The organism is Rhodoplanes sp. P11, assembly GCF_964266735.1.
GTDB classification, from domain to species: domain Bacteria; phylum Pseudomonadota; class Alphaproteobacteria; order Rhizobiales; family Xanthobacteraceae; genus Rhodoplanes; species Rhodoplanes serenus.
Map to the genome: position 1 here is coordinate 1744214 of NZ_CAXWGY010000001.1, position 112292 is coordinate 1856505.

A 112292-nucleotide genomic window follows, 5' to 3' on the forward strand; every position below is an offset into this window, starting at 1 on the left:
TCGCCCTCACGGGCCGATCGTCCGCGCGGGCGACCGACTGCTGGTAGCGGATGATGCCGGCCAGCAGCGCGACGGCCACGAAGCCGAACAGCGAGATCGCCTGAAGGCCCGGGTTGACGCTGCCGGTTGCATCCTTGAGGGCGCCGACCACGTACGGAGCTACGAAGCCCGACAGGTTGCCGACCGAGTTGACCACCGCGAAGGCGACCGCGACGGCGCCGGCGCTGAGCAGCGACGGCATCAGCACCCAGAACACCGGCACGGTCGAGAACACGCCGACGGCGGCGAGCGACAGGAACGCCAGCTTGAGGACCGGCACCGAGACCAGTGTGGCACTGCCGAGCCCGATCGCCGCCAGGCTGAGCGGCAGCAGCACATGGAGCCTGCGCTCGTTGTGCTTGTCGGAGTGGCGGCCCCACAGGACCATGCCGATGGCGCCGCACATCGGCGGGATCGCGGCGACGAATCCGGTCTGCACGAACGACAGCCCGAAGTCGCGGACGATCTGCGGCAGGAAGAAGCTGATGCCGTAGTTGAACGCCGTCACGCCGAAATAGACGACGCACAAGAGCAGGATGATCGGGCTCTTCATCACGTTGAGCACGCCGTGCGGCACCAGCGCGGTCGCGTTCTCGCGCTCGCGGCGCAGCTCGTCGGCCAGCCACGCCTTCTCGTCGGCGTCGAGCCATTCGGCCTTCTCGGGCGTGTCACGCAGCAGGTAGATCACGACGAAGGCGACGAAGACGGACGGCAGACCCTCGATGATGAACAGGAGTTGCCAACCGTGCAGGCCCCACATTCCGTCGAGGCTGAGCAGCCAGCCCGAGATCGGCGAGCCGATCACGCTGGCAACCGGCATCGAGGCCAGGAACATGCTGTTTACCTTGCCGCGATGTCGGCTCGGCAGCCACAATGTGAAGTAGAACGCGATGCCGGGGAAGAAGCCCGCCTCGGCGGCGCCCAGCAGGAAGCGGATTGCGTAGAAGCTCCACTCGTCCCACACGAAGGCCGTGGCGGCGGAGAGGATGCCCCAGGTGATCATGATCCGGGCGATCCAGAATCGCGCACCCACTTTTTCGAGGATGATGTTGGATGGCACCTCGAACAGGAAGTAGGCGATGAAGAAGATTCCGGCCCCGAGCCCGAACACGGTGTTCGAGAAGCCGAGATCCTTGCTCATGGTCAGCGTCGCAAAGCCGACATTGACCCGGTCAAGGAAGCACAGAATGAAGGAGACTACGAGAATCGGCAGGAATCGTCGGATGACTTTCGTCGTGGTTCTCTTTTCGATGTCTTGCATGCCCCACCTCGCCGGTCGGTGATCGCTGAGCCGTCGCTCGACTCCCGAGCTTTGGACGGCAGGCGCAGCCTGCGCCTTGTCGGTTCCGAGGAGGCGTCGTGTTTCACGAGGCGAAGCATCGTGTTTGAGGAATTGCGGCGACCTCTCCGAGGGAGGACCGTCGTGAGCGGCAAGATCACGGGTCGGCTCCTTATCCATACTCTGTATCGAAACTGGAGTGATCGTGAAGAAGCGGTCGTTTTCGACGGCTGCGACCGTGCGCGGTGTGGTCTGGACGCGACGTCGTCTCGGCGGGAGGCCGGCGCGAGCATCGCGCCGACCCGTCGTGCTCGACACATCGCGCCCGCGGCGGACGACCGCGCTCATCTGCGCGGAGGATCGAACGCATGTCTGAAGACTTCACCCTGGATCTCGGCGCGGTCGGGTTCGTCGGCCATGACCTGATGCGGCCGGAATGCGTGCTCGCCACCCGCTCGGGTCATCTCTACTGCTCCGACTGGCGCGGCGGCGTGGTGCGGATCGGGCCCGACGGCAGCCGCCGGGCGATCGGCTGCGCGGCGCGCCGCGAGGACACCGACTTCATGCCGAACGGCATCGCGCTGCTGCGCGACGGCAGCCTGCTGGTCGCCAATCTCGGGGCCGAGGGCGGCGTCTGGCGGCTCTACCCGGACGGCCATCGCGAGCCGTGGGCCATGGAGGTCGGCGGCGAGCGCGTGGCGGCCGCGAACTTCGTGTGGCTCGACGATCGCGAGCGGGTGTGGATCACCGTGATGTACCGCTCCAATCCCGGCGCCGGCCGCAAGCGGCTCGGCAAGGGTGCAGCCGCCGACGGCTACATCGTGCTGGTCGAATCGGTCGATCGGCCGCAGACGGCCCGCATCGTCGCCGACGGGCTCGCCGCCACCAACGAGTGCCGCATCTCGCTCGACGGCAAGTGGCTGCTGGTGAACGAGACGTTCCACAAGCGCATCGTGCGCTTCGCGCTGGCCGATGACGGCTCGCTCGGGGCCCGCGAGGTGTTCGCCGAGTTCGACGACGACACGCTGCCGGACGGCATGACGCTCGACGCCGAGGGCGGGCTGTGGATCACCGGCATCGCCGCCAACAAGATCATCCGGGTGATGCCGGACGGCCGTTGGCACCTGGTGGTGGAGGACAGCAATGCGGACCACATGGCGGCGATCCGCAAGGCGATCGCCGACGGCACTCTCGACCGCGTGCTGTTCTACAAGAACCCCGCCAAGGTGCTGCCGAACGTCACCAGCCTGGCGTTCGGCGGCCCCGATCTGCGCACCGCCTATCTGGGCTCGGTGAGCGGCGACAGGGTCGCGTACTTCCGCTCGCCGGTCGCCGGCGTGCCGCCGGCCCACTGGGACTGGTGAAGCATCGATTATTCTGGACGATGGTTCGGGCGCGCGGGTCGTGAGGCTCGCGCGCCTTTTCGTTCGACCGGCGCGAGGTCGGGACACAAAAAAAGCCGGGCCGCAGAGGGGGACGCGGCCCGGCAGGCGGCGGATCGATTGCTCGTGGCGGCGATCGATCCGCCGGCGCCGCCCCGCCGGTCGGGTCGGCGCCGAAGTGGTGTCTCAGACGAGATCCGCCTGATCAGTTCGGTGGTCTTTCCGGAAGCCGCGAAGCGGCTATCCGGAATCCAGCCGAGGACTCCGAGTTTGCCGCGGGATTCCGGGTTCGCGGCGGAGCCTGCGCCCGGACGGCGCGAAGCGCCGATCCGGGTGCCGCGCCCCGGAATGACGCGAACTGATCACTCGAAAACATTATCAGACGACGCCCTCCCGGTGGAGCCGCGCGATCGCCTCGGCGTCGAGTCCCAGGAGCTCGCCATAGACCTCCTCGTTGTGCTCGCCGAGCAGCGGGGAGGGCGTCCGGATGGAGGGAGGCGTCGCCGTCATCTTGAGGTGCGAGCCGGTGAGCTTGAGGGGGCCGCCCTTCGGATGCCGGGTCTCCACGAACATCTCGCGCGCCTCGGCGATATGCGGGTCCTTGACGATGCGGTCGATGGTGTTGATCGGTGCCGCCGGCACGCCGGCCGTCAGCATGCGCTCGACGATATCGTCGACGGTGTGCTCCCGGGTCCACGCCTCGACCAGCGGCTTCACCTCGGCGTGGCGCTGCACGCGCTTCGGGTTGGTGTCGAACCGCTCGTCGTGGATCAGCTCCTCGTGGCCGATCACGCCGCACACCAGCGCCCACAGCTTGTTGTTGGCGGCCCCGATGACGACGCGGCCGTCCTTGGCCTGGAACGAGTCGTAGGGATAGCAGGCTTCGTAGCGGTTGCCGATGCGCTCGGCCACCTTGCCGGTGGCGAGATAGATCTGGGTGATGATCTCCATGCTGGCGACGACCGAGTCGACCAACGCGATGTCGACCTTCTGGCCCTCGCCGGTCTGATCACGATGGCGCAGCGCCGCGAGAATCCCGATCGTCACCGAGAGGCCGGCGAGCACGTCGCCGATGGCGGTGCCGGTGCGGGTCGGCTCGCCGCCCGGCCAGCCGGTGGTGCTCATCAGGCCGCCCATCGCCTGGCCGATGATGTCGTAGCCGGCGCGCAGCCGGTAGGGGCCGGAATGGCCGAAGCCCGAGACGGCGCCGTAGACGAGCCGCGGGTTGATCTGCTTCAGGGTCTCCCAGCCGAGACCGAGCTTCTCCATGGTGCCGGGCCGGTAGTTCTCGACGATCACGTCGGCGTGCTTCACCATGTCGAGCAGGATGTCGCGGCCCTTGCCCTTGAGGTTGAGGGTGACGCCCCGCTTGTTGCGGTTGAGGTTCATGTAATAGGCGCTCTCGCCGTTCACGAACGGAACGTAGTGCCGGCTGTCGTCGCCCTTGCCGGGCTCCTCGACCTTGATCACGTCGGCGCCGAGATCGGCCAGCATCATGGTGCAGAACGGGCCGGCCAGCACGCGGGTGAGATCGATGACGCGCAGCCCCGACAGGGCGCCTGCGGTGGTGGTCATGGGACGAACGTCCTCCTCGATTGAACTCTGTCAGGCGCACTGCGGGAAGGCATGCAGGTCGGTGCGCTTGCCGGAGCGCGCGACCTGGCCACCCACCGGGCGGCCGAGCAGTGTCGTCAGTCCGCGGGCGAGCGGCAGGATGGCATCGAGGTCGACCCCGGTGGGGATGCCGCACGCCTCCAGCATGTGCACCGTGTCCTCGGTGCTGATGTTGCCGGTGGCGCCGGGCGCGTAGGGGCAGCCGCCGATGCCGCCGAGCGACGTGTCGAAGCTGTCGATGCCGGCATCGAGCGCCGCCATCACGTTGGCGAGGCCCATGCCGCGGGTGTCGTGGAAGTGGACCGTGAACGGCACGCCGGGAAATCGATCCCGCACGGCGCGGCAGAAGCGATCGACCTGACGCGGATGCGCCATCCCGACGGTGTCGCACAGCGTCACGCCGACCATGCCGAGATTCAGGTAGGTCTCGGTCGCCCACAGCACCCGGTCGAGCGGCTGCTCGCCCTCGAACGGGCAGCCGAACGCGGTGGCGATCGAGCCGGTGACGCGGATGCCGCTGCCCGCCATGGTGCCCATCACGTCGCGGAAGCCGGCCAGCGACTCGTCGCAGGTCATGCGCATGTTGGCGAGGTTGTGCTTCTCGCCGATCGACATCACGAGGTTGATCTCGTCGACCTTCGCCTCGATGGCGCGCAGCGCGCCGCGATTGTTGGGCACGAGCGTGGTGTAGACGACGCCGGGCTGGCGGGTGATTCCGGCCATCACCTCGGTGGCGTCGCGGAGGTTGGGGATCGCCTTGGGCGAGACGAACGACGTCACCTCGATCTTGGCGACGCCGGTGCGCGACAGGGCGTCGACCAGCGCGATCTTCCGAGGCGGCGGCACGAAGGTCTTCTCGTTCTGCAAGCCGTCGCGGGTCGCGACCTCGTTGATGAAGACTCTCGTGGGGGTGGTGGTCGTGCCCATGCCGACTCTCCTCTGTCGGCCCGTGCCCGGCCGGACGCGGACGCACCGGCCGCCGTTCGCGGGGCCGATAGACACGACGGGTCTGCGGCGCGCACACGGGCTTCAGGTTCGAGGCGGACAGTGGCGCCGGGGGACAGGCGTGGCCATCAGCAAGTGGCGGGGCCTGACCTCGCCGATGGCGATGGCCGGCGCACGGGCTGCGGGCGTATGGTTCGACTCGTCGTAGGTTCCGAGCGGGACATCGCGGTTCGCACCGGCCCATTCAACGAAGTTCGCCGCTGGAACGGCGCGCCGCGCGCCCGCCGCGCGCCTGCCGTCCATCCGTCCGTCGGTGCGCCGCGGTTTCGAACGCTCGGCGGCACACCGGGGTGGCGGCGTCAGCTCTCGTGTGAGTCGTGGGCCGGCGGCGCCTGTGCGCCCAGCTCCTGTGCGCCCAGCTCCTGTGTGCGCGGCTCCTGTGCGCGCAGCTCCTGGGCCTGCGCCACGTCGCGCAGCATGCGGCGGTCGAGCGGCGCCAGGCATTCGACGAGGGCGCGGACCACCACCGGCAGCGAGCGATACTCGCGGAAGCCGAGCAGCAGCCGCCGGGTCGCCCACGGCTCGTTGAGCTGCAGCGACGCGAAGGCTCCGGTGGTCGCATAGGGCAGCACCGCGCCCTGAGGCAGCACCGCGACTCCGAGCCCGGCCTCCACCATGCGGCGAACGCCGTCGAAGCTCAGCACCTGGACGCGCAGCTTGAGGGCGAGCTGGGAGCGGTCGACCTCGGACAGCAGGCGGGCCTGCAACGAGCTGCCTTCCTGAAGACCGACGTGATCATAAGCCAACGTGTCGGCCAGCGTGACGGAGTCGCGGCCTTCCAGCGGATGCCCGCGCGGCACGATCACCATCAGGGTGTCGCGCCGGTAGATGCGGGTCTCCAGGCCGGTTTCGCCGATATAGTCCGAGAACACGCCGAGATCGGCGGAGCCATCCTGCACGGCCTCGGCGACCGTGCGGCTCACCTCCTCGCGCAGATCGATCTTCACCTCGGGAAACTGGCTGGTGTAGACGGCGAGATCCTCGGGCAGAAACTGCGTCACCGCCGAGGTGTTGGCCCACAGCCGCGCGCGCCCCTTGGCGCCTTGCGAGAACTCGCTGAGCTCGGCCTCGAGATCCTCGATGATCTTGGCGAGGCGCTTGACGTGACGGTAGAGCGCCTGCCCGGCGGGGGTGGGCTCGACCCCCTCGCGCAAGCGATAGAGCAGCGACACGCCGACCCGCGCCTCGATGTCGGAGATGCGCTTGCTCACCGCCGACGGCGCGATGTTGTTGGCGCGCGACGCCTGGGCGATGTTGCGGTGCTCGACGACCGAGGCGAACAGTCGGAGCGAGAGGAGATCGAGCGTGCTCACGGCGCAATCTACCTCCTCGGCCGCCGTTGCGACAGATGCTTCTGTGGTCCGCCGCGCCGGACGGCGCGACGGGCCTGGTCCCGTCGAGCCGGCGCCGGGCCTCAGGCCATCCGTTCCGGCTCCCGCGCCGCGAACGTCGCCTCCATCTCGCGCCGCAGCCGGCAGGCCGGCGACGCGGTGTCGATGGCGACGTCGTCCCAAGTGACGAGCTGGTCTTTGGCGACCGGCCGGACGAGGGCGACCGAATGGGCGAGCCCGAGCGGCAGATGGCGGGCCGCCAGCGACACCCCGGCCGGCACCAGCTTGCCGAACACGGTGTAGCCGCCTTCGCCGTCCAGCACCTCGCCGGCTGCCAGATCGCGCTTGGCGGTGGCGATGACGTCGGCGTTGAAGACGCGGGCGAGCCCGGTCGGCTCGCCACGCAGCCCGATCGAGGCGATGGAGATGCCGAGCTCCAGCCCGATCAGGTGCCAGCGCTTGTAGGAGCACATGTAGCGGCCGCCTGGATCGGTCACCACCTGGTACTCGCCGAAGCAGCGGTGGATGTAGTCGGTGTCCGCCTCGATGCACACCCACACGCCCTTGCGGATGTCGTAGGGCAGCTTGGTGCCGTCCGGGCGCAGCGACGAGACCACCTCGACCACGCCCTTCTGCTCCAGCACGCCGCCTTCGCTCTTCGGGCGCATCAGAGTCGGGATGTCGTCGATCGAGCCGGGCGGGAAGGAGAGGCCGTGCGACTGCGCCGCGAGCCCGGTCGCGTTGGCGATCGCCGCGCTCTCGATGGCGGGCTTGGAGCCGTCCAGGAAGGCGTTGAACATCTTCGGGTTCATGCCGCCGATGCGGGCCTGCTCGGCCGATACGCCCCAGTGGTCCCACACCGTGTCGGGAGTCGATTCGCGGTACTGCGGCAGCCACTTGTGGCCACGCCCGGCCGCCACCACCGGGAAGCCGGCGGTGCGCGCCCAGTCGACCAGCTCGCAGGCGAGCGCCGGCTGGTCGCCATAGGCGAGGCTGTAGATCACGCCGGTGGCGGCGGCGCGTCGCGCCAGCATCGGGCCGCAGAAGGCATCGGCCTCCACGGTGACGTTGACGACATGTTTGCCGGCCGCGAAGGCGGCCAGGCAATGCTCCACCGCGGCCGGCGGGTTGCCGGTGCATTCGATGACGATGTCGATCGCCGGATGGGCGATCAGCGCCTGCCAGTCATCGCCCACATGGGTGGTGCCGCTCTTGGCGGCATGGTCGAGCGAGGTGGCGGCGACGCGCTCGGCCGGCCAGCCGACACGGGCAAGGTTTTCGCGCGCCCGTGCGGGCGACAGATCCGCGATGCCGACCAGATGCACGCCCGGGGTGCGTGGCACCTGGGCGAGATACATGGAGCCGAACTTGCCGGCCCCGATCAGGCCGACCCGGATCGGATCGCCGGCGGCGGCCCGGGCCTGGAGGAGTGAGAACAGGTTCATCGGAAGCTCCCGGGTGACGAGGGTCGAGGGTGGTCGGCGGTCAGGTGCCGCGCTTGCGGAACTGGACGCCGAGCAGCTCCTCGAACACGAGGATCATGCCGCCCTTGTCGAGCGAGCCGTGGCCGCGCAGCAGCGCCTGCTGGTACGTGCAGGTGGCGGCGGCGAGCACCGGCATCGGAATGCCCTTGGCGGCGGCCAGCTCGGCGGCGCTGACCAGATCCTTGTAGGCCGCCTTCATCGGGTAGCCGGCCCCGAAGTCGCCCTCGAGGAGGCGCGGGACGAAGAACTCGGAGGCGTAACTGCGGCCGGTGCCGGTGTTGATGATCTCGGCCATCTTCTCGGGATCGAGCCCCATCTTGGCGGCCATCGGCAGCACCTCGGCGAGCGCCGCCGCGTTGATGTCGAACAGGAGCTGGTTGACCAGCTTGGCGAGCTGGCCGCTGCCGGGCGGACCCATGTGGACGATCGTGGTGCCGATGCAGGACAGCAGCGGCTCGACCGTCGCGACGGTGTCGGGGGCGCCGCCGCACATCACCGTCAGGGTGCCGTCGCGGGCGCGCGCCTCCATGCCGGACACCGGCGCGTCCACGAAGGCGATGCCACGCGCCGCCAGCGTCTCGGCGACGCGCACGCAGGTCTTGTACGTGATGGTCGAGAGATCGACGACGATCTGGCCGGCACGCAGCTTCGGTGCGAGGCCGTTGTCGCCGAACAGCGCGGCCTCGACGATCTCGGCATTGGGCAGGCACAGGAACACGATGTCGGCTGCCGCGAGATCGGCGATCCGGGTCGTGGTGCGGGCGCCCCGCGCTTCGAGCTCCGCGAAGGCGTCCGGCCGGACGTCGCTCACGGTGAGCTCGGCGCCGCTGCGCAGCAGGTTCAGCGCGATCGGCTTGCCCATCTGTCCGAGGCCGGCGAATCCCAGTTTCATCTCGTTGCTCTCCATTCCTGCTCCACCACGCCGGTGGGCCGGCGCGATCCGGTGCGATGACCGGGGCGGTCGGATCATGGCCGACCTCGCGCCGATTGCCATCGGGGTGGTGTGGAGCGACGCCCGGCCCCGGAGAGCGGTCCTCGCCTGCACCGTCACCGATGACGAAAACCCTGCAACGAGCGGTGGGCTGCCAAAACTCTTTGCTCGCGAGCGCTGCCATCGTGGGTCACGATGGCGATGTGGCTCCGGGGCGCTGCCGCGCGAGAGCATTGTTCGGCGAAGTGGGCGCCGGTTCGCCGCCGACGATGCAATCACGCCGCTCTAGCCACCCGCCCGATCGCTCCCCGCTTGGTTCTGGGGTGGGCGAGAGCGCGCGCCGTAGGGCGACAGCGCCGTCGCGATGGCCTCGATCAGCAGGCGGACACGACGGGGTTGCACGGCGGCCGGCGGATAGACGATCTGCAAGGCCGTCTGGCCGGCCGAGAAGTCGGCCAGCAGCTCGACCAGCGTGCCCTCGGCGATGTCGGCGGTGACGTCCCACAGCGACTTGAAGGCGATGCCGCGCCCCTCGCGGCACCACTGCCGCACCAGGCCGCCGTCGTTGACGATGCGGCGACCGCGCACCAGCACCCGGCGCACCTCGCCGTCGATGCGGAACGGCCATTCGTGATCCACGGTCTGGCCGAACCGCATCAGGATGCAATCGTGGTCGGCGAGATCGTCGGGATGCAGCGGTGTGCCGCGAGCCGCCAGATAGGAGGGCGCCGCACAGACGATGCGCCGGTTCTCGCCGAGCGAGCGCACCTTCAGGCTGCTGTCGGCGAGCACCCCCTGACGGACCGCGAAGTCGATGCCCTGACCCACGAGATCGACATAGCCGTCGGTGAGATGCAGATCGATTGCCACGTCCGGATGGCGATCGAGGAACGCGCCGACGATCGGCACGATGCAGCGACGGCCGAGATCCTCGGGCGCGGTGAGGCGGACGAGGCCCGATATCTTGTCGGCACCGTGGCGGATGCGCGCCTCCAGCTCGTCCGCTTCGGCGAGAAGCCGACGCGCGCCTTCGACCAGCACGCGGCCCTCGTCGGTGAGGCTGAGCGCTCGCGTGGTCCGGGTCAGCAGCGTTGCGCCGTAGTGTCGCTCCAACGCGGCCAGCCGCTCGGACACCGAGGCGGGCGACAGGCCCATCTCGCGGCCGGCGGCGGCGAGGCCGCCTTTTTCGACGATGCGGAGAAACAGGGAGAGCTGATCGAAGGTCATTATTCGATACTTCCGAAATATGACTTCGGAATCAAGTCGATTGTACATTCTTTCCGGAGCTGTGATGTCTCGGTTCCGAGATCGGCCCTGTGCCGATCCGCCCCGATCCGGAGCCGACCGATGACCGCTTCCTTGTTCGATTCCCTATCCCTCGGACCGCTGTCGCTGCCGAACCGCATCGTCATGGCGCCGATGACGCGGGCGCGCAGCACGCAGCCTGGCGACGTGCCGAACGCCCTGATGGCCGAGTACTACGCCCAGCGCGCCGGGGCCGGCCTGATCGTCAGCGAGGCGACCCAGATCTCGCGGCAGGGGCAGGGCTACTCGTTCACGCCCGGCATCTACACGCAGGATCAGATCGCCGGCTGGCGCCGGGTGACCGACGCGGTGCACGCCGCCGGCGGCCGCATGGTGTTGCAGCTCTGGCATGTCGGCCGGATGAGCCATCCGAGCTTTCACGCCGACGGCCGGCCGGTGGCGCCGTCGGCGCTGGCGCCCGACGCCAGCGTCTGGATCGTCGATCCGGCGACCGGGCAGGGCGGCATGGTGGCGTGCCCGGTGCCGCGCGCCCTCGACATTACCGAGATCCCGGGCATCGTCGACGACTACCGCGGCGCCGCCGCCAACGCCGTGGCGGCCGGCTTCGACGGAGTGGAGATCCACGGCGCCAACGGCTACCTGATCGACCAGTTCCTGCGTGACACGTCCAACCGGCGGACCGATCGCTACGGCGGCTCGCGGGAGAACCGCATCCGCTTCGCCGTCGAGGTCGCCGAAGCCGTCGCGGGAGAGATCGGTGCCGATCGCACCGGCATCCGCCTGTCGCCCTACATCACCCAGCGCAACATGGCGGACGACGGCATCGTCGACACCATCTTGATGGCGGCGCGCGCCTTCGATCGTATCGGGCTCGCCTATATCCATCTCGCCGAGGCCGACTGGGACGACGCGCCGGAGGTGCCGGTCCGCTTCCGGCACCACCTGCGGGCCGCCTATTCGGGCCGCATCGTGGTGGCCGGCAAGTACACGCGGGCACGCGGCGAGGCGATCCTGTCCGCGGGCCTCGCGGATCTGGTGGCGTTCGGGCGTCCGTTCATCGCCAATCCGGATTTGCCGCGCCGCTTCGCCGAGGGACTGCCGCTGTCGGCGTTCGAGGGCGCGACGCTGTTCGGCGGCGATGCCCATGGCTACACGAGCTATCCGGCCTGGCCGGCTGCCGCGTGAGCGAGCCGGACACCGACGACAGCCGAAACAGCGCGTCATCGCGCGGCCCGACCGAGACCCCGCGGCCACGACCTCGCCGACACGGACGACACGCCTCCGGCCGCGGGATCGTCGCGTTCGGCCCCCCTTCAACTCCGCACCCCCAGAGGAGACAACACCGTGCCTCATCGTCGTGACGTCCTACACGCGGGCCTCGTCGCCGCCGGCGCCGGTCTGACCGCCGCCGCCACCGGCGCCCGTGCTCAGACCGGGCCTGTTTCCGCCCCGCCCAAGGGCACGTTCTGGCCGAACGGCGCGCGCCTGGTGATCTCGATCTCGATGCAGTTCGAGGCGACCGCCCAACCGGCCGATGCCGAGGGGCCGTTTCCGCCGCTCGACTCGAAATACCCCGATACGATCACGCCGAGCTGGTATCGTTACGGCATGATCGAGGGCGTGCCGCGCCTGCTCGATCTGTGGGACCGCCACGGCGTCAAGGTGACGTCCCACATGGTCGGGCGCGCCGTCGAACTCAATCCCGAACTCGCCCGCGAGGTGGTCAAGCGTGGCCACGAGGCGGCTGGCCACGGCCAGACATGGTCGCCACAGTACTCGATGACGCCCGAGGAGGAGCGAGCCTCCTATGTCGGCAGCGCCGACATCATCGAGCGCATCACCGGCCAGCGGCCGATCGGCTTCAACGCCTTCTGGATGCGGCACTCGCGCCAGACGCTGGAGATTCTCCAGGACATCGGCTTCCTCTATCACATCGACGACCTGTCGCGTGACGAGCCGTCGATCCTGCCGGTGCGCGGCAAGCCCTTCGCGGTGGTGCCGTACACGCTGCGCAACAACGACATCGGTCGCTTCGGCGCCAGCACTGCGATGACCGGCGCCGCCTTCGCGCAGGACCTGAAGGACGAGTTCGACGTCCTCTATGCCGAGGGTGCCAAGCGGCGGCGCATGATGTCGGTCAGCACCCACGACCGCTGGGCCGGGCAGCCCACCATCGTGAAGGCGCTCGACGACTTCATCACCTACGCCAAGAAGCGCGACGGCGTGGTGTTCATGCGCAAGGACGAGATCGCCCGCTTCGCGCTCGCCCAGGCCGACACGCCGCGCGACCCGCCGCGCAGCTTCGGCTGAGCCACGGTCGCCGCCGGTGGGCGCACGGCCGCCGTCGCCACGCGCCGTGCGCCTGCCGGCACCGCCCCCTCGATGATCCCTCGCGTTCCAGGACCCCCGACCATGGACACGACCCACCGTCTCTCCCGCCTCACTCTCATGCTGCACTGGCTCGTCGCCACCGCGATGATCGCCATGACGATCCTCGGCTTCTGGCTATGGTTCGTCGAAAGCGGAACGCCCGAGCGGCGTCTGACGATGGACCTGCACAAGTCGATCGGCACCCTCGTGCTGGTGGTCGCGTTCGCTCGCGTGGTCTGGCGCCTTCGTGTCGGGCTGCCGCCGGCGGCGGACATGTCCGCGAGCGCCCGGCAGGTGCGGCTGGCCCACGCCGCCCACATGGCCCTGCTGGCGGTGACGGTGGCGATGCCGGTCTCGGGTCTCATGCGGTCGATCGGCGGCGGTTATGGACTGGTCGTGTTCGGCGTGCCGGTGGTGGAGAAGGGGCCGAAGTACGAGCTGGTCGCCGACATCGGGGCGGTCGTTCACCAGGCTGCCGCCTATCTGCTCGTGGTGCTCGTGGTGCTGCACGTCGCCGCTGCCATCAAGCACCATGTCGTCGATCGCGACAGCACGCTCGACAGAATGCTGGGACGATCGGTGGCCGGCGGCGCCTGAGCGTCGGCGCGAACCGGGGCCCGGGATGCGCCGGGCGGTGATCCTGAACGAAGCGGTGCCTTCTAGACGAAAGGGAACGGCGGTGAATCGCCTCGATATCGGATTGCGTGCGGTCGGGACGGCGGCGAGCCTCGTCGTCCTGGGCCTCGGCGTCGAGACCCTGGCGACCGCGCCAGTGTCGCCCTGGGCGACGGCGTCGCTGTTGTTGTTTCTCGTCCTGCTGGCGGTGACCACGCCGTTCATCGCCGGCCGGCCGGCCAACTTCTTCGGCCTTGTCGCCGCCCTGTTTTCGACCCTGGTCCTCGGGCGTCTGTTCTCGACCATGCGACTTGGCGGGCCGTCCGAAGCCGAGCTGGGCTCCATCGATCCGCTGCTGGTGGCCGAGACCGGCCCGGGCATTCCGGCCCTCACCTGGAGCACGACGGCATTGGTGCTGCTGATCGCGGTCCAGATGCTGCTGATCGCCTGGCGTCACCAGACTCTCGGTGTCGACCGCGGCCTGCCGGGACCGGCCAGGCAGGCCACCTACAACGAATGGGTCATTACCTTCATCCGCCTCTATGTCGGGCTGATGTATGTGGCCCACTTCGCCGGACACCTGTTCGCTGGCCCGCCGGCATTCGGCGTGTTCGTCGCCTACTTCGGCAGCCTCGGATTGCCGTTCCCCGAGGGCTGGGTCATCCTCGCGGGGGTGATCGAGCTGGCTGCGGCGATCGGTGTCGCCTTCGGATTCATGACCCGCATCGCCGCGGTGTGCAGCGTGATCTACCTGTTCGTCTCGGTCGGGCTCGGCGGCCACTACGGCGTCGGCTATGTCTGGGTGCTGCCGACCGGCGGCTGGGAGTTTCCGGCGTTGTGGATGTTCGTCACCGCCATGATGGCGGCGGCAGGTGGTGGCGCGATCTCGATCGACGCCTTGCTGCGCGAGCGCGCTCGCACGCTACCGGGGGTCCTGCGCGCCGCCGTCGCCTGACTGTCGTTTTCCCTCTCTCACCGTCCCGTCGTTCACATCTCGTCCGAGGAAGAAATCATGAAAGCCGTCGCACTGACCCGCTATCTGCCCATCGACGATCCCGAGGCGTTCCGCGACGTCGACCTGCCGAAGCCGGAGCCGCAGGGCCACGACATCCTGGTCGCCGTGAAGGCCGTGTCGGTCAATCCGGTCGACACCAAGATCCGCGCCCCGAAGGACAAGGTGGAGCCGACGCCCCGCGTGCTCGGCTGGGACGCCAGCGGCGTCGTCGCGGCGGTCGGGCCGCAGGTCACCCTGTTCCGTCCGGGAGACGAGGTCTTCTATGCGGGCGACATCACCCGGTCCGGCAGCAATCAGGAATTCCAGCTCGTCGACGAGCGGATCGTCGGCCGCAAGCCGAAGACCCTGACGCACGCCGAGGCGGCGTCGCTGCCGCTCACCGCCATCACGGCCTGGGAAGCGTTCTTCCATCGCCTGCGTATCGACCGCCACGGCGCCCATGCGGGGCAATCGATCCTGATCATCGGCGGCGCCGGCGGCGTCGGGTCGATCGGTATTCAGCTCGCCAAGCGGGCCGGCCTCGTGGTCATCGCCACCGCGTCGCGGCCCGAGACCATCGCCTGGGTGAAGGATCTCGGCGCCGACCATGTCGTCGATCATCGTCGGCCGATGGTCGATCAAGTGCGCGGGCTCGGCTTCTCGTTCGTCGATCATGTGGCGATCTTCAACGACATGCGGCACTGGAACGACGCCGTCGAGCTGATCCGGCCGCAGGGCGGCATCGTCACCATCGACGACACCGACAAGCCGATGCCGATGGCCGGCATGAAGAGCAAGGCGGCGAGCCTCCACTGGGAGTTCATGTTCGCGCGGCCGATGCACCGGACGCCCGACATGATCGAGCAGCATCGGCTGCTCGACGCGGTGGCCGACGAGATCGACGCCGGGCACCTGCGCGCGACCGTGACCAAGATTCTGTCGCCGATCGACGCCGCCAACATCCGGGAGGCGCACCGACTGATCGAGAGCGGCCGCACCATCGGCAAGATCGTGGTCGAGGGATTCTGATCGCACGCGGCGTTAGTCCGGCGGGCGTGCCGTCACCACGACGAGCGGCACGCCGGTGTCGTCCGGGCTGTCGAGCCGGTCGACGACGAAGCCGGCGGCAGCCAGCTCGCGGCGGAGCCCGTCGACGATGCGCGGACGCCCCGTGTGGCTCGGCGCCTGGTGAATCAGGTGGAGGCGGCCGCCGCGCGACAGCGCCGCCGCCAGCACCGCCAGCTCGGCGCTGCCGTCCAGCCAGAACAGGTTGACGTCGATGGCGAACGCCTTGGTGAAGGCGCCGGGCGGCAGCCGCGCGTCGCGAAGCGACACCTCCAAGAACGCCACCGTGCCGGCGGCGACGTGCGCGGCGTTGCGGTCGCGCGCCGCCGCGATGGCGACGGCGGAGCGATCGATCGCCGTGAGGTGGCTGCGGGTCAGGCGGGGTGCGATCGCGGCCACGGCGACGCCGCGGCCGCAGCCGATCTCCAGCACGCGATCGTGGGGCGCCAGATCGAGGACTGCGAGCGCGGCCGCGATGCGGGCCGGCACCGGCGGCTCCGCGCGCTCAGCGCTGCGGCCCCGCGGGCGTGGGTCCATCAGCCCCGCTCCGGGCGCTGCGCGGCCGGTGTCAGACGCTCGATCAGAGCCCGTGCGGCGAGCGGGTTCGTGGCCTTGAATCCGCTGATCACGTAGGCGAACACGTCGCGGCCGACCGGCCGCGGCGGCGTCGCCTCGACGGGTGTCAGCTCGGTCACCGGCGCGCCGGCCGCGAGGGTCCGCAGGCGCTCGGCCCAGTCGTCGAGCGCCGCCGCCGGATAGCCGAGCGGCTCGTGCTCCTGCGTGCCCATCAGGCGCACATAGACGAACGGAGCGGTCGGGTCGGCGATCTGAGGATATTCGGAATCCGCAGCGAGCACGATAGCGACGCCATGGGCGCGTGCGGCCGCGATGAAGCTCGGATCGCGAAAGCTCTCGTGCCGCACCTCGATGGCATGGCGCAGCGGGCGACCCTGGTGCTGCTTCGGCAGCAGCGCCAGGAACGCCTCGATCTCGGTGTGGTCGAACCGCTTGGTCGGGGCGAGCTGCCAGTTGATCGGCCCGAGCTTGTCGCCGAGCGTGACGACGCCGTCGATGAAGCGGGCAATCGACTCGCCGGCATCGGCGAGCGAGCGGCGATGCGTGGAAAAGCGCGGCGCCTTGACGGCGAACACGAAGCCGTCCGGCGTCTCGTCGCGCCACTTCGCGAAGGTCTCGGGCTTCTGGGAGCCGTAGAACGTGCTGTTGATCTCGATGGTGCCGAGGCGGCTCGCCGCATGGGCGAGCTCACGGGTTTTCGGCAGCCCTTTCGGATAGAAAGTCTGCCGCCACGGCTCGTAGATCCAGCCGCCGATGCCGACCCGGATGGTCCCTTGCTCGCCGCCCACGCCGCCGCTCCCGCTCTCGTCCATCCGATTTGTCCGGACCGTCCATGCTAGAGCAGCACGGCCGCGGCATGGTGGCAGCCCGGTAGGCGGAGCGGCCGGCTCGTGTGGGGGGGCGCCTGTCGAGACCGCAGGAATCGACTATCGTGCGCGCGACCGTCGATCTCTGGGCGAGGCTTCCGACCGTGACCGTGACCCTCTACGGCATCAAGGCGTGCGACACGATGAAGAAGGCGCGCGCCTGGCTGGACCAGCACGGCGTCGCCTACGAGTTCCACGACTACAAGGTCCGGGGCATCGACGCGGCGCGGCTGCGCGCCTGGGCTGCCGTGGTCGGCTGGGAGACACTGCTCAATCGCGCCGGCACCACCTTCCGCAAGCTCGCCGATGCCGACAAGGCGAACCTCGACGAAGACCGGGCGATCGCCCTGATGGCGGCGCAGCCGTCGATGATCAAGCGGCCGGTGCTGGACATCGGCGGCACCCTGCTGGTCGGCTTCTCGCCGCAGCGTTACGCGGCGGCACTGCGCTGATGTGAGAGGACGCGGGCGAGCGTGCTGCGGCACTCGCGCAACCGTTCACGCGCTTGCGATCCTTGCCGCCGCTGCGCCGCGAAATGGTCACGCCGATTTCGTCTCGCGTTCGCATCCGCCGTGTATTCGCAAGGTCGCCCCTGCAAGAGGAGGACCGTGCGATGGGAAAGCTCATGTTCCGATGCCCCACCACCGGGCGGAGTGTCTCCACCGGAATCCCGGTGAGTCGTGAAGCGTTCGCGGCGATGCCGGTGTTCTTCAGCCGCACCTTTTGCCCGCACTGTCGCGACACGCACGAATGGTTCGCGCGGCAGGCATGGGTGGGCGAGCACACGGACGCCGAGGCCGGAGCGGCGAGCCGCCATGTCGCCTGATCGGTGGTGTGAACGTGCCGGGCGGCGGCGCGTGAGACGTTCGACGCACGACCTCGCCGACGCGCGCCTCGCCATAGGCGTGCAGATTTCCTGTCGGAAGACGAATCTTCGGACGATGTCCGCATTTGTCCCTGCGGAAAACCGCGGCTGCGTTCAACGCCGCACGGGAGTACCTTGACAGTCGACCCGCCGCCCGAACCGATCCGAGCCGCCTGGCGACAGCCGACAGTGGTTATGGGCCAGCTCCGGACGGCGGGGACCCCACAGCATGGTGATGCGATCATCGTCCCGGCGGCTTTCGCCGGGATCGCGATCTCAACACTCCCGGAACCGATGGCGAGCCGACGACGCGGAAGCAGGATCAGCCGTCGCAGATCGCAGTTGCGATCGGGGCCCGCCCGGCCACCACCTCACACCACCAGATCTCGATATTCGGAATGGGCGTCGATGAACCCGGCCACATAGGGGCACACGGGTCGGACGCGGAGGCCACGCGATCGGGTCGCATCGAGGGCGCCGCGCACCAGTCGTGAGGCGACGCCGCCGCCCCGTAAGATCTCCGGCACCTCGGTATGCGTAAACACCAGCGTATCGCCCTCGCGGCGATAGGTCGCGATGGCGACCGCGTCGCGGATTGCCAGCTCGAAGCGGGAGCGGGCGGGATTGTCACGAACCTGCTCGGATGTGCGATGGTCTGTGTCGCGGTCGGGTTCGGTGTCGCGCATCGTGCGGTGGGCGGTGTCGTTGGTCATCATGTTCTCCTGATCATCCGAGAAGCTTCAGCAGCAGGACCAGCAGCACGATCCCCACCAGGCCGCCGATGAAGATGGCGCGGCGTCCGCGCGTGCGCAGCACGATCTGCCCGCCCCGGGCCTTCTCGGCCGGGTAGGGCGCCGGCGTCTCGTCTTTCGGGGGCGGAGCGGGCTGGGCGGGGCCTTCGCGAACCGGCATCGAGCATCCTCCTGCGAAGGCAACGCCACAGTCGCGGGAGGTTCCATCCGGCCGGCGCGAGGCCAGAGGATTTTCCGGCGAAGTGGAGGCCGGTTCGCCGTCGAAAATGCGACCATGCAAGAACTTCTGGAGCGGAGCCCGATCGCGTTGGATCGGGTTCCGCTCTAGCGCAGACCTTCGTCTGGAATGTCGAGCAGGAGCCCGCACGCCTTGCAGTGCACGGCATCGGGATCGTGCCGAAGGAGGCCGCAGCGCGGGCAGTGGAACCGCACCTTGGTGGGCTGGAGCAGGGTGCGCACGAGATTGAGAAACAGCGTCACCCCGAGGATCATGATCACCACCGAGATCAGCCGGCCCGAGGTGCCGGGCAGGGTGATGTCGCCGAAGCCCGTGGTGGTCAGCGCCGTCACGGTGAAATAGAGCGCGTCGGCGTAGTTGGCGATCGCCGGATTGGTGGCGCGTTGAGTCTCGTAGACGATGCCGGTCATCACGAAGATGAAGACCGAGAGATGGACCACCGCCAGCACCACCTCCTCGCGACGGCGGAACCACTCGCTGTCGGCGCGCAGACGCGCGAGAAGCTGATAGGTGTGCAGCAGCCGCACGGTGCGCAGCACCCGCAGGAAGCCGGCCGCCTCGCCGACCAGCGGAGCCAGGAACGACACGATGGCGGCGAGATCGGCCCAGGTGGCGGGATGCATCAGCTCGCGCAGACGGCGGCGGGCGATGATGAGCCTCACGACAAAGTCGGTGGCGATGATCAGGCCGAACAGCACGTCAAGTTGCTCGATGCGGTCGGTGCGCGGCAGGAACGAAGTCACCACGATGAACACCAGCGTGAGCAGATCGAAGGCGAGCAGCCCGTAGCGGAAACGGTGCGCCTCCGGGGTGTCGGACTCGTAGTAGTGCCGCAGCGTCGCGATGAGGCGCCACGATGGTGTGCGAGGGCGGGCGGTCGGCGGGGGGCTCGTCACGGGTGTCTCCTCGCCGGATGGTAGCAGGCGGGGCAGGGGGAGCGAAGCGCAGCGTGTGCTGAACCTCGCGGCCGACCGGAACGACAAATCCCCCATGGTTGGTTCCAGCATGGAGACCGCATGGCGTTCGGATTCGTCTCGATCCCGCTCGACGAGGCCCGCGCCGGCCTCGACCTCGACGCGCATTTCGCTGATCGCACCACGCTCGACGACATCGTCGTCGCGGCGCCGCGGCCATCCTTGCTGGTGGTTCGCTACAGCGGCAATCACGCGGTTTCGGCGGGCGATCTCGACATGGATGGGCTGGTGACCGCGAGCGTCGCCGGGGTCGTGGTCGATGGCGACCTGGAGCTGTTCGGCGCCATCCTGAACCGGCGGGCGGAGGCGCAGCCGGCGTTCCTGTGGGTGCGCGGCAGCCTGCATTGCCGCGCTCTGGTGCTGCGGCGCATGGACGTGGTGGTCGATCGAAACCTCACGGCGGGCCTGGTGGTGGCGAACGGCGAGGACTGTCATCTCGCCATCGGCGGCGACGTCCACGCCGATCGGATGATCGTCGACGACGGCGCCGTGGCCAGCGTGGGCGGGCGGGTCGCCGCCAAGGGCTGGAACGGCTCGGCCGCCGCCCGCGTCGCGTTGCGGCGCAGCCGCTGGGCCGACGAGGTGCGGCCGGAGCTGCGCAAGGCGTTCCTCGGTCCGGACGGCGCGCTCGCCTGCACGGGCGGCAGCCTCGAGCTGGTCCAGGCGCTGCTCGACGGCCGCGACATCCTGCGGCCGGAACCATGAGGGCGTTCGGGCCGGCGATGGTCGCGCCGGCTGCCCCCGGCGGCCCGTCGCCGAACACTCGCCCGCACGGCGCCGCCATGGCGGCGCAGGCGCGACACAATCGCGGCGCAGGGTCGGCCGCATCGATGATCAGGATCGGGCGGGATGGGACTCCGATGTCCCGGCGTTCGCTCTCGGAGCGGGATCTGCTCCAACAGGATCGGACTCCGCTATAGAAGTCCTTATTCCATCGCATTTTCGACGGCGAACCGGACTCCACTTCGCCGGAAAATGCTCCAGGGTGCGGGCGGGACGCGGTGAGCAAGTCGGCGGGGCGAGGGGCTGTCCGGGCGCGACGCCCGGTAGGGCTCGGAATTCTGACATTCGTGCTGGTCACCGGCTTGGCGATTCTCGCGCCGGCCGGGGCCCAGCCGGTGGGCGACCCGCGGGTCGAACGAGGGCGCCCGCCGATCGGCGCGGCGCGGCCGGCCTTCCGCGGGCCTGCGGTTCATCCGCCGGCGGGTCGCGCGCCCGCCATGATGATGCCGGGTCCGCGCGGACCTTCGGTTCACCCCTCCGGCTCGTTTCCCGGCGCGGGGGCGCCGCCGCCCGGGCTCGCCCGGCCGGGTTTTGGTCGGCCCGGTTTGGCCGGTCCCGGACCAGCCCGCCCCGGACGGCCCGAGGTGGGCGGCGTCCGCCCCGGCGGCTTGCCGCGCCCCGGCGGACCGCCCGCCGCCGCCGGCAGCCGGCCGGGTGTCCAGCCCGGCCTGCCACGCCCGGAGATTGCCGGCCGCGGTCCCGGCGGCATGGTCGGACGTGGCCCCGAAGGGTGGCCCGGATGGTCACGCCCCGGCGTGCTGCCGCGTCCCGGCGCGCTGCCGCGTCCCGGCGCGCTGCCGCGTCCGGGTGGTCCGGCAGCACCGGGGATCGCCCGACCGGGACTCCCAAGACCCGGCTTCGGCCAGCCTGGCTTCGCGCGTCCTGGCTTCGGGCGTCCTGGCTTCGCGCGTCCCGGCCTCGCCGGCCCGGGGATCGCCCGTCCCGGCTGGGGAGGGCCCGGACCGGGGCTGCCGGGACGGCTGGGGCCGTTCCGCTCGCCGGCGGCCGCCGCGTGGGCGGTGATGCGGCCCCGCTTCTACGTGCCGCCGCCGCCGAGCGTCGGGCCGCCTCCCGGCCTCGGCATCGGCCGCACCTTGCACGAGCGCACCTACAGCGGCCTGCCGCCGCGCCAGGAGACCCGCTTCGTCCAGCGCGAGGTGGTGGTGCAGGTCGCCGACACGGTGCCGCGTGCCGAGGTCGAGGCGACGGCCCGCCGGCTCGGCATCACCATGGTCGAGCAGCACGGCTTCGCCGGCCGCACGCTCTACCAGTTCCGGGCCGCCGAGGGCCGGGATGTGCGCGACGTCATCCGCGGCCTGGAGCGCAATCGCATCGTCGCCTCGGCGCAACCCAACTACGTGTACCGGCTCGACCAGGCGGTGACGGTGCCGGTCGATGCGGCCGCGTCCCCCACACCCGTACCCGCGGCAGCCCCGCCCGCGGCAGCCCCGCCCGCCGCCGCGGAAGACCCGCTGCCGCCCGGCGATCCGAGCCAGTACACGGTGGAACGCCTGCGCCTCGCCGCGGTGCACGAGAAGGCGCGCGGCCGTCGCATCGCCGTCGCGGTGATCGATTCCGACGTCGATGCCCGCCACCCGGATCTGCACGGCGCCGTGGTGGAGCGCTTCGATCCCGGCGGCGCCGCGGCGCGCCCGCATGTTCACGGCACCGGCATGGCGGGCGCCATCGTGGCCAAGTACCGGCTGCGCGGCGTGGCGCCCGACGCCACCATCGTGGCCGTCAAGGCGTTCGACGAGCGCGACCGCGGCCCCGAGGCGACCACCTTTCAGATCCTCAAGGGCATCGACCACGCCATGCGGCGCGGCGTGCGGGTGATCAACATGAGCTTCGCCGGCCCGCACGACGCGATGATCGCCCGCAAGCTCCAGGAAGCCTACGACAAGGGCATCGTGCTGGTCGCCGCGGCCGGCAATGCCGGGCCGAAGTCGCCGCCGCTCTATCCGGCGGCCGATCCGAACGTCATCGCGGTGGGGGCCACCGACCGTGCCGACAAGCCGTTCGCCCAGGCGAGCCGCGGCAACCACGTCGCGGTGGCGGCCCCGGGTGTCGACATCCTGGTGCCGGCTCCCAACGGCGCCTACCAGCTCAGCACCGGCACCTCGGTGGCGGCCGCCCATGTCAGTGCCGTCGTGGCCCTGATGCTGGAGAAGCGGCCGGACCTCACCCCCGACGAGGTGCGGGCCATCCTGGTGGGCAGCGCCACGGCGCTCTCCGGCGCGGCCGAGACCGAGGTCGGGGCCGGGCTCGTCGATCCGCTCAAGGCGCTCGACTACGAGCCGCCGGAGCCGGCCGAGCCGGCGGTCGCGGGCGGTCCCGGCGCCACCCCGGCAGGGCCGGCGAGTGTGCCGCCGGCTGCCGCGGCGATGCCAAGTCCAGCCCCGGCCACCACCCGGCCGGCCCAGGCGGAGGGGCGGCCGACACGGTGAATGACGTTTCCGTGTGGTGCGCCCTTCAGGGTTGTGCTCGGTGCGGCTTCGGTCAGACTGAATTCCGGCGTGAGCCTTCCGTCTGAAACGGATGCTCCGTCACGTCCGACGGTGTGGCCAGAAGATTGAGTTGATTGAAGATCAGGTATCGTAGACTGGTTGAGGAATCCTCGTAACCGATCGTATAGGGGGATCGACTTACTGAAGATTATCGCATTTCGATAACAAAGTTACAATTTCAGTTGAGTTTCGATGCCTTCTTTTTGTCTAATTTCGAGCATTGGTTGTGATTGTTTTCGATCGTTCTGCTGTCGATGGCTCTGCCATCACTCGTTCTGTACTCGATCGTTCTAGCCGTCGGAGGAGGCCGCCATGGCGGGATGGCCCTATGTGACGTCTGGCGCCGCGTCGGACCCGTCTGCCCAGCCTGCTCCGGGCGACGCGGACGAGATCGGCGATCCGCCGGGCAGCCCGGCCTATTTCGGGACGGCCGCCATGGCGAGCGCGGCCGCAGGCGCGCCGCCGACCAGCAACTGGCCGGCTCCGGCGGTGGGATCGCCCCCCGGCAGCGCCGCCTATCACGGGACCGCCGTGGCGGTCGGCGCCGCGGGTGCCGCGTCCGCGCGCCCCGACGACGATGTCGGCGATCCGCCCGGCAGCCCCGCCTATTTGGGCACGGTGACGCCGCCGCCCGCCGAGCCTTCCGCCCAACGCCCCGGCGAAGCCGACGGGTCGCCGGTCGCGGTCGGCGACCCGCCGGGCAGCCCGGCCTATTTCGGCAACGCGGCCCCCTGAGCCGCCCCCTCCCGAATTGATCCTTCGGCGCCGGTGACGGCGCCCGCCCGGGTCGCCGCACCGCTGGTGCGGTCCCGACCAAACCCGTCGTCCCGTGCCATCCGGGCCCCATGCCGATGCGGTGCGCTCTGCGGCGCGCCAGGGAGGCCGCATGTCTGAATGTCTCGTCGTCCTCTCGGCCGCCACCGCGGCCGACGTGCTGGCCGCGCTGCGCAGCCGGTTTCGAGTGATCAGCGCGCTGCCGCCGCGTCTGGCGGTGGTCGATGTCGATGATGGGGAGGCCGAGTCCGCACTGGTGCGCCTGCGCGCGACGCCAGGGGTCGAAACAGTCCTTGCCGATCCGGCGGCACCGATCCCGGGTGGGCTCACGGGGGACGAGCTGCTGTTCGTCGATGCCTGGCGGCAGCGTCCGGCGCTGCGCAGCAAGGCGCGTCCGGGCGAGGGGCTGCCCTGGGACGCGGAGGGGTTCGAACCGCCCGATCGCCCGCGTCGCCGCTGAGCGCTCGGATCGACACCACGACCACTATGGGAGGTGCGACATGGCCGGTGACTTGAACTTCCCGGAATATCTCAGCGTGCTCGACGATGCGGCGGCCGCACTGGCCCTGCATGCCGCCCCGCGGCCGATGCGCTTCGTGCACCGCTACGGCGATCGTGTGCTGATCGGGACAGACCCGGTGCCGCTGCCGGCCGGGACGGCGCAGCGGGCCCTCACCGAGGCGAGCGCGCCCGGTGCCGCCCTGCCGGCCGACCTCGACGAGACCGAGCGGCTCGGCGTCGAGGCGTTCCAGCTCCGCCTCCAGCCCGAGTTCCTGAGCGCCAAGCAGCAGCGGCCGCGCGACGGCCAGCCGTGGAACATGCAGGGCTGCACCGACGTCGCCCAGGCGCTGCCCGAGGCGGCACGCGCCGCCCTGGCGGCCGAGGCGGCGGCACCGACCAGCGCCTATCTCGAAGGCAGCGTCGCGGTCGGCATCGTCATCGTCGAAGGCCCGACCGCCGACCTGCAATTCAGCGCGGTGGAGCGCACCAAGGTGGTGGCCGAGGTGCAGAACGGGCTGAGCTGGCTGGCCGCCCAGAACCCGGCGGCCGGCATCTCGTTCAGCTACGACATCCGCACGGTCCGCATCGCCACGCCGCCCAATCCCGGCGCCGCCGATCTGGAGGCGGTATGGCGCGATCCCGCCATGGCGGCGCTCGGCTACACGGCCGACTGGAACGGCGTGGTGCGCTATGTCGAGGACAATCGCACGCGCTTCCGCACCCGCTGGACCTATGTGGGCTTCTTCACCAAGTACCCGCTGTTCCACTTCGCCTATGCGAGCATCGGCGGTCCTCGCCTGGTGATGGACTATGCCAACGACGGCTGGGGACCCGATAACATCGACCGCGTGTTCACCCACGAGAGTGGGCACGTCTTCGGCTGCCCCGACGAGTATGCGGCGAGCGGCTGCACCTGCGGCGGCTCCTGGGGCCGCTTCGGCCGCCCCAACTCGAACTGCGAGAACTGCGCGCCCGGCGGCGGCGTCGCCTGCCTGATGAAGGCCAACACCTTCGCGATGTGCAACGTCACGCCGGCGCATCTGGGCTGGCTGCGGCCGTTCCCGCCGGTGCGCGGCAACCCGGTGCTGATCCAGGGCCGCTTCGGCACACCCGGCAATTTCGAGCTGCTGGTTCCCGGAGCCGCCGACGGGCTGCTGTTCTCCTGGCGCGACAACAGCCGGCCCGAGATGTTCTGGGCGCTGCCGCTGCCCTTCGGGCTCGGCGCCGGAGCGGTCGACGGCGTCGGCATGATCCAGAGCAATTTCGGCTCGCCCGGCAATCTCGAAGCGGTGGCGCGCACGGGCGACCGGCTGCACTTCTACTGGCGCGACTCCGGGCCGGCGTTCCGCTGGAACGGGCCGTTTCCGCTGTTCGGCGGCGCCCGCGGCAACCCGGTGCTGATCCAGAGCCGCTTCGGCAGCAAGGGCAATTTCGAGCTGGCGGTGCCGGCGGCGGCGGGTGGCGGCTTCCTGTTCGCGTGGCGCAACAACGACGTGCCGGCGATGCCGTGGTCGGCGCCGGGGCGCATCGGCGGTGGCGAGATCGAGGCGCTGACGCTGATCCAGAGCCGCTTCGGCGCGCCGGGCAATCTGGAGCTGATCGCGCGGGTCGGCGACCAGCTCCATTTCTACTGGCGCGACTCGGGGCCGGCGTTCCGCTGGAACGGGCCGTTCCCGCTATTCGGCGGCGCCCGCGGCAATCCGGTGCTCATCCAGAGCCGCTTCGGCAGCAAGGGCAATTTCGAGCTGGCGGTGCCGGCCGCGTCCGGCGGCGGCTTCCTGTTCGCGTGGCGCAACAACGATGTGCCGGCGATGCCGTGGTCGGCGCCGATGCGTGTCGGCCGCGGCGAGATCGAGTCGCTGACGCTGATCCAGAGCAGCTTCGGGACGCCGGGCAATCTGGAATTGATCGCGCGGGTCGGCGACCGGCTCGATTTCTACTGGCGCGACTCGGGGCCGGCGTTCCGCTGGAACGGGCCGTTCCCGATCACCACGTTGCCGTGACCACAGCACCGCCGTGAGGGACGGGGCGGCCGGGCGAACTTTCGGCACCGGCCGACGTTGGACCGGGCGGCGCGCATCCCGCGCGCCCGGTCCTTCACCCACGGCAGGCACGCCCATGATCAAGCTCGGCTACAAGCTGATGTCCGAGGAGCACGGCCCGGCCGACCTGGTCCGCAACGCCGTGCGGGCCGAGGAGGCAGGTTTCGACTTCGCGGCCATCTCGGACCACTTCTTCCCGTGGCTGGAGGAGCAGGGGCACTCGCCGCTCGCCTGGACGGTGCTCGGCGCCGTCGCCCAGGCCACTCGGCGCATCGGCCTGATGACCGCGGTGACCTGCCCGACCTTCCGCTACCATCCGGCCATCGTGGCCCAGGGGGCCGCCACGGTGGCGCTGCTGAGCAACGACCGCTTCACGCTCGGGCTCGGCGCCGGCGAGCGGCTCAACGAGCACGTCGTCGGCCTCGGCTGGCCGGGCCGCGCCGAGCGGCAGGAGCGGCTCGCCGAAGCGATCGACATCGTCCAGGGCCTGCTGTCGGGCGAGATGACCAATTACAGCGGCCGCTGGCTCAGGCTCGACCACGCGCGCCTGTTCGATCGCCCCCAGCGCAAGGTGCCGGTGGTGCTGGCGGCCGGCGGCCCCAAGGCGGCCCGCCTCGCCGGCGAGAGGTGCGACGGCCTGATGGCCACCGAGGCGCGATCCGACCTGATCGACGCCTACAAGGGCGCCGGCGGCCGCGGACCGCGCTACTGCGAGGTGGCGCTGTGCTGGGCCGAGCGCGAGGACGACGCCCGCCGCACCGCTCACCACTATTTCCGCTGGTCGGCGACCGGCTGGCCGGTGATGGCCGAATTGCCCGATCCCGAAGGCTTTGCGGCCGCGAGCGAGAGCGTGACGCCGGAGATGGTGGGCAAGCTGGTGAGCTGTGGCCCGTCGGCCGAGCAGCATCTCGCCGCCATCGACAAGTACGTCCAGGCCGGCTTCGACCACATCGTGCTCACCCAGGTGGGGCCGCGCCAGGAGGAGTTTCTGGCCTTCGTGCGGCGCGAGCTCGTGCCCGCGCTCGGTCGCCGCAAAGCGGCGTAGCGGCGGCCGGGCGCCGCCGCTACAGGGGCCCGTCAGCGACTAGACGCGGCGCTTCATGTCGACATAGTCGCGCCGGGTGTGGCCGGTGTAGAGCTGGCGCGGCCGGCCGATCTTCTGGCTCGGGTCGGCGATCATCTCGGTCCACTGGGCGATCCAGCCGGCCGTGCGGGCGAGCGCGAACACCGCCGTGAACATGGCGGGCGGGAAGCCCATCGCCCGCAGCGTGAGGCCCGAGTAGAAATCGAGATTCGGGAACAGCTTCTTCTCGGTGAAGTAGTCGTCCCGCGCGGCCGCCTGCTCCAGCTCCAGGGCGACGTCGAACAGGCGGTCGTCGCTGCGCGTCGCGGTCAGCACCTCGCGGCAGATGTCCCGCATCAGCTTGGCGCGCGGATCGTAGCTCTTGTAGACGCGGTGCCCGAAGCCCATCAGGCGGAACGGATCGTCCGGGTCCTTGGCGCGGGCGAGAAACTCCGGGATGCGGTCGGGCTTGCCGATCTCGGCCAGCATCTTCAGCGCCGCCTCGTTGGCGCCGCCATGCGCCGGGCCCCACAGGCAGGCCACGCCGGCCGCGATGCAGGCGAACGGGTTGGCACCCGACGAGCCGGCGAGCCGCACCGTCGAGGAGGAGGCGCCCTGCTCGTTGTCGGCGTGCAGGATGAGGATGCGGTCCATGGCGCGGGACAGCACCGGGTCCACCTTGTACTCCTCGAACGGCACCGAGAAGCACATGCGCAGAAAGTTGGAGGCGTAGTCGAGATCGTTCTTCGGGTACACGAAGGGCTGGCCGGTCGTGTACTTGTAGGCCATCGCGGCGATCGTCGGCATCTTGGCGATCATGCGGATCGAGGCCAGCGTGCGCTGGTGCGGATCGGCGATGTCGGTGGAGTCGTGATAGAACGCCGACATGGCGCCGACGCTGCCGACCATCACGGCCATCGGATGCGAGTCGCGGCGGAAGCCCTGATAGAAGCGCGCCATCTGCTCGTGCACCATGGTGTGGTGCGTGACGCGGTAGTCGAAATCGTGCTTCTGCCGCACCGTCGGCAATTCGCCGTAGAGCAGGAGATAGCAGGTCTCCAGGAAGTCGCCGTGGGCGACCAGGTCCTCGATCGGGTAGCCGCGATAGAGCAGGACGCCTTCGTCACCGTCGATATAGGTGATCTTCGACTCGCAGCTCGCCGTCGAGCTGAAGCCGGGATCGTAGGTGAACAGGCCGGCCTTGCCGTAGAGCTTGCCGATGTCGACGACGGCCGGCCCGGCGGTGCCGTGGTGGAGCGGGAACGTGTGGCTCTCGCCGTCGATCGTGAGGGTTCCGGTGCCGTGGGCGGCGCGGGAGTCGGCCATGATCTCCTCGGGTGCGAGGTCGGGGGAAACGGGACGCAGCAACGCGACGCAGCAAGTTCGGGATAACAGGTTCGAGATCGCAGGCTCGAACACCAGGTCCGATCATAGTCCGACCATCGAGTCCGATGCCGCGACCCCATCCAGGATGCAGGATCGGCGGTGACGAGGGTCGAACGGTGCCCGGTGTCGCGCCAGTTTGCCCGATGCTAGAGCATCTTGACGGCCCCGGCAACGCACTCGGCGAGCGCGGTGCCGGGCCTTTTGCGTCGGTCAACGGCGCCGGACGAGGTCGAGCAGGCGCGCCCAAGGGCCCGGCCGTGGCAGTGTCGCCAGGGCTGTGTCCATGGCGCGCGCGAACTCGGCCGTCATGGCGGCCAGGCACCGCGGCAGCTCCGGGCCGCCATGGATGCGCGCGAACACCGCGTCGTAGTCGGCGAGCACCGCGGCGGTGGTCTCCACGATCGTCTCGTGGCGGCACCAGACGACGAACTCGTGATACGGCAGCTTCTCGCGCAGCGGCACGTCCTCGCTGACCACGATGCAGCCGCGCGACAGCGCCGGCAGCACCCGGAACTCCTCGATGGCGTGGTGGTGCGCAGTCTGGTGCGGATTGACGATCACCTTGGCGCTCGAATAGAGCCGCTCCAGGCCCGGGCGGTCGAACACGCCGGTGACGTTTCGGTATCCCGGGAACCGCGCGGTCAGCGCCGCCACGATCGGGGTCCGGCGCGGCTCGGCGATGTTGTTGAAATTGGTGAGCACGTCGATCGGACGGTCGCGCCCGGCCGCGTAGGCGAACGGCAGCGACGGCGCGTAGACGATCTTGCGCAGGATCGCGTCCGGAAAGATGCCGCTGGTGGCGAGGTTGACGATGTTCGGCACGTTGTACTCGACCACGATGTCGGCGGTCTCGTAGAGCTCGGGATTGACGACGCGCACCAGGTAGGTCTCGCGCGGATCGAACATCGAGGGGATGACGCCGGCCGGGGTCCCCGGCGCGACGCTGCGGCCGCCCGGTAGCACCAGGTTGTGCTCGTCCTGGAAGAAGATCGTCAGCCGTGACGGCTTCACCCGGCGCGCCGCGAGATGGCGCAGCACCAGGTCGCGGTTCATCAGCAGAGGCGAGTCGTTGACGAGCGGCATCGCGGCCCCCGGGGCGGCTGCGTGTCGCACGGGACAGGGCCGGAGGGCAAGGTGGCGGCGCCCATCATGGGCCACGAAGCCAATGCGGGCTGCGGCCGTCAGCGGAAGCCGATCCGGGGGCACCCCACCCGATCCGGACCACCTCCGCCGATCAGCCGACCGCGTCAGTCGACCGCATCAGTTGATCCGGCGCCAGGTCTGTGCCTTGCAGACCAGGCCGCCGAGCGCGCAGCCTTCCAGCTTCAGCGACGAGGCCCCCTGCATGGTGATGTAGCCCGTGTAGGTCTTGCCGTCCTGGGCGTTGTAGACGCTGCCGGCCCACTGCTCGGGCTTGCCGCTCGGCTTCATGTTCAGGACGATCGGCACGCCGAGCAGCGGGCGGTTGCGCTTGTCGGCATCGGCGTTGTTGGCGTCGAGCTTGGGCTTGCCGGTCGCCGGGTCGTTGGGCTCCCGCAGCCAGGAGATCGAGCCGCACAGGGCGCCGCCGCAACTGCCGATGGCAATGCGCGAGCGGCCGTCCTCGGTCAGCCAGGTTCCCTTGGGGTCGGCGGCCGCCGCCGGTGTGGCGAGTGTGGCCAGGAGCAGGGCGCCGATCATCAGGGCGCTGCGGGCGACGGCGCGAGGCAGCGCGAGGGCGTTGCAGGCGAGAGCGACGGACGTCGGAGTCCGGACCGAGAACGTCATGGCGTATTCCCCCTTCCGCCGATCGGGGCGGTGATCGTGCTGGTTGTGGATCGTTGGTCTTGGGCGCGGGCTAGGCCGCTGGACCTGCCCATTGTGCCGGGTCGCCCACGCGGCCGCGAGCCTGCACGCCCCGGTCATTTCGCCGCGGTGCAGCAGGATTTTCGTGATGCGGGGGATCGTTCTGTGCCGCGGTGCGTGGAACAGTTCGACGAGGTATGGCGACAGGGCGAGCCGGGCCGAGTAGCTCGGGCGACAGGCCGGTTCGGGACTTGGGCACTCGCACGGCGTGACGGGACCCGTTTCGGCGCCGGCATCGAGCGCCGCCGAATGCGGGACCGGGCCTCGGGCGGAGGGGGCGCGGGGGCGGCGCCTACTCCGGCTGCCGTCGCGCTCCAGCCGGGCTACGGCTCACCGGCCGTCCCGCTCCTTCAAGACCTCGCGCATGGTGTCGGCGATAAGGCCGGGCAGGGTGGCGACGAGGCCGGAGACCATGCCCCGCACGCCGGCCAATTCCTTTCGGACCTCGCCGAGTTCCTGAGCGACACCGTCCACTTTTTGCTCGACGCGGTCGAGGCGCGTCTTGATGGCGGCGAGGTCGTCGGAATTGCGGCGCGTCTCGGTGAGCACATGGCGCGTCACCATCTTCTCGCCGTCGACCTCGCGCTCGACGATGTCGACGCGGGTGGCGAGCTGCTCGAACTCCGTGCGGGTCACGTAGTCGGTCATGGTAACTGGCCTCGAAAAAGCCGGCGCATCTTAGCCCAATGCCGCCGCTTCTTCCAGAAGTTGTGGTGCGGGTCGACCGGCGAGTCGTTTCACGCCGCCGGTCTGCGACACGGCTACTCTGCCGCCTGCGCGCCCTTCCGCCGCCGCCCGTTCGCGGCCCCCGTGCCACGCCGCGCCGGCGGCGCCGCGACGACTTTCCGCTCCAGCACCGGCTTCAGGAACTGCCCCGTATACGACCGCTTCTCCTTGATCACGTCCTCGGGCGTACCCACCGCGACGATCTCGCCGCCGCCGTCGCCGCCCTCGGGGCCGAGGTCGATGATCCAGTCGGCCGTCTTGATCACCTCGAGATTGTGCTCGATCACCGCCACGGTGTTGCCGCCGGCCACCAGCTCGTGCAGCACCTCCAGCAGCTTTTCGACGTCCTGGAAGTGCAGTCCGGTGGTCGGCTCGTCGAGGATGTAGAGCGTCCGCCCGGTGGCGCGTTTCGACAGCTCCTTGGCCAGCTTCACCCGCTGCGCCTCGCCGCCCGACAGCGTCGTCGCCTGCTGGCCGATTTTTATATAGTCGAGGCCGACGCGATGAAGCGTCTTCAGCGTCTCGCGCACCCGCGGCACCGCCTTGAAGAACGCGGCGCCTTCCTCCACCGTCATGTCGAGCACGTCGGCGATCGACTTGCCCTTGAAGGTCACCTCCAAGGTCTCGCGGTTGTAGCGCTTGCCCTTGCAGACGTCGCAGGTGACGTAGACGTCCGGCAGGAAGTGCATCTCGATCTTGATGACGCCGTCGCCCTGGCACGCCTCGCAGCGGCCGCCCTTGACGTTGAACGAGAAGCGGCCCGGCTCGTAGCCGCGCGCCTTCGCTTCGGGCAGCGCCGCGAACCATTCGCGGATCGGCGTGAAGGCGCCCGTGTAGGTGGCCGGATTGGAGCGCGGCGTGCGGCCGATCGGCGACTGGTCGATGTCGATGATCTTGTCGATGTGCTCCAGCCCCTCGATGCGCTCGTGCGGGGCAGGGGCCTCGGCGGCGCCGTGCAGCTTCCGCGCGATCGCCTTGTAGAGCGTGTCGATCAGCAGCGTCGACTTGCCGCCGCCAGACACTCCGGTGATGCAGGTGAACAATCCGACCGGAATGTCGGCCGAGACGTTTTTCAGATTGTTGCCGCGCGCCCCGACGACGCGCAGCACGCGCCGGGAATCCGGCACGCGCCGCTCCGGCACCGGGATCATGCGCCGGCCGGTGAGATACTCGCCGGTCACCGACTTGGTGTCCGCCATGATGTCGTCCGGGGTGCCGGCCGAGACGATGCGGCCGCCGTGAATGCCGGCGCCGGGGCCGATGTCGAGCACCCAATCGGCGGTGCGGATGGCGTCCTCGTCGTGCTCCACCACGATGACGGTGTTGCCGAGGTCGCGCAGCCGCCGCAGCGTCTCGATCAGGCGGGCGTTGTCGCGCTGGTGCAGGCCGATCGAGGGCTCGTCCAGCACATAGAGCACGCCGGTGAGGCCGGAGCCGATCTGCGAGGCGAGGCGGATGCGCTGGCTCTCGCCACCGCTGAGCGTGCCGGAGGCGCGCGCCAGCGTGAGATAGTCGAGGCCGACATCGTTCAGGAAGGTCAGGCGCTCGCGGATCTCCTTGAGGATGCGGGTGGCGATCTCGTTCTGCTTGGGCGTCAGCCGCTTCGGCAGCGCCGTGAACCAAGCGCCGGCGCGCCGCACCGACAGCGCCGCCACCTCGCCGATGTGCAGGCCGTCGACCTTCACGGCGAGCGCCTCGGGCTTCAGGCGGTGGCCCTGGCAGGATGCGCACGGGATCGCGGTGAAGTACTTGCCGATCTCCTCGCGCGCCCACTCGCTCTCGGTCTCGCGCCAGCGCCGCTCGAGATTGCGCACCACGCCTTCGAACGGCTTCTTGGTCTCGTAGGCCCGCATGCTGTCGTCGTAGACGAAGCGGATCTCGTCGTCGCCGGAGCCGTACAGGATCGCCTCCTGGGCGCGCTTCGGCAGCTCCTTCCACTTGGTGTCGAGAGTGAAGCGGTAGTGCTTCGCCAGCGCTTCCAGGGTCTGGACATAGTAGGGCGACGACGACTTCGCCCACGGCGCGACGGCGCCGCGCTTCAGCGTCACCTCCTTGTCGGGCACCACGAGGTCGGGGTCGATCTTCTGGTCGAGGCCGAGGCCGCCGCAGGACGGGCAGGCGCCGTGCGGTGAGTTGAACGAGAACAGCCGCGGCTCGATCTCGGGGATCGTGAAGCCCGACACCGGGCAGGCGAACTTTTCCGAGAAGACGATGCGGTTGGCGTCCGCCGCCGCGGCCGCGGCGAGCTTGGTGGTCTTCGCGTCGGGCTTGGCGGCATTCTCGACGCGCTCCCTCCCCCCTTGTGGGGGAGGGGCGGGGAGGGGGGTAGCCCCGGACGCCGTCCCATGCCGCTTACCCCCCTCCCGACCCCCCTTCGGGTGGTCGACCTCCCCCACAAGGAGGGAGGTAACGGAAGAAGGGACCGGCGCCCCGTCGGCGAACTCCACCACGGCCAGGCCGTCGGCGAGCTTGAGGGCCGTCTCGAACGATTCGGCGAGGCGCGTGGCGATGTCGGGCCGCACCACGATGCGGTCCACCACCACGTCGATGTCGTGCTTGAGCTTCTTGTCGAGCGCAGGGGCCGCGGCGATCTCGTGGAAGGCGCCGTCGATCTTGACCCGCTGAAAGCCCTTCTTGAGCAGGTCGGCCAGCTCCTTGCGGTACTCGCCCTTGCGGCCGCGCACCAGCGGCGCCAGCAGATAGAGCCGCGTGCCCTCCGGCAGCGCCATCACCCGGTCGACCATCTGGGACACCGTCTGGCTCTCGATCGGCAGGCCGGTGGCGGGCGAGTAGGGCACGCCGACGCGCGCCCACAGGAGCCGCATGTAGTCGTAGATCTCGGTGACGGTGCCCACCGTCGAGCGCGGGTTCTTGGACGTCGTCTTCTGCTCGATCGAGATGGCGGGCGACAGGCCGTCGATCTGGTCGACGTCCGGCTTCTGCATCATCTCCAGGAACTGGCGCGCATAGGCCGACAGCGACTCGACGTAGCGGCGCTGGCCCTCGGCATAGATGGTATCGAAGGCGAGCGACGATTTGCCGGAGCCGGACAGCCCGGTGAACACGACGAGCTTGTCGCGCGGCAGGTCGACGTCGACGGACTTCAGATTGTGCTCGCGGGCGCCGCGGATGGAGATCACCCGGCCGTCGGGCCGGCGCGGCTTGTCGAACAGGTCGGTCATTGGGCACCGGATTCGGTCCTGGGCGGCACGAGGACCTGGCCCGGACGGGGGTGACGGTGCCCGGAACTTAATGAGAACGGACGCGGAGCGCCAGCACCCTCGCGGTTGTCAACAGCGGCGCGTGCGAGCGGCGCTCGTAGGGCGCAGGGGCGAGCCGCGGCCTCACCTCCAACCATGGTGGCGGGATGGGGCCGTCACGGCCGGTGGCCGCCACGGATTTTGCGGGTCGGGCCGCCCCGGAAAAGCAGAAGCCCCGGCCTGGGCACCGGGGCTTCCACCATCAGGAGAGGCTTACGATTGAGACTTCAGTCGAGACATGGCGATCAGTAGCGCGCCATCACCGGAGCGCCACCGCCGAAGCGGTAGTTCAGGCCGATCTTGGCGGTGTGGATGCCGTTGAGGTCGTGATCCCACGAATAGGCGAGGCCGTCGCCGGGATTGATGCCGGTGACCGTCTGGGTGCCGTTGGTGCCGATGTACATGTACTCGGCCTTGATGCTCCAGTTCAGGTCGAACGCCCACTCGATGCCGCCGCCGACCGTCCAGGTGGCCTTGGTCTCGCTCGCGGAGGCCGCCATGGTCTGGAGTCCCCAGCCGTCGTAGATCGCAGTCTCGACGTTCACGAAGGCCGCGCCGCCCTTCACGTAGATCATGGCGCGATCCCACGAGTAGCCGAGGCGGCCGGTGATCATGCCGTACCAATCGCCGATCTTCGCCGACGACAGCACGCCCGGCGCGACCGCGCCGTTGTTGGCCAGGATCGGATCGTACGCGGAGCCTTCCAGGCTGAGGTAGCCGATTTCGCCTTCGAGGCCGAGCACGAAGGGCGAGCCGACCGGCTGCCAGTTGCAGCCCACCGTGCCACCGCCGATGAAGCTCGAGTCGGCCTTGTAGCCCCAGCCCCCGACGGCGGTGTAGCCGTTCAGGTCCCACGCGGTGACGTCACCGTCGGCCCACGCGCCGCCCACATAGCCGCCGATGTAGCAGCCAGTCCACGAGAACACAGGCGCGATGACCGGCGGTGCCTTGACGGGCATGCGCATATCGGCCGCAGAGGCGACGCCGGCCATGGCCAGGATGGCGGCGCTCGCGAGCAGAACCTTCTTCATGGGAACCCCCCTCTCGGAAAAGATGTCTCAGCATAGATCGAGGCGGGTTGTGGAAGGTGACATTTTCGCCACAACTCCCGGAAAGATCCGCGCTATACGCAACTAGACCGATCAGTCTAGTCGTGGGGCTTCAGCCATGATGCCGGAGGCGTGCCGTTGGCATGATGAGAGCCCCGGGGCGGAACCCCGGGGCTCGATTGGCGCGCGAAGGCGTGCGTGATGATCAGTAACGGGCCATGACCGGCGCGGCGCCACCGCCGAAGCGGTAGTTGAGGCCGACCTTGGCAGTGTGAATGCCGCCGTTGTCGTGATCCCAGCAATAGGTGCCGGGGGCCGGCGCCGTGCCGCCGTACACGCCGCAGGTCGCCAGCGTGTCGTTGAGGCCGATATACATGTACTCGGCCTTGATGCTCCAGCTCGGCGCCAGGGCGTACTCGATGCCGCCGCCGACCGTCCAGGTGGTGACGGTGTCGCTGGTGGACATGCCGAAGCCGGTCAGGCTGTCGTAGATGGACGACTCGACATTGAGGAAGGCCGCACCGCCCTTGACGTAGAGCAGGGCGCGATCCCACGCGAAGCCGAGGCGGCCGGTGATCATGCCGTACCAGTCACCGATCTTGCTGGCGGCCACGATGGTCGGATCGAGCGGATCGGCGCCCGAGCCTTCCAGGCTGATGTAGCCGAGCTCGCCCTCGAGGCCGAGGACGAACTGCGAGCCGACCGGCTGCCAGTTGCAGCCCAGCGTGCCGCCGCCGATGACGCTCGAATCGGAGCTGTAGCCCCACGAGCCGACCCCGGCGAAGCCGTTGCGGTCGTAGACCGAGTAATCGTCCGACCAGGCGCCGCCGACGAAGCCGCCGATGTAGCAGCCGGTCCACGAGAACGCCGGAACCACCATGGGCGCAGGCGGTGCCTTCATGGGCATGCGGGCCGACAGGTCCGCCGCCGATGCGGCGCCGATCATGCCGAGCGCGGCGACAGTCGCGAGCAAGACAGTCTTGGTCATGAGACCCCCCTTGTTGTGAACGAGATCAAACCATAGGGGTTTTCCGTACAGAAAGGGTGTCATATCGGCCACAGCTTCATCATCCAAAAGCGCGATAAGGTAATTTGAGACCTCTGTCTCGAGAAGATCCGGCCCCAATGCCGCTGGAAGCCCTCGACAATCCGATGCGGGCGGTCCGGTGAAAGTAACGATGGGGGTATGATAAAACCTAATAGATGCGGTCCAATGTCTGGTCGTCGACATAGGCGGCGGACGCTGAATAAATCTGCCGGACGGGCTGTTCGCCCGGCTGCGGTCGGGCGGGGCGCCGCACTCGGCTGCTCCGCCATAGCCGAGACGGGGCGCGCTCACACGAATGTCGATTTCGGCCTGCCGCCTGGTGCGCGCTTGTCGGCCGGGGACGGCAGCAACAAAAATGTGGATGGGCGGAAGGCGGAACAACGCGGCCCTCACGGTGACGAGCGGTCGAGGTCCGCCGCTACCGACCGTGAACCGACGTTCACTTCGCCGGATAATTCCTATGCGTTCGGGGCACGGTGCTTCCAACGCAAAAGGCCCCGGGCATGCCCGGGGCCTTCGCTCGACGCGAGGTCGATAGGATCAGTAGCGAGCCATCACCGGAGCGCCACCGCCGAAGCGGTAGTTGATGCCCACCTTGGCGGTGTGGATGCCCGGGACGTCGTGATCCCAATTGGCGATGCCGCCGCCGACCACCGGACCGGAGACCGTGTAGGTCTCGTTCAGGCCGATGTACATGTACTCGGCCTTGATGCTCCAGTTGAAGTCGAGGGCGTACTCGATGCCGCCGCCGACCGTCCAGGTCGCCTTGGTCTCGCTGGTGGACGCGGCGAACGCGCCCGGCTGCACGATCGCGGTCTCGACGTCCACGAAGGCCGCGCCGCCCTTGACATAGAGCAGAGCACGATCCCAGGCGAAGCCGAGGCGGCCGGTCACCATGCCGTACCAGTCGCCGACCTTGGTCGACGAGTAGAGCGGGAAGGCGGTGCCGAACGACACCGGATCATAGGCCGAGCCCTCGAGGCTCATGTAGCCGATCTCGCCCTCGAGGCCGAGCACGAACTGCGAGCCGACCGGCTGCCAGTTGCACCCGAGGGTGCCGCCGCCGATGACGCTCGAATCCGTCTTGTAGCCCCAGCTTCCGACGCCGAAGACGCCGTTGCGGTCATAGGCGCTAACGTCCTCACCGGCCCACGCGCCGCCGACGAAGCCGCCGACATAGCAGCCGGTCCACGAGAACACGGGAGCGATCACGGGCGGCGCCTTCACGGGCATCCGCGCAGACAGGTCCGCGGCGGACGCCGCACCGACCATGCCGACTGCCGCGACCGTAGCGAGCAGGATCTTCTTCATTAACGGCCCCTCCATTCCTAGAAATACCGAAGTCCCAGGGTCGCGACCCTAGGCGGAATCGCCCCGGCCGTGGTGACATATATGCAACATTGGATCGGGATTGGGCGCCGTCGGCCTGGCCGGGCCGCCGCGCACCGTCCCGGAGGCCGCGTGCCGCCGGTGTCGGGCGGGGCGTGGCGATCCTGTCAAATATCAGAAAATAAAACGAAAAATAGAACCGTTCGGCGCGCCCGGGAAGTCGCAGCGAGGTGCCGTCCGTCCCCTCCGACCCGGGGATGCGACAGCGGAGCAAGGGACGGAAGGTCGGCCGCAACCTGTCGGCTTGCTTAATCCCCGGTTACCGAATACAAGAACATTTGCGGAACATCGATGTGTGGACAAGAACGCCGTCCACCTTGTTGAGGATTCGATAAGGACTAGTGTGAGCCCGCCTGTTCGCCGGGCTGGCGGCTTGCGCCCGTCCATCGCGTCCGTTGCGTTGCGGGCCGCGCGGTGGCCGGGGCTGGTCCTCACGAAGGAGGGACGGGCGGGTCTCGTGGGGGGCCTTGTGGGGGCGGATGTCGTCTCGGCCGGGGTCTCGTTCGGGAGAGCCGCCTGACGGGTTGAGCTTGCCGGGAGAACTGCCGGGTAGGCTCGTGAGCATCGCGTACGGGCAAGAGTATATAGAGTCGAGAGCGCGGCGAGCGTATCGAGCGCAGGACTGTCGAGCGTTACCCATGTGGAGCCACCGGGGGCGCACAGAGCGAGCGGAGTTGGAGCATGGCGGGTTCGGTCAACAAGGTGATTCTCATCGGCAATCTGGGCGCGGACCCGGAGATTCGCCGGACCCAGGACGGGCGTCCGATCGCCAATCTGCGCATCGCCACCTCGGAGACGTGGCGCGACAAGGCCACCGGCGAGCGGCGCGAGAAGACCGAGTGGCATCGGGTGGTGATCTTCAGCGAGGGGCTCTGCCGGGTGGCCGAGCAATACCTCAAGAAAGGCTCGAAGGTTTACGTGGAAGGCACGCTCCAGACACGCAAATGGCAGGATCAGCAAGGCCAGGACAGGTACTCCACCGAAGTCGTGCTGCAAGGCTTCGGGGCGACGCTGACGATGCTCGACGGCCGCGGTGGCGGCGGGGAGGGCTTCGACCAGAGTGGCGGGGATGATTTCGGCTCGCCGGGACCCACGGCGGGGCGGGAGCGGCGCCCGGCAGCGGCGGCCGCGCCGTCGCGGCGCGACGATCTCGACGACGACATTCCGTTCTGAGGCGGTCGCCGCACGTCACCCGGCGCGGTCCGAGCGGCGGGACGGATGGTCGATGGCAAACCCCGCGGCATCGCGGCCTGCCTCGGCGCGAGGTGTTTCCGGCCGCGCCGGCGTGAGACCGATCCGGCTGCGCCGGCGCCGGACGAGCACACTGCTTCGTCACGCCGGCGCGTTCGAGGGGCGATTCGCCGGACGCGGCCGGTACGGGCACGGGTCGTGTCGGTGCAAGTCTTGCGCGGGGGCGAGCCGTGGGGACGCGACGGCGAGCCGTGTGAGCAGCCGTGCGGGCGCAGCTCGCGTCGATCGACCTTGCGTCGATCGACGTGCCCTGCCGACGGTTGCCGCGGAACGGCGATGGTGATCGCGGGTTGCTCTCCGACAGGCAAGTCGTCGATAGGCGACGCTATCGCCGCAACGGAGACCCCCATGGATCGAAACGAGAAGAACCGGATCGCCATTCACAATCCCGGCGGGGTTGCCAGCCGAGCTCGGCCCGGCGTCCGCCGAATGGGCGGCGTCGCCACGCTGGCGGTGGCGGCCGTCCTCACGGCCGTCCTCCTGGCCGGCCCTGCGGCCGCCCAGCTCGCCAATCCGGCCGGGCCTGGGCCGGTGGCCCCCAGCACCGGCGCGCAGCCGCCGTCGCCGGCGGATCGGCCGGCCGGCCAGACCACCGGCCAAGCCGGACCGGCGGTCGGGCAGGCCACCGGCGCCGCCCTGGGAGCCGCGCCTCCGGCGGCCGAGTTCGTCCGCAAGGCGGCGATCAGCGACATGTTCGAGGTGCAGTCGAGCCAGCTCGCCCGCGAGAAGGCCGATCAGGAGGGTCGCCAGTTCGCCGCCACCATGCTTCAGGCCCACACCAAGACGACGGGCGAGCTGCGCGAGCTGGTGACCAGCGGCAAGGTCAAGGCGGAGCTGCCGGCCGGCCTCGATGACGAGCACCGCCAGAAGCTGGAGCGGCTGCGCGGCCTGAGCGGGAAGGCGTTCGAGGACGCCTACGAGACCATGCAGGTGGAGGCGCACCAGACCGCCATTCAGCTGTTCTCGGCCTATGCGCAGGGGGGCGACGATCCCGAGCTGAAGCAGTGGGCCGCCAAGACGCTGCCGGAGCTCGAGCGGCATCTCGGCATGGCCGAGAAGTTGAAGTAGGCGGCCCAGGCGGCCCCGAGCGCCCGAGACAGCCGGAGGCGGCGCCAGGTGCGGCACCGCCGCGGACGCGACCCGCCCGCGGCGTCTCGGGCGGCTGTCCGTGGCAAGGGTTCAGCCGTGAAGGGAGAGTTGCGGCAAGAGGGCGGAGCGGAGGCCGTGAGTGAGCGCGGCTGCACGGGGCGGGCCGGTGATCTCGCTGGGCCGTAGCCTCGTCGGCTCCCGGTCCCGGCCGGGCGTTGCGACCACGAGGACCTCGCCGGCAGCCCCGGCGTGCGGCAAGATGGGCCGACAACGCCTGCCCCGATCTCGACGCGCACCGTCCGATAGCGTCGTCGGACGTCGCCGTCCGATGCGGCTGCCAGCAGCCGGCCCGGTGCCGCGCTTGTGCCGCTGCCGTCGCGGCGCGGCGTCGGCGCCACGAGCGGCTCGCGACGCGTGATGCTGCGCGCCAGGGTGCGCCAAGGGGCGACTGGAAGGTGCCGACTGGAAGGTACTCATGCCGACCCTCGCCACGGCCCTGCTTCAGGGTCTCAAGGATCACGGCGCCCGGGAGCTGTTCGGCATCCCGGGCGACTTCATCCTGCCTCTCTTCAAGGTCGTCGAAGAGTCCGGAATTCTTCCGTATTTCACCCTCAGTCACGAGCCGGCTGTGGGCTTCGCGGCGGATGCGGCGGCGCGCTACCAGTCGACCCTCGGGGTCGTCGTGGTGACCTACGGGGCGGGCGCCTTCAACGTCGTCAACGCGGTTGCCGGCGCCTATGCGGAGCGCTCGCCCGTCGTCGTGGTGGCGGGCGCGCCGGGCGCCCGCGAGCGGACGAGCGGTCTCCTGCTGCACCATCAGGCGCGCAGCATCGACACCCAGCTCGCGGTGTTCCGCGAGATCACCTGCGACCAGGCGGTGCTGGACGATCCGGCGACCGCCCCGCAGGCGATCGCCCGGGTGCTGCGCAGTGCCCGCGAGCGCTCGCTGCCGGTCTATATCGAGGTGCCGCGCGATCGGGTCGACGCCCCGGTGGCGCCGGTGCCGGTGCTGCCGCGCCGGACAGCCGATCCGGACGCGCTCGCCGAATGCGCCGGCGAGATCGCGGCGCTGCTCGGCCGCGCCGAGCGGCCCGTGATGGTGGTCGACGTCGAGATTCGCCGCTACGGCCTGGAGGAGCGCGTCGCCACGCTGGCCCGACGGCTCGGCCTGCCGGTGGTCACCACCTTCATGGGGCGGGGCCTGCTGCAAGCCGCGCCGGACGTACGCCGCGGCACCTATCTGGGCAGCGCCGGTGACCCCGCCGTGACCCGGCTGGTCGAGGAGGCGGATGCCCTGCTGCTTCTCGGCGTGATCCTGTGCGACACCAATTTCGCTTTATCCGAGAAGCGGTTCGATTGGCGTCACACGGTCCTGGCGATCGACCGCGGGGTGCGCATCGGCCACCATACCTATCCGGAGCTGCCGATCGAGGATTTGGTGGACGCGCTGATCGCCCGCGCCGGCCCGGAGATCGCCGCCCGCCCGCGGACGCTGCCGCCCTTCGAGGATTATCCGCGCGGCCTCGTCGCCGACGACACGCCGCTGGCGCCGAGCGACGTCGCCGCCGCCGTCAACGACCTGCTCGACCGCCACGGCCCGCTGCCGATGACCGCCGACATCGGCGATTGCCTGTTCGTCGCCATGGAGATCGACAACACCGCGCTGGCGGCGCCCGGCTATTACGCCGGCATGGGGTTCGGGGTGCCGGCGGGCATCGGGGTGGCGGCGGCGACCGGGCAGCGGCCGCTGATCCTGGTCGGCGACGGGGCCTTCCAGATGACCGGCTGGGAGCTCGGCAACTGCCGGCGCTACGGGCTCGATCCCATCGTGCTCCTGTTCAACAATGCGAGCTGGGAGATGCTGCGGGTGTTCCAGCCCGAATCGAGATTCAACGATCTGTCCGACTGGAACTTCGCCGCCATGGCGCCGGCGCTCGGTGGCCATGGCGAGCGGGTGGCGACCCGGCGGGAGCTCGCTGCGGCGCTGGAGCGGGCGATCGCCCGCCGCGGCATGTTCTCGCTGATCGAGGTGATGCTGCCGCGCGGCGCCACCTCGCGCACGCTCGCCCGCTTCGTCACTGGCCTCAAGAGCGCCCGCGACCGCCAAGCCGGCTGAAAGCCCGCGCTTCCACGTTACGGCGTCAGCACGGCGCGGACGCCGTCGATCACGTACTGGACCGCCAGCGCCGCCAGCAGCACGCCGAGCAGGCGCGACAGCACCACATTGCCGGTGATGCCGAGCGAGCGGGCGATCCGGCTCGCGAACGCGAACACCGCGAGGCAGAGCGCGCAGGTCGCCGCGATAACGGCGAGCAGCACGGCGATGCGGGCCGGCCGGCCCGCCGCCTCGCCGCCCAGCAGGATGACGGCGGTCAGCGCCCCGGGGCCGGCCATCAGCGGAATGGCGAGCGGAAAGGCGGCGATGTGGCGGACCCGTTCCTCCAGCGCCACCTCGGCGGTGCGCGACTGGCGCTCGATGCGCACCCCGAGCACCATCTCGGCCGCGGTGGCGAACAGCAACAACCCCCCCGCGATCCGGAACGCCGGCAGGCTGATGCCGAGATGGCGCAGCAGCCAGTCGCCGACGAGCGCCGCCCCCATCAGCACCAGCACGGCGATCAAGGTGGCGCGCCCGCCGACGCGCCGCCGCGCCTCCGCCGGCAGCCCGTCCGTGAGCGCCAGGAAGGCCGGCGCGAGGCCGAGCGGATCGACCACGATGAACAGCGTGACGGCGGCGGAGAGGAGGTAATCGAGGTCCATGGCGGGGGCGTAGCGGGGCGTTCCGGAGGGGTCAATCGCAAGGGCGTCGCGGGGGTGGCGCGCGGCCGCCGCCGCATTGCCGCCACGTCCCCACAACCGTCCTCCTAAAGCGTTGTGCAGAAAGCGAAATAGTTGGGTGTCCAGAGGCCCGCGAGGCTGGTCATTCGGGCTCCGATCCACTATCTAGACAGCAACGGATTCGCCGGGATTTCCTGAACTTGGCCGACAACGACACCCCCGCTCCGAGCGGCGCCAGCCCTTCGGACATTCGCCCCGTCTCGATCTCCGAGGAGATGAAGCGCGCCTATCTCGATTACGCGATGAGCGTGATCGTCTCGCGCGCGCTCCCGGATGCCCGCGACGGCCTCAAGCCCGTGCATCGGCGCATCCTCTACTCGATGCACGAGCAGGGGCATCTGCCCGACCGCAAATATGTCAAGTCGGCCCGCGTGGTCGGCGACGTGATGGGTAAGTATCACCCGCACGGCGACTCGGCGATCTACGACGCCCTGGTGCGGATGGCGCAGGACTTCTCCATGCGCCTGCCGTTGATCGATGGGCAGGGCAACTTCGGCTCGGTCGACGGCGATCCGCCGGCGGCGATGCGCTACACCGAGTGCCGGCTGGCGCGTCCGGCGCTGGCGCTGCTCGACGACATCGACAAGGACACCGTCGATTTCCGCCCCAACTACGACGGCAACGAGAAGGAGCCGTCGGTGCTGCCGGCGCGCTTCCCGAACCTCCTGGTCAACGGGGCGGGCGGCATCGCGGTCGGCATGGCGACCAACATCCCGCCGCACAATCTCGGTGAGGTGATCGACGCCGCCATCGCGCTCATCGACGATCCGGCGCTGTCGATCGAAGACCTGATCAAGATCGTGCCCGGGCCCGACTTTCCGACCGGCGGCGTGATCCTCGGCCGGGCCGGCATCCGCTCGGCCTTCCACACCGGCCGCGGCTCCATCGTGATGCGCGGCAAGGCCGAGATCGAGACCGTGCGGCGCGATCGCGAGGCGATCGTCGTCACCGAGATCCCGTACCAGGTCAACAAGGCCTCGATGGTCGAGAAGATCGCCGAGCTGGTGCGCGAGAAGCGGATCGAGGGCGTCGCCGACCTGCGCGACGAATCGGATCGCGACGGCTACCGCGTCGTTGTCGAGCTCAAGCGCGATGCCGTGGCGGACGTGGTGCTCAACCAGCTCTATCGCTTCACGCCGCTGCAATCGACCTTCGGGGCCAACATGGTGGCCCTCGATGGCGGCCGCCCGCAGGTGATGTCGCTCAAGGACCTCCTGTCCGCCTTCATCGCGTTCCGCGAGGAGGTCGTGAAGCGGCGCACCAAGTTCCTACTCGGCAAGGCGCGCGATCGCGCCCATGTGCTGGTCGGGCTCGCTGTCGCGGTCGCCAATATCGACGAGGTCATCCGGCTGATCCGCGCCTCCCGCGACGCCAACGAGGCGCGCGAGGCATTGATGGGCCGCGACTGGCCGGCCGCTGACGTGCTGCCGCTGATCGAGCTGATCGACGATCCGCGCCACAAGGTGCAGGAGGACGGCACCTTCCGGCTCTCCGAGACGCAGGCGCGGGCGATTCTCGATCTGCGCTTGCAACGGCTCACCGCGCTCGGCCGTGACGAGATCAAGGACGAGCTGGACAAGCTCGCCGCCGAGATCACCGATTACCTCGACATTCTTCGCTCGCGCGCCCGCATCCAGGCGATCGTCAAGGCCGAGCTCGGCGAGATCCGCGAGAAGTACGCGACGCCGCGCCGGACCGTCATCCTCGACCAGGACGGCGAGATGGAGGACGAGGACCTCATCCAGCGCGAGGACATGGTCGTCACCGTCTCGCATCTCGGCTACGTCAAGCGGGTGCCGCTGTCGACCTACCGGGCGCAGCGCCGCGGCGGCAAGGGCCGCTCCGGCATGCAGACCCGCGAGGAGGATTTCGTCGCCCGGCTGTTCGTCGCCTCGACCCACACGCCGGTGCTGTTCTTCTCGTCGCGCGGCCAGGTCTACAAGGAGAAGGTCTGGCGGCTGCCGCTCGCCGCGCCGAACGCCCGCGGCAAGGCGATGATCAACCTGTTGCCGCTCGCCCAGGACGAGCGCATCACCACCGTGATGCCGCTGCCCGAGGACGAGACGACGTGGTCCGAGCTGGACGTGATGTTCGCGACCACCAGCGGCACCGTCCGGCGCAACAAGCTCTCCGACTTCTCCGACGTGCGGCGCTCCGGCATCATCGCCATGAAGCTCGCGGCCGGTGGCCACGACGACGAGGCGATCGTCGACGTGCAGATCTGCACCGAGAAGGACGACGTGCTGCTGACCACCGCCATGGGGCAGAGCATCCGCTTCCCGGTCACCGACGTGCGGGTGTTCTCGGGCCGCACCTCCATGGGGGTGCGCGGCATCGCGCTCGATGCGAGCGACCGGGTGATCTCGCTGTCGATCCTGCGTCACGTCGAGGCGACCGGCGAGGAGCGCGACGCCTATCTTCGGCGCGCCATGGCGGTGCGGCGCGGCACCGGGACGGACCACGGCGACACCGCCGAGATGGACGGCGCGGCGCCCGACGCGGACGCCGACGAGACCGCGACCGGCGGCGCCATCGAGCTGGGCGAGACGCGCTATGTCGAGCTGTCGGCGGCCGAGCAGTTCGTCCTCACCGTGTCGGAGCGCGGCTTCGGCAAGCGCACCTCGTCCTACGAGTATCGGACCACCGGGCGCGGCGGTAAGGGCATCGTCGCCATGGACAACCGCACCCGCTCGGGCGGGCTGCGGCCGCGCATCGGCAAGATCGTGGCGTCGTTCCCGGTGGAGGAGAGCGACCAGCTCATGCTGGTCACCGACGGCGGCCAGCTCATCCGCTGCGGCGTCTCCGAGATCTCCATCAAGGGCCGCAAGACCCAGGGCGTGATCGTGTTCAACACCGCCGAGGGCGAGCGCGTCGTCTCGGTCGAGCGCCTCAGCGAGGGCGACGAGGGCGACGGCGAGAACGGCAACGGCGGGGGAACCGGCGACGGCGATCACGCCTGACGCCGGCCGGGCATCCACGACTTCAAGCCGAGCAGCGACAAGGACGTGGATGGCCGGGACAAGCCCGGCCATGACGGAGCGTGCAGTCCGCGGGGGCTGCCGTTGGGATCAGATCGCCCGCAGGGCGGGGCCGGGGACTTCGTCGCGGATGTGGGCGATGCGGTTCTGGGCATCGACCTGGACGACGGTCGGCTGGTGGCGCTTCGCCTCCTCGGCCGTCATGTCGGCGAAGGTGGCGAGAATCACCAGATCGCCCGGCTTGTTGCCGTGCGCCGCCGCGCCGTTGATGCAAATCACGCCGGAGCCGCGCTCGCCCTCGATGGCGTAGGTCACCAGGCGGGTGCCGCGGGTGACGTTCCAGACGTGCAGCTCTTGATTGTTGAAAATCTTGGCCGCGTCCATGAGGTCGGCATCGATCGTGCAGCTTCCCTCGTAATGGAGGTCGGCATGCGTGATCGTGGCGCGGTGGATTTTCGACCAGAACATCCGGAGCTGCATGGCGCGCCCTTGTGGCAGATTTCGGTGCCGCTGCCAACCGGCCAGCCGGTCGCAGCGAGCCGCGGATGCAGGGCTCACCAGCGGTCGACCAGCCGGCGCGCCCGCAGGAGGCGCGCCGTGCGGCGGCCGTCGTCGCGCGCGATCGTGTGCGACGTCGGTGCGCCCGCATCGTTCGTTCGATGGGCCTGGAGCATCGCGGCGCGAACGGCCGGGAGCCGCTCGGCCTCGGGACGTCCGGAGGTCACCGCGGGCCGGCCGAGAGCCGGCCGTCGGCCGCCTACCCAGGCGGCTTCGGCAATGCTCCACAAGCCCTGGTGATCCGCCTCGGGCCGGCGGCTCGACCCCGCCGCCGCCCGCGGCCGACCGAGCAGGCTCGCTCCGCCCGCCGCCGCCACGAAGCTCGCCACCAAGGCCAGCAACATCCAGTCCAGTCCGATCATGCCCCGCCCCCCGACGCGCAATGAATCGCTAACCATGACATCGTCGGACGAAAGTCCGGCGGCGCCGTGGTGAAACCCGGCATCGGTGTGGCGGTTCGGCGGCGATGCGGGCGTCCGGCTTGCGGTATCGAGGCGCCGACAGACGAGGCCAAGTATCTGAACCACAAGGGATTACGAGCCTTGCCCAACGTGGCGCGGCTAGCGGATCAGTCGCGCCACCTCGCGGAAGCGCGGGTGCTCGGCGGTCTCGAGCCATTCGAACACCACCATCTCGGTGGTGACGATCTCGGCGCCGTGGCGGGCCATGCGGGCGAGCGCGGTCTCCTTGCTTTCCGGTCGCCGCGACCCGACGGCGTCCCGCACCACATGGACGGCGCGCCCGGTGGCGAGCAGGCCGAGCACCGTCTGGCCGACGCAGACATGCGCCTCGCAGCCGGTCACCACGGCGGCGCGGTCGCCCGGCACGCGGTCGAGGAAGCCGGGCGCGCGCACGGCGTCGAAGGTCATCTTGGGCACCACCGGCCGCCCCGGCACGACGAGCTCCGGCACGGTCGGGCCGAGGCCGGTCGGGTTCTGCTCGGTGAACACCACCGGAATGTCGAGCATCGCGGCGGCGTCGAGCAGCCTGCGGGCGTTGGCGATCGCCGTCGCGGCGTCGTGGATCGCCGGCATCAGCCGGGCCTGGAAATCGACGACCACCAGGATCGAACGGCGCGGATCGATAATCGGCATGGTGGCTCCCGTCTGGCGCGACCGCGGGCTGATGGCGCCGAGGCGCTTCTGGCGCCGAGGTGCTTCGCGATCCAGGTTAGCCGTCTGGGCGCAGGGGCGAAACCCGCGCAGACGCTTTCGGCGCAGGGCGGGTTGGGCTAGGCTTCACCCGTCTCTCACCACTGCACCGATCATGACCTGGTTCGCGCCGCCGACCGACATCGAGAGCCGCGTCCACGCCACGCTGCCCGACATCTTCCGCCAGCCGCGCCCGACCGAATGGGGGGTGGCCAACAAGCCCGGCGTTACGATCGACAGCTTTCTCGAAGGGCCGTGCCTCGCCGCCGACGGCACCCTCTACGTGGCCGACATCCCGTACGGCCGCATCTTCTCCATCGACGCCAGCCGGCGCTGGAGCCTGGTTCACGAGTACGACGGCTGGCCGAACGGCATGAAGGTGGCGCGCGACGGCAGCCTGCTGGTCGCCGATTATCGCCGCGGCCTGCTGCGCATCGATCCGGAGAACGCCACCATCCATCCGGTGCGCACCACGGTGAACAGCGAGAGCTTCAAGGGCCTCAACGATCTCGCGGTGTTGTCGGACGGCTCGGTGCTGTTCACCGATCAGGGGCAGACCGGCATGCAGGATCCGAGCGGCCGGCTCTATCGGCTGTGGCCGGACGGCCGCCTCGACCGGCTGATCGGCAACGCGGCCTCGCCCAACGGGGTCGCCGTGAACGCCGCCGAGACCCATGCGTATCTGGCGCTGACGCGCGCCGCCGAGGTGTGGCGGGTGCCGCTCGCGCCCGCGGCGCTCGCCGCCAAGACCCAGGTGTTCGCCCGCCTGCCGGGCGGCCTCTCCGGACCGGACGGGCTGCTCGTCGATCCGGCCGGCCGGCTGATCGTCTGCGATCCCGGCCATGGCTGCGCCTGGGTGCTGTCGGAGCTGGGCGAGCCGCTGTTCCGGGTGCGCTCCTGTGCGGGCCGCACCCTCACCAATGCGGTGCTGCGCCCAGACGGCCGCACCCTGCTGATGACCGAATCACAGAGCGGCCAGATCCTCGAGGCGGTGCTGCCGGCCTGATCGGCTCGGCGTGGTGGTGGTTACGCCTCTTCGGCCGCCTTGGCTCGGGCCAGCAGCGCCTCGGCGCGGGCGAGGTGAGGGCGGTCGTACATGACGCCGCCGATCCCGACCACGCCGGCCCCCGGCGCCGCCGCGAAGGCGTCGACGATGGCCCGCGCCTTCGCCACCGCGTCCGGCGTGGGCGTGAACACCGCGTTGATCACCGGCACCTGGGCCGGGTGGATCGCCATCTTGCCGGTGAAGCCGTCGCGACGCGCCTCCTCGCACTCGCGCCGCAGCCGGCCCTCGTCGCGGAAGTCCACCGCCACGGTGTCGATCGCCTGCACGCGCGCCGCCGCGGCGGCGGCCAGGCAGAGGGTGCGGGCGAGCCGGTAGGGATCGAGGAAGCGGCCGTCGGCGTCGCGGTTCGCCTCGGCGCCGAGATCGACCGACAGGTCCTCGGCCCCCCAGGTGAGGCCGGCGAGCCGGCGGCTCGCCCCCTGATAGGTGCCGGCGAGGAACAGCGAGCGCGCCGTCTCGGTGGCGATGGCGACGACGCCGACATGCCCGTCCGGCAGGCCGCCGGTCGCCTCGCGCACCGCCAGCTTGGCGTCGAGATGGATGACGGCGGCGCCGCCTTCGGCCTTCGGCAGCATCACCAGGTCGGGGCGCGCCGGGATGACCACGTCGAGATCGGCATCGATCAGCCCAGTGTCGAGGCCGTTGACCCGCACCAGGAGCCGCGGCCGGCTCGGCCAGGCAGCGACCGCCGCCAGGAACTCCGCGGCGGCGGCGCGGGCCGTCGCCTTGCGCTCCGGCGCGATCGAGTCCTCCAGGTCGACGATCAGGGCGTCGGCGCCCGACTCCATCGCCTTGGCGAGCTTCTTCTCGGCGTCGGCCGGCACGAACAGCAGGGACCGCATGGGGACCTCACACGGGGCGCTTGAGCATGAACGCCTGGCGGCGACACTCGGCCACCAGCCTGTCGTTCTGATTGTAGGCGCGGTGGTGCAGCTCGACGATGCCGGCATTCGGCCGCGACTGCGATTCGCGCTTGTTGATCACCTCGGTGGTGGCCCGCACCGTGTCGCCGTCGAACAGCGGGTGGGGGAACACGACGTCGGTCATGCCGAGATTGGCGATGGTGGTGCCGACCGTCAGGTCGGTGACCGACAGGCCGATCATCAGGCCGAGCGTGAACAGCGAGTTGATCAGCGGCCGCCCCCACTGGGTCTCGTTCTCGCAGAAGTGCCGGTCGATGTGCAGCGGCTGCGGGTTCAAGGTCATGTTGGAGAACAGCACGTTGTCCATCTGGGTGACGGTCCGCCGCAGGCGGTGCTCGATCACTTCGCCGATGGCGAAATCCTCGAAATACAGTCCGCCGCGCGGATGCCTGACGGCCGTGGCGTACGACATGCTGCTGCTCCCGGTGTGACCGCCGCCGGGTCGGCCGAGCCCGGGCGAGGGCGCGTGGCCGGCGGACGATTCATCTTTTGTTTACCATAATGACGCAACCTCGATCCGTCCTCATGGGTCCGTGTCGGCCCTCGACCCTCGGGTAGACCGTGGCTGTCTCCGCCTCCCTCTCAGCGACCTCCGGATGGGCCGTCAACGACGCCATCCGGACGGCGTCGCGGAACACGGGCGCCAGCTTCGAGTATCTGCTCGCCACCGCCAAGGTCGAGTCGGACTTCAATCCGCGCGCCGCCGCCGGGACGTCCTCGGCCCGCGGGCTGTTCCAGTTCATCGACCAGACCTGGCTGACCATGGTGAAGGAGGCGGGCCCGGCGCTCGGCCTCGGGCGCTATGCCGATGCCATCACCCGCACCCCGTCGGGCCGCTACGAGGTCGCCGATCCGGCGCAGCGTCAGGCGGTGATGAGCCTGCGCAGCGACCCGGCCGCCAACGCCGCCATGGCGGGGGCCTTCACCCGGCGCAACGCGGACCGGCTGGAAGCCCGGCTCGGCCGGCCGCCGAGCGAGGGCGAGCTCTACATCGCGCATTTCCTCGGCGCCGGCGGTGCCGCCAAGCTGATCACCCAGGCGGGCCGCAATCCGTCCGGCATCGCGGCCGAGGCGTTCCCGCAGGCCGCCGCGGCCAACCGCTCGATCTTCTACGACCGCTCCGGCGCGCCGCGCAGCTTCGCCCAGGTCTACGGCGTGCTGGTCGGCCGCTTCGATCAGGCGCGGACGAGCGCCACCCAGATGGCGGCCGCCGCGGTGGTCACGCCGGTGGCCGCCACCCGCACGGCGGATCGCCTCGATCCCGAGCTGTTCGCGCCGTCGACCTACCAGCCCGACGCGGCCCGCACGGCGTCGTCGCCGCTGTTCCACAGCCTGTTCCAGGACGAGCCGCAGCGGGCCGGGGTGTCGCGCTTCATCACCGAGCTGTGGGCGAGCCGCCCGCATGTGGCGGCGGCACTCTCGGGCGCGGTCGCCCAGGCAGCGCCGGGCTCGCTCGCCGCCACCGACCCGACCCGCGCGGCGGAGCTGTTCGCCGCCCCGGGCGTCGGCGCCGCCGGCCTGTACGGGAACCGGGGGTAGGGCGACGCCTCAGCGTAGTAGCGCCGGGTGCGTTCGGCAGCCGTCTTATGAATCCTCCGGCCGCTTTCGGCTCAACGCATCCCGCCACGACTGCGCCTCGTCGACCAGCGCCTTGATCTCCGGTTCCGGCGCGCTGCCGAAGCGGGCGATTAGGTCGTCATAGACCGCGACTGCCTCAACTCCCCCAACGCAGCACCTTTGTTGATCAGTGCCGCGGTGACTTGCTCTTTCAGCGCAAGCTCAGTTCTGCTGCCAAAGCGCGTCACCACGTCGGTATAGGCGACGAGTGCCTCGTCGCTACGCGCGAACGCATCGAGGCTGATGCCCTTATTGACCAGCGCGATGGCCAAGCGCACCTGCTCGTAGAGCACGGCGGTACCCGCGAGGCGCGCCACAATGGCATCAAAGCTCTCAACCGCACCACGAGCATCACTCAGGTGATGCAAGGCAATTCCGCGTACGTTCTCGGCTTCGGCCCAGTCGAGATCGGTCGCTGCCAGCGCCAGGGCGCGTTCGACGCAGAACAAGGCGTCTTCGGGTTTTTTCGTGCCGAGCAGGGCTTTGGCCTCGCCAAGCCAATAGCCGTAGGATGGAGCTTTGTTAGTCTGCGCCGTCCTGTCCGCGGCGTCGAGCGCTTCCAACGCAACCGCCACGCCGGCCGACCGGCGTGCCGCGTGGTTGCGCAGCCAATGGCCCAAATGCTTCTCCAAATTAAAGCAGAACTCTTTAGTTTTTGCGTAGAGCTTAAACGTATGCTTGTGTGCGGCCACGATCGCTGCCTTGAACGCCAGCACCTTAGCGAGCTGGCGGTTGGGATTGCGCAGCTTCCCCGGGGCGAGTTCTTTAAAAAAAAGGCAGATGTTGTGGATCTTGCGAGCCGCGTAGAGCTCTAGAGCGAGGTCCCATTCCTCCTCGGTGCCGGAGGTCTTGCCGTTGCCGGTCGGGCTGCCCCAGCGGTCGTGCAGCACGAACACCGCGTAGTCGCAGCCGCGCAGATCCTTGTTGATCTGCTCCTGCGGCCGGCCGACGCCGCCGAGCGTCTCCTCCCAGCCGACCGCCGCGAACACCACGCCAGTCGGATTGCCGTGGACCTCGTTGAAGCGGTCGATGGTGGCGCGAAAGCCCTTGCGCTCCTCGTCGAGGCCGCCGGGCGAGCCGATGAAGACGCGATACTCGGTCAGGGTCCGGGGCATCGGGGACGCTCTGGTCGACAATTGGTTTGCGACGAAATGCGGTACTTTGAAATTACCTAACGGAACCGCGTGCCGCAAGGCGACGCGGCTTTTTCGGTCCGGCGCACGGCGATGCGGCGCGCCGGTTGGGGCGTCACTGCCTCTCTCAGATCAGCTCGTAGACGGTGCGGCCGCCCACGATGGTGCGCACCACGCGGCCTTGCAGGCGGGCCTCGTCGAACGGCGAGTTCTTGCACTTCGACTTGAGGATCTCGCGGTCGAGCACCCACGGGCTGTCGAGATCGACGACGATGACGTCGGCCGGGCTGCCGGGCTTGAGGGTGCCGCCGGGCAGGCCCAGCAGCTCGGCCGGCCGCGTCGACATGGCGCGCAGCAGCGTCGTCAGCGGCACGTCGCCCGCATGGACGAGGCGTAGCCCCGCCACCAGCATGGTCTCGATGCCGACCGCGCCGGGCGCCGCCTCGGCGAAGGGCAGCCGCTTGGTCTCGACGTCCTGCGGATTGTGGTCCGACATCACGACGTCGATCAGCCCGTCGCGCAGCGCCGCCACCAGGGCGGCGCGGTCGCTCTCCGGCCGCAGCGGCGGCGCCACCTTGCAGAAGGTGCGGTAGGAGCCGACGTCGAGCTCGTTGAGGGTGAGGTGGTTGATCGACGCGGAGGCCGACACGTCGAGCCCCGCCTGCTTGCCGCGCGACAGCACCTCGAGCGACTCGGCGCAGGTGAGCGAGGCGGCGTGATAGCGCCCCCTGGCGATCTCCACGAGACGGATGTCGCGCTCCAGCATGATGGTCTCGGCGATCGACGGGATGCCGAGCAGGCCGAGCCGCGCCGCGTACTCGCCCTCGTTCATCACGCCGTCGGAGCACAGGTCGGGGTCCTCGGTGTGGTGCACCACGAGGGCGTCGAAGTCGCGGCCGTAGGTGAGGGCGCGCCGCATCACCTTGGCGTTGGTGACGCTCTTGGCCCCGTCCGTAAAGGCGACGGCGCCGGCGGCCTTCAGCAGGCCGATCTCGGTCATCTCCTCGCCCTTGAGACCCTTGGTCAGCGCCGCCATCGGATGCACCCGCACGATGGCGGTGTCGCGGGCGCGGCGCAGCACGAAGTCGACGGTCGCCGGATCGTCGATGGGCGGATGGGTGTCGGGCTGGCACACGATGGTGGTGACGCCGCCGGCCGCCGCCGCGTGGCTCGCGGACGCGAAGGTCTCGCGATACTCGGCCCCCGGCTCGCCGATGAAGGCGCGCATGTCGACGAGGCCGGGGGCGACGAGCTTGCCGGTGCAGTCGATCACCTCGGTGCCTTCCGGCACGCCGCCGGCCCGGATGCCGCGCTTGACGTCGCGGACTTGGCCGTCGGTCATCAGGAGGTCGCCGACGATGTCGAGATCGCGCGACGGATCGACGATGCGGGCGTTGGTGAGCAGGATGGGGCGGCGATCAGCGGGCATGGTCACACGATGCGTTCGTCGGGCGCGGCAGGCGCACCGGCGTCGGACGGACGGGCCGAGCGTTCGGCGTGAGGGCTCGCCGGGGCGGCCCCGGCGAGAGTGTCGGATGTGAGTGTCGGGGATCGGAAACGAGGGTGACGACGTCGGGGCGGACGGGGAAAGGGACCGTCTCGCCGACGCCGTCACGCATTGGGCAGGTTCCGCGCCAGCGCCTCGAGCACCGCCATGCGCACCGCGACGCCCATCTCCACCTGCTCGCGGATCAGCGAGCGGGCACCGTCGGCGACCGCCGAGTCGATCTCGACGCCGCGGTTCATCGGGCCCGGATGCATCACCAGAGCGTCCGGCTTGGCGTAGGCCAGCTTGGTCTCGTCGAGGCCGTAATAGGCGAAGTACTCGGTCGAGGAGGGAATGAAGGAGCCGTTCATGCGCTCGCGCTGGAGACGCAGCATCATCACGATGTCGGCGTCCCGCAGGCCCTGGCGCATGTCGCGGAAGACCTCGACCCCGAACCGCTCGATGCCGGGCGGCAGCAGGGTGGCGGGGCCGACCACCCGGACCCGGGCGTCGAGGGCGTTGAGCAGCATGATGTTGGAGCGGGCCACCCGCGAGTGCAGGATGTCGCCGCAGATCGCCACCGTCAGACCCTCGATGCGGCCCTTGTTGCGGCGGATCGTGAGAGCGTCCAGCAGCGCCTGGGTGGGGTGCTCGTGGGAGCCGTCGCCGGCGTTCACCACCGAGCAGTCGACCTTGTCGGCCAACAGCTTGACGGCGCCGGAGGCATTGTGCCGCACCACCAGGATATCGGGGTGCATGGCGTTGAGCGTGATGGCGGTGTCCATCAACGTCTCGCCCTTGCGCATGGACGAGGCCGAGACCGACATGTTCATCACGTCGGCGCCGAGCCGCTTGCCGGCGAGCTCGAACGACGATTGCGTCCGGGTGGACGCTTCGAAGAACAGGTTGATCTGGGTGCGGCCGCGCAGGGAGGTGCGCTTCTTTTCGACCTGGCGGTTGAGCTCGACGAATTCCTCGGCGAGATCGAGGAGCCCGACGATCTCCTCGCGCGACAGGCCTTCGATGCCCAGCAAATGACGGTGGCCGAGCACGAATGCGGGTTTGGGTGCTACATTCATCAAAGCGGACCGTATAGGCCCGTTCGAGAATGGCAGCAAGCGCGTCCTCCCGTTCCCCCCAGTTGTCCCCAACGGTCCGGAACGCTAGACGCAGATGGCGGTGAGGAGGCCGGACGGATGGGCGATCGGGCGCGGTTCAACCAGTCGCCGCCGTTGGCGGATCTCGACCTGTTCGCGAGCGATCCGCCGCTGGCCGAGGCGGTCAAGATCAACGGGCTCGGCGACGAGGCGCGGCTGCTCGCCGCCTTCGGGCGCCGCTGGGGGGCCGGCGAGATGGCCGAGCAGGCCCGTCTCGCCAACGAGAACGTGCCGCGTCTCCAGGCCTACGATGCCAGTGGTTTCCGCCGCGACACCGTGGAATTCCACCCCGCCTATCATCACCTGATGAAGGAAAGCGTCGGGTCGAGCCTGCACTGCTCGACCTGGACTACCGACGGCGAACGCGCCGACGCCCCCGCCGAGGTGGCCCGGGCGGCCCGCGTCTACATGGTTGCCCAGGTGGAGAACGGGCATCTGTCGTCCATCATCACCACCCGGGCGGCGGTCGCCGTGCTGGCCGCCGGCGGGCCGCCGAGCGCCGCCGAGATGATCCGCAAGATCGTCAACCGCCACTACGATCCGGACTTCCGGCCGTGGTCCGAGAAGTTCGGCATCACCGTCGGCATGGCGGTCACCGAGCGGCAGGCCGGCACCGACGTGCGCGGCGCCGCCACGGTGGCCGAGCCGACCGCCGACGGCTATCTCGTCACCGGCCACAAGTGGTTCATGTCGGCGCCGATGAGCGACGCCTTCGTGGTGCTGGCGCAGGCCCCGGCCGGACCCACCGCCGTGCTGGTGCCGCGCTTCAGGCCGGACGGCGAGGTGAACGCGCTCCAGCTCCAGCGCCTCAAGAACAAGCTCGGCAATCGCGCCAACGCCTCCGCCGAGGTGGAATTCCGCGGCGCCTTCGGCTGGCGGCTGGGCCAGGAGGGCGCCGGCGTGCGCACCGTCATGGAGATGGTGCAGCTCACCCGGTTCGACTGTGCCGTCTCGTCGGCCGGCCTGATGCGGGCCGCGTTCTCGCGCGCCGTCCACCATACGCGGCACCGCGGGGTGTTCGGCCGCCATCTGTCGGATCAGCCGATGATGCGGGCGGTGCTGGCGGATCTCGCCCTCGAGGCGGAGGCTGCGGTGGCGCTGGCGTTCCGCCTCGCGCGGTCGTTCGACCGGGCCGCCGAGGAGCCGGGCGAGCGGATGCGGGCGAGGCTCCTGACCCCCGTAGCGAAGTATCGCATCACCAAGGCCACGCCGGCCTTCGTGGCGGAGGCGATGGAGTGCCTCGGCGGCAATGGCTTCATCGAGGATGGGGTGCTGCCGCGGCTGTATCGCGAGGCGCCGGTGAACGCCATCTGGGAGGGCTCCGGCAATGTCGTCTGCCTCGATGTCCTGCGCATCGTCGAGCGCGACCCCGAGGCGGTGACGGCGGTGGTCGATGATCTTCTCGCCGAGGCCGGCGATCTGCCGGGCGCCCGTGCCAGCGCCGAGGCGGTGCGACTGGCCCTCCGGTCCGCCGAGCCGGGGGGCGGACGGGCCGTGGTCGAGCGGCTGGGGTCGCTCGCCGCCGCCGCCGCGTTGAGGGCCGGTGCCTCACCGGCGGCGGAGCCGTTCGCCCGCAGCCATCTGGCCGGCGAGCGCGGCGCCACCCTCGGCACCAGCCGGCTGTCGGGCGCCGAGATGGACCGGCTCCTCGCCCGCGCCATGCCGGGGTGAGGAGAGGGGGTGGCCCGACCGAACGAGACGACAGACGCCCATGTGGTCTCATACCAACGGCAGCACTCTCGGACTGCATCCTCCGGCCGAAGGCCGGGCACGACGAGTCGAGATCAGCAGCTATCGGTATGAGAGAGCATGTCGTGAGGGCCTCGTGCCCCGGACGCGGCGCGCAGTGCCGCGAGCCGGGGCCCAGAACGGTAAGCTCCGTGATCGCCGCCTCTGGGTCCCGGGTCTCCGGCGCGTCGCGCCTCCGCCCGGGACACGCGACCTCAGTCATGACCGGCACGAGGCTGGGCTCGACTAATCGGCATCAGCAGCCATCGGCATAATCACGGCGTTTGCGGGGTGATTGCGTGGCGGCCCGGTATCGCGGCGCGGTGCACGGCCGATGACGGTTTCATTTCAATACGATGACGATTGCTGCAATGCAGCGGAACCGATCCGCGTCCAGGCCCGTTGAACAGGCGAGGACGGCACGGACGGGCCGACAGGGACGGCCGGGATCTTCCTGACGGGATGTCCCTGAACGGCTTTCCGGCACCCAGGCGATCGGTGTGACGCGCGATCGGCGTGACGCGCCTGCTCGGGCGGGTGCGGGTGTTGTCGCACGGCCCGTCGTCCCTCACGAAAAAACAGGAGTACGACACCATGAAGACGATGGTTCATTACGCGCTCGCCGCCGGTCTCGCCGGAGCGCTGGCGCTCGGCGCCGCCACCCCGAGCGACGCCAAGTCGCGCAACGGCCGCTCGGTCAAGGCCGACCGCGTCGTCACGCAGACTCACTATCACGGTGGTCATGCCGGCTATGCCCGCGCCGGCTACGCCAATCCGGTTCACGCCGGTGCGGGCCTCGCGGCCGGGGCGGTGGGCACCGGAGTCGGTGTGGCGGCGGGTGCGGTCGGGGCTGGCCTCGGCATCGCGTCCGGGGTCGCCGGCGCGGCGCTCAGCCCGTTCACCGGCGGCGTCAACTACGGCTATGTCCCGGCGGCCGATCCGTACGGCGCCTATGCGGCGGCCGGCCCGGTGAACGGTGCCGGCGCGGGGGCCGCCTATGCGGCCAGCGCGGGCGGCGGCTGCTGGATCTCGACCGACTCGGGTCGCGGCTACGGTTACTACGGCGCCTGCGGGACCCGCGATGCCGACTACGGCGTCGCCGCGATCTCCGGCCAGCCCGGTACCCAAGGCACCGTGCTGCCCTACTAATCGGGCATGACGGTTGCGAATGTGAGTTGAGCAGAGGGGCGGGTCTTCGGACCCGCCCTTTTTATTTTGTTCTCGTCCGGGTCAGGTCGGTCCGCGGGCCAGTCGGTCGAGGGCGCCTTGGAGGATGAAGATCGCTGCGTGCTGATCGATCACCGCCTTGCGCTTGGCGCGGCTGGCATCGGCGGCGATCAGCTCGCGCTCGACCGCCGTGGTCGACAGCCGCTCGTCCCACAGGCCGATCGGCAGCTCGGTCAGGCGGGCGAGATTGCGGGCGAAGGCGCGGGTCGACTGGGCGCGCGGCCCCTCGGTGCCGTTCATGTTGAGGGGCAGGCCGAGCACCAGCCCCACCACCCGCCGCTCCGCCGCCAGCGCCAGCAGGCGCGCGGCATCGTCCGTGAAGCGCTTGCGCCCGATGGTCTCCACCCCGGTGGCGAGCCGGCGGTCGGGATCGCTGACCGCGACCCCGATGGTCTTGTCACCGAGATCGAGGCCGACGAGCGCGCCGCGCTCCGGCAGGAGAGGGATCAGCTCGACGAGAGGGACCACGATGGCGGGCATGGGGCTCGCCTATCACGCCGTCGCCACCCTCGCCAGCGTGATCGTCGCCGATCGATCGTCCCGCTCGATCCCGCGCCACGCGGCGCACCGCCGCGTGCACGGCGGCGGCGCGCGATTGACGCCCAGGCGGGAGCGCGGCTTAGTCTGCCGTCGTTCGTTTCGGTGGCGCGCCGCGCGGTCGCGCGCGCCCGGCAGCGGGGAGACGTCGCATGCAGATCACCTGGTTCGGCCATTCCGCCTTCCGGCTCGACTTCAAGGGCACCGCGGTGCTGATCGATCCGTTCTTCACCGGCAATCCGGCCTTCGTGTCGGATCGTGCCGCGGCCATCCGCGGGGTGAGCCACGTCCTCGTCACCCACGGCCACGGCGATCACGTCGGCGACACCCTGGACATCGCCCGCGAGACCGGCGCGACCGTCACCACCAACTACGATCTCGGCATGTGGCTGGTGTCGAAGGGGCTCGAAAAGTTCAACCCGATGAACACCGGCGGCACCACCGATCTCGGCGGCTTCACGGTGACGCTGGTGCGGGCCGATCATTCCTCGGGCGACGTCGTCGACGGCATGCCCGTCTATCTCGGCAATCCGTGCGGCGTCGTCGTCAAGGCGCCCGGCGAGCCGACCGTCTATCACATGGGCGACACCGACGTGTTCTCCGACATGGGGCTGATCGCCGAGCTGCACGCCCCGAAGATCGCCATGGTGCCGATCGGCGACCGCTTCACCATGGGGGCGGCGTCGGCGGCCTTCGCGGTCAAGCGCTTCTTCCAGCTCGACGCGGTGATTCCCTGCCACTACGGCTCGTTCCCGATCATCGACCAGACGGCGGACAGGTTCGTCGCCGCCATGGCGGGGCACGCCACCCGGGTGATCGTGCCCGAGAAGGGCGTCGCCGTGTCGGTCTGACCGACGGATTCCGTCGTCGGACGCGATGCTTCGGGACGCGGCGTTGGCGCCGCGTCCGACGGAGGCCATCCTGGTTGTACTTTCGCGCGACAGGGTCGTCCCGCGAAGGAACCTTTGGTCATCCGATGCGTTGTCGGGTCGCACAATATTCCCTCCCGTGACCGACCTTGCGTACCGGACCCGACCGATGCCGCGCCGCTCTCACGACTTCTCGCTCTGGCCCGAGCATGCGCGGCCGCCGCGCCGGCGCTGGTCGATATCCCGGGTCGCGGGCGTCACCGCGGTCGGCGCGGTCGGACTGCTCGCCGGCTATGTGGCGGTCGCCGAGCTGGTGCGGCCGACGGCGCTCGATGCGCCGGTCGGGCGAAGCGGCCAGACCGCCACGGCGGCAAGTGTGATCCCGACCGCCGTAGCCCCGACCGCAAGCGCGACATCGGCCCGGGATGCTGCGGGCCCGGCGCGGTCCGCCGCCGCGTCCTCGGCAGCCGCCGTCGAGACGGTCGGGGCCGGACCGCCGGTCGGCGAACGTCCGCCGTCGGACCGTGCCGTCGCCGAGCGGGCTGCGCCGGAGAGTGCCGCGGCGGCGCCGTCGTCGCGTCCGCGCACCCGGCCGAGCGTCAACCCGACCGCCATGGCGCCCATCGGTTCCATCCGGGCGGACCGCGAGCCGAATGGGCGTGCCGCTGCTCCGCCCGCCGCTGCTCCGCCCGCCGCGATCGCCGCGCCGGTCCCGCCGAAGCCCGAGCCTTCCGTCTCGGCCGCGCGTGGATCCACTGCCCCGGACACGACCGCATCGACCGTTCCGGCATCGATCGTGCCGGCGTCGCCCGCGCAAGCGGCCGACACGGTGGCCCCGCCCCGGGAGGCCGTGATGGCGGCCGACGACGAGAAGCCGACCGCGCAGGCTGCCGACAAGCCCCGCAAGAAGGCCCGCAAGAAGACCCGCCCGCGCAACACCGAGACGGCCCGTGGCGGCGAGTCCTGGGACGGTGGATGGCGGCGCGCCGAGGCTTATCCGGGCCGCGGCTGGGGCAGCGCACCACCGCCGCCGCCACCAGCCTGGGGCCGCGGCGGTTTCTTCCCGTTCTGACGCAGGCCCTCACGCGGCCGGCCGTCATCCGGTCGGCCGTCGCCCGGCCCCGTGGACCGCATGGCGTTCGCCCAATCGCCTGAAATTCCTCAACCCCCGTCTTCGCACCTCACGATTCAAACCCTATCTCATCACCGCTCGCGGACGCGCGTTTCCACGGCGCCGTTACCCTTCACGGAGTTTCTCATGTCTCTCGATTGCATCCTGTCGGTCCGGGGCGTAGCGCGCCGGGTGGCCGCCGGTCTCGCCGTCGTGGTGGCGGTCGCGGCTCTCCAGAGTCCCGCCGTCGCGGCCGAGGAGCCGGACCTCGTCTTCCGCCGGTCCACCGTCTTCAAGTGGCTGAGCCCCAACGACAAGCTCGCCACCTACGGGCTCGACGACCCGGAGGTCGATGGGGTCGCCTGCCACTTCACGGTGCCCGAGAAGGGCGGCTTCAAGGGCTGGCTCGGCCTCGCCGAGGAGGTCTCGGACATCTCCCTGGCGTGCCGCCAGATCGGTCCCATCCGCTTCAAGAAGAAGTTCGAGCAGGGCGAGGACGTGTTCCGTCAGCGGCGCTCCCTGTTCTTCAAGAAGATGCAAATCGTCCGCGGCTGCGACGTGAAGCGCAACGTGCTCGTCTACATGGTCTATTCTGACAGGATCATCGAAGGGTCGCCGAAGAACTCGACGTCCTCTGTGCCGATCATGCCGTGGGGCGGGAGCGACGCGATTCAGCGCTGCGCGGACTTCGTCGAGAAGTGATCCACGGCCGCGGCGTCGCGACTGGCGCCGGATGCTCCGGTCCGCTCTCGAAGCGAGATCCCGCAAGGGCGTTCGGCAGAATTTTTAGATCCTGATCTCGATCGTTCCGGGGCCGGCCGCCGGCCGGACCCGGGGTGATCGGCCGGCTGAAGGCCGCCCGTTCGCCGGCCTCGCGGCCGTCGATGCATCCGATTGATCTTCATCAACGAATGAGTTCGACTATAGAGCGAGATCGGCTGCGGCAATGTGCCGGGTCGAATCTCGGTCTGCGTCGAGTCTCGAGCTGCGTCGGGTTCGGCGGCGTCGGATCGATTCCGACGGGGCCTGCCGGCGGGTGACTGATCCGGGCGTCACCCGTGGCGGACCCTTTCTGTGAGCCTTGTCACATTGCGGCGGGCTTCCATGCCCGATCGTCGGCTCGGATGGTCCGGGCGGGAGAGCGGCCGGGCAAAGTCGTGGTTGCCGTCGAATTCGAGCTGCAATAGCCTCGTTGGATTGTTGGATTGAGATGCGGTCTCCACGCGACATCGTTCACCTGATCCTCGAGACAGGGCCGAGCGGCCTGATCCTGACGGATGGCGCGGCCCGGATCGTCTTCGCCAACGAGCATGCCGAGGAGATGCTCGGCTTCGGCCACGGTGAGCTACTCGGCCTGCCGATCGAGGTGCTGGTTCCCGACCGCTTCCGCGACATCCATCCCGAGATGCGCCGCGTCTTCGATCTGATGCCGCGCGAACGGCCGATGGGCATCGGCCGCGATCTGACGGCGCGCCGCCGCGACGGCAGCGAGTTTCCGGTCGAGATCGCGCTCAAGCCGCTGCCGATCGACGGCGAGGTGTATGTGCTCGCTATGCTGGCCGACATCACCGAGCGCAAGCGCTCCGAGGACCGCCAGCGGTTGCTGATCGGCGAGCTGAACCACCGCATTCAGAACCTGTTCGCGGTGATCCAGTCGGTGGCGCTGTCGAGCCTGAGCGGCGAGCGGACGCTGCGCGAGGCGCGCGACGTGTTCGTCGACCGCCTCCAGTCGCTCGGCCGGGCCTACACCATGATGACCGAGCAGGAGTGGCGCGGCGCGCCGCTGCGCCAGATCCTCGCCTCCGAGACATCGGCCTTCGCGGATCGCGTCACCCTCGACGGGGTCGAGGTGATGGTGAAGCAGAACGCGGCCCAGAGCTTCGCGCTGCTGCTGCACGAACTGACCACCAACGCCGTGAAGTACGGCGCCCTGTCGTCACCGGACGGCAGCGTGGCGGTGCACTGGCGCATCGAGCCCGAGATGCGGCCGACCGCCTTCGTGCTGTCCTGGCAGGAGAGCGGCGGCCCGAACGTCGTGCCGCCGACTCGCAGCGGCTACGGCCGCAAGATCATCGAGGACACCATGCGGCGCATCGGCAAGCATCAGATCGAGTATGCGACGGCCGGCCTGCGCTACCGCATGGAGGCGCCTCTCGACAAAGTCGGCTGGGTGATCGACGATCCGTCCCCCTGAGTCTCGTGCGTGGTCCCGTGCGTGGCGCGCTGCCGTCGCAGTTCGTCGACAGTGCATGCTCAGTCGATTGTTGGCAGTCGACTTGGTCACGGCGGGTCCGGAGGGACGATGGGTCGCGTCGCCGGGGCGCAGGATACCGCCGCGGCCGACCGAGACTGCGCTATTGAGCGTTCGCTTTTGGATTCGTTTCTCGACTTTCGCCCGTCAGCGCGCCGGGTCCGCGTGCTGGATTGCTCGATGGATTGGAACGCGGAACTCGCCTACTTCGTGACCCCCAAGTCCGGACCGATGCGGCCGATGCGGACGCTGATCGACGCCAATCGGGCGTTGCTCGACGATCTGCCGTTCGGCAGCCGGCGCCGGCCGCATTGGGCCGCCGTGGCCCGGTTGCTGCTGATCGCCGCCGAGACCGGCTCGACCATCGACATCCGCCTGGCGACCGACTCTCTCGTACGCGCCCTGGAGACGGAGGGCTGGATGAGCCGGGTGCGCCCCGACGGCCTGCCGGCGGCCGTCGCCGTGGCGCCGGTGCCGCCGCTCCCGCGCCGGCGGGTCTGAACCCGGGAACCCGGGCCGGAGCGATGGTCAGGGCCGCGCGACGCGGCGGCCGGGCGACACGAAGCTGAACCCCTGGGTGCCGTGCACCGCCACCATGACGGCCTCGACCACCGGCTCCTCGATCGGCGCCGGCGACGACCAGTCGACCACGAAGCTCGCCCCGAAGCCGCCGCGGACGTCCTCCTGGGGGATCACCACCTGGAGCGAGGCGAACGGCTTCAGCGCCACCGGGCGGGGCAGGGAGCGCTCGACCAGCCGGCCGGCGTGATCGCGATACTCCACCGCGTCGATCACCAGCGGGTCGCGGTCGGACGGATTGTGGACCGAGAGGACGCCCGAGAAGTTGAGCCGGGTGCGGCCGCCGCCCGCCATCACGGTGGAGTGCAGCGGGACGAGGATTCGCCCGCGCGCCGCCGGGGTTCCCTCGGGCAGCGGCACCGTCGCCTCCGGGGCGACCGTCACGGCCTGCTGGGCCTTAACGGAGGGCGGAGCGGCGGCGGTGGCGAGAGCGACGCCGAGGGCGGCTACTCCTAGGGTCACGAAGGCGCGCACGGCCGATCTCCCTGCAACGGGCGCGGCGTCGGGGCCGCGCCGACCATCCTGATAACCGCTTTTCGCCGGCGGCGGAATCGACGGCTGCTCGGCGGTGCCGGTGCGGCCGCGAGGCCGCTGCCCGCGCGCCGCCGCCCGGGCATCGCGGCCCATCGGATGCAGACCCGGTTCCCTCGGGTCCCGAAGCGGTTGCGCGCCCGGGGCCGCATCACTATAGTCCCGGCCGCTCGGAGCGTAGCGCAGCCCGGTTAGCGCACCAGTCTGGGGGACTGGGGGTCGCGAGTTCAAATCTCGCCGCTCCGACCATTCATCCATCGCAAACGATCACCCGCCGGCGGCCATCCGTCGAGGACCCCTCGTCGTCGGTCGACGGGCGGGGGCCTGCCGGCCGCCGCGGGGGCGATGGCGAGGCCGCTGCCCGCGCGCCGGACACCGCAGCGTGGCGGAGGGTTGTGACGGCCGCCGGCCGGGTTAAACTAAAACCTAAGGTCCCTCGCGTATCGGTTCGAGGTCTCGGACGCGCCCGCGGGCGCGCGCCGCCGCTCACCCTCGGTGTCGGGAGGATCGCGTGAACGAAGCTGCGACGGCGAGGCCGCAAGGTGCCTCGATCTCGTCCGGATACTGGGACGAGGTCTACTCGACCAACCCGATCTACTCGAAGGAGCTGACCGACGAGACGCGCGCCGCCATCCAGGCCGCCGCCGCCTGGTTCGGCGACCTACGTGGCCGCACCGTCATCGATCTCGGCTGCGGGGCGGGCGCCTCGTCGCTGCTGCTCGCCGAGATCGGCGCCCGGGTGATCTCGGTGGACGCCTCGCCGGTGGCGATCGCCACGCTGGAGCAGCGCTGCCGCGAGCGCGGGATCGACTCCGTGCGGCCGGTGGTCTGCGACGCGATGACCATCGACACCCTCGGGCCGGTCGATTTCGTCTACGGCTCGATGATCCTGCACCACCTCGAGCCGTTCCCGGACTTCTGCCGGGCGCTGCGCCGCGCCGTGCGGCCGGGCGGCCGCGCCTTCTTCTGGGAGAACAACGCGGCGAGCCGCCTGCTGGTGTGGTTCCGCGAGAACGTGGTGGGCAAGCTGTGGGTGCCGAAATACGGCGATCCCCACGAGTTCCCGCTGACGCCCGGCGAGATCGACGTGCTCCGCACCTTCTTTCAGGTCGACATCGAGATCCCGCGCATGGACTTCCTCGGGCTGGTCTCGCTCTACCTTCTGGGCGGGCGGCTGGAGAAGCCGCTCGTCGCCATGGATGCCTGGCTCTACCGCCACGACATCGGACGGCGCTACTCGTATCAGCAGTACGTCAAGCTTCAGGGCTGAGGCGGCGCCCGCGATGGCGCCGGGCGCCCCGCCGCCATCAGGCCCCAGACGATCCCCATGATCAGGAAGTAGTGGCGCCAGTGCGCCACGTCGATGATGTAGCTCTCGCCGACCTCGCCCACGAAGGCCGCATAGGCGGCGATGAAGGTGGGCTGCCAGGGCGTGCGCACGAAGGCGTGCTTGAGCCCCACCACCAGGGTCACCACGGTCAGCGCCACCCAGGTGGTGCCGGCGAGCCAGCCGCCGTTCATGAAGGCGCTGAGGAAGGAGTTGTGCGGCTCGTAGTGGAATTCCTTGGAGAACTGGAGCGGGCCGACGCCCCACGGCAGCTCGAACACCATCAGCAGGCCGGCGATGTGGCGGCCGAAGCGGCCTTGCTCGCCGGCGTCGTAGTCCTGCACCAGGTTGGCGCGCACCTTGAACATCTCGCCGACGATGTCGAACGACAGCAGCACCACCACGAAGCCGGCCAGCACCAGCACCCCCACGGTGGACAGGAGGGTGATGCGGAAGCGGTCGGAGGCCGAGCGGGTGGTCACGTAGGTGAGGCCGAGCATCACGGCGGCCGACACGGTGAAGTGCCCCCAGGCGCCGCGCGAGAAGGTGAGCAGCAGCCCGGCCGCGATCACCAGGATCATACCGGCGGGAGCCAGGCAGGCGCGCAACGTCCGCCCCGCCAGCAGCCGCTGAATCAGCACCAGGGCGGGCAGCACCAGGAACGGCCCGAACACGTTGGGGTCCTTGAAGGTGGAGCTCGCCCGCGCATAGAGCAGGAACTGGTCGGAGTTCGGCAGGACACGGAAAAACGCCAGCACTGCGATCGCCGAGGTGACGAGCGCCGCCCCGATATAGCCGCGGATCAGGATGTCGAGGCGCCGCTCGGTGTTCTGCGACAGCACCATGGCGAAGAACAGCGTGGTGACCGACAGGAAGCAGGTGACCGCCGTCCAGATGAAGGTGCGCGGCTCCTCGATCACCGGCATCAGCGAGGCGATGTAGCCGAGGTTCTGCACCAGCAGCAGGGCGACGAGCGGCAGCAGCGTCGCCCGCAGGGTGAGGCCGGTCAGCATGTAGATCACGATGGCGACCAGCGTGATCAGCTCGTAGGGCGCGGGCTCGACCTGGACGAAGCCGCTGGTGAAGGCGATCAGCCACAGCAGCACCAGCCGCAGCCGCTCTCCCGCCGTCTCGGCCGGACGACGTGTCCGGCCGCCGGCGAGCCCGAGCGGTGCCGGATAGGGCGCCCGGTGCGGCAGGGTCGCGGTGCCGGCGAGCGTCATCGCGCGGTCCTCGCCCGGCCGGTCGCATGCTGCGGTCGCGCGGCCGCGGTCAATAGGCGTTCTCCGTCTTCAGCAAGGCGAAGGGCGTGCGCAGCAGGATGTAGAGGTCGAACAGCAGCGACCAGTTCTCGATGTAGTAGAGATCGTGCTCGACGCGCTGCTGGAGCTTCTCGGGGCTGTCCAGCTCGCCGCGCCAGCCGTTGATCTGGGCCCAGCCGGTGATGCCGGGCCGGACCCGGTGGCGGGCGAAGTAGCCGTCGACGACATCGTCCCACAGCTTGTTGGCGAGCGGCGCGTGGATGGCGTGCGGCCGCGGCCCGACCAGCGAGAGATCGCCGCGCAGCACGTTGAGGAGCTGCGGCAGCTCGTCGATCGAAGTCTTGCGGATGAAGCGGCCGACCCGCGTCACCCGGTTGTCGCCCTTGGTCACCACGCGCTTGGCGTCCGGATCGGCGTGCTCGTGATAGAGCGAGCGGAACTTGAAGACCTCGATCACCTCGTTGTTGAAGCCGAGCCGGCGCTGCTTGAAGAACACCGGCCCCTTGCTGTCGAGCTTGATGGCGAGCGCCGTCGCCAGCATCACGGGCGAGATCGCCAGCAGGATCAGGACCGCGACGACCCGGTCGAACACCGACTTGAGCACCAGGTTCCAGTCGGCGATCGGCTTGTCGAAGATGTCGAGGACCGGAATGTTGCCGATGTAGGAGTAGGCGCGCGGGCGGAAGCGCAGCCGGTTCATGTGGGCGGCGAGGCGGACGTCGACCGGCAGCACCCACAGCTTGCGCGCCATCTGGAGGACGCGCTCCTCGGCGGTCAGCGGCAGCGACACCAGGATCAGGTCGACGCGGGTGCGGCGGGTGAACTCGACGAGGTCGTCGACGGTGCCGAGCTTCGGCACACCCGCCACCACCGAGGGCGAGCGATCGTCGGCGCGGTCGTCGAACACGCCGCACACCCGCAGGTCCGAATGCGCCTCCGACGCGATGGCGCGCACCAGCGCCTCGCCCTCGCGGCCGCCGCCGACGATGACGACGCGGCGGATCAGCCGGCCTTGATCGGCCCAATGGCGGACCAGCGCGCCCAGCGCGATCCGCCAGCCGAACAGCACGACGAGGCCGACCGCGTACCAGCCGGCGGTCCAGCCGCGCGAGAAGCTGTACTCGGTCTTGGTGAAGAAGGTGAGGGCGAGCGCCAGCAGGAACACCACCGACCAGGCGAGGCCGAGCCGGCCGAGCTGATAGACGTGGGAGCGGAACGCCTGGACGTTGTAGATGTCGACGATCTGGAACGCGATGACCGCGGCGGCGGCGACCGCCAGCTCGATCACCAAGTACATCGGCTCGAAGCCGCTGATCGGGTAGATCCAGATGGCGTGGACGACGGCGCCCGAGAGCGCGATCAGCACGAACTCGACGATGCGGGCGATGCCGGTCAGCACCACTGGCGACACGGCGTCGGCGATCGGCTCCTCGGCGATGGCGCGGGCGAGCGGGCCGAGCTCGCGTGGGGTCGACGAATGGCTGCCGGGACGGCCGGGAAGGGGCTGGTTCATGGGCCGGGTGGCGAGCGCCATGGTGCGTCTCTCCGGGGGGTTGCGGAGCGGGCGCCGGCCGGCGCGCGGCACGGCGACCCCGGACCCGGTTTTATCCGAAAAACCCGAGGGACGTGTAAACCTGCAACAAACGATCCGGTGATCCCGCCGACAGGGTAAATGCCTTCCCGAGAGAAAACCGCCCTCAGGCCGTGCGCACCGGGCCGGTCCGCCCCCGCGCCTCGCGGGCGCGGGTCTTGGCCGCGAGGATCTCTCCGTAGAGCTCGTCCACCCGGCGCTGCATGGCCTCGATATTGAAGCGCGGGCGCAGCCAGTCGAAGCGGGCGGCGGCGTCGAGCTGGGCCCGCACCGGGTCGGCCAGCAGGGCGTCGAGGGCGGCGGCGAGCGCGTCGGGGTCGCCGGGCGGCACCAGCTCGCCGGCCCGCGGCCCGAAGATCTCCGGGATGCCGCCCACCCGCGTCGCCACGATCGGCAGGCCGGCCGCGATCGCCTCCAGCACGATATAGGGCATCGATTCCGCCCGCGACGGCACCACGATGGCGCGGCCGCAGGCGAACGCCTCGCGGGTCGGGGCGGGGTCGTGGAAGGTCACCCGGTCGGCGATGCCCAGCGACGCGGCGAACGCCTGGTAGCGGGCGCGGCCCTCGTCCTCGGCCTGGCCGAACAGGTGGGCGCCGGCGCGGCGGCCGTATCGGCTCTCCAGCCGGGCGATCGCCTCCAGGAACACGTCGGTGCCCTTGAGGTCGCGGTACATGCCGAGGAACAGGAGATCGCGCGCGTCCTCACGCGGGATCACCGGCTCGAACTCCTCGGCGCGCAGGCCGTTGTGGATCACCACGGCGCGGCAGCGCGGCGCCCCGATCTTGCGGCGATAGGTCTCGGCCTCGTAGGCGCTGACATGGACGAGCGCATCGGTGAACCGTTCGAGGGCGCGCTCCACCGTGAAGTAGAAGCGGCCCTCCAGCGACGACGGCGCGTAGTGCAGGCTGCCGCCGTGCGGCGCGTACAGGCAGGCGATCGGCCGGCGGCGGCCCAGCCGAGCACCGATCAGGCGGCCGTACACGCCGCCCTTGGCGCCGTGACAATGGATGACGTCGGGGGCGAGGCTCTGGACGTGGCGGGTAAGGCGCCAGAGGGTGGCGAGGTCGGCGGGCGAGACATCACGCCGCATCGGCAGGCGCGTCGCACCGAGCGCCAGACGGCGGCCGACACGCTCGATCGCCTGCGCTTCGAAGTCGCCGCCAGTCTGCGAGTCGCACAGGATGCCGACCGTGTGGCCGGCGGCGCTCTGGGCGGTGGCGAGGTCGCACACGTGGCGGAAGATGCCGCCGATCGGCGCGCGCACGACGTGCACGATTCTCAAGCGAACCGGCACGTCCATCACCGAGTCCTCCGCCGGGCGGGCGATCACCGAGGCCCGCCGCATCGGTAGCGGTCCCGACGGCGGAATGAAACGAGGACCGAATTCAGGACACGAGAAACCATCTGTCAAGGTTAACCTCCCCGGGCGCCGCGTGCCCGGGAGGTGACGATTAACCCAGCGGCAACCATAATGGGATGAAATCGGGCCGCGTGCGTATCGTCTGTCGGTCGTGGAGTCCCAGTATGTCGATCGGAACGAGCGGTGACCCCGGGGCGCCGCGTGTCGGCGAACTCGACATGCGGGCGATCGGTCGTGCGCTGTGGCGGCGCAAGTGGCTGATCATCCTGCCGACCCTCGTGGTGGCGCTGGCCGCCACCGTCGCCGTCAACCTGCTCACGCCCCGCTACAAGTCCGAGGCCCGCATCCTCTACGAGGGCCGCGAGAACGTGTTCCTGCGGCCGGAGGCCGACCGCGCCGGCATCGACCGCACCGCCGCCGACCAGGAGGCGATGGCGAGCCAGGTGCAGCTCATCCTGTCGCGCGAGCTGGCCTCCCAGGTGATCGCCGAGCTGAAGCTCGCGGAGCGGCCCGAGTTCGATCCGCTGATCGAGGGGTTGTCGCCGCTCAAGCGCGCCACCGTGGCGCTCGGCATCTCCCGCGATCCCTACCGGATGACGCCCGAGGAGCGGGTGCTCGACGCCTGGTACGACCGGCTCACCGCCTACGCGGTCGACAAGTCGCGGGTCATCACGCTGGAGTTCCAGTCGTTCGATCCGCTGCTGGCGGCCCGCGTCGCCAATGCGATCGCTCAAGGGTACCTCAAGCTTCAGCAGGGCACCAAGCAGGAGGAGACCCAGGCGGCGAGCCGCTGGCTGGCCGGCGAGATCGAGCGGCTGCGCCGCGAGGTCGCCGAGGCGGAGGCGCGGGTCGAGGACTTCCGCTCGCGCAGCAACCTGTTCGTCGGCACCAACAACACCACGCTGTCCAATCAGCAGCTCGGCGAGTTCAACACCCAGCTCGGGGCGGCCCGCGCCCGCAAGGCGGATCTCGAGACCCGAGCGCGGCTGCTGCGCGACATGCTACGGCGCGGCGACGCCATCGAGGCGTCCGAGATCGTCAACTCCGAGTTCATCCGCCGGCTGTCGGAGCAGCGGGTGGCGCTGCGGGCCCAGCTCGCCGAGCAGTACTCGACGCTGCTCGACAACCACCCGCGCATCAAGGAGCTAAAGGCGCAGATCTCCGATTACGACCGGCAGATCCGGTCCGAGGTCGAGAAGCTGGTGCGCACGCTGGAGAACGACGCCCGCGAGGCGGCCGAGCGGGTCACCAAGCTCGGCGCCGAGCTCGACACGCTCAAGCGCCAGGCGGCCACCAGCAACGAGGACGACGTTCGCCTGCGGGCGCTGGAGCGCGACGCCAAGTCGAAGCGCGACCTGCTCGAATCCTATCTCGGCAAGTACCGCGAGGCGACCGCCCGCGAGAGCATCGGCTCGGCGCCCGCCGACGCCCGCGTCATCTCGCGCGCCATCGTGTCCAACACGCCGTTCTTCCCCAAGAAGCTGCCGATGGTGCTGGTGGCGACGCTGGCGACCTTCGCGGTGTTCACCGGCCTCGTCACCGCCGGCGAGCTGTTGCGCGCCGGGGCGCCCGAGCGTGGCGAGATGCCGGAGCCGGCGGAGCGATCGGAGCCGCGCTGGGCGACCGCCTATCACGATGGACCGGCTGCCGAGACCATGCGGGTGGCGGCGCCGCGCGAGCCCGCGCAGGTCGCCGCGCCGGCCGGGGCCGAGGCACCTGCCGAGCCGCCGGCGCGTCGGCTGTTCGGCCGGCTCACCCCGGCGCTGCCGTCGTTCGGTGGCGCCCGGGCCGCGGCGGGGACCGGGACGGTGGCCGAGACGGCCGAGAGCGGGACGGAGACGAGCGCCGGTGCGGCCGCATCGTCCGCCGTCGCGCCGACCAGCATGGTCGACCCGAGCCCGGCGATCGCCGCCGACACCGCGGCGGGGATCGCGGCGGGCGGTACCGGGGAGGCGGGCGGCGTCACCCTGTCGTCGATCGACGAGCTGGCCAGCCGCCTGCGCGACGGTGCGGTGGGGCGGCAGGTCGCGGTGTTCGGTACGGCGCCGGACGGTCGCACCACCCAGGCGGCCATCGCGGTGGCCCGGCTCCTGTCGCGCGACTCGCTCGTGGTGCTGGTCCGGCTCGGCTCCGAGCCGGCCGGAGCGACCGGCCCGCTGATCGGCGGCGACGGCCCCGGCGTCACCGACATGGTGCGGGGCGAGGCGACCTTCGGGGAGATCATCGCCCGCGACAAGCTCTCGCGGGCCCATGTGGTGCCGCGCGGCCGTGGCGAGGCCGACACGGCGGCGCTGCTCGCCTCGTTGCGCTTCGTCACCATGATCGATGCGCTCGCCCGCACCTACGACCACGTCCTCATCGACGTCGGCACGTTCGAGGCGGTGGCATGCGACCAGATGGCCGAGCTGGCGCCGGGCGGCGTGCTGGTGGTGCCCGACACCACCGACCCGATCGCCGAGGTGGCGCAGACGCGCCTGGCGGGGGCCGGCTACGGCGACGGTCTGATCGTCCTCGCCGGGGCGCCGCTGACGGCGCCGACCCCGCACACCGAGGCGGCCTGAGCGGCGCGCCTCGGCCGAATGTCGATCGGATGTCAGTCGGGACGGGCGGGCGCCTCGCCGCCGACGAGGCGGCGCAGCCGGTGCACCAGGGCACGCACCCGCTCGTTCTGCTTGGCGCGACGGCGGGCCTCGGCGAGGCCGGCCAGCAGCGGCGCGGCGAGCCGTCCGCGCAGCGACACCGCCACCTCGCTGTCGAACAGGTTCTCCGGCTCGCGGCAGAAGAAGCCCTTGTAGGACGCGGCACCCGGACCGAGATCGAAGCCCGCGAGGCCGCGCGCCGCGCAGTCGCGCACGATGTGGGTGATCAGGATCAGCCCGGGGCTCCAGCGGCCGTTCTCGCTCGTCGTGTAGGAGTTGAACATGCAGGAGAAGCGGTGGTCGTCGGCGACCCCGCCCATCACGGCGATCACCTCGCCGCCGCCCTCGATGGCGTGCAGCTCGATGCCCGGCCGCCCGTCGGCGAGCCCGACCCGGCAGCTCTCGCGCAGGAACGCCGCGACGCCCGGCTCGGCGAACACGTCGGGGATACCCTGGGCGGCGAAATGGGCGGCCTTCTGGGCCAGGAAGGCATCGAGCACGCGGTCGGCGTCGGCCACCGTGGTGGCGCGCAGGTAGCGATAGCCGGCGAGCTTCTCCAGCTTGCGCTCCTTGGTGCGCAGGCGGCCGCGCATGTCGCGGCTCACCACCGCCTTGAACACCTCCTCGGGCGGCTCGGCCGGGAACGCCTGGGACGGCACGTCGTCGACGGTCGGGCGATGCGGCAGCCGGGCGAACGGGTTGTCGAGCCCACGCCAGCGCGGCGGCTGGCGCTCCAGCCGGAACAGGTCGATGCCGTGGCGGCGGCCGGCCTGCCGCAGCAGGGCCAGGATATCGGCGGCCGTCAGGGCGGCGGCGGCGTCGCGGCGCCACAGGCCGATGTTGAGGCCCGAATGGGCGAGGCCGGGGAAGCGGGCGACCGTCAGCGCGCCGGGACGGTGGACGAAGGGCCACAGGAAGGCGGGCGCGCCGGCGCGGTCGCGGCCGATCACCACCAGCGGCCGGAAGCCCTCGGGCGTCCCGACATTCCGCTGCCAGGCGTCGATCCATTCGAAGCGCTGAAACGCGGTGGCGATCGCCCCGTGGGCGGCCAGCTCGCGCCAGGCCGGGGCGGCGGCGGCGAGATCGTCCAGGACGTCGACCGTGGCGATCGGCCCAGCGATGCCGGCGGACGACCGGCCGGCCGGCGCCGCCTCGGGGGTCGCGGACAGATCGACGACGCTCATCTGGCACACCCCACCCGGTTCGGCCTGCATGGCCGGCAGGCTGGCAAAGAAGTATCAACAAAGGGTTGGTATGCCTGGGAAGCCGGCGTGCGAGGGACCGCACCGCCGCGGCACGCCGGGCTCGCGCGGCGTGCCCGGCCCGGGTTCCCTCGGCGCCCGATTGGCGCCCCGCCGGCAAATGCCGCATCATGCAGCGTGATGCGCACCGGGGCCGACGGACCGAGGACGTGCAGCAGTTGAAGAAAGCGATCATCCGTTCCGGGTTCGAGGCGCTGTACTTCACCGGCGCCCACCGGCTCATGCGCCGCTATGTCGGCGGCGTCGGCGCCATCCTGATGCTGCACCACGTGCGCCCGGCGCGGCGCGACGGGTTCCAGCCCAACCAGCACCTGGAGATCACCCCGGAGTTCCTGGAGGCGGTGGTTGGCCGGCTGGCGCGCGATCGTGTCGACTTCATCTCGCTCGACGAGGTGCATCGCCGTCTCACCGAACGCGACTTCGGCCGCCGCTTCGTCGCCTTCACGTTCGACGACGGCTATCGCGACAACAAGGAGTGGGCGCATCCGATCCTGGCGCGGCACGGGATTCCGTTCTGCATCTATGTCCCGACCAGCTTTCCGGATCGGCTCGGCGCGCTGTGGTGGACGGCTCTCGAAGCCGTGATCGCCGGCAACGACCGCATCGTGCTGGAGATGGACGGCCGCGACTGCCGCATCGACTGCGCCGGTGCGGCCGAGAAGGCCGAGGCGTTCCGGCTGCTCTATGGCTGGCTGCGGGCGATGCCGAGCGAGGCGCGGATGATCGACACCGTGCGCGAGCTCGCCGCCCGCTACGGCGTCGACATCGCGGCGATCTGCGACACCCTGTGCATGAGCTGGGACGAGATCGTCGAGCTCGCCGCCGATCCGCTGGTCACCATCGGGGCCCACACGGTCAACCATGTGATCCTGGCCAAGGCGTGCGACAGCGTCGCCCGCTCCGAGCTGAAGATGGGCCGGGCCGTGCTGGAGGCGGCACTCGGCGCCGCACCCCGCCATCTCGCCTATCCGTATGGCGACGCCACCGCGGCGGGGCCGCGCGAGTTCGCCCTGGCGGCGGAACTCGGCTTCCGCACCGCTGTCACCACCCGGCCGGGCGTGCTGTTTCCCGAACATGCCGAGACCCTGACGGCGCTGCCGCGCATCTCGATCAACGGTGAGTTCCAGCGCGGCCGCTATGTCGACGTGCTGGTGTCGGGCGCCGGAACGGCGCTGTGGAACGCCTTGTCGGGCCTGCGCCGCGCCTCCTGAGGAGGTGGCGGGTCAGGCTGGCTCGTCGCGTCGGCGCGACATGAAGCTGACGATGGGCATCGCGAAAGGCAGCCAGCCGGCGCCCGCGATGGCGTAATACGTCATCCGGACCCACCATTCGGGCGAGCCGAGCAGGAAGTAGCCGACGCCGAGCGCCAGGAAGCCCCACACCAGGAACAGCGCGACGAGCGCGAAGACGCCGACCAGGCGGCGGTAGCGGATATGCATGGCGTCACCGTCGTGACGGGCCGCGGCGCGCCGGCGCGCGGGTCCCGGAAATGGCCGTCGCCGACGCCGCGGCGCCTGCGCCGCTCCGAGGCGGGCCCAAGGCCCGGCCGGGCGCGGCCGGCTCGCCGATTGCGACCGGCGGCCCCGATCTATAAGGTCCGGCCCGGCCGACGCAAGCCGTCAGCCGATGCGAGCCGCCGCCGGGCTGGAGCCGGGCGGTCATGGAGCCTCGGCCGGTGGCGAGCCGTCGCGGCCATTCCCGTGCCGGCGACCGACACCCCGCCGGCCGCAACCGCGCCGGCGCATCGCCGGCGGCAACCCCCCGGATGCGTCCCGTGTCGTACAGCACCGTTCGTCTGCTCCGCCTGTGGCTCGTCGTGGTGGCGGGGCTCGTCTTCCTCACCGTCGTGGTCGGCGGCGCCACCCGGCTGACCGAGTCCGGCCTGTCGATCGTGGAGTGGCGGCCGCTCACCGGCACGCTGCCGCCGCTGACCGAGGCCAGATGGCTGGCCGAGTTCGACAAGTACAAGGCGATCCCGCAGTACCAGCTCGTCAACCGCGGCATGACGCTCGGCGACTTCAAAACGATCTACTGGTGGGAGTGGGGCCATCGCAACGTGGCGCGGCTGACCGGGCTCGTCTTCCTGCTGCCGTTTCTGTGGTTCCTCTGGCGCGGCGCGCTCGGCCGCGGCCTGGTCGTCGGCCTGTCGGCGATCTTCGCGCTCGGTGCCGTGCAGGCCGGCGTGGGATGGTGGATGGTGTCGTCTGGGCTCGCCGATCGCATCTACGTCTCGCATTACCGGCTCGCCTTCCATCTGACGCTGGCCTGCCTGGTGTTCGCCGCGCTGGTGTGGACGGCGGCGCGGGTGGGGGCGCGCGGCATCGTCGCGGTGCCGGCACGGCTGCGCATCGGCGCCGTGGTGCTCGCCGGGCTCACGCTGGTGCAGATCTATTTCGGCGCGCTGGTCGCCGGGCTGCGGGCCGGGCTCGTCCACAACACCTGGCCGCTGATCGACGACCGGCTGATCCCGCGCGCCGCCGACCTGTTCTTCGCCGATCCGCTGTGGATGAACTTCTTCGAGAACGCCCTGACCATCCAGTTCACCCACCGGATGGTGGGCTACACGTTGGCGCTGGTGGCGCTCGCGCATTTCGTCGATGCGCTGGCGTCGACCTGCGAGCGGGGCGTGCGGCGCGGCGCGCTCGCCGTGACGGCCGCCATTGCGGTGCAGATCGCCATCGGCGTGATGACGCTCCTGGCGCGGGTGCCGATCGACCTCGCCTTGCTGCACCAGGCGACCGCGCTGGTCGTGCTGATGCTCGCGGTGCTGCATGCCGAGCGGTTGACGCGGCCGGCGGCGGCGCCGGCTCCGGCGGCGCCCGATCTGGTGCTGGCGGCGCGCTGACAGCGGACGCGAGCCGCCTTCCGTTGCGTCAGGGCAGCCGGTCGGAGACGACGGCGAGCTTGGAGATCGCCGTGTCGGTGTAGTGGGTGCCGCGATAGGTGCCGTCGATCACCACCTGGACCCAGTGGGCGCGCACCGGGCGGTCGAGCACCAGGGGCTGCGGGCCGAGCCGGTCCTGGAGCGTGAAGCTGCGCGTCTCGCCCGACGAGAAGACCAGGCGCAGCCGCGCCACCCGGCCGTTCTTGACGAACAGGTCGGAACTCTTCTGGTAGCCGTTGTGCACGATGATCTGGCGGACCAGCCGCTCGCCGTCGAACGCGATGGTCACCCATTCGCCGGTGCCGTCTCCCGCCGCGCCCTCGACCCAGGCGGCGCCGGGATCGCCGGCGAACAGGTTGCGCACCCCGTAGGAGTTGCCGAGCTGCGGGGCCAGCACCGAGCTGGCGCAGTAGAGATCGGTGCCGGCCGCGCTGCCGAAGCGAGCGCAGTCTTCGCGCGGCGACGACGGCCTGGCCGGGCCGCCGCCCGGCTCGGCGCGGACGCCGACTTGGACGCCGGGTTGGACGCCGGCCTTGACACCAGCCTGGACGCCCGGCTGGACGGCGCTCGGCGCGCCCGGCTGCACGCCGGTCTGCACACCCGCCTGGATACGGCCGTCGCCGGCCGGGCGTGGCGACGGGGTGCGGTTCTCGATCTCGCGGATGCGCAGCTCGGCGAGCGCCACGAAGGTGCCGCCCGGGAACGCCGCCACATAGCTGCGGAGCTGGGCGACGTCGCCGCTGTCCTTGACCGAGTTCCAGTAGGCGATCTCGGCGTCCTGGCTGCGGGCGGTCGACGACGGAGCCGGCTGCACCGGCAGCCCGGCGACCGGCGGGGTGGGCGGCGGCGCCGTGGTCGCGGCCGGCACCAGCACGACGTCGCCGATCAGCGAGGAATGGTCCCACGGCACCTGGCGGGAACGGGTCTCGGCGACCACGTCGGCACGGATGCGCCGCATCAGCACGGCGATATCCAGCCCCGGGGTGGGGACGTGCTTCAGCAGCGCCGTGGTGAACGGGCTGTTGCGGCCACTGCCGTCGAGGGCGACGTTGTCGGGCTGGGTCGCGTAGGCGATCAGGGTGCCGACCGCGCTCTGGATCGAGGCGAGGCCGGTGCCGACCGCCGCCGAGCGGGTGCCGAGCGAGCGGGCCAGCGAGCGCGCCAGCGGGTTGTCCCGACAGGCATCGAGGAACACCAGGTTCACCCGCGCGTCCGCCTCCATCTGGCCGAGGACCTGGCCGACCTCGACGGTCTCGAAGGAGAGATCGCCGGGCCGCTCGAGCCGGGCGTCGATCGGCACCAGATAGTTCTTGCCCGACACCTGGAGGCCGTGGCCGGCGTAGAAGAACAGGGCCACCCGGGACTGGTCGAGGGCGCGGCCGAAGGCGCGGATCTTGTCCTCCAGGCCATGCTTGTCGAGATCGCGGCCCTCGATCACCGTGAAGCCGATGCGCCGCAGCATGGCGGCCACATCGGCGGCATCGTTCGGCGGATTGGGGAGGGGGGTGGCGTGGCGGTAGGCGCCATTGCCGATCACCAGCGCGACACGGTCGCCGGCGTGGGCCGGGGCGGTGGCCGGCACGACGAGGAGGAGCGCGACCGCAACCATCGCGACCGCAACCATTGCGACCACGCGGGCGTTTCCCCGGTGCGACGTCCATCGGTGCAGCATGGAGACTCCGGGAGCATCCGGCGAAAGGGCCGCGCGAGTGTACGACGGTTCCGGCGCGGCGGGGAGGCCGTCGCTCGGGTCGGCCGGGCCGCTTCCGCATCCTGCGGTTCGCCTGCTAGAATGGTCTCGATGAGACATCCTCGGATCGACATCGACCCAGCCGTCATGGGTGGCAAGCCGGTGATCCGCGGCACACGGGTCCCGATCGAGACGATTCTGCGCAAGCTCGGGGCCGGCCTCTCGACCGAGACGATCATCGCCGACCATCCCCGTCTGACACCCGAGGATATCCAGGCCGCCCAGGCGTTCGCGGCCGACTATCTGGCCGACGAAGACGTCGTGTTCGGGTGACTTGCGATGCGATGGCTGGTCGACGAGTGCGTCGATGCCGCCATCGTGGAGCATCTGCGGGCCGCCCACCACGATGTGCTCGACATCGCCGACCACGCTCCGGGGGCGTCCGATGCCGCCGTCCTGGCTCTCGCCAGCGGTCAGGGCCGGCTGCTGCTGACGGAGGACAAGGATTTCGGCGATCTCGTGTTTCGTCAGCGCAAGGAGGTGCCGGGTCTGGTTCTGCTGCGGATCGAGCCGGCTCGGCGGCTCGCCAAATGGCCTCGCCTCGCCGTGGCCATCGAGCGACTCGGGGACCGAATGCTCGGCCGCTACACGGTGGTGGACGAGACTCGAATCCGATCCCGTCCTCTCGGCGGGATGGACCGTCGGCCCTGACCGGCGGTCCATCTCGGATAGCCTCGGCTCGGTATGAGCCCCGCCTTGGTATGAGCCTCGGTATCAGTCTCGTTCCGCCGCGCACGCACGCGAGCCGGGAGCCTACTCCGCCAGCGCCTGCTCCAGATCCGCGATGATGTCGTCCTTGTCCTCGATGCCGATCGACAGCCGCACCACGTCCGGCCCGGCGCCGGCCTGCACCTTCTGGTCGTCGGAGAGCTGCCGGTGGGTGGTCGAGGCCGGGTGAATGACCAGCGACCTCGTGTCGCCGATGTTGGCGAGGTGCGAGAACAGCTTGACGTTGGAGACGAGCTTGACGCCGGCGTCGTAGCCGCCCGCGAGCCCGAACGTGAACACGGCGCCGGCGCCCTTCGGCACGTAGGTCTTGGCGAGCGCGTGATAACGATCGCCGGGCAGGCCCGGATAGCTCACCCACGCCACCTTCGGGTGCTTCGACAACCACTCGGCCACCGCCAGCGCGTTGTCGCAATGGCGCTGCATGCGCAGCGGCAGCGTCTCGATGCCGGTGAGGATCAGGAAGGCGTTGAACGGCGACAGCGCCGGGCCGAGATCGCGCAGGCCGAGCACCCGGCAGGCGATCGCGAAGGCGAAGTTGCCGAACGTCTCGTGCAGCACCATGCCGTTGTATTCGGGGCGCGGCTCGCACAGCATCGGGTAGCGCCGCTCGCGCGACCAGTTGAAGGTGCCGCCGTCGACGATGAGGCCGCCGATCGAGTTGCCGTGGCCGCCGAGGAACTTGGTGGCCGAGTGGACGACGATGTCGGCGCCGTGCTCGAACGGCCGGCACAGATAGGGCGTCGCCAGGGTGTTGTCGACGATCAGCGGCACGCCGGCGCGGCGGGCGATCTGGGCGATCGCCGCGAGGTCGGTGATGACGCCGCCCGGATTGGCGATGGACTCGACGAAGATCGCCTTGGTCTTCGGCGACACCGCGCGCTCGAAGCTCTGGAGGTCGTCCGGGTCGGCCCACACGACGTTCCAGCCGAAGCTCTTGTACGAATGGTTGAACTGGTTGATCGAGCCGCCATAGAGCTTCTTCGAGGCGACGAACTCGTCGCCCGGCATCATCAGGGCATGCATCACCAGCATCTGGGCGGCATGACCCGAGGCGACGGCGAGTGCCGCGGTGCCGCCTTCGAGCGCGGCGACGCGCTCCTCCAGCACCGCATTGGTCGGGTTGGTGATGCGCGTGTAGATGTTGCCGAACGCCTGGAGACCGAACAGCGAGGCCGCGTGGTCGACGCTCTCGAACACGTAGGACGTGGTCTGGTAGATCGGCGTCGCCCGCGCGCCGGTGGTCGGGTCGGGCTGGGCGCCGGCATGAACGGCGAGCGTGGCAAAGCCGGGTTGGCGGTCGGTCATGGTCGCTCCGTGACTGGCAGGCGGCGGAAGACAGCAGGCGGCGGAAAACAGAGGTTCCGGTGTAGCCCACGGCGGACCGCCGTCAAGGCGCGCCGCGACGAAGCAATCCTATCCGCCGCGCCGGCGCCGCGCCGGAAAATCCTGCCGCGGCGCGTGCCTCATGCGCCGGTTTCATCCTCGCGCGGGCGGCCCGCGACGGTGCCGCCCGCCAGCGTCACCCGATCGAGCGACAGCCGCTGCACGCCGCGCACCGGCATCGGCGGGCGGCGTGACGACAGGGTGCGCGAGTTGACCCCCATCCAGCCGATCTCGGAGGAGAGGCGGCCGTACTCGATCTTCGGGCAGCGATCCATCACCACCTTGATGCCGTGGCTCTCGGCGCGGGCGGCGCTCGCCGCGTCGCGCACGCCGAGCTGGAGCCACAGCACCGCCGGGCGGGGCGTCATCGTCAGCACCTCGTCGAGCACGGCCGGCACCGCCGAGGCGGCGCGGAACACGTCGACCATGTCGACGGGCTCGGGAATGTCGGTGAGGCGGGCGTGGACGGTCTGGCCGAGGATCTGGCCGCCGGCCAGTCCCGGGTTCACCGGGATCATCCGGTAGCCGCGCTCCAGCAGGTATTTGAAGGCGAAGTAGCTCGGCCGGTTGTCCTTGGCCGAGGCGCCCACCATCGCGATGGTGCGGCAGGTCGCGAGGATGCCGCGGATATAGGCGTCCGGATAGCTGTCGTGGGTCATGCCGAACCGATATCAGATCCGGGCCCGCGCGGTCACGGCCGGCGCACCGGCCGTGCTGGCCGCGCCGTCCGTCTCAGTAGGCGGCGCCCGGGCGGCCGCGGCGCGGCGCCTTGCCCTTGTTGATGGCGGCCCGGCAGGCGGGGCTGATGCGCGACTGGTTGCGCTTCAGGCAGCGATAGACCCGGCTGTGGTCCGGGATCGCCTCCTGGCAGAAGGTCTGGGCGTCGAACTGGCACGCCTGCTGATCCTGCGCCGACTGGGCGTGAGCAGCCTGGGGAGCGAGGCCGACCAGCAGAGCGAAGCCGAACGAGGCGGCGAGCACGGCGCCACGGGACACGGAAGCACGCATTCGGGGATCTCCTCGGAGGCGGGGGGGGGGGGGGGCCGCCCCCGGGGGGGGGGGCGCGCGCGCGCCGGGGGGGGGGGGGGGCGCCCCCNTACGCGACAGACGTAGGACGTGGTCTGGTAGATCGGCGTCGCCCGCGCGCCGGTGGTCGGGTCGGGCTGGGCGCCGGCATGAACGGCGAGCGTGGCAAAGCCGGGTTGGCGGTCGGTCATGGTCGCTCCGACGGTTGCCGGCTCGCCAGTGTGCCGTCAGGTGGTGGGGGCGCGATCGGGACGGCGGCTTAAGGCGGCGAGCGGGCCGACCGTGACGATGCCGAGCCCGGCGGTGACCACGGCGTCGAGAGCGGCGGCGTCGGGACAGATGGTGCCGCAGCTCCAGGCGCGCGCCGCCGTGAGGCCGAGCGACACGACGAGCCCCCAGGCGGAGCCGGCCGCCACCATGCGAACGAGGGCGCCGCGGTCGAGCCGGAGACCGAGCCGGGCGGCGATCGCGGCGAGGCCGGTCGGGGCGGCCGCAGCGGCGGCCGGCGACGGGGTCGGTGGGGTCATTGGTCCTCCCAGGTGGGGCGGCGCTTGCCGATGAAGGCGTCGATGCCCTCCTCGGCGTCGCGCGCCATCATGTTCTCGGTCATCACGGTGGCCGCATAGTGGTAGGCGTCGGCCAGCGGAAGTTCACGCTGGCGGTAGAACGCCCGCTTGCCGTGACGGATCGCCACCGCCGACTTGGCGGCGATCCGCTCGGCCAGCACCAGCGCCTCGGGGCGCTCGCGGCCGGGCTCGACCACCCGGTTGACGAGCCCGATGCGGGCCGCCTCGGCGGCGTCGACCATGTCGCCGGTCAGCAGCATCGCCATCGCGTGCTTGGGCGCCACGTTGCGCGACAGCGCCACCATCGGGGTCGAGCAGAACAGGCCGATGTCGACGCCCGGGGTGCAGAAGCGGGCGTTCGCCGCGGCGATCGCGAGATCGCAGCTCGCGACGAGCTGGCAGCCGGCCGCCGTGGCGGTACCGTTGACGGCGGCGATCACCGGCTGGGGCAGGTTCACCACCGCCTGCATGACAGCGGCGCAGCGCCCCAGCAGATCGGCGAAATAGGCGCGGCCGCGGTCCGGATCGGTACGGTGCGCCGTCATCTCCTTGAGGTCGTGCCCGGCGCAGAACACCGGCCCTTCGGCGGCCAGCACCACGGCGCGGATGCGGCGCTCCTCGGCCAGCCCCGAGAAGGTCTCGGCCAGCGCCGCCAGCATCGCGTCCGACAGGGCATTGCGGCTCTTCGGCCGGTCGAGCACCACCAGGGCGACGCGGTCGTGGTCCTCGCGCCGCACGATCGGAGCGGATGCGGATGTTCGGTTCGCGAGAGCGGGGTCGGTGAACGCAGACGTGGTGAGGGGCATGCGGTTGTCCACAGTGGTCGGCGGCAGTCGGCCGAGCTTCGCCGCCGCGACGTCAACGCGGCCGACGGCATTCGGATCGACGATGGTAGTCGGCCCGGGTCGCCGCCGACAACCGCACCGCGCCGCGAGCGGTGGGCTACGCGCGGCGGCGGTGATTCCGTACAGCCATGGTGCCGGGCACCCGACGGCCAGTCCGGCAGTGGACTTGTCGACTGGTATCAAAACACCATATTTTTAAGTCCCTGACACATAAGGTTGAATTCTAGTGTCGGCCAGTTGACGCCGAAGCCGCCCCCAGGCTAGAAGCGCCGCACGGTGGTGGGCCCCGGTGGCGCCCGCCGGGTTCCCCAGCATTCGGATTCGGATCAGGACGCCATGAAGAGCTATTCGGCCAAGCCTGCCGAGGTCGACAAGAAGTGGGTGATGATCGACGCCAGCGGTCTCGTCGTGGGCCGGCTCGCCGCGATCGTCGCGATGCGGCTGCGCGGCAAGCACAAGCCGACCTACACGCCCCATGTCGACTGCGGTGACAACGTCATCATCGTCAACGCCGAGAAGGTGGTCTTCACCGGCCGCAAGGTGCAGCAGAAGGTGTACTACCACCACACCGGCTTCATCGGCGGCATCAAGGAGCGTTCGGCGCGCTCGATCCTGGAAGGCCGCTTCCCCGAGCGCATCGTCGAGAAGGCGGTGCAGCGCATGCTCCCGCGCGGGCCGCTCGGCCGTCAGCAGCTCGGCAATCTCCGCGTCTACCGTGGTCCGGATCATCCGCACGCCGCCCAGACCCCGGAGAAGCTCGACATCGCGGCGATGAACCGCAAGAACGCGAGGAGCGCGTGATCATGGCCGAGACCATGCAGTCGCTGGAAGATCTCTCGGCCCTGAAGACGGCCGTCACCTCCGAGGCGCCGAAGTACGAGCAGAAGCTCGACAAGCAGGGCCGCGCCTACGCCACCGGCAAGCGCAAGGACGCGGTCGCCCGCGTCTGGATCAAGCCCGGCTCGGGCAAGATCGTCATCAACGGCAAGGACGTCGAAGGCTACTTCGCGCGTCCGGTGCTGCGCATGCTGATCCAGCAGCCGCTGGTCAGCTCCAACCGCTCGGGCCAGTACGACATCAACTGCACGGTGTCGGGCGGCGGCCTGTCGGGCCAGGCGGGTGCGGTGCGCCACGGCATCTCCAAGGCGCTGACCCACTACGAGCCGGACCTGCGCGGCGTGCTCAAGCGCGGCGGCTTCCTGACCCGCGACTCGCGCGTGGTCGAGCGCAAGAAGTACGGCCGCGCCAAGGCCCGCCGGTCGTTCCAGTTCTCGAAGCGTTGATCTCGCGCCAGGCGCGATGGTCGGACAGAGGGGCCTGCGGGCCCCTCTGTTTTTTGCGGATTGCACGGCGAGATTGCGCTCCTGCCCGGATATCGGGCTTGGCGAAGCCGCCACCTCTGGTAGCATCGATGGCGTTCACCGATGCACGGGAGAGGTGCGCATGAGCGACGACGACCAGCAACGGTTCCAGGCCGCCGCGAATCAAGAATTCATGTCGATCCGCACCAGCGTGGTGAAGATCGACGAAAAGCTCGTCTACATGCACGCGGCCGAGTATTCGGCCTATCAGCTCGGAAAGATCACTCAATTGCTCGAGCGGTTGACCGTGGCGGTGGAGCGGCTGGCAGACGCGAAAGCCTCCCCGAAATAGCGGGCGCGGGGCGGCGCGGGGAACGGCGTGCGTGGTGGACGGTGCGGCTGCGTCCGAGCCGTCCCCACCTGACACTGTTTCCGGGTGATCGGTGGCGTCCTTTCGGGTTCGGCGCTGCACGCTGCCCCGGAGCGACCGCCGAATTGATCGGCCGGCTCTCGGATCAGGGCGTCCAGCGGACCGCTTCGAGCACATCTCCGGCGTCGTCCGTGAGGGGCGGGGCGACCTTCAGGGCCAGGCCGCCGCACGAGGTCTCGCGGTACTTGGGGCTCATGTCCTTGCCGATCTCGAACATCGCCTCGATGACCTTGTCGAGCGGCACCAGCGGCTCGCTGGCGCGGGCGAGCGCCATGCGGGTGGCGTTGATCGCCTTGACGGCCCCCATGGCGTTGCGCTCGATGCAGGGAATCTGCACCTGGCCGCCGACCGGATCGCAGGTGAGGCCGAGATTGTGCTCCATCGCCACCTCGGCCGCCGTGCACACCTGTTCGGGCGCCGCTCCCAAGAGCTCGGCGAGGCCTGCCGCCGCCATCGAGCAGGCGACCCCGACCTCGCCCTGGCAGCCGACCTCGGCGCCGGAAATCGAGGCGTTCCTCTTGAACAGGGCCCCGATGGCGGCCGAGGCCAGGAAGTAGCGAAGGCACGCCTCGTCATCGAGCGGCTTGATGAACTGGTCGTAGTAGGCCAGCACCGCCGGCACGATGCCGCAGGCGCCGTTGGTGGGCGCCGTCACCACCCGCCCGCCGGCGGCGTTCTCCTCCGATACGGCCAGCGCGAACACGTTGACCCAGTCGATGATGTTCATGGGGTCGCGGCTCAACGCCTCCGAGGAGGCGAGGCGGCGGTGCAACGCCGCGGCTCGCCGGGGCACGCGAAACGGCCCGGGCAGGACCCCCTCGGTCCGCATGCCGCGCTCCATGCACTGGCGCATCTTGAGCCAGATATCGGCGAAGTACGCCTTGATCTCCGTCTCGGTGTGCAGGCACAGCTCGTTCTTGAGCACCAGCCCGGAGAGGGACAGGCCGGTGCGCCGGCACTGCGCCAGCATCTCGGTGGCCGTCGTGTAGGGGTAGGAGACCGTCCCGCCGCTGGCGTCGGACGCCGCCTCGCCGTCCTCCACGACGAAGCCGCCGCCCACTGAATAATACCGCTTCTCCAGCAGCACGCGGTCGCCCGCCAGCGCCCGGAGCACGAGCCCGTTCTCGTGCCGCGGCAGGTTGGTGGGATCGAAGGTCAGGGCGTCGTCGGGAAAGTCGATCTCGGGGCCGCCGGCGCCGAGCCGCAGCCGGCCGGTGTCGCGGACGGCCTGAACGAGGCTCGGAATCGCGTCGACGTCGACGCTCTCGGGCCGCTCGCCCATGACGCCGAGGATGAGGGCGACGTCGGTGAGATGGCCCCGTCCGGTGAGGGCCAGGGAGCCGTGAATGTCGATGCGGAGCGCGGTGACGTGGGCGAGAAGCGCACGCTCGGCCAAGGCGGCGAGGAAGCGGTTGGCCGCCTTCATCGGGCCGATCGTATGCGAGCTCGAGGGCCCGATCCCGACCTTGTAGAGGTCGAACATGCTGATCATGGCGGAGGATGTTCCTGGCGGTTGGGGGCGGCGTCCCGATCCGCGACCGGGCGGGCCGACGCGCGGCGCGTGGGAATGACGCGGGGCCTGCGCCCGTGGCGGTCGCCGGTTCGCCGCGAGGCCCGATGCGGCGCGATATTAGGGGCGATCGCGCCGACGAGCCAGACGGCGGCGCACATGCCGGTTGTGCCGACGCGGCCGGAGCAAGGCCGATCCTGGCGAGAGGGAGCACCGGCCTGCGACTTGCGCGGGTCCGATCGCCGATGCGCCGATCAGCCGGCGAGCCGGCGGCCGACGGCGTCGACGATGTCGCGGGTACCGGAGGAGCCGCCGAGCTCCATCGGCCGCAGCGTACCGTCCGCATAGGCCGCCTCGACGGCGCGGGTGAGCGTGGCGGCGGCCGCGCAGGCGGCCGGCTGGTTCGCCTTGTCGCCGAGATAGTCGAGCATCATGGCGCCCGACAGGATCATGGCGGTCGGGTTGGCCTTGCCCTGGCCGGCGATATCGGGAGCGGTGCCGTGGCAGGGCTGGAACACGGCATGGCGGTCGCCGATGTCGGCCGAGGGCGCCATGCCCATGCCGCCCATCAGGGCCGAGGCGAGATCCGACAGGATGTCGCCGTACTGGTTCTCGGTCGGCATCACGTCGAGCATCCACGGCCGCCGCACCATCTCGAAGGCGCAGAAGTCGACATACTGATGCGCCGCCCGGACGTCCGGATGGCGCGCCGCCACGGCGTCGAACCACTGCCGCGCCCGGTGCTGCGACGACAGCACGTTGGCCTTGTCGACGTGGGTGACGAGGTTCTTGCCGGCGCCCTGCCGGTGCCGCCGGCGGGCGAGCCGGAAGGCGAAATCGAACAGCTTGTCGCAGACGGTGCGGGAGACGCGCAGCAGATTGTGGGCATACTCCTCGTCGTCGAGGTCGTGGCCGCGCGGAAACGCGAACAGGCCCTCGGTCGATTCGCGCACGATGACGAAGTCGATGGTGGCGGCGCGCGGATCGGCGAGCGGCGAGGGCACGCCCGGCATCGTCCGGCACGGCCGCACCCCGGCATAGAGGTTCAGGCGCTTGCGCAGGTCGTGCTGCGGGCCGACCTCGGTGCCGTCCGGATAGCGGACGTCCGGCAGGCCCATGGCGCAGAGATAGATCGCGTCCGCCGCGGCGGCGCGCTGGAAGTTCTCCTCCGGAAAGGCAGTGCCGGTGCGGGCATAGAGCCCGGCGCCGGCCTCCAGCGTCTCGAAGCGGAGATCGAGGCCGGCCTGGCGGCCCGCCTCTTTCACCAGCTCGACCGCGGGCGCGGTGATCTCGGCCCCGATGCCGTCGCCCGGCAACACCGCGATGTCGAACTGGAGCGGGCTCATGGGAGAGACTCCTGGGGCGCGGAAGGGGAGGCGGGCGGCCAGACGGGGCCGACCGGATTCCGAGGCCGACGGGAACCCGACGGTGACATGGGGGATGCAGCCGCAGCCATCGCGGTTCGCGATGTTGGCCGTTCCGAAACGGGATTTCACCGGGATTCCGAGGCGCCCATGATGTCGAGGCTCGGAGGAAACCCCACCCACAATTCATAACGTGAGGAACCACAATGAGGAAGCTACTCGGCCTCGCGGTCTTCATGGCGCTCGCATGCGGCTCGGCCGTGGCGGAGCCGTTTCCGACCCGGTTCGTCACCATGGTGGTGCCGTTCGCGCCCGGGGGATCGACCGATGTGATCGCCCGCATCGTCGCCGACGGCATGTCGGAGGATCTCGGCCAGCGCATCATCATCGAGAACGTCGCCGGCGCCGGCGGCACCACGGGCTCGATCCGGGTGATGCGGTCGGGCGCCGACGGCTACACCATCCTGGCCGGCCACATGGGCACCCACGCCTCGGCCTACTCGCTGTACTCCAAGGTCCGCTACGATCCGCGCTCGGACTTCCTGCCGATCGGCCTCGCCGCCTCGGCCCCGATCGTCGTCTTCGCCCGCAAGGATCTCGCGGCCGACAACCTGAAGGACTTCATCAAGTACCTCAAGGACAACGGCGAGCGGGTCAAGGTCGGCCACAACGGCATCGGCTCGAATGCGCATCTCACCTGCCTGCTGCTCGCCAGCCTGCTGGAGGCGAAGCCCACCGAGGTGGCCTATCGGGGCAACGCTCCGCTGATGAACGACCTGATGGCCGGACAGATCGACTACTCGTGCGACCAGGTTCTCACCGTGGCGCCGCAGGTCGAGGGCGGAACCATCAAGGCGATCGCGACTGCGGCGCCGTCGCGCTCGAACGTGCTGCCCAAGGTGGCGACCACCGTCGAAGCGGGCCTGCCGGCCTATCAGGTCGACGCCTGGACGGCGCTCTTCGCGCCGGCCGGCACGCCGGTCGAGATCGCCGACCGCCTCAACCAGGCGCTCGTCAAGGCGCTCGACAATCCGAACGTCGTCAAGCGGCTGACCGATCTCGGCGCGATCGTGCCGCCGCGCGATCAGCGCTCGCGGTCGTTCCTGAAGTCGCTGGTCGAGACCGACGTCAAGCGCTGGGCCGACGTCATCACCAAGGCCAACGTCAAGATCGACTAGAGCATTTCCCGGCGAGCCAGGGACGATGCGGCGACGCAAGGACTCTATGAGCGGAGTTCGATCCGGCCGGATCGGACTCCGCTCTAGACGATTCCGAGCCGCTCCTTGATGGATGGCAGCAGGCGGCGGCTGATCGGGATCGGGCGGCCGCGCCGGGTGACGAACTCGGCCAGGCCGCTGTCGACGTAACGCAGCTTCTGCACCTGATCGACATTGATCAGGAACTGGCGGTGACAGCGCAGCAGCGGGGTCCGCTGCTGGAGCACGTTGAGGGGGACGTCGGTCGGGCGCTCCTCGCCATCCAGATCGACGACATAGATCCCGGCGGCGCGCGACTCGACATATTCGACCTGATCGATCTTCAGCAGGAAGACCATGTGCTGGCCGAAGCACGGGATCTGGCGCAGCCGGGTCGCCTCCGACAGCACGCTGAAGTCCTGCGCGCGGCGATTGTGGCGCAGCCGGTCGAGGGTCAGCTCCAGGCGGTCGTGCGTCACCGGCTTCAGGAGGTAATCGAAGGCGTTCTTCTCGAACGCCTGCACCGCATAGTCGTCGAAGGCGGTGACGAAGACGACATACGGCATGGTCGCGTGGTCGAGCAGGCCCAGCATCTCGATGCCGGTGATCTGCGGCATCTGAATGTCGAGGAAGACGACATCCGGCTTGTTGCGAGCGATCATCGCCAACGCCTCGATGGCGTTGCCGCATTCGCCCTCGATGCGGATGTCCGGGGCCTCGCTCAGCGCCCGGCGCAGCTCCTGACGGGCGTGTGGCTCGTCGTCGACGATCAGGACGGTGAACATTGGAGCACGGTCTCCATGGGAACACGGACGGTGGCCAGCGTCGACCGGCCGGGCAGGCTGGTCATGGTCACGCCGTGGGATTCGCCGTAGCGGTTCTTGATGCGCCGATCGACGATGTTCATGCCGAGGCCGTCGCGCACCGGCTTGGGCTCGTACAGACCGGCGTTGTCCTCGACCTCCAGCACGAGGCAATCGTCCTGCCGCCGCGCCCGGATGGCGATGTGGCCGGCTGTCAGCATCTGCGAGGTGCCGTGCTTGATGGCGTTCTCGACGAGCGGTTGCAGCGTGAAGGCCGGCACGCGCACCGACATCAGGTCGTCCGGGATGTCGATGTCGACGGTGAGGCGATCCGAGAAGCGGGCGAGCTGGATGCCGAGATAGGCTCGGATGTGGTCGATCTCCTCGAACAGGGTCACGTCCTCGGTCGGTCGCTTGAGGTTCTTGCGCAGATAGGTCGACAGGTCGCGGATCAGCTCGCGCGCCTTGCCCACATCGTCGTGGGTGACCGACAGGATGGTGTTGAGCGCGTTGAACAGGAAGTGGGGGTTGATCTGCGCTTGCAGCAATTTCAGCTCCGATTGCAGCAGCAGGCTCTTCTGCCGCTCGTAGCGGCCTGCCAGGATCTGGCTGGACAGGAGCTTGGCGATCCCTTCTCCGAGCGTCCGGTTGATGGTGGAGAACAGGCGCGTCTTGGGCTCGTAGAGCTTGATGGTGCCGATCACCCGCCCGTCCTCGCCGGCGAGCGGGATGACCAGCGACGAGCCGAGACGGCAGTGCGGATCGATCGAGCACTGATACGGCACCTCGTTGCCGTCGGCGAAGAACACCTCGTTGTTGGCGATGGCGGCATGGGTGTGGGGCGAGGTGATCGACGTACCCGGCAGGTGGTGGTCGTCGCCAATTCCGATGAAGGCGAGAATCTTCTCGCAGTCGGTGATGGCCACCGCGCCGACGCCGGTCTGATCGTACAGGATGCGGGCGACCCGCATGCTGTTCTCTTGATCGAACCCGTGCCGCAAGACGCCGTCGGCGTGCGCGGCGATCTCGAGGGCCTTGGCCGAGAAGGCGCGCGACTGATGCTCGATCCGATCGCGCCGATCGTTGAGGATCTCCATGAAGACGGCGGCGCCCAGGGTGTTGGCGATCAGCATCGGCAGGGCGATCAGCGAGACGATGTGCAGCGCTTCGTCGAACGGGCGGGCGAGCGCCAGATCGATGCCGAGCTCGATCACCACGCCGATGAAGGTGACCGTGGCGGCCAGCAGCGGGCTGAACAGCATCCGGACCTGGCCGGAGCGGATCAGGTAGCGGTGGGTGAAGCCGCCGAGCAGACCCTGGGCGATGATGTCGAGGGCGGCGGGAAGCGCGAAGGAGCCGCCGAGCTGGTAGCGGTGGAGGCCGCCGGTGATCCCGACCGCCAGCCCGACCCATGGGCCGCCGAGCAACCCGCCGATGACCGCGCCGATGGCCGGCGTGTTGGCGATCGCATTGGCGCTGACGACCGGGAGGCCGAGCAGCGTCCCCATGATGCAGAACAGCGAGAAGATGACGTAGCAGGCGATCCGATGCGGCCAGCGGACCGTGGCGCGCGTCAGCGGTATGAAGAGGCGGGTGCGGCTGAGCAGATAGGCGACGGCCAGGTAGATGGCCATCTGTTGCAGAAGTGCGAGCGACAAGGCGGTGATCGCCTGCAAGTTCATCGGGGCGTCCATCGAATCGGCGGCCGCTCGGCCTGCGGCCGACGGTGGTCGCCAGGAGGCGCGGCGATGCCGACGCCTCGTGGTCTCATGGCGGCTCGATCATAGCGGCTCGATCATAGCGGCTTCGAGCGCGCATCGCGCTCCGAATCCGGGTGGTGGACGATCGGCTCCCGGCGCGCCTGCGCATCACGCGCGGGCCGATCGGAGGCGCACCGGCCCGCACGCGCTGCAAGGACCCGCCGCGCGTGCGCGTTGCACACGCGCCTGGCACACGCTCCGGCTCACGGAGCCCAACGGACGGCCTCCACCGCCGGCTCGGCCTCGTCGGCACCGGGCGGAGGAGCGATCTTGAGCGCCAGGCCGCCGCACGAGGTCTCGCGGTACTTGGGGCTCATGTCCTTGCCGATCTCAAACATCACCTCGATGACCTTGTCGAGCGGCACCAGCGGCTGGCTCACCCGGCTGAGCGCCATGCGGGCCGCATTGATGGCCTTGATGGCGCCCATGGCGTTGCGCTCGACGCAGGGGATCTGCACCTGGCCGCCGACCGGATCGCAGGTGAGGCCGAGATTGTGCTCCATCGCCACCTCGGCCGCGATGCACACCTGCTCGGGCGTGGCGCCCAACAGCTCGGCGAGGCCCGCCGCCGCCATCGAGCAGGCGACGCCGACCTCGCCCTGGCAGCCGACCTCGGCGCCGGAGATCGAGGCGTTCATCTTGAACAGCGCTCCGATGGCGGCCGATGCCATGAAGAAGCGAAGGCAGGCGTCGTCGTCGACGGTCTTCACGAAATGATTGTAGTAGGCCAGCACCGCCGGCACGATGCCGCAGGCTCCGTTGGTGGGCGCCGTCACCACCCGCCCGCCGGCGGCGTTCTCCTCCGAGACCGCCAGCGCGAACATGTTGACCCAGTCGATGACGTTCATCGGATCGCGGCTCAGCGCTTCCGACGAGACCAGGCGCCGGCGCAGCGCCGCCGCCCGCCGCGGCACTCGGAACGGCCCCGGAAGCACGCCCTCGGTCTTCATGCCGCGGTCCATGCACTGGCGCATCTTGAGCCAGACATCGGCGAAGTAGGCGTAAATTTCCTGCTCGGTATGCAGGGCGAGCTCGTTCTTCAGCACGAGCCCGGACAGCGAGAGGCCGGTGCGCCGGCAATGCGCCAGCAGCTCGGCCGCGGTCGCATAGGGGTACGGCACGGGCGACGCGAGGGCGCCGGCGGGCTGCTCGCCATCCTCGATGATGAAGCCGCCGCCGATCGAGTAGTAGCACTTCTCCAGCAGCAGCCGATCGCCCGCGAAGGCGCGCAGCCGCAGTCCGTTCTCGTGCCGCGGCAGGTTGGAGCGGTGGAACGTCAGCGCCTGCTCCGGAAAGCCGATCTCCGGGCCGTCGGCGCCGCCGAGGCGCAGCCGCCGGGTGTTGCGGACCTTCTGGACGAGACCCGCGATGGCGTCGACCGCGACCGTCTCGGGCCGCTCGCCCATGATGCCGAGAATGAGCGCGACGTCGGTGAGATGGCCTCGCCCGGTCAGCGCCAGCGAGCCGTAGACGTCGATGTCGAGCGCGGTGACGTCGGCGAGCACGCTGCTGCGGGTGAGCTCGTCGACGAAGCGATTGGCCGCCTTCATCGGACCGATGGTGTGCGAGCTCGATGGGCCGATCCCGACCTTGTAGAGATCGAACATGCTGATCATGACCGAAGTTCCTTTCCGGAGCTGGGGTCTGCGCGGCCTCCCGATCGGTGATCGGAAGGCCGTGCGATGCGGGTCTCAGAGGCTGAGCAGGGAGTAGAAGATCGCCGAGATCGCCACGGCGCCGAGGAAGAGGACGAGCACGTTGCTCGGCCGGCCGGCGTACTTGCGCATCGCCGGGACCTTGTTGATCGCGTACATCGGCATGATGAACAGCAGCGCGGCGATCACCGGGCCGCAGAGCGACTCGATCATGCCCAGGATGCTCGGGTTGAGCGTGGCGACGATCCAGACGGCGGCGAACATGAAGGCCGCGCTGATGGCGTTGAGCAGGCGAGTCGGGGCGGTCTTGCCATGGCCGGCGAGCTGCTGGCTGATCAGGCCGTTGAGACCTTCGCGGGCGCCCAGATAGTGGCCGAGGAAGCTCTTGGCCATGGCTACGAAGGCGACCGTGGGAGCCAGGTAGGCCATGAACGGATTGTCGAACTTGTTGCCGAGGAACGACAGGATGGAGACGTTCTGAGCCTTGGCGGCGCCCATCTCGGCCGGCGACAGCGCGAAGACGCAGCTGAAGACGAAGAACATGACGACCACGACCATCAGCAGCGCGGCATATTTCTCGATGCGGCTCGCCTTGGGCTCGGCATCGGGGCCGTAGTGCTCGTGCTGGGCGACGGCGAAGCGCGAGATCACCGGGGAGTGGTTGAAGGAGAAGACCAGCACCGGAATGCTCAGCCACAGCGTCAGGCTGAAGTTCGCGGGCGACGCATCGTGGAAGACGGCGCCGTTCCATTGCGGCACCAGATAGAGCGCGAAGCCGATCAGAACGGCGATGAAGGGATAGACCATCCAGCCCATCACCTGCACCACCATCCGCTCGCCGAGCATGACGACGGCGAACAGTCCGGCGGTCAGCACGAGCGCCAGCAGGGCGCGGGGCGGCGGCGCCATGCCGATCTGGTTGATCATCAGGGCTTCGACCGTGTTGGTCAGCCCGACGCCGTAGAGCAGCAGGATCGGCAGGATGGTGAAGAAGTACAGCAACGTGATCAGCTTGCCGGCGGTGACGCCGAAATGCTCGCCGACCACCTCGGTGATGTCGCTGCCCGGCTTCGACGACGACAGCACGAAGCGGATGAGGCCGCGGTGGGCCAGGTAGGTCATCGGGAACGCCAGCACGGCCATGATCAGCAGCGGCCAGATGCCGCCGATGCCGGCGTTGATCGGCAGGAACAGCGAGCCGGCGCCGATCGCGGTGGCGAACAGCCCGAGCACCCAGGTGGTGTCGTGCCGGCTCCAGGTCGGCGCCGATGCGCGCCGCAAGCCAACGTCTGCAATCGTTTCGAAACTCATCGCAACATCCTCCTGTGACGGCGAGATCGGGAGGACGCTAGCGAGGCGGTTCCGGTCGGTGGTGGGGTATCTCCGGAGCGGCGACATAGCGGTGCGAGCGGTCGATCGGGCCGCCGAGCGGCGGCCGCACGAGCCCCCGAAAGGCGCGATCGCGCCGTCACCCGGCCGGTGGAGCGGATTCGGCCGAATCACGGCTCGGTCGCGGCGATGGCCCGGCGCTCGGGTGGCGGTGCTCGTGGGGCGGTACTCGCGTGGCGGCGAGCGTGCGGCTCGCGGCAGGCGCGACGGTGTGCGGTCGGGCGGAGCGGCGCCTGGATGAGCGGATGGCTAAGGCGCGTCCGGTGTGTGGCAGCACCCCGGGACCTGCAAAGCCACGCAGCGAGGAGGGCCGAGCGAGCGCCGCCGAGCGAGAATCGCCACGGGGCCGAATGCTGCCAGACTTCGATGGGTGTCGCCACGGCGGACGCCGGGAGCAGTTCCCAACGTCCAAACACCAACGTAAAAACAGATGAGTGGCTCGCCGGGATCGGCGAAGACGCGAACTACGAATACGCAATTCCCCGACCCAACGCTACGTCGCAAGCGCCGAAAATCCGCAAACGTGACCGCGACCGCGCCGAAGCGCTACGCCTTGCCGGCGGCCCCAAGCCCTCACTGCGGCAGCGGGCAGTGGCTCTCGCTCTTGAGAAGGGCACCGTTCGAACGCGCGATCTAACGGATATTGGAGTTCCGCGCTGTTACTTAGCCAGAATGTGCGACGAGGGTCTGCTCATTAAGGTGGGCTACGGGCTCTATCAATCTGCCCGACGTGAAGCAGCCTGATCCGAATTAGCGAGGCCCGCCGCGCCGCGCCAATCGGAGCACCGAACCCCCATGCAGCCGTCTAATTCGCGCGACTATGTGCCTTCGCGCTTGATCCTGTGGGGACTACAGGATTATTGCGCGAACGATTCTCAACTAGAGGCTCGTAGATGCGTCTGTCCCGTGGTCCCGTTCGCCCCTGCATGAAAGCAGTTGAAAAGGCGTGTCGCTGTGCGTTCGTACTGCTGCTCTCCGCTATTCTATCGCAAATCGCGCCGGGTCAGGCGATTGCGAGCGACACGGAAGTCCAGACCGTGTGGAGGCTGCTCGACTATGTCGCCGTCGACTACGCCGGTGCGGTTTCCAGGGGGCGCGTTACCAGTGAAGCCGAATATGCGGAGATGGTGGAGTTCGCGGCCCAGGTAGAAACTAGGCTCGAGGCTCTGCCCGACAAAAGCGGCAAGGCCGACCTGGTGCGTAGGACGCGCGCGTTGCGCGCGGCGATCACAGCAAAGGCGGCCCCCGCCGAAGTCGCCGCACGATCCAAGGCGCTTGCGTCCGCGCTGCTCGCTTCGTATCCCGTGCCGCTCGCGCCGACAGCGCCGCCGGACATCGCGCGCGGGGCTGCGCTCTACGCCCAGAATTGTGCGAGCTGTCATGGCGCAACAGGTGGCGGACATGGTCCGGGTTCGGCGGGGCTTGATCCACCGCCGATCGCATTCAGTGACAAGGTACGCGCCGATCAACGCAGTTTGTTCGGCCTGTATCAGGTCATCACGCAAGGCCTCGACGGCACCGCAATGGCTGGCTTCGATTCGCTTCCCGACCAAGATCGCTGGGCGCTCGCGTTCTACGTCGGCACCTTCGCCTACCCGGCCTCCGAGACAGGACGTGGTCAGAGGCTATGGCGCGATGATGCGTCGCTCCGCCAGAGATACCCCAATCTGGCGGCGTTCGTCGGCGCGACGCCAGCGTCGCTTGCCGCCGAGATTGGCTCTGGCAAAGCCGACGCCGTGACTGCCTATCTGCGCCGGCATCCGGACGCGGTCACGGCGGGCGCCAACAGTTCGCTCGCGCTCACGCGCGAACGTCTCGAGGCAAGCCTCGAAGCCTATGCGGCTGGGAATCGGCAGGCCGCCACTGATCTCGCGTTGTCCGCCTATCTTGATGGATTCGAGCCTGTCGAGCCGATGCTCGCGGCTCGCGATCCGGAGCTGATGGCGAGAATCGAGCAAGCAATGGGCGCGCTTCGGGCAGCGATTGCCAAGGCGCGCCCGCTCGCTGAAGTCGAAGCCGCCAATCAGGAGCTCGGAAGCCTATTCGGCGAAGCTGAGGCCGCGCTCGCGCCGGAAAAGGCAAGCAGTGCATCAAGCTTCGCTGGCGCGTTCGGCGTCCTGCTGCGTGAGGGGCTCGAGGCGTTGCTGATCGTGATCGCGATGATCGCCTTCCTCCGAAAAACTGGGCGAACCGAAATGCTCGGCTTCGTACATGGCGGATGGGTGGCGGCGCTTGCGGCTGGCGTGGCCAGCTGGTTCATCGCCACATACTTCATCGGTATCAGCGGGGCTTCGCGCGAGCTCACCGAAGGTTTCGGATCGCTATTCGCTGCGATCATCCTGCTGACGGTCGGGATCTGGATGCACGGGAAAAGCAACGCGGAGGCATGGCAGCGCTACATCAAGGAGAAGATGGCGCACGCTTTGTCCAGGCGCTCTGGGTGGTTCCTCTTCCTGCTGGCTTTTGTCGTTGTCTATCGGGAAGTGTTCGAAACCATCCTTTTCTATGCCGCGCTCTGGGCCCAGGGAAATGGCTTGGCAATGCTTGGCGGTGCGGGTGCGGCGGCTGTGCTGCTCGCCGTGCTGGCCTGGATCATGCTCCGGTACAGCACCCGCTTACCGATCACCCAGTTCTTTTCGTGGAGCGCCATTCTCATCGCGATCTTGGCCATCGTCCTCGCTGGCAAGGGCGTGGCGGGTCTCCAGGAAGCAGGAATCCTGGGAGTTGTGCCGCTGCCGGGCGTACCGCGCATCCAGATGCTCGGACTGTTCCCCACAACCGAGACAGTGCTGGCCCAACTACTGGCTCTGGCAATTCTGATTGCGGGTTTCTGGCTCAATCGGAAAACCGCGGTGAGGGCGACGTGACGATACTAGTTATTGCAAATGGCCGTACGAACCGTGGGTGACTGGTGGCGCTTCGCGAAGCCGACCCGTCAGCACCCGCATTATTCGTCACAGCAATGATTCAAGCTTGAATCTGTAGGCGCTACAGGATGCATGGTGCTCGAATCAACGAAGGATCACCATGCCGTCCGACCTGACCTACACACCCGCCGCCGGGCATCACTGGCTCACCCCGGTATACGACTTCGGAGTAGCCGCCCTCACACGCGAGCATCGATGGAGGAGCGCCCTCATCGCGCAGGTCCGCCCGAGAGCTGGTGACGTGATCGTCGATGTCGGCTGTGGCACCGGATCACTTCTGGTCCGCTTGGGAAAGGCTGCGCCATCAGCTCGGCTCATAGGGATTGATCCCGACCCAGCGGTGGTGGCGCGTGCCCGAAAGAAAGTCGCGGCCGCCGGGATCACGGCTGAGCTGCATATTGGCTTCGCGCGGCAAGCGGCTGAGTTGCTTGCGGGCCCACCGCCCACAAAGATCGTATCGAGCCTCGTGTTTCATCAAGTCCCAATGGAAGAGAAAGTCGCGGCGCTCGCGGCGATGCACGCGGCGCTTGGGGCCGGCGGTGAGGTGCACATTGCGGACTATGGTCTCCAGCGCACGGCGCTCATGCGGGGTCTCTTCAGAACAATCATTCAGAACCTCGACGGGCGCGTGAATACTCAACCGAACGCCGATGGGATTCTGCCGGAGTTGATGGACGCAGCCGGATTCCGCAGCGTCGAGGAAACGCTCGTCGTTCCGACGCTGAGCGGCTCAATTTCGCTCTACCGCGGGACCCGCCCGGCCTAATGCGAAACGTTCCCCAAATCATCGGCCTCGCGACAGCGGCTTTCGCCCTCGCATTGGACCAGGTCACCAAGCAGATCGCCTTGAGCAATCTCGCGCCCGGCGTGGCGGTGCCCATCGCCCCGTTTTTCACCGTGCGGCTCGGCTTCAATGAAGGCGTGTCATTCGGGATGTTCGCGGGTTGGTTCTCCGGCCGTCCGCTGATCTTGGCGGCTATCATGATGGGCATCATCGTGCTGCTTGCCGTATGGCTCTGGCGGACACCCAGGCGGCCGCAAGCGGTGGCCCTCGGAGCCATACTCGGGGGTGCCCTGAGCAATGTCTTCGACCGTCTTCGGATTGGCGCTGTTGTCGACTATCTGGATTTTCACGCGTGGGACCACCATTGGCCAGCGTTCAATTTCGCTGACGCGGCAATTGTCTGTGGCGTCGCGATCCTGGTACTCGGAGATGTTATGGGCCGTCCGAATGATCGGGAGGGTCAGCGAGAACTTCGATAATCCGGCAATTCGCGACTTTGCCGTTGTCGCACTCCTTGATCATCCGAGTGAGCTCAGTCCTCAGGCCGAGTAGGCGGCGGATCCGGCTCTCCACGGCTTCGAGCTGATCGGTGGCGATCTGAGTCACCTGCTGGCAGGAGGCGTCGGGCACATCCTGCAGAGCCAACATTGTCTTGATGGCCGCGATGTCGAAACCAAGGTCCCTGGCATGCCGGATGAACGTCAGCCGCCGAACGTCCTCTGCTCCGTAGAGGCGTCGTCCACTATCAGTTCGGGGCGCCGGCGGGATGAGCTTGATCCGCTCATAATAGCGGATCGTCTCGATATTGACGCCTGTACGCTTGGACAATGTTCCGATCGTGATCATCTCAGCCAAATTCTGTAGTGACTACAGAATAGAGGTATAACGGCCGGCCAAGGGCATGTGAACCCCAGAACGATGGAAGGTCTCAATAGGGTCGCTGATTCAGCCCGATGGGGTGTTGGCGCGCAACTCCTCGAGTCGTAGCCGGGCGTTGCCGTCCGACGGCGCTCGCCAGCCCCCGCGCGGCGACAGCGAGCGTTTCGATTCCGCTTGATCCTGTAGCAAGTACAGGATGCATAGTAAGGTCGGAGATTCTGGTATGACGCTAAGGCCTCATCGTTGCGAGTGGTTCTGGTGAGCATTAGGGCGGCTCGCTTCCTGAGCGTCATGATCGCCCCGTGTCGTGTCGGGGTGCATGCGGTGTCGCTCATCGTCATAGCCTGTCTCGCCATTACGACCGTGCCCTGTCCGGCTGCGGCTGAGCCGTCTCAGGAGGCGGTGGTTGAAGCGAGCGGGGACGGCGGGACTGGAGGCGACCAGCAGCCTGAGCGTGGTGCGGCCCTGGGGCGCAATTGCTTCACATGCCCATGCCATGTTGCATTCGAGATTCCGGACGCAGATTGCGTCAACGCACCGGCGATCGTTCCGGACACGTGGAGTGCGACCGCCGCCCGAGCTCTGCATGGAGATGCGGTTTATCCGACTTTCCGACCTCCGAAAGCGCAAGGGACCTGAGCGCGAGACCCCCAATCGGGGTACGGCCCAATACTTCGGAGACAATCATGATCACTCGACACGCCAAGACCGTCATTGGGACGGCTGCGGCGGCATTGGCGCTGAGCGCCTGTGCCACCGCCCACGGAGATCCTCGCACCGCCTCGAATGCTGGGGCGAGGCGTTGTGTCCAGACATCTCACCCGGCTGGGAAGGTGCCGGGCGTGACGGTGCGATGTGCTCCGCGGAACGACTCGGGACCGCCCGCTGCACGACCGGGCCCCCGAAGCTGAATCGGAGATGCACGACTGAATGCACGCGCTCCGCGAGGGCGCGTGCATTGATCCAAAGTTTGCGGGACTTGCCAAGAAAACCTGCAGCCGCTGCAAGGCATAGGAAAAAATGCCTTGATCCTGTAGCCGCTACAGAAGGCATAGTGACGGCATTAGAGTCGCGAGTAAGTAGATTGGCCTTCCTCGAACCCATGTCGAATGACTTTCACCGCTGTGCCACCGCTTCGGAGCGCTGCGGGTGACTGCGATTTCGCGTTTGCTCGCCCTTGTCGCCTTCGCTCTGTTCCTTTGGGCAGGGGCTGCTAACGCGGCCGCGCCGCAAAGCTGCTTCAATCTTTCCGCCGCCAGTCCTGCGCACGTGTCTGTCGAAGAGCAGGATCGGACAGGGGGAAAGCTCGACGGGGAGACCGCGCAATGTCACGCCCGCTGTCACGTGTTGTGCACGGGCCTGCCTGATCGGCCGAGCAGCTTCGTTCGCCCGCAGTCGGGCGTCGGCAATATGGCGATAAGCCAGGACGACTGTCGGCCGAGCCCGAAAGTCGGGCCGATGTTGCGCCCGCCCAGAACCTGACGCGGCAACCGAGCGAACGCTCGTCAAAGGACGAGCCGCGATAGCCCGTCAGGAGAAAATACCGATGAGAAGTAGATGCGTGGCGTTGTGCGCCACGACCTTGTTCACAGCCGCTATGCCGGCGTTCGCTCAAGTCGGCGGCCCAGTAACAGCTCCAGTCGCTCGGCCGACGACGCCACAAGTGCCGGCGCCGCGACCGGCCGGACCGACTGTGTCCGGCTTACCGGCGCCATTTGTCGCGCGATCCGGGCCCTTGCCGGCCAGGCTGACTCTTGAAGACGCCGTCGCGGAGGCGGCGGCTCGAGCGCCGGCGATCGTTGCGGCTCAAGCCGAGGTTGACGCGGCCGGGGCGCGGCTTGGTCAGGCCCGCCTGCGTCCCAACCCCGAGCTCAACGTCGAGGTCGAGAACTTCGCCGGAGGCGGGCCTGAACGGGTCGAGACCACCGTCTCCATCAACCAACGTCTAGATCTGGGTGGCCGGCGCCGGGCGCGTGTATCGGCGGCGCAGGCTGCTCTCGCCGCGCAGGAACTGCGCCTGTCGATCGCTCTCGCGGATCTGGCGAGAGACGTTCGGATCAGCTTTGCAACCGCCGTGGCTGCGAGTGCCCGGCTTGAGCTCGCACAAGCAAACCAAGGGCGCGCAGCCGAACTCGCGCGCATCGCTGAGGAATTGGTCGCAGCTGGTCGAGAACCGCCCTTGCGCGCGCTCCGGGCGCGCACAGCGCTGGCGCAAAGCGATGCGGCCCTGAGGTCGGCGGAAGCGGAGCTGGCGGCGGCACGGCAGTCCCTTGGGGTCCTGTTGGGCGGTGCCGTCGATTCCACCGAGCTCATCGATTCCGGGAGTTTGCCGATCCCGGCAGCGGTCGATCCCTCGGAAACCCTGGATGTTAGGCTCGCAGAGGCCGAACGCCTCGCAGCGGAGACCGGTGTGGCGCAGGAGCGCGCAGCCGGGCGCCTCGATCCTTCCGTGGGAGTCGGTGTTCGGCACATCGCCGAGACAGGGGACAAGGCGCTCGTCGCCGGGTTCTCGGTGCCGCTGCCGCTCTTCGATCGCAACCGCGGCAACATCGCCGCCGCACGTGCTGGCGTTCGCGCAGCGGAGGCAAGGCGCGAAGCGGCGCTTGCTCAAGCGGCCGCCACTATCGCCAATGCTAGCACCGCGCTCGCGGCCGCCGACGTTCGAGTTCGCGCACTGGAGAGCGCGGCCGTGCCTGAAGCGCGAGAGGCGCTCCGGTTGACCGAGCTTTCCTACCAGGCGGGCCGAAGCTCGCTTCTCGAACTTCTCGACGCCCAGGAGGCATTCGCGGCCGTGCAGTCCGAACTCATCGAAGCGCGACTGGCTCGCGCGACGGCGGCGGCGAGCCTGACGCGCTCGGCCGCGCAATGAGGACTCCCAACATGATCACAGGACTAAACCGTAGAAACCTTCTTATTGGCGCCGCCGGCCTGGCGCTCCTCTCCGGCGGCGTGATGCTCGGCCGCACGGCGTTTGCGCCTGCCCCCGGCGAACCGGCTGCAGAAGCAAAGACGGAAGCGGAAGCGGAAGAGGAAGAAGGCGGGGAGGCGAACCGCCGCCCTGGATTTGTGGAGATGACCCCGGCACGGCTCGCTGCGAGCGGGCTACAGACGACCCGGATCGAGCCCGGGTCGCTGGCGGCCGAGATCATCGCGCAGGCGACGGTGGCGGCGCCGCCTCAGGGACAGGCGCTGGTGACGGCGCGTGCAGATGGTGCGGTGGTGCGGATGAACAAGCGGCTCGGCGACCCAGTCGGCGCCGGCGAGACGGTCGCCTTGCTGGAAAGCCGCGAGGCCGCATCGTTCATCGCCGAACGCAATGCGGCGGCGGCAAGGGCACAAGCGGCACGGGCAGCGGCGGCGCGCGAGCGCCGGCTGTTCAACGCTCGCATTACCGCCCGCCAGGATCTGGAAGCGGCGGAGGCGGCCAGGGCCGAGGCGGAAGCGGAACTGCAGCGGACGCAAGCGGCTGTTCAAGCCGCGGGCGTCACCAGCGACGGCCGGCACCTTGCCGTGCGCAGTCCCATCAGCGGACGCATCACGGCCATGAATACGCAATTGGGGGCCTATGTATCGGCGGGCGCGGAGTTGTTTCGCGTGGCCGATCCCCGGCGCGTGCAGGTGGACGCGGCGGTCCCTGCGACAGAAGCGCAGAGGATTCGGCCGGGGGACGGGGCAGTGATCGAACTGCCGGCCGGCGGAACGGTGGCGGCGGTGGTGCGCTCGGCAACGCCCTCACTCGACCCACAAAGTCGCACCGCAACCGTGGTCTTGCAGCCGCAAGGTTCGCCGCCAGGGCTCACTCAGGGTCAGGCGGTGCGGGTGCGGATTACCCCGAGAGGCGGCCCTGTCGGCTCTGCGATGGTTCTCCCCGAGGAGGCGGTCCAGCAGGTCGAGGGCCGCGACTCGGTTTTCGTTCAAGCGCAGGGTGGTTTCCAAGCCGTGCCGGTTACAGTGGGTCGGCGCGCGTCCGGTCGAGCTGAGATCGTCGAGGGGCTTCGGCCCGGACAGACCGTGGTCACCAGGGGAGCCTTCGTTCTCAAGTCTCAGCTCGAGGCGAGCGAGGTCGAGGAATGACGCGTCTCCAGCCCCGGGTTCCCTGCAGGAATATCTCCCATGATTGACCGCCTCCTCGACGCGTCCGTCCGCTTCCGCTGGGCGGTGCTCTTCCTTACCCTCGCGGTCGCCGCATATGGCGCGTATCAGTTGTTCCGGCTGCCGATCGATGCGGTTCCCGACATCACGAACAAGCAGGTGCAGGTAAACACGGTCGCGCCGGCCTTCGGTCCACTCGACATGGAGCGCCTGGTGACGTTCCCGGTCGAGACGGCGCTCGCCGGAATCCCGGGCCTCGATCACACGCGCTCCATTTCGCGCAACGGGTTCAGCCAGGTCACCGCGGTCTTCGACGAGGATGTCGACATCTACTTCGCGCGTCAGCAGGTCTCTGAGCGCCTCGGCCAGGCGAGCGAGAGCTTGCCGACGGGGGTGGAGCCGGAGATGGGGCCCGTGTCCACGGGGCTTGGCGAGATCTTCATGTGGACCGTCAGCTATGCTCCGAATGCGACTGCGCGAAATCCGCGCATCGCCGGTCGACCGGGCTTTCAGCCGGACGGCTCCTATTTGACCCCGAGTGGGGAGCGCCTGACAGACGAGGTGTCGCGCCTCGCCTATCTGCGAACGGTGCAGGATTGGATGATCCGGCCGCAGATGCGGACCGTCGAGGGCGTGGCCGGTGTCGACTCGATCGGCGGCTACGAAAAACAATTCCTCGTCCAGCCCGATCCGAGCCGGCTCGCCGCCTACGGAATCTCCTTTTCCGAACTCGCAAACGCGCTGGAGCGGGCGAACATCTCGGTGGGCGCCAACTTCATTCAGCGCGGCGGCGAAGCCTTCCTGGTGCGGGCCGATGCGCGCATTCGGCAGATCGACGAGATCGCACGCGCGTCCGTGGCGAGCAGGAACGGGGTTCCGGTGACGGTCGGCGATGTCGCCACCGTAGCGGTGGGCGGTGAGCTGCGGACCGGCGCGGCCTCAATGAATGGGCGCGAGGTGGTGGTGGGCACGGCGCTGATGCTTGCGGGCGGAAACAGCCGCATCGTGGCGGAGGCCGCGGCGGAGCGTTTGGCGGAGATTACGCCCTCGTTGCCGCCGGGGATCCAGGTCCAGCCCGTCTATAACCGTTCCACGCTCGTCGAGGCGACGATCGCCACCGTCGAGAAGAACCTGATCGAGGGTGCGCTGCTCGTCATCGCAGCTCTGTTCTGGCTGCTCGGCAATATCCGAGCGGCGATCATCGCCGCGCTGGTCATCCCGCTGTCGTTCCTGATGATGGCGATCGGCATGAACCGGTACGGTGTGTCGGGCAACCTGATGAGCCTCGGCGCGCTAGACTTCGGCCTGATCGTCGACGGGTCGATCATCATCATCGAGAATTGCCTGAGGCGGCTGTCTGAACGCCAACATCATGAGGGTCGGCTTCTGACTCTGGCGGAGCGGCTCCACGAAGTATTCGAAGCCTCGAAGGAGATGGTGCGACCGACGCTGTACGGCCAAGCCATCATCCTGCTCGTCTTCGCGCCCCTGCTTACCTTTACCGGCGTCGAGGGGAAGATGTTCACGCCGATGGCGATCACGGTGATGCTCGCGCTCGTAGCCGCGTTCATTCTCTCGCTGACGTTTGTCCCGGCGATGGTGGCCCTCCTGATCCGCGGCAAGGTCGCCGAGAAGGAGGTGAAGGTGATCCGCTGGACCAAGGAGCGCTACGAACCAGTGCTGCGGCGGGTGATCGCGCGGCCCGGACCTTGGATTGGCGCCGGCGTCGGAGTCTTTGTCGCCGCGGGCCTGGTCTTCGCTACGCTTGGCCGGGAGTTCATTCCTCAGCTCGAAGAGGGCGACCTTCTCGCCACCACGATCAGGATTCCTTCAACCTCGCTCGACCAGTCCAACGCTATGCAGCTTCAGGTCGAACGAATGCTGTCGACCTTGCCTGAGGTCGCCTTCGTCTTCTCGAAGACAGGCACCGCCGAGGTCGCCTCTGACCCGATGCCGCCGAACATGGCCGACACGTTCATCATCCTGAAGCCGCGAGATCAATGGCCGGAGGGTGTCGAGACCCGTCAGGAGGTGATGGAGCGCGTCGAGGAGCGGATGGCCCAACTCACCGGCAACGCTTACGAACTCACTCAACCGATCCAAATGCGCTTCAACGAACTGCTCGCCGGCGCTCGGGGCGATATTGCGGTGAAGGTTTTCGGTGAAGACCTCGACGTGCTCGGCCGTGTCGGTCGCCAGGTCGCGCAGGTGCTTGGCTCTGTGGAAGGGGCGCAAGGAGTTCGGGTCGAGCAGACGGCGGGTTTCCCGACGCTTGACGTACAGTTCAACCGCGACGCCATTGCCCGTTACGGCCTTTCAGTCGAGGACGTCACCGATGCCGTTGCCGCGGCGCTCGGCGGCCGCGAGGCCGGCCTCGTCTTCGAAGGCGACCGCAGGTTTGACATCGTCGTGCGCCTCGCCAATCCGACCCGCGACGATCTCGAGGCGGTGGGCGCGCTACCCTTGATGCTGCCGGAGGACGCGGCAGGCGGACCGCGTCGGTCGATCCCCCTGCGCGAGGTGGTGAGTTTCCGCTTCTCCGAAGGGATCAACCAGGTCAGCCGCGAGAACGGCCAGCGACGGGTCGTGGTTCAGGCCAACGTGGTCGGCAGCGACCTTGGCTCCTTCGTCGAGGAAGCGCGGGAGCGTGTTGCCGATCAAGTGGATCTTCCGCCCGGCGTATTCATCGAGTGGGGCGGACAATATGAGAACTTGCAAGCTGCGACCCGAAGACTCTCGATCGTGATCCCGGCGGTCTTCGCGCTGATCTTCGGTCTGCTGTTCATGGCGCTCAGGGGCGTTGCTCCCGCGATCGCGGTCTACTCGGCCGTTCCCCTTGGCCTCGCGGGCGGCGTGTTCGGCCTGGCGATCGCCGGACTGCCGTTCTCGGTCTCTGCGGCGGTCGGGTTCATCGTCCTGTCGGGGGTTACCGTGCTCAACGGGCTCGTGGTGATGAGCAGCATTCGCACGCGGATCGAGGCGGGTACGGCTGTCGATCAGGCGGTGCTCGAGGGAATGATGGAACGCGTTCGCGCGGTGTTGATCACCGGGATCGTGCCGGCCATCGGCTTTGTCCCCATGGCGATCGCTACGGGACGCGGGGCGGAGGTCCAAAAGCCGCTCGCCGTGGTGGTGATCGCCGGACTGGTCGTCTCGACGCTCCTCACGCTGTTCGTGCTGCCTGCGATCAGTCACCTGCTGCTCCGGGGCCGCGGCAGGAGGCATCGCCTTGGAGAATACGACGATGTCGACACGCTCGGCATGCCGCTTCCGGCCAAGTAAGGCTCTGCGTCGAACCAGGGGCGAGGATAACGAATGGCGCGATGCCTCGCGCCTACGCCGCATGATCCTCGAGCATGTGTGCGTTCGCAACTCGACGCCTGATCGGTGGTAGCGCGAGTGAAGAAACGTCTTGCATCTGTAGTGGCTACAGGAAGTAGGTAGAGCAGAATGGCCGGAGGTGTCTGAACCGAGAACGATATGACCGAGCATGCCGTAGGCCTGATCTGGGACGCCTGGCGCACACGAAAGAAGGGCGCGGGCGCAATCGCGCAACGCCAGCGCGCCCGTCTCGTCGATATGGTCGCCTACGCCCGGGCCAACTCTCCGTACTACGGTGAGCTGTATCGTGGTCTGCCGGATCGGATCGAAAGCGCCGACCAGATCCCGATTACCGACAAGAAGACGCTCATGGGGCGCTTTGACGAATGGTGCACCGATCGCGCCGTCACGCTCGAGGCTGCAGAAGCGCTTGTCGACGATCCCAACCGGATCGGAGAGTGGTTCCTCGGAAAATACACCGTGATGACTACCTCCGGCACGACCGGCCGCCGCGGCATTTTTCTGGTCGACGATCGCACGATGGCGGTCGTGACTGCCATGATGCTCCGCTGGGTGGGTGACTGGCTCAGCCCGAGTGACTTCCTCAAAATCATCGCCCGCCGCGGGCGCACGGCGATGGTGATGGCGACCGGCGGCCATTTCGCGTCGGCCGTTGCCGCGGCACGCCTGAAGAAGCGGCGCGGAAAACAGGTCGAGGTGCTTTCGGCGCACATGCCGATGACAGAGCTCGTGGCGCGCCTGAACCGTTTCCAGCCGGCGATGCTTGCGCCTTACGCCAGCATGGCCGCGATGCTCGCCGACGAGCAGGAGGCCGGGAGGCTCGGCATTCGTCCCGTGCTGCTCGCGCTCTCGGCCGAAGGTCTGCCACAGGAGGAATACGGCCGAATTGCGCGCGTTTTCAACGCCAAGGTCGGCAACAGTTACGCGGCGTCGGAATGCATGTTTCTCAGTTCTATGTGCCGCGAAGGCTGGCTGCACGTCAACGCCGACTGGGCGGCGTTCGAGCCGGTCGACGCCGATTATCGCCCGGTCGCTCCAGGCGAGCAGTCGCACACGGTCCTGATAAGCAATCTCGCCAATCGCGTGCAGCCGATCCTGCGATACGATCTCGGCGACAGCGTGCTGCAGCGGCCCGATCCATGCCCCTGCGGCAACCCCTTGCCCGCGATTCGCGTGCAGGGCCGCTCGGCGGACGTGCTCACGTTCCGCACTTCGAGCGGCGATGTCAGGCTGCCTCCGCTGGCGCTCACCCAGCGCATCGAGGCGGTCCGCGGCATCACGCTCTTTCAGCTCGCGCAGACGGCGCCCACGACACTTGAGATGCGTCTGCAAATCGCGCCGACGGCGGATACAGACACCGTCTGGCGCGAGGCCGAAGCAGGTTTGCGGAAGGTGCTTGCCGAGCACGGGTTTGAAAACGTCGTCGTCGAGCGCGGTGGCAAACCGCCGGAACAGGGTCGCGGCGGGAAATTTCGGGAGGTCATCCCGCTCTCGGCGTGACGGCGCAACCGCAACCGAAGGGAAACCTGCGCCTCAGCGATGCCCAGGTCAGGAGATGCCGGGCACCATTCAGAATGATACGCATTTAAGAGAGCCGGACGTAAACTATGCCAAGTGACGAAGAGACCGAGATCCGTCTTGACGCCCGAAATGCCGAGGAACGGCGCACTCTATGGTGGGTGCTCGGGATCAATTTCACGCAGGTCCTTGTGGCGGGTGCCGTTGGCGTCCTGGCGGATTCGACAGGCCTGCTAGGCGCCGCCCTCGATAACCTCGGGGACGCCGCAGTTTACGCGGTCAGTCTCTATGCAGTCGGCCGCACGGTGGTTGCCAAGGCGCGTGCCGCGAATTTATCCGGCATTCTTCTGATCCTCGTTGCCTTCGCATTGCTTGTAGAAATCTTTCGCCGCTTTTTCGCGGCAGCCGAGCCGATCGGGCTGGCAATGATAGTGACGGCGCTCGCGAATGCGGCGACCAATTTGCTGGTCCTCCGCCTTTTGCGAGCGCATCGTGCGCATGGTGTGCACTTCAAGGCATCGTGGATTTTTACGACCAACGACATGGTGGTCAATGTCGGGATCGTCCTATCCGGTGTCCTGGTGATGCTCTTGAAGTCGCCGATCCCCGATCTGTTGATCGGAATAGTGGTCGTCGGAATTGTCTTCAAAGGCGGGTGGGAGATTCTCGGGGAAGCGCGTGAGGCCCGCGAGGCGGCCCGTCGCGCTCCACAAGAAGGCAAATGACGACCAAGCCCGCCCGTGCCCCTTTGCTACGCTTGCGACTCTCGGAGCCCGTAAGATTTCGCTTGGGCTGATTAGGAAGGGGTGCGCGAATGCCTCGGATCCCGCGTGACAAGAGCTTCGAATCGACACTGGCCCTGATCCGGGATCCGTACCGCTTCATTGCGAAGCGGTGCCAGCGCTACGAGGCAGACCTGTTCGAGACACGGCTTCTGCTGCGGAGGACCATCTGTATGACGGGGCCGGACGCGGCCCAATTGTTCTACGATCCGAGCCGCTTCGAGCGCCGCGGTGCAATGCCCAAGGCCATTCAGAAAACACTGCTTGGAGAGGGGGGCGTGCAAGGCCTCGACGGTGAGGCGCATCGGTACCGCAAGCAGATGTTCATGTCGTTGATGACGCCCGAGCGGATCGAGCAGCTGGTGAAGCGAACCGCTGCGGAATGGCAAATTCGCATGCGAAGGTGGGCATCAGCGGAGGAGGTCGTACTCTATACAGAACTCCACGAGCTTCTGACGCGTGCAGTGTGCGCCTGGGCAGGCGTTCCCTTGGTAGAGCAAGAGATCGACGCCAGAACGCGAGAGATCGCTGCATTGTTTGACCATGCGGGGTCGGTGGGCATCAGGCATCTGTGGTCGCGGTGGGCTCGCAAGCGTGCTGACCATTGGATGGCGCAGATCATCGGGAACATCCGCAGCGGCCACGCTCACCCGCCCGAACAGACGGCCGCACACATTATTTCATGGTACCGGGACTCGGACGGCGAACTGCTGCCTCCGCACGTTGCTGCGGTCGAGCTGATCAATGTGGTCAGGCCGACTGTTGCTGTTTCGGTCTACATCACCTTTGTTGCTCACGCTCTGCACGAACATCCCGAATTGCGGGAGCGGCTGGCGTCGGGCGACGAGGGCTACGCGGAATGCTTCGTCCAGGAGGTTCGCAGATTTTATCCCTTCTTCCCTGCGGTCGCTGCTCGAGTGATTCAGACGTTCGAATGGAACGGGTATCGATTTCCTGAGGGGCGGCGAGTGCTCCTCGACCTTTACGGGACGAATCACGACGCTCGAGCCTGGGAGCGGCCGGGGGAGTTCGATCCCGAGCGATTCCGCCGATGGGATGGTAGTCCATTCAATTTCGTTCCTCAGGGCGGGGGTGATCACGATGTCGGCCATCGCTGTCCGGGCGAATGGATCGCAATCGGACTGATGAAGCTCGCCACGGAGTTCCTGACGCGACGCATGAGCTATGAGGTGCCGGAACAAGATCTGAGCATCACCTGGTCACGGATGCCGCCGGTGCCGGGAAGTCGGTTTGTGATTCGCAATGTGAGGGCGAGCTGAAGTGCCGAAGCCCTGCCAATCAACGACGCCGATGGAGAGCGCGATGAACAAGCCCCCGATCCCGAAAGATCTGGCTGCCGAGATGGTACGCGTCCGCCGCCAGGCTGCGCTGTCGTTCCTGTTTTGCGCGCCCGTTCTCGCAATGGCCGTCTGGTGGCTGCCGCAGCAGTTCGAATTTCCGGCAGAGGTAGGCGAGCGGCTGGCCTTCGCCGCGCGGGCGAACCTGCTCATCATGCTTTGGGTTTTGATCGGCGTCGGAACTATTGCGAGGCTCCGGCGCAAGTCGGCGCACGACACGGCGGGCTCTGCCTACGGCCCGCCGAGCGAGCGGCTAAGAGTTCCGCTGGCCTTTCTGCAGAATACGCTTGAGCATGCGGTGCTGGCCGCGTTTGCCGCCCTTGCGCTCGCCACCGTCGAGGGCGAGGCTCCGCTCGCCTTCATCGTGGGAATGGTCGTGTTGTTCGCGATCGGGCGCATCACCTTCTGGCGCGGCTACCCTCGCGGTTCGCCTGGCAGAGCGTTCGGTGTCGTGACGACTGCGTTGCCGATTATGGGCTCGTTCGCCTGGGTGATCTATGACCTGATCGCGAGCCTGCTGCGCGGCGTCGGCTAGCTTCGCTCGGCGTCGTCTGATGAGCGCTTCGCTTTACGAGCCGATTAACGTCTACAAGCCTGTCGCGGCGAACATAGGCATTGTCGACGGGCCGTTCGAATATCTGACGGTCGGCGGCGTAAGGCTGCCGCTTCCGTTCACCACGCGAATGACGGTCGTGCGGCTCGCGAACGGCGACCTGTTCCTGCACTCTCCGATCAGCTTCGACGTGTCGCTGGCTAACGAAATGCGACGGTTGGGAACACCTCGCCATCTGGTGTCGCCCAACCAGTTTCACTACGCGCATATCGCAGAATGGAAGAAGGCGTTTCCCGATGCAATCGCGTGGGCGTCTCCGCGAGTTCGCCAAAGGGCTCGAGCCCGCGGCATATCGATCGAGTTTTCGAGAGATCTCGACGTGATTCCACCGCAAGACTGGCGCGGTGAAATCGACCAGACGCTTTTCCCCGGCGGCTACTTCAAGGAATTCATTTTCTTCCACGAGGCGTCCAAGACGCTGATCCTCACCGATGCGATCATCAACATCGAGTTGGACAAGATCGGAGAGCCCTGGCGGACTATCACGCGGCTCACCGGTATGTATCATCCTTACGGCCAGATCTTCTTTGGCATGCGGCTTCCACTTCTCCTGCAGCGGAGAAAGAGGGACGCAGCGCTGGCCAAGATCCGCTCGTGGCAGCCGCATCGAATCATTCTCAGCCACGGATGCTGCTTTGAGGCACATGGGGGCGAGGTCATTCAACGAATATTCGGCAGCGGAGGCGCCAGCGGATGGCGATCGGGCTCATGAGGTCCGCGGATGCATTACCTGCTACTGTGACACCGGCCCTCGGCGAGCCACAATTCTGGCGGCGAACAGCGCCGCTCTTCCGGCAAAGGGTCCGCTTGATTCTGTAGCGGCTACAGAATGTAGGATCCCAAGTCTGGCCAGCGAGAATGCTGGGCAGTCGAGCGTGAACGGACGGCGACCCGAAGGGATAGAATGATGAAGCTTGATAGCATGAGGAGCACTGCGCGCCCGCTGCGCTTCAAAGTCGCCGGCATGGGTTGTCAGAATGAAATCCGCGCGCTTCGTGCGGCGGTGGGACCAATCGTCGGAGGCGACGACAAGCTGTCTTTCGACGCCAAGGCGGGCCTTATGGAGGTAGCGGTCGGGGATCCTACCCTGGTTATCGAAATAACCCGGGCGGTTGATGCCACCGGAATGCGAGCGCACCTTCTTCCAGAGCGAGCGCCGCAGTCTACATCCGCGCTGCTTTTTCAGATCGACGGGCTCGACTGCAAGAACGAGGTCGCCGCCCTCAAACGTGCGATCGGTCCGCTTGTAGGGGGTGAGGATCGGCTGGCATTCGATGTCGCGAAACGGTTGATGACGGTCGCGCCGCAAAGCCAAGCGACAATCCAAGACATCGTTCGAGCCGTTGGGCTGACCGGCATGCATGCCTCTCTTGTTGGAGGTGGCGTGGACGAGGCGGTGCTCTATCGTGTCCACGGACTTGACTGCAAGAACGAGGTGGCGGCCCTGACGCGGGAGCTGGCGCCGCTCGTCGGAGAGGACAATCTCGCGTTTGACACAGAACGCGGCATGATGACGGTAGCGCCTCAGAAGCCGGTCGTCGCTGATGTGATCAAGGACGCCGTGGCTCGAGCGGGTATGCGCGCGGAACCATGGGCGCCGCAAACCGCCTCGTCTACTTTCGTCAACCCCACCTTCCAGCAGGAAGATTTAGCATGCGGTTGCGGCGCAGAGGTTCAGGAGGCCCTCAGCCCGCCGATCCCAACCCATTTGTCCGGGCAGATCGTTTTTCGCATTCATGGCATGGATTGTGCGGACGAAATCGCTGCTTTGAAGCGTGAGGTCGGGCCGCTGGTCGGCGAAGATAAGCTAGCCTTCGATCTCCTCAACGGCCGCATGTCGATCAACGCAACACCGGATGCGGC

Annotated in this window: 99 protein-coding genes and 1 tRNA gene (2 of these 100 running past the window's edge); 51 read left to right on the forward strand and 49 right to left on the reverse strand. The window is 69.0% G+C overall.

The window, feature by feature from the left end:
• Positions 1–1300, reverse strand: the 5' portion of a protein-coding gene (locus ACFQUV_RS07910; RefSeq protein ID WP_129611093.1) for an MFS transporter. 17 nt of this gene lie to the left of the window's left edge; 1300 of the gene's 1317 nt are visible here — the first part of the coding sequence; it begins with the start codon at positions 1298–1300; the stop codon falls past the left edge of the window.
• 386 nt (positions 1301–1686) lie between these two features.
• Between ACFQUV_RS07910 and ACFQUV_RS07915 the strand changes: the two genes are divergently transcribed.
• Complete coding sequence (locus ACFQUV_RS07915; RefSeq protein WP_129611094.1) at positions 1687–2682, forward strand: SMP-30/gluconolactonase/LRE family protein; 996 nt, start codon at positions 1687–1689, stop codon at positions 2680–2682.
• 396 nt (positions 2683–3078) lie between these two features.
• On the opposite strand, the gene ACFQUV_RS07920 is transcribed toward ACFQUV_RS07915, so the two are convergent.
• The 6 genes from ACFQUV_RS07920 to ACFQUV_RS07945 form a co-directional block, all read right to left on the reverse strand.
• Positions 3079–4275: a CaiB/BaiF CoA-transferase family protein gene (locus ACFQUV_RS07920; RefSeq protein WP_129611095.1), complete on the reverse strand. Its 1197-nt coding sequence runs from the start codon at positions 4273–4275 to the stop codon at positions 3079–3081.
• A gap of 30 nt (positions 4276–4305) precedes the next feature.
• Positions 4306–5241 carry a hydroxymethylglutaryl-CoA lyase gene (locus ACFQUV_RS07925; protein ID WP_129611096.1) on the reverse strand — a complete coding sequence of 312 codons (936 nt, stop codon included), beginning with the start codon at positions 5239–5241 and terminating at the stop codon, positions 4306–4308.
• A 377-nt stretch (positions 5242–5618) separates the two neighbouring features.
• Complete coding sequence (locus ACFQUV_RS07930) at positions 5619–6632, reverse strand: LysR substrate-binding domain-containing protein (protein ID WP_165364156.1); 1014 nt, start codon at positions 6630–6632, stop codon at positions 5619–5621.
• Between the two features lie 101 nt (positions 6633–6733).
• Positions 6734–8095: an NAD(P)H-dependent oxidoreductase gene (locus ACFQUV_RS07935; RefSeq protein ID WP_129611098.1), complete on the reverse strand. Its 1362-nt coding sequence runs from the start codon at positions 8093–8095 to the stop codon at positions 6734–6736.
• A 40-nt stretch (positions 8096–8135) separates the two neighbouring features.
• Positions 8136–9026 carry an NAD(P)-dependent oxidoreductase gene (locus tag ACFQUV_RS07940; RefSeq protein ID WP_129611099.1) on the reverse strand — a complete coding sequence of 297 codons (891 nt, stop codon included), beginning with the start codon at positions 9024–9026 and terminating at the stop codon, positions 8136–8138.
• Between the two features lie 324 nt (positions 9027–9350).
• On the reverse strand, positions 9351–10292 hold the full coding sequence (locus tag ACFQUV_RS07945) for a LysR family transcriptional regulator (protein WP_129611100.1): 942 nt from the start codon (positions 10290–10292) through the stop codon (positions 9351–9353).
• Between the two features lie 120 nt (positions 10293–10412).
• On the opposite strand from ACFQUV_RS07945, the gene ACFQUV_RS07950 reads away from it, so the two are divergent.
• The 5 genes from ACFQUV_RS07950 (at position 10413) to ACFQUV_RS07970 (ending at position 15339) form a co-directional block, all read left to right on the forward strand.
• Entirely contained in the window at positions 10413–11516 is a 1104-nt protein-coding gene (locus tag ACFQUV_RS07950; RefSeq protein ID WP_129611101.1) for an alkene reductase, read from the forward strand.
• A gap of 159 nt (positions 11517–11675) precedes the next feature.
• Positions 11676–12641 (forward strand): polysaccharide deacetylase family protein, encoded by a 966-nt coding sequence (locus ACFQUV_RS07955; protein WP_207211583.1) that lies wholly within the window; start codon positions 11676–11678, stop codon positions 12639–12641.
• Positions 12642–12743: 102 nt separating this feature from the next.
• The gene (locus tag ACFQUV_RS07960) at positions 12744–13298 is read left to right on the forward strand and encodes a cytochrome b (protein ID WP_165364157.1); all 555 of its coding nucleotides are present in this window, start codon (positions 12744–12746) and stop codon (positions 13296–13298) included.
• Between the two features lie 82 nt (positions 13299–13380).
• Complete coding sequence (locus ACFQUV_RS07965; protein WP_207211584.1) at positions 13381–14271, forward strand: DoxX family protein; 891 nt, start codon at positions 13381–13383, stop codon at positions 14269–14271.
• A gap of 57 nt (positions 14272–14328) precedes the next feature.
• Positions 14329–15339 carry a zinc-binding alcohol dehydrogenase family protein gene (locus tag ACFQUV_RS07970; protein ID WP_129611104.1) on the forward strand — a complete coding sequence of 337 codons (1011 nt, stop codon included), beginning with the start codon at positions 14329–14331 and terminating at the stop codon, positions 15337–15339.
• A gap of 12 nt (positions 15340–15351) precedes the next feature.
• Here ACFQUV_RS07970 and ACFQUV_RS07975 read toward each other — a convergent pair whose 3' ends face one another.
• Entirely contained in the window at positions 15352–15912 is a 561-nt protein-coding gene (locus ACFQUV_RS07975) for a cyclopropane-fatty-acyl-phospholipid synthase family protein (RefSeq protein WP_129611105.1), read from the reverse strand.
• Positions 15912–16763 (reverse strand): DUF72 domain-containing protein, encoded by an 852-nt coding sequence (locus ACFQUV_RS07980; RefSeq protein ID WP_129611106.1) that lies wholly within the window; start codon positions 16761–16763, stop codon positions 15912–15914. Before ACFQUV_RS07980 ends, ACFQUV_RS07975 begins: the two co-directional genes overlap by 1 nt.
• A gap of 158 nt (positions 16764–16921) precedes the next feature.
• Here ACFQUV_RS07980 and ACFQUV_RS07985 point away from each other — a divergent pair, with 158 nt between their 5' ends.
• Positions 16922–17269 carry an ArsC family reductase gene (locus ACFQUV_RS07985; RefSeq protein WP_129611111.1) on the forward strand — a complete coding sequence of 116 codons (348 nt, stop codon included), beginning with the start codon at positions 16922–16924 and terminating at the stop codon, positions 17267–17269.
• A gap of 161 nt (positions 17270–17430) precedes the next feature.
• Complete coding sequence (locus tag ACFQUV_RS07990; RefSeq protein ID WP_129611107.1) at positions 17431–17643, forward strand: hypothetical protein; 213 nt, start codon at positions 17431–17433, stop codon at positions 17641–17643.
• 410 nt (positions 17644–18053) lie between these two features.
• On the opposite strand, the gene ACFQUV_RS07995 is transcribed toward ACFQUV_RS07990, so the two are convergent.
• From ACFQUV_RS07995 to ACFQUV_RS08005, 3 genes are all read right to left on the reverse strand, one after another.
• Positions 18054–18395 (reverse strand): GNAT family N-acetyltransferase, encoded by a 342-nt coding sequence (locus ACFQUV_RS07995; RefSeq protein ID WP_244601729.1) that lies wholly within the window; start codon positions 18393–18395, stop codon positions 18054–18056.
• Between the two features lie 13 nt (positions 18396–18408).
• Positions 18409–18594 (reverse strand): hypothetical protein, encoded by a 186-nt coding sequence (locus tag ACFQUV_RS08000; RefSeq protein ID WP_129611108.1) that lies wholly within the window; start codon positions 18592–18594, stop codon positions 18409–18411.
• Positions 18595–18758: 164 nt separating this feature from the next.
• The gene (locus tag ACFQUV_RS08005) at positions 18759–19508 is read right to left on the reverse strand and encodes a potassium channel family protein (protein ID WP_129611113.1); all 750 of its coding nucleotides are present in this window, start codon (positions 19506–19508) and stop codon (positions 18759–18761) included.
• 180 nt (positions 19509–19688) lie between these two features.
• On the opposite strand from ACFQUV_RS08005, the gene ACFQUV_RS08010 reads away from it, so the two are divergent.
• From ACFQUV_RS08010 to ACFQUV_RS08035, 6 genes are all read left to right on the forward strand, one after another.
• Positions 19689–20351: a hypothetical protein gene (locus ACFQUV_RS08010; RefSeq protein WP_129607948.1), complete on the forward strand. Its 663-nt coding sequence runs from the start codon at positions 19689–19691 to the stop codon at positions 20349–20351.
• Between the two features lie 1100 nt (positions 20352–21451).
• Positions 21452–22876: a S8 family serine peptidase gene (locus ACFQUV_RS08015; RefSeq protein WP_378394530.1), complete on the forward strand. Its 1425-nt coding sequence runs from the start codon at positions 21452–21454 to the stop codon at positions 22874–22876.
• 372 nt (positions 22877–23248) lie between these two features.
• The gene (locus ACFQUV_RS08020; RefSeq protein ID WP_129607410.1) at positions 23249–23671 is read left to right on the forward strand and encodes a hypothetical protein; all 423 of its coding nucleotides are present in this window, start codon (positions 23249–23251) and stop codon (positions 23669–23671) included.
• 151 nt (positions 23672–23822) lie between these two features.
• Positions 23823–24170, forward strand: coding sequence for a hypothetical protein (locus tag ACFQUV_RS08025; RefSeq protein ID WP_129607409.1), 348 nt, complete (start codon positions 23823–23825; stop codon positions 24168–24170).
• Positions 24171–24210: 40 nt separating this feature from the next.
• Positions 24211–26214 (forward strand): hypothetical protein, encoded by a 2004-nt coding sequence (locus ACFQUV_RS08030; protein WP_129607408.1) that lies wholly within the window; start codon positions 24211–24213, stop codon positions 26212–26214.
• A 115-nt stretch (positions 26215–26329) separates the two neighbouring features.
• Positions 26330–27298, forward strand: a complete 969-nt coding sequence (locus tag ACFQUV_RS08035) for a TIGR03557 family F420-dependent LLM class oxidoreductase (protein ID WP_129607407.1) — start codon at positions 26330–26332, stop codon at positions 27296–27298.
• 39 nt (positions 27299–27337) lie between these two features.
• Here the strand turns inward: ACFQUV_RS08035 and gltA are convergent, their stop codons facing one another.
• The 8 genes from gltA to ACFQUV_RS08075 all read right to left on the reverse strand — a co-directional run bounded on the left by gltA (position 27338) and on the right by ACFQUV_RS08075 (position 37941).
• Positions 27338–28642, reverse strand: a complete 1305-nt coding sequence (gltA, locus tag ACFQUV_RS08040) for a citrate synthase (RefSeq protein WP_129607406.1) — start codon at positions 28640–28642, stop codon at positions 27338–27340.
• A 270-nt stretch (positions 28643–28912) separates the two neighbouring features.
• Positions 28913–29785: a cell wall-binding repeat-containing protein gene (locus tag ACFQUV_RS08045; protein ID WP_129607405.1), complete on the reverse strand. Its 873-nt coding sequence runs from the start codon at positions 29783–29785 to the stop codon at positions 28913–28915.
• Positions 29786–29962: 177 nt separating this feature from the next.
• Entirely contained in the window at positions 29963–30469 is a 507-nt protein-coding gene (locus tag ACFQUV_RS08050; protein WP_244601427.1) for a DUF2147 domain-containing protein, read from the reverse strand.
• Positions 30470–30877: 408 nt separating this feature from the next.
• Positions 30878–31195, reverse strand: a complete 318-nt coding sequence (locus ACFQUV_RS08055; protein ID WP_129607404.1) for a hypothetical protein — start codon at positions 31193–31195, stop codon at positions 30878–30880.
• A gap of 113 nt (positions 31196–31308) precedes the next feature.
• On the reverse strand, positions 31309–34455 hold the full coding sequence (gene uvrA / locus ACFQUV_RS08060; protein WP_378394535.1) for an excinuclease ABC subunit UvrA: 3147 nt from the start codon (positions 34453–34455) through the stop codon (positions 31309–31311).
• Between the two features lie 323 nt (positions 34456–34778).
• Positions 34779–35564: an outer membrane protein gene (locus tag ACFQUV_RS08065; RefSeq protein WP_129607930.1), complete on the reverse strand. Its 786-nt coding sequence runs from the start codon at positions 35562–35564 to the stop codon at positions 34779–34781.
• Positions 35565–35787: 223 nt separating this feature from the next.
• Positions 35788–36570 carry an outer membrane protein gene (locus ACFQUV_RS08070; protein ID WP_111385545.1) on the reverse strand — a complete coding sequence of 261 codons (783 nt, stop codon included), beginning with the start codon at positions 36568–36570 and terminating at the stop codon, positions 35788–35790.
• Between the two features lie 600 nt (positions 36571–37170).
• On the reverse strand, positions 37171–37941 hold the full coding sequence (locus ACFQUV_RS08075; protein WP_129607931.1) for an outer membrane protein: 771 nt from the start codon (positions 37939–37941) through the stop codon (positions 37171–37173).
• Between the two features lie 759 nt (positions 37942–38700).
• Here ACFQUV_RS08075 and ACFQUV_RS08080 point away from each other — a divergent pair.
• From ACFQUV_RS08080 to ipdC, 3 genes are all read left to right on the forward strand, one after another.
• A complete protein-coding gene (locus ACFQUV_RS08080; RefSeq protein WP_111385547.1) occupies positions 38701–39192 on the forward strand; it encodes a single-stranded DNA-binding protein in 492 nt (163 codons plus the stop codon).
• 426 nt (positions 39193–39618) lie between these two features.
• On the forward strand, positions 39619–40338 hold the full coding sequence (locus ACFQUV_RS08085) for a DUF4142 domain-containing protein (RefSeq protein WP_307719467.1): 720 nt from the start codon (positions 39619–39621) through the stop codon (positions 40336–40338).
• Between the two features lie 496 nt (positions 40339–40834).
• The gene (ipdC, locus tag ACFQUV_RS08090) at positions 40835–42475 is read left to right on the forward strand and encodes an indolepyruvate/phenylpyruvate decarboxylase (RefSeq protein WP_378394538.1); all 1641 of its coding nucleotides are present in this window, start codon (positions 40835–40837) and stop codon (positions 42473–42475) included.
• 17 nt (positions 42476–42492) lie between these two features.
• Here the strand turns inward: ipdC and ACFQUV_RS08095 are convergent, their stop codons facing one another.
• The gene (locus ACFQUV_RS08095) at positions 42493–43119 is read right to left on the reverse strand and encodes a MarC family protein (protein ID WP_129609581.1); all 627 of its coding nucleotides are present in this window, start codon (positions 43117–43119) and stop codon (positions 42493–42495) included.
• Positions 43120–43337: 218 nt separating this feature from the next.
• On the opposite strand from ACFQUV_RS08095, the gene gyrA reads away from it, so the two are divergent.
• Positions 43338–46157: a DNA gyrase subunit A gene (gyrA, locus tag ACFQUV_RS08100; protein ID WP_244601613.1), complete on the forward strand. Its 2820-nt coding sequence runs from the start codon at positions 43338–43340 to the stop codon at positions 46155–46157.
• Positions 46158–46265: 108 nt separating this feature from the next.
• Here gyrA and panD read toward each other — a convergent pair whose 3' ends face one another.
• The 3 genes from panD to ACFQUV_RS08115 form a co-directional block, all read right to left on the reverse strand.
• The gene (gene panD / locus ACFQUV_RS08105; RefSeq protein ID WP_111385670.1) at positions 46266–46655 is read right to left on the reverse strand and encodes an aspartate 1-decarboxylase; all 390 of its coding nucleotides are present in this window, start codon (positions 46653–46655) and stop codon (positions 46266–46268) included.
• Positions 46656–46729: 74 nt separating this feature from the next.
• Complete coding sequence (locus ACFQUV_RS08110; RefSeq protein WP_129609583.1) at positions 46730–47095, reverse strand: hypothetical protein; 366 nt, start codon at positions 47093–47095, stop codon at positions 46730–46732.
• A gap of 198 nt (positions 47096–47293) precedes the next feature.
• Positions 47294–47827, reverse strand: a complete 534-nt coding sequence (locus ACFQUV_RS08115) for an isochorismatase family protein (RefSeq protein ID WP_129609584.1) — start codon at positions 47825–47827, stop codon at positions 47294–47296.
• A 172-nt stretch (positions 47828–47999) separates the two neighbouring features.
• Between ACFQUV_RS08115 and ACFQUV_RS08120 the strand changes: the two genes are divergently transcribed.
• Entirely contained in the window at positions 48000–48890 is an 891-nt protein-coding gene (locus ACFQUV_RS08120; protein WP_129609585.1) for an SMP-30/gluconolactonase/LRE family protein, read from the forward strand.
• A 20-nt stretch (positions 48891–48910) separates the two neighbouring features.
• Here ACFQUV_RS08120 and ACFQUV_RS08125 read toward each other — a convergent pair whose 3' ends face one another.
• Together ACFQUV_RS08125 and ACFQUV_RS08130 are read right to left on the reverse strand one after the other, a co-directional pair.
• Entirely contained in the window at positions 48911–49792 is an 882-nt protein-coding gene (locus ACFQUV_RS08125) for a CoA ester lyase (protein WP_111385675.1), read from the reverse strand.
• A gap of 7 nt (positions 49793–49799) precedes the next feature.
• Positions 49800–50285, reverse strand: a complete 486-nt coding sequence (locus ACFQUV_RS08130; protein ID WP_111385676.1) for a MaoC family dehydratase — start codon at positions 50283–50285, stop codon at positions 49800–49802.
• A gap of 149 nt (positions 50286–50434) precedes the next feature.
• Between ACFQUV_RS08130 and ACFQUV_RS08135 the strand changes: the two genes are divergently transcribed.
• Entirely contained in the window at positions 50435–51412 is a 978-nt protein-coding gene (locus tag ACFQUV_RS08135) for a transglycosylase SLT domain-containing protein (protein WP_207211503.1), read from the forward strand.
• 149 nt (positions 51413–51561) lie between these two features.
• Here the strand turns inward: ACFQUV_RS08135 and ACFQUV_RS08140 are convergent, their stop codons facing one another.
• The 3 genes from ACFQUV_RS08140 to ACFQUV_RS08150 all read right to left on the reverse strand — a co-directional run bounded on the left by ACFQUV_RS08140 (position 51562) and on the right by ACFQUV_RS08150 (position 55188).
• Positions 51562–52605: a DUF4062 domain-containing protein gene (locus tag ACFQUV_RS08140; RefSeq protein ID WP_129609586.1), complete on the reverse strand. Its 1044-nt coding sequence runs from the start codon at positions 52603–52605 to the stop codon at positions 51562–51564.
• Between the two features lie 145 nt (positions 52606–52750).
• Positions 52751–54052, reverse strand: coding sequence for a dihydroorotase (locus tag ACFQUV_RS08145; RefSeq protein ID WP_129609587.1), 1302 nt, complete (start codon positions 54050–54052; stop codon positions 52751–52753).
• A gap of 182 nt (positions 54053–54234) precedes the next feature.
• Positions 54235–55188: an aspartate carbamoyltransferase catalytic subunit gene (locus tag ACFQUV_RS08150; protein ID WP_129609588.1), complete on the reverse strand. Its 954-nt coding sequence runs from the start codon at positions 55186–55188 to the stop codon at positions 54235–54237.
• A 117-nt stretch (positions 55189–55305) separates the two neighbouring features.
• Between ACFQUV_RS08150 and ACFQUV_RS08155 the strand changes: the two genes are divergently transcribed.
• Positions 55306–56937, forward strand: coding sequence for an acyl-CoA dehydrogenase family protein (locus ACFQUV_RS08155; RefSeq protein WP_129609589.1), 1632 nt, complete (start codon positions 55306–55308; stop codon positions 56935–56937).
• A 651-nt stretch (positions 56938–57588) separates the two neighbouring features.
• Positions 57589–58143 (forward strand): hypothetical protein, encoded by a 555-nt coding sequence (locus ACFQUV_RS08160; protein ID WP_165363974.1) that lies wholly within the window; start codon positions 57589–57591, stop codon positions 58141–58143.
• A gap of 81 nt (positions 58144–58224) precedes the next feature.
• On the opposite strand, the gene ruvX is transcribed toward ACFQUV_RS08160, so the two are convergent.
• Positions 58225–58701: a Holliday junction resolvase RuvX gene (gene ruvX / locus ACFQUV_RS08165; RefSeq protein WP_111388081.1), complete on the reverse strand. Its 477-nt coding sequence runs from the start codon at positions 58699–58701 to the stop codon at positions 58225–58227.
• A 209-nt stretch (positions 58702–58910) separates the two neighbouring features.
• Here ruvX and ACFQUV_RS08170 point away from each other — a divergent pair, with 209 nt between their 5' ends.
• From ACFQUV_RS08170 to ACFQUV_RS08190, 5 genes are all read left to right on the forward strand, one after another.
• The gene (locus ACFQUV_RS08170; protein WP_129609591.1) at positions 58911–59609 is read left to right on the forward strand and encodes a metal-dependent hydrolase; all 699 of its coding nucleotides are present in this window, start codon (positions 58911–58913) and stop codon (positions 59607–59609) included.
• A gap of 43 nt (positions 59610–59652) precedes the next feature.
• Positions 59653–60699 carry a hypothetical protein gene (locus ACFQUV_RS08175; protein ID WP_129609592.1) on the forward strand — a complete coding sequence of 349 codons (1047 nt, stop codon included), beginning with the start codon at positions 59653–59655 and terminating at the stop codon, positions 60697–60699.
• A gap of 186 nt (positions 60700–60885) precedes the next feature.
• Positions 60886–61440, forward strand: coding sequence for a CreA family protein (locus ACFQUV_RS08180; RefSeq protein WP_111388352.1), 555 nt, complete (start codon positions 60886–60888; stop codon positions 61438–61440).
• A 508-nt stretch (positions 61441–61948) separates the two neighbouring features.
• A complete protein-coding gene (locus ACFQUV_RS08185) occupies positions 61949–62932 on the forward strand; it encodes a PAS domain S-box protein (RefSeq protein ID WP_129609593.1) in 984 nt (327 codons plus the stop codon).
• A 108-nt stretch (positions 62933–63040) separates the two neighbouring features.
• Positions 63041–63490: a hypothetical protein gene (locus ACFQUV_RS08190; RefSeq protein WP_207211504.1), complete on the forward strand. Its 450-nt coding sequence runs from the start codon at positions 63041–63043 to the stop codon at positions 63488–63490.
• Positions 63491–63517: 27 nt separating this feature from the next.
• On the opposite strand, the gene ACFQUV_RS08195 is transcribed toward ACFQUV_RS08190, so the two are convergent.
• Entirely contained in the window at positions 63518–64042 is a 525-nt protein-coding gene (locus tag ACFQUV_RS08195; protein WP_165363976.1) for a DUF3124 domain-containing protein, read from the reverse strand.
• A 228-nt stretch (positions 64043–64270) separates the two neighbouring features.
• On the opposite strand from ACFQUV_RS08195, the gene ACFQUV_RS08200 reads away from it, so the two are divergent.
• A tRNA-Pro gene (locus tag ACFQUV_RS08200) sits at positions 64271–64348 on the forward strand.
• A 262-nt stretch (positions 64349–64610) separates the two neighbouring features.
• Positions 64611–65369, forward strand: coding sequence for a trans-aconitate 2-methyltransferase (locus ACFQUV_RS08205; protein WP_165363978.1), 759 nt, complete (start codon positions 64611–64613; stop codon positions 65367–65369).
• Here ACFQUV_RS08205 and ACFQUV_RS08210 read toward each other — a convergent pair.
• From ACFQUV_RS08210 to ACFQUV_RS08220, 3 genes are all read right to left on the reverse strand, one after another.
• A complete protein-coding gene (locus tag ACFQUV_RS08210) occupies positions 65360–66649 on the reverse strand; it encodes an O-antigen ligase (RefSeq protein WP_129609596.1) in 1290 nt (429 codons plus the stop codon). The genes ACFQUV_RS08205 and ACFQUV_RS08210 overlap by 10 nt on opposite strands.
• Before the next feature lie 49 nt (positions 66650–66698).
• Positions 66699–68222 (reverse strand): undecaprenyl-phosphate glucose phosphotransferase, encoded by a 1524-nt coding sequence (locus tag ACFQUV_RS08215; RefSeq protein WP_129609597.1) that lies wholly within the window; start codon positions 68220–68222, stop codon positions 66699–66701.
• 163 nt (positions 68223–68385) lie between these two features.
• Positions 68386–69627: a glycosyltransferase family 4 protein gene (locus ACFQUV_RS08220; protein WP_244601614.1), complete on the reverse strand. Its 1242-nt coding sequence runs from the start codon at positions 69625–69627 to the stop codon at positions 68386–68388.
• A 179-nt stretch (positions 69628–69806) separates the two neighbouring features.
• Between ACFQUV_RS08220 and ACFQUV_RS08225 the strand changes: the two genes are divergently transcribed.
• Complete coding sequence (locus ACFQUV_RS08225; protein ID WP_244601615.1) at positions 69807–72203, forward strand: exopolysaccharide transport family protein; 2397 nt, start codon at positions 69807–69809, stop codon at positions 72201–72203.
• Positions 72204–72235: 32 nt separating this feature from the next.
• Here the strand turns inward: ACFQUV_RS08225 and ACFQUV_RS08230 are convergent, their stop codons facing one another.
• Positions 72236–73465, reverse strand: a complete 1230-nt coding sequence (locus ACFQUV_RS08230) for a GNAT family N-acetyltransferase (RefSeq protein WP_165363981.1) — start codon at positions 73463–73465, stop codon at positions 72236–72238.
• 227 nt (positions 73466–73692) lie between these two features.
• Here ACFQUV_RS08230 and ACFQUV_RS08235 point away from each other — a divergent pair, with 227 nt between their 5' ends.
• Entirely contained in the window at positions 73693–74754 is a 1062-nt protein-coding gene (locus tag ACFQUV_RS08235) for a polysaccharide deacetylase family protein (protein WP_129609599.1), read from the forward strand.
• A gap of 12 nt (positions 74755–74766) precedes the next feature.
• On the opposite strand, the gene ACFQUV_RS08240 is transcribed toward ACFQUV_RS08235, so the two are convergent.
• Positions 74767–74982 carry a DUF2842 domain-containing protein gene (locus ACFQUV_RS08240; protein ID WP_129609600.1) on the reverse strand — a complete coding sequence of 72 codons (216 nt, stop codon included), beginning with the start codon at positions 74980–74982 and terminating at the stop codon, positions 74767–74769.
• A gap of 326 nt (positions 74983–75308) precedes the next feature.
• Here ACFQUV_RS08240 and ACFQUV_RS08245 point away from each other — a divergent pair, with 326 nt between their 5' ends.
• Entirely contained in the window at positions 75309–76388 is a 1080-nt protein-coding gene (locus ACFQUV_RS08245; RefSeq protein ID WP_129609601.1) for a COX15/CtaA family protein, read from the forward strand.
• A gap of 28 nt (positions 76389–76416) precedes the next feature.
• Here ACFQUV_RS08245 and ACFQUV_RS08250 read toward each other — a convergent pair whose 3' ends face one another.
• Positions 76417–78036 (reverse strand): NADase-type glycan-binding domain-containing protein, encoded by a 1620-nt coding sequence (locus ACFQUV_RS08250; protein ID WP_165363982.1) that lies wholly within the window; start codon positions 78034–78036, stop codon positions 76417–76419.
• Positions 78037–78228: 192 nt separating this feature from the next.
• Here ACFQUV_RS08250 and ACFQUV_RS08255 point away from each other — a divergent pair, with 192 nt between their 5' ends.
• Complete coding sequence (locus ACFQUV_RS08255; RefSeq protein ID WP_111385128.1) at positions 78229–78450, forward strand: DUF433 domain-containing protein; 222 nt, start codon at positions 78229–78231, stop codon at positions 78448–78450.
• A 6-nt stretch (positions 78451–78456) separates the two neighbouring features.
• Positions 78457–78828 carry a DUF5615 family PIN-like protein gene (locus ACFQUV_RS08260; RefSeq protein ID WP_129609603.1) on the forward strand — a complete coding sequence of 124 codons (372 nt, stop codon included), beginning with the start codon at positions 78457–78459 and terminating at the stop codon, positions 78826–78828.
• A 102-nt stretch (positions 78829–78930) separates the two neighbouring features.
• On the opposite strand, the gene ACFQUV_RS08265 is transcribed toward ACFQUV_RS08260, so the two are convergent.
• From ACFQUV_RS08265 to ACFQUV_RS08285, 5 genes are all read right to left on the reverse strand, one after another.
• On the reverse strand, positions 78931–80211 hold the full coding sequence (locus ACFQUV_RS08265; RefSeq protein ID WP_111385126.1) for an O-acetylhomoserine aminocarboxypropyltransferase: 1281 nt from the start codon (positions 80209–80211) through the stop codon (positions 78931–78933).
• 158 nt (positions 80212–80369) lie between these two features.
• Entirely contained in the window at positions 80370–80948 is a 579-nt protein-coding gene (locus tag ACFQUV_RS08270) for a CoA-binding protein (protein ID WP_129609604.1), read from the reverse strand.
• Positions 80949–81021: 73 nt separating this feature from the next.
• Positions 81022–81297: a cysteine rich repeat-containing protein gene (locus ACFQUV_RS08275; RefSeq protein WP_111385124.1), complete on the reverse strand. Its 276-nt coding sequence runs from the start codon at positions 81295–81297 to the stop codon at positions 81022–81024.
• A 245-nt stretch (positions 81298–81542) separates the two neighbouring features.
• Positions 81543–81842: a hypothetical protein gene (locus tag ACFQUV_RS08280; RefSeq protein ID WP_378394554.1), complete on the reverse strand. Its 300-nt coding sequence runs from the start codon at positions 81840–81842 to the stop codon at positions 81543–81545.
• Positions 81839–82687 carry an enoyl-CoA hydratase gene (locus ACFQUV_RS08285; RefSeq protein WP_129607949.1) on the reverse strand — a complete coding sequence of 283 codons (849 nt, stop codon included), beginning with the start codon at positions 82685–82687 and terminating at the stop codon, positions 81839–81841. Before ACFQUV_RS08285 ends, ACFQUV_RS08280 begins: the two co-directional genes overlap by 4 nt.
• A 375-nt stretch (positions 82688–83062) precedes the next feature.
• Here ACFQUV_RS08285 and rplM point away from each other — a divergent pair, with 375 nt between their 5' ends.
• The 3 genes from rplM to ACFQUV_RS08300 all read left to right on the forward strand — a co-directional run bounded on the left by rplM (position 83063) and on the right by ACFQUV_RS08300 (position 84379).
• Positions 83063–83527 (forward strand): 50S ribosomal protein L13, encoded by a 465-nt coding sequence (gene rplM, locus ACFQUV_RS08290; RefSeq protein ID WP_129607950.1) that lies wholly within the window; start codon positions 83063–83065, stop codon positions 83525–83527.
• A 2-nt stretch (positions 83528–83529) separates the two neighbouring features.
• Positions 83530–84009 (forward strand): 30S ribosomal protein S9, encoded by a 480-nt coding sequence (gene rpsI, locus ACFQUV_RS08295; protein ID WP_111385642.1) that lies wholly within the window; start codon positions 83530–83532, stop codon positions 84007–84009.
• A gap of 160 nt (positions 84010–84169) precedes the next feature.
• Positions 84170–84379 (forward strand): hypothetical protein, encoded by a 210-nt coding sequence (locus ACFQUV_RS08300; RefSeq protein ID WP_129607951.1) that lies wholly within the window; start codon positions 84170–84172, stop codon positions 84377–84379.
• A gap of 163 nt (positions 84380–84542) precedes the next feature.
• On the opposite strand, the gene ACFQUV_RS08305 is transcribed toward ACFQUV_RS08300, so the two are convergent.
• Together ACFQUV_RS08305 and ACFQUV_RS08310 are read right to left on the reverse strand one after the other, a co-directional pair.
• Positions 84543–85949: an L-serine ammonia-lyase gene (locus ACFQUV_RS08305; RefSeq protein WP_129607952.1), complete on the reverse strand. Its 1407-nt coding sequence runs from the start codon at positions 85947–85949 to the stop codon at positions 84543–84545.
• A 272-nt stretch (positions 85950–86221) separates the two neighbouring features.
• On the reverse strand, positions 86222–87313 hold the full coding sequence (locus tag ACFQUV_RS08310; protein WP_129607953.1) for an isocitrate/isopropylmalate dehydrogenase family protein: 1092 nt from the start codon (positions 87311–87313) through the stop codon (positions 86222–86224).
• A 224-nt stretch (positions 87314–87537) separates the two neighbouring features.
• Here ACFQUV_RS08310 and ACFQUV_RS08315 point away from each other — a divergent pair, with 224 nt between their 5' ends.
• Complete coding sequence (locus tag ACFQUV_RS08315) at positions 87538–88509, forward strand: tripartite tricarboxylate transporter substrate-binding protein (RefSeq protein ID WP_129607954.1); 972 nt, start codon at positions 87538–87540, stop codon at positions 88507–88509.
• Positions 88510–88592: 83 nt separating this feature from the next.
• Here ACFQUV_RS08315 and btsR read toward each other — a convergent pair whose 3' ends face one another.
• The 4 genes from btsR to ACFQUV_RS08335 form a co-directional block, all read right to left on the reverse strand.
• Positions 88593–89312 carry a two-component system response regulator BtsR gene (gene btsR / locus ACFQUV_RS08320; RefSeq protein ID WP_129607955.1) on the reverse strand — a complete coding sequence of 240 codons (720 nt, stop codon included), beginning with the start codon at positions 89310–89312 and terminating at the stop codon, positions 88593–88595.
• Positions 89297–91012 (reverse strand): sensor histidine kinase, encoded by a 1716-nt coding sequence (locus ACFQUV_RS08325; protein WP_129607956.1) that lies wholly within the window; start codon positions 91010–91012, stop codon positions 89297–89299. Before ACFQUV_RS08325 ends, btsR begins: the two co-directional genes overlap by 16 nt.
• Before the next feature lie 281 nt (positions 91013–91293).
• Entirely contained in the window at positions 91294–92706 is a 1413-nt protein-coding gene (locus tag ACFQUV_RS08330; RefSeq protein WP_129607957.1) for an L-serine ammonia-lyase, read from the reverse strand.
• Between the two features lie 75 nt (positions 92707–92781).
• Entirely contained in the window at positions 92782–94026 is a 1245-nt protein-coding gene (locus ACFQUV_RS08335; RefSeq protein WP_207211377.1) for an HAAAP family serine/threonine permease, read from the reverse strand.
• A 474-nt stretch (positions 94027–94500) separates the two neighbouring features.
• On the opposite strand from ACFQUV_RS08335, the gene ACFQUV_RS08340 reads away from it, so the two are divergent.
• From ACFQUV_RS08340 to lspA, 4 genes are all read left to right on the forward strand, one after another.
• On the forward strand, positions 94501–94878 hold the full coding sequence (locus ACFQUV_RS08340; protein WP_129607959.1) for a type IV toxin-antitoxin system AbiEi family antitoxin domain-containing protein: 378 nt from the start codon (positions 94501–94503) through the stop codon (positions 94876–94878).
• A gap of 182 nt (positions 94879–95060) precedes the next feature.
• A complete protein-coding gene (locus ACFQUV_RS08345) occupies positions 95061–97001 on the forward strand; it encodes an FTR1 family protein (protein ID WP_111383922.1) in 1941 nt (646 codons plus the stop codon).
• Between the two features lie 160 nt (positions 97002–97161).
• The gene (locus ACFQUV_RS08350; protein ID WP_111383921.1) at positions 97162–97827 is read left to right on the forward strand and encodes a class I SAM-dependent methyltransferase; all 666 of its coding nucleotides are present in this window, start codon (positions 97162–97164) and stop codon (positions 97825–97827) included.
• Positions 97827–98324: a signal peptidase II gene (lspA, locus tag ACFQUV_RS08355; protein ID WP_111383920.1), complete on the forward strand. Its 498-nt coding sequence runs from the start codon at positions 97827–97829 to the stop codon at positions 98322–98324. Before ACFQUV_RS08350 ends, lspA begins: the two co-directional genes overlap by 1 nt.
• Here lspA and ACFQUV_RS08360 read toward each other — a convergent pair.
• The gene (locus tag ACFQUV_RS08360; protein WP_111383919.1) at positions 98278–98691 is read right to left on the reverse strand and encodes a helix-turn-helix domain-containing protein; all 414 of its coding nucleotides are present in this window, start codon (positions 98689–98691) and stop codon (positions 98278–98280) included. The two genes, lspA and ACFQUV_RS08360, sit on opposite strands and share 47 nt — an antisense overlap.
• 1768 nt (positions 98692–100459) lie before the next feature.
• Between ACFQUV_RS08360 and ACFQUV_RS08365 the strand changes: the two genes are divergently transcribed.
• The 9 genes from ACFQUV_RS08365 to ACFQUV_RS08405 all read left to right on the forward strand — a co-directional run.
• The gene (locus tag ACFQUV_RS08365) at positions 100460–101593 is read left to right on the forward strand and encodes a TolC family protein (RefSeq protein WP_244601471.1); all 1134 of its coding nucleotides are present in this window, start codon (positions 100460–100462) and stop codon (positions 101591–101593) included.
• An 11-nt stretch (positions 101594–101604) separates the two neighbouring features.
• Positions 101605–102798 carry an efflux RND transporter periplasmic adaptor subunit gene (locus tag ACFQUV_RS08370; RefSeq protein ID WP_207211378.1) on the forward strand — a complete coding sequence of 398 codons (1194 nt, stop codon included), beginning with the start codon at positions 101605–101607 and terminating at the stop codon, positions 102796–102798.
• Positions 102799–102837: 39 nt separating this feature from the next.
• Complete coding sequence (locus ACFQUV_RS08375) at positions 102838–106098, forward strand: efflux RND transporter permease subunit (protein WP_129607960.1); 3261 nt, start codon at positions 102838–102840, stop codon at positions 106096–106098.
• Positions 106099–106296: 198 nt separating this feature from the next.
• Positions 106297–107658, forward strand: a complete 1362-nt coding sequence (locus ACFQUV_RS08380; RefSeq protein ID WP_111383915.1) for a phenylacetate--CoA ligase family protein — start codon at positions 106297–106299, stop codon at positions 107656–107658.
• Between the two features lie 107 nt (positions 107659–107765).
• Complete coding sequence (locus ACFQUV_RS08385) at positions 107766–108401, forward strand: cation transporter (RefSeq protein WP_111383914.1); 636 nt, start codon at positions 107766–107768, stop codon at positions 108399–108401.
• 89 nt (positions 108402–108490) lie between these two features.
• Positions 108491–109738: a cytochrome P450 gene (locus ACFQUV_RS08390; protein WP_111383913.1), complete on the forward strand. Its 1248-nt coding sequence runs from the start codon at positions 108491–108493 to the stop codon at positions 109736–109738.
• Between the two features lie 43 nt (positions 109739–109781).
• Positions 109782–110351: an MAPEG family protein gene (locus ACFQUV_RS08395; protein WP_111383931.1), complete on the forward strand. Its 570-nt coding sequence runs from the start codon at positions 109782–109784 to the stop codon at positions 110349–110351.
• A gap of 19 nt (positions 110352–110370) precedes the next feature.
• Positions 110371–111141 (forward strand): DUF4336 domain-containing protein, encoded by a 771-nt coding sequence (locus tag ACFQUV_RS08400; protein ID WP_111383912.1) that lies wholly within the window; start codon positions 110371–110373, stop codon positions 111139–111141.
• A 192-nt stretch (positions 111142–111333) separates the two neighbouring features.
• Positions 111334–112292: the start of a cation-translocating P-type ATPase gene (locus ACFQUV_RS08405; RefSeq protein WP_244601472.1), read on the forward strand. It continues 2071 nt past the right edge of the window; only the first 959 of its 3030 coding nucleotides appear in the window; it begins with the start codon at positions 111334–111336; its stop codon lies off the right edge, out of view.

What these genes read in the sequence shown, in the direction of transcription:
- ACFQUV_RS07945 (WP_129611100.1), bottom strand. Translation starts at nt 10,292, where the DNA reads ATGACCTTCGATCAGCTCTCCCTGTTTCTCCGCATCGTCGAAAAAGGC.
- btsR (WP_129607955.1), bottom strand. Translation starts at nt 89,312, where the DNA reads ATGTTCACCGTCCTGATCGTCGACGACGAGCCACACGCCCGTCAGGAG.
- ACFQUV_RS08240 (WP_129609600.1), bottom strand. Translation starts at nt 74,982, where the DNA reads ATGCATATCCGCTACCGCCGCCTGGTCGGCGTCTTCGCGCTCGTCGCG.
- ACFQUV_RS08375 (WP_129607960.1), top strand. Translation starts at nt 102,838, where the DNA reads ATGATTGACCGCCTCCTCGACGCGTCCGTCCGCTTCCGCTGGGCGGTG.
- rpsI (WP_111385642.1), top strand. Translation starts at nt 83,530, where the DNA reads ATGGCCGAGACCATGCAGTCGCTGGAAGATCTCTCGGCCCTGAAGACG.
- rplM (WP_129607950.1), top strand. Translation starts at nt 83,063, where the DNA reads ATGAAGAGCTATTCGGCCAAGCCTGCCGAGGTCGACAAGAAGTGGGTG.
- ACFQUV_RS08050 (WP_244601427.1), bottom strand. Translation starts at nt 30,469, where the DNA reads ATGACGTTCTCGGTCCGGACTCCGACGTCCGTCGCTCTCGCCTGCAAC.
- ACFQUV_RS07995 (WP_244601729.1), bottom strand. Translation starts at nt 18,395, where the DNA reads ATGACCAACGACACCGCCCACCGCACGATGCGCGACACCGAACCCGAC.
- ACFQUV_RS08140 (WP_129609586.1), bottom strand. Translation starts at nt 52,605, where the DNA reads ATGCCCCGGACCCTGACCGAGTATCGCGTCTTCATCGGCTCGCCCGGC.
- ACFQUV_RS08245 (WP_129609601.1), top strand. Translation starts at nt 75,309, where the DNA reads ATGCGTCCCGTGTCGTACAGCACCGTTCGTCTGCTCCGCCTGTGGCTC.
- ACFQUV_RS08285 (WP_129607949.1), bottom strand. Translation starts at nt 82,687, where the DNA reads ATGCCCCTCACCACGTCTGCGTTCACCGACCCCGCTCTCGCGAACCGA.
- ACFQUV_RS08360 (WP_111383919.1), bottom strand. Translation starts at nt 98,691, where the DNA reads ATGATCACGATCGGAACATTGTCCAAGCGTACAGGCGTCAATATCGAG.
- ACFQUV_RS08230 (WP_165363981.1), bottom strand. Translation starts at nt 73,465, where the DNA reads ATGAGCGTCGTCGATCTGTCCGCGACCCCCGAGGCGGCGCCGGCCGGC.
- ACFQUV_RS08265 (WP_111385126.1), bottom strand. Translation starts at nt 80,211, where the DNA reads ATGACCGACCGCCAACCCGGCTTTGCCACGCTCGCCGTTCATGCCGGC.
- ACFQUV_RS08055 (WP_129607404.1), bottom strand. Translation starts at nt 31,195, where the DNA reads ATGACCGACTACGTGACCCGCACGGAGTTCGAGCAGCTCGCCACCCGC.
- ACFQUV_RS08160 (WP_165363974.1), top strand. Translation starts at nt 57,589, where the DNA reads ATGAAGACGATGGTTCATTACGCGCTCGCCGCCGGTCTCGCCGGAGCG.
- ACFQUV_RS08395 (WP_111383931.1), top strand. Translation starts at nt 109,782, where the DNA reads ATGAACAAGCCCCCGATCCCGAAAGATCTGGCTGCCGAGATGGTACGC.
- panD (WP_111385670.1), bottom strand. Translation starts at nt 46,655, where the DNA reads ATGCAGCTCCGGATGTTCTGGTCGAAAATCCACCGCGCCACGATCACG.
- ACFQUV_RS08190 (WP_207211504.1), top strand. Translation starts at nt 63,041, where the DNA reads ATGGGTCGCGTCGCCGGGGCGCAGGATACCGCCGCGGCCGACCGAGAC.
- ACFQUV_RS08385 (WP_111383914.1), top strand. Translation starts at nt 107,766, where the DNA reads ATGCCAAGTGACGAAGAGACCGAGATCCGTCTTGACGCCCGAAATGCC.
- ACFQUV_RS08120 (WP_129609585.1), top strand. Translation starts at nt 48,000, where the DNA reads ATGACCTGGTTCGCGCCGCCGACCGACATCGAGAGCCGCGTCCACGCC.
- ACFQUV_RS08130 (WP_111385676.1), bottom strand. Translation starts at nt 50,285, where the DNA reads ATGTCGTACGCCACGGCCGTCAGGCATCCGCGCGGCGGACTGTATTTC.
- ACFQUV_RS07990 (WP_129611107.1), top strand. Translation starts at nt 17,431, where the DNA reads ATGGGAAAGCTCATGTTCCGATGCCCCACCACCGGGCGGAGTGTCTCC.
- ACFQUV_RS08215 (WP_129609597.1), bottom strand. Translation starts at nt 68,222, where the DNA reads ATGGCGCTCGCCACCCGGCCCATGAACCAGCCCCTTCCCGGCCGTCCC.
- ACFQUV_RS08145 (WP_129609587.1), bottom strand. Translation starts at nt 54,052, where the DNA reads ATGCCCGCTGATCGCCGCCCCATCCTGCTCACCAACGCCCGCATCGTC.
- ACFQUV_RS07970 (WP_129611104.1), top strand. Translation starts at nt 14,329, where the DNA reads ATGAAAGCCGTCGCACTGACCCGCTATCTGCCCATCGACGATCCCGAG.
- ACFQUV_RS08310 (WP_129607953.1), bottom strand. Translation starts at nt 87,313, where the DNA reads ATGAGCCCGCTCCAGTTCGACATCGCGGTGTTGCCGGGCGACGGCATC.
- ACFQUV_RS08150 (WP_129609588.1), bottom strand. Translation starts at nt 55,188, where the DNA reads ATGAATGTAGCACCCAAACCCGCATTCGTGCTCGGCCACCGTCATTTG.
- ACFQUV_RS07980 (WP_129611106.1), bottom strand. Translation starts at nt 16,763, where the DNA reads ATGGACGAGAGCGGGAGCGGCGGCGTGGGCGGCGAGCAAGGGACCATC.
- gltA (WP_129607406.1), bottom strand. Translation starts at nt 28,642, where the DNA reads ATGGCCGACTCCCGCGCCGCCCACGGCACCGGAACCCTCACGATCGAC.
- ACFQUV_RS08095 (WP_129609581.1), bottom strand. Translation starts at nt 43,119, where the DNA reads ATGGACCTCGATTACCTCCTCTCCGCCGCCGTCACGCTGTTCATCGTG.
- ACFQUV_RS08270 (WP_129609604.1), bottom strand. Translation starts at nt 80,948, where the DNA reads ATGACCCACGACAGCTATCCGGACGCCTATATCCGCGGCATCCTCGCG.
- ACFQUV_RS07915 (WP_129611094.1), top strand. Translation starts at nt 1,687, where the DNA reads ATGTCTGAAGACTTCACCCTGGATCTCGGCGCGGTCGGGTTCGTCGGC.
- ACFQUV_RS08345 (WP_111383922.1), top strand. Translation starts at nt 95,061, where the DNA reads ATGAAAGCAGTTGAAAAGGCGTGTCGCTGTGCGTTCGTACTGCTGCTC.
- ACFQUV_RS08220 (WP_244601614.1), bottom strand. Translation starts at nt 69,627, where the DNA reads ATGCGGCGGGCCTCGGTGATCGCCCGCCCGGCGGAGGACTCGGTGATG.
- ACFQUV_RS08255 (WP_111385128.1), top strand. Translation starts at nt 78,229, where the DNA reads ATGAGACATCCTCGGATCGACATCGACCCAGCCGTCATGGGTGGCAAG.
- ACFQUV_RS08275 (WP_111385124.1), bottom strand. Translation starts at nt 81,297, where the DNA reads ATGCGTGCTTCCGTGTCCCGTGGCGCCGTGCTCGCCGCCTCGTTCGGC.
- ACFQUV_RS08030 (WP_129607408.1), top strand. Translation starts at nt 24,211, where the DNA reads ATGGCCGGTGACTTGAACTTCCCGGAATATCTCAGCGTGCTCGACGAT.
- ACFQUV_RS07940 (WP_129611099.1), bottom strand. Translation starts at nt 9,026, where the DNA reads ATGAAACTGGGATTCGCCGGCCTCGGACAGATGGGCAAGCCGATCGCG.
- ACFQUV_RS08330 (WP_129607957.1), bottom strand. Translation starts at nt 92,706, where the DNA reads ATGATCAGCATGTTCGATCTCTACAAGGTCGGGATCGGCCCATCGAGC.
- ruvX (WP_111388081.1), bottom strand. Translation starts at nt 58,701, where the DNA reads ATGCCCGCCATCGTGGTCCCTCTCGTCGAGCTGATCCCTCTCCTGCCG.
- ACFQUV_RS08370 (WP_207211378.1), top strand. Translation starts at nt 101,605, where the DNA reads ATGATCACAGGACTAAACCGTAGAAACCTTCTTATTGGCGCCGCCGGC.
- ACFQUV_RS08035 (WP_129607407.1), top strand. Translation starts at nt 26,330, where the DNA reads ATGATCAAGCTCGGCTACAAGCTGATGTCCGAGGAGCACGGCCCGGCC.
- ACFQUV_RS08305 (WP_129607952.1), bottom strand. Translation starts at nt 85,949, where the DNA reads ATGATCAGCATGTTCGACCTCTACAAGGTCGGGATCGGGCCCTCGAGC.
- ACFQUV_RS08110 (WP_129609583.1), bottom strand. Translation starts at nt 47,095, where the DNA reads ATGATCGGACTGGACTGGATGTTGCTGGCCTTGGTGGCGAGCTTCGTG.
- ACFQUV_RS08325 (WP_129607956.1), bottom strand. Translation starts at nt 91,012, where the DNA reads ATGAACTTGCAGGCGATCACCGCCTTGTCGCTCGCACTTCTGCAACAG.
- ACFQUV_RS07935 (WP_129611098.1), bottom strand. Translation starts at nt 8,095, where the DNA reads ATGAACCTGTTCTCACTCCTCCAGGCCCGGGCCGCCGCCGGCGATCCG.
- ACFQUV_RS08315 (WP_129607954.1), top strand. Translation starts at nt 87,538, where the DNA reads ATGAGGAAGCTACTCGGCCTCGCGGTCTTCATGGCGCTCGCATGCGGC.
- ACFQUV_RS08020 (WP_129607410.1), top strand. Translation starts at nt 23,249, where the DNA reads ATGGCGGGATGGCCCTATGTGACGTCTGGCGCCGCGTCGGACCCGTCT.
- ACFQUV_RS08065 (WP_129607930.1), bottom strand. Translation starts at nt 35,564, where the DNA reads ATGAAGAAGGTTCTGCTCGCGAGCGCCGCCATCCTGGCCATGGCCGGC.
- ACFQUV_RS08340 (WP_129607959.1), top strand. Translation starts at nt 94,501, where the DNA reads ATGGGTGTCGCCACGGCGGACGCCGGGAGCAGTTCCCAACGTCCAAAC.
- uvrA (WP_378394535.1), bottom strand. Translation starts at nt 34,455, where the DNA reads ATGACCGACCTGTTCGACAAGCCGCGCCGGCCCGACGGCCGGGTGATC.
- ACFQUV_RS08210 (WP_129609596.1), bottom strand. Translation starts at nt 66,649, where the DNA reads ATGACGCTCGCCGGCACCGCGACCCTGCCGCACCGGGCGCCCTATCCG.
- ACFQUV_RS08185 (WP_129609593.1), top strand. Translation starts at nt 61,949, where the DNA reads ATGCGGTCTCCACGCGACATCGTTCACCTGATCCTCGAGACAGGGCCG.
- ACFQUV_RS08015 (WP_378394530.1), top strand. Translation starts at nt 21,452, where the DNA reads ATGCGGCCCCGCTTCTACGTGCCGCCGCCGCCGAGCGTCGGGCCGCCT.
- ACFQUV_RS08075 (WP_129607931.1), bottom strand. Translation starts at nt 37,941, where the DNA reads ATGAAGAAGATCCTGCTCGCTACGGTCGCGGCAGTCGGCATGGTCGGT.
- ACFQUV_RS08085 (WP_307719467.1), top strand. Translation starts at nt 39,619, where the DNA reads ATGGATCGAAACGAGAAGAACCGGATCGCCATTCACAATCCCGGCGGG.
- ACFQUV_RS08380 (WP_111383915.1), top strand. Translation starts at nt 106,297, where the DNA reads ATGACCGAGCATGCCGTAGGCCTGATCTGGGACGCCTGGCGCACACGA.
- ACFQUV_RS08300 (WP_129607951.1), top strand. Translation starts at nt 84,170, where the DNA reads ATGAGCGACGACGACCAGCAACGGTTCCAGGCCGCCGCGAATCAAGAA.
- ACFQUV_RS08045 (WP_129607405.1), bottom strand. Translation starts at nt 29,785, where the DNA reads ATGCCGCTCGTCAACGACTCGCCTCTGCTGATGAACCGCGACCTGGTG.
- ipdC (WP_378394538.1), top strand. Translation starts at nt 40,835, where the DNA reads ATGCCGACCCTCGCCACGGCCCTGCTTCAGGGTCTCAAGGATCACGGC.
- ACFQUV_RS07920 (WP_129611095.1), bottom strand. Translation starts at nt 4,275, where the DNA reads ATGACCACCACCGCAGGCGCCCTGTCGGGGCTGCGCGTCATCGATCTC.
- ACFQUV_RS08125 (WP_111385675.1), bottom strand. Translation starts at nt 49,792, where the DNA reads ATGCGGTCCCTGCTGTTCGTGCCGGCCGACGCCGAGAAGAAGCTCGCC.
- ACFQUV_RS08260 (WP_129609603.1), top strand. Translation starts at nt 78,457, where the DNA reads ATGCGATGGCTGGTCGACGAGTGCGTCGATGCCGCCATCGTGGAGCAT.
- ACFQUV_RS07925 (WP_129611096.1), bottom strand. Translation starts at nt 5,241, where the DNA reads ATGGGCACGACCACCACCCCCACGAGAGTCTTCATCAACGAGGTCGCG.
- ACFQUV_RS08080 (WP_111385547.1), top strand. Translation starts at nt 38,701, where the DNA reads ATGGCGGGTTCGGTCAACAAGGTGATTCTCATCGGCAATCTGGGCGCG.
- ACFQUV_RS07975 (WP_129611105.1), bottom strand. Translation starts at nt 15,912, where the DNA reads ATGGACCCACGCCCGCGGGGCCGCAGCGCTGAGCGCGCGGAGCCGCCG.
- ACFQUV_RS08115 (WP_129609584.1), bottom strand. Translation starts at nt 47,827, where the DNA reads ATGCCGATTATCGATCCGCGCCGTTCGATCCTGGTGGTCGTCGATTTC.
- ACFQUV_RS08250 (WP_165363982.1), bottom strand. Translation starts at nt 78,036, where the DNA reads ATGGTTGCGGTCGCGCTCCTCCTCGTCGTGCCGGCCACCGCCCCGGCC.
- ACFQUV_RS08280 (WP_378394554.1), bottom strand. Translation starts at nt 81,842, where the DNA reads ATGACCCCACCGACCCCGTCGCCGGCCGCCGCTGCGGCCGCCCCGACC.
- ACFQUV_RS08390 (WP_111383913.1), top strand. Translation starts at nt 108,491, where the DNA reads ATGCCTCGGATCCCGCGTGACAAGAGCTTCGAATCGACACTGGCCCTG.
- ACFQUV_RS08180 (WP_111388352.1), top strand. Translation starts at nt 60,886, where the DNA reads ATGTCTCTCGATTGCATCCTGTCGGTCCGGGGCGTAGCGCGCCGGGTG.
- ACFQUV_RS08155 (WP_129609589.1), top strand. Translation starts at nt 55,306, where the DNA reads ATGGGCGATCGGGCGCGGTTCAACCAGTCGCCGCCGTTGGCGGATCTC.
- ACFQUV_RS08025 (WP_129607409.1), top strand. Translation starts at nt 23,823, where the DNA reads ATGTCTGAATGTCTCGTCGTCCTCTCGGCCGCCACCGCGGCCGACGTG.
- ACFQUV_RS08070 (WP_111385545.1), bottom strand. Translation starts at nt 36,570, where the DNA reads ATGACCAAGACTGTCTTGCTCGCGACTGTCGCCGCGCTCGGCATGATC.
- ACFQUV_RS07950 (WP_129611101.1), top strand. Translation starts at nt 10,413, where the DNA reads ATGACCGCTTCCTTGTTCGATTCCCTATCCCTCGGACCGCTGTCGCTG.
- ACFQUV_RS08000 (WP_129611108.1), bottom strand. Translation starts at nt 18,594, where the DNA reads ATGCCGGTTCGCGAAGGCCCCGCCCAGCCCGCTCCGCCCCCGAAAGAC.
- lspA (WP_111383920.1), top strand. Translation starts at nt 97,827, where the DNA reads ATGCGAAACGTTCCCCAAATCATCGGCCTCGCGACAGCGGCTTTCGCC.
- ACFQUV_RS07960 (WP_165364157.1), top strand. Translation starts at nt 12,744, where the DNA reads ATGGACACGACCCACCGTCTCTCCCGCCTCACTCTCATGCTGCACTGG.
- ACFQUV_RS08170 (WP_129609591.1), top strand. Translation starts at nt 58,911, where the DNA reads ATGCAGATCACCTGGTTCGGCCATTCCGCCTTCCGGCTCGACTTCAAG.
- ACFQUV_RS08010 (WP_129607948.1), top strand. Translation starts at nt 19,689, where the DNA reads ATGGCGTTCGGATTCGTCTCGATCCCGCTCGACGAGGCCCGCGCCGGC.
- ACFQUV_RS08350 (WP_111383921.1), top strand. Translation starts at nt 97,162, where the DNA reads ATGCCGTCCGACCTGACCTACACACCCGCCGCCGGGCATCACTGGCTC.
- ACFQUV_RS08400 (WP_111383912.1), top strand. Translation starts at nt 110,371, where the DNA reads ATGAGCGCTTCGCTTTACGAGCCGATTAACGTCTACAAGCCTGTCGCG.
- ACFQUV_RS08225 (WP_244601615.1), top strand. Translation starts at nt 69,807, where the DNA reads ATGTCGATCGGAACGAGCGGTGACCCCGGGGCGCCGCGTGTCGGCGAA.